93 protein-coding genes and 1 pseudogene (1 of these 94 cut by a window edge) are annotated in these 114,979 nt (G+C 72.5%); 37 read left to right on the top strand and 57 right to left on the bottom strand.

The features are described from left to right. The 5 genes from AB0O01_RS03690 to AB0O01_RS03670 form a co-directional block, all read right to left on the bottom strand. On the bottom strand, positions 1–1,559 hold the 5' portion of the coding sequence (locus tag AB0O01_RS03690; RefSeq protein ID WP_365310682.1) for an NAD(P)/FAD-dependent oxidoreductase. The gene continues 106 nt to the left of window position 1, outside the view; the window shows 1,559 of its 1,665 coding nt (coding positions 1–1,559); its start codon is at positions 1,557–1,559; its stop codon lies beyond the left edge, outside the window. Continuing rightward, entirely contained in the window at positions 1,549–11,310 is a 9,762-nt protein-coding gene (locus AB0O01_RS03685) for an amino acid adenylation domain-containing protein (RefSeq protein WP_365310680.1), read from the bottom strand. Before AB0O01_RS03685 ends, AB0O01_RS03690 begins: the two co-directional genes overlap by 11 nt. Before the next feature lie 492 nt (positions 11,311–11,802). Next, positions 11,803–12,621, bottom strand: a complete 819-nt coding sequence (locus AB0O01_RS03680; RefSeq protein WP_365311222.1) for a sterol desaturase family protein — start codon at positions 12,619–12,621, stop codon at positions 11,803–11,805. Positions 12,622–13,048: 427 nt separating this feature from the next. After that, positions 13,049–13,846, bottom strand: coding sequence for an SDR family oxidoreductase (locus AB0O01_RS03675; RefSeq protein WP_365310678.1), 798 nt, complete (start codon positions 13,844–13,846; stop codon positions 13,049–13,051). Positions 13,847–13,935: 89 nt separating this feature from the next. After that, positions 13,936–14,946 carry a Gfo/Idh/MocA family oxidoreductase gene (locus tag AB0O01_RS03670; protein WP_365310676.1) on the bottom strand — a complete coding sequence of 337 codons (1,011 nt, stop codon included), beginning with the start codon at positions 14,944–14,946 and terminating at the stop codon, positions 13,936–13,938. A 111-nt stretch (positions 14,947–15,057) separates the two neighbouring features. Between AB0O01_RS03670 and AB0O01_RS03665 the strand changes: the two genes are divergently transcribed. The 3 genes from AB0O01_RS03665 (at position 15,058) to AB0O01_RS03655 (ending at position 18,747) form a co-directional block, all read left to right on the top strand. Further along, positions 15,058–16,353: a multidrug effflux MFS transporter gene (locus tag AB0O01_RS03665; protein WP_365310674.1), complete on the top strand. Its 1,296-nt coding sequence runs from the start codon at positions 15,058–15,060 to the stop codon at positions 16,351–16,353. Between the two features lie 56 nt (positions 16,354–16,409). After that, a complete protein-coding gene (locus tag AB0O01_RS03660; RefSeq protein WP_365311221.1) occupies positions 16,410–17,480 on the top strand; it encodes a serine hydrolase domain-containing protein in 1,071 nt (356 codons plus the stop codon). 322 nt (positions 17,481–17,802) lie between these two features. Beyond that, positions 17,803–18,747: a small ribosomal subunit Rsm22 family protein gene (locus AB0O01_RS03655; protein WP_365310672.1), complete on the top strand. Its 945-nt coding sequence runs from the start codon at positions 17,803–17,805 to the stop codon at positions 18,745–18,747. Between the two features lie 12 nt (positions 18,748–18,759). Here AB0O01_RS03655 and AB0O01_RS03650 read toward each other — a convergent pair whose 3' ends face one another. Beyond that, positions 18,760–18,960, bottom strand: a complete 201-nt coding sequence (locus AB0O01_RS03650) for a DUF6243 family protein (RefSeq protein ID WP_365310670.1) — start codon at positions 18,958–18,960, stop codon at positions 18,760–18,762. Between the two features lie 112 nt (positions 18,961–19,072). Between AB0O01_RS03650 and AB0O01_RS03645 the strand changes: the two genes are divergently transcribed. After that, a complete protein-coding gene (locus AB0O01_RS03645) occupies positions 19,073–19,747 on the top strand; it encodes a TetR/AcrR family transcriptional regulator (RefSeq protein ID WP_365310668.1) in 675 nt (224 codons plus the stop codon). A gap of 138 nt (positions 19,748–19,885) precedes the next feature. Next, positions 19,886–20,638 carry a bifunctional DNA primase/polymerase gene (locus AB0O01_RS03640; protein WP_365310666.1) on the top strand — a complete coding sequence of 251 codons (753 nt, stop codon included), beginning with the start codon at positions 19,886–19,888 and terminating at the stop codon, positions 20,636–20,638. Between the two features lie 123 nt (positions 20,639–20,761). On the opposite strand, the gene AB0O01_RS03635 is transcribed toward AB0O01_RS03640, so the two are convergent. From AB0O01_RS03635 to AB0O01_RS03605, 7 genes are all read right to left on the bottom strand, one after another. Then, complete coding sequence (locus tag AB0O01_RS03635; protein WP_365310664.1) at positions 20,762–21,784, bottom strand: hypothetical protein; 1,023 nt, start codon at positions 21,782–21,784, stop codon at positions 20,762–20,764. Continuing rightward, entirely contained in the window at positions 21,735–22,616 is an 882-nt protein-coding gene (gene efeU, locus AB0O01_RS03630; protein ID WP_365310662.1) for an iron uptake transporter permease EfeU, read from the bottom strand. The genes AB0O01_RS03635 and efeU overlap by 50 nt, the downstream gene beginning before the upstream one ends. 6 nt (positions 22,617–22,622) lie before the next feature. Continuing rightward, positions 22,623–23,882: an iron uptake transporter deferrochelatase/peroxidase subunit gene (gene efeB / locus AB0O01_RS03625; RefSeq protein WP_365310660.1), complete on the bottom strand. Its 1,260-nt coding sequence runs from the start codon at positions 23,880–23,882 to the stop codon at positions 22,623–22,625. Between the two features lie 12 nt (positions 23,883–23,894). Next, complete coding sequence (gene efeO / locus AB0O01_RS03620; RefSeq protein WP_365310658.1) at positions 23,895–25,049, bottom strand: iron uptake system protein EfeO; 1,155 nt, start codon at positions 25,047–25,049, stop codon at positions 23,895–23,897. Positions 25,050–25,238: 189 nt separating this feature from the next. Further along, the gene (locus AB0O01_RS03615) at positions 25,239–26,069 is read right to left on the bottom strand and encodes a heme ABC transporter ATP-binding protein (protein ID WP_365311220.1); all 831 of its coding nucleotides are present in this window, start codon (positions 26,067–26,069) and stop codon (positions 25,239–25,241) included. Positions 26,070–26,197: 128 nt separating this feature from the next. Beyond that, positions 26,198–27,301: an iron ABC transporter permease gene (locus AB0O01_RS03610; protein WP_365310656.1), complete on the bottom strand. Its 1,104-nt coding sequence runs from the start codon at positions 27,299–27,301 to the stop codon at positions 26,198–26,200. Then, positions 27,298–28,314, bottom strand: coding sequence for an ABC transporter substrate-binding protein (locus tag AB0O01_RS03605; protein ID WP_365310654.1), 1,017 nt, complete (start codon positions 28,312–28,314; stop codon positions 27,298–27,300). Before AB0O01_RS03605 ends, AB0O01_RS03610 begins: the two co-directional genes overlap by 4 nt. Before the next feature lie 167 nt (positions 28,315–28,481). On the opposite strand from AB0O01_RS03605, the gene AB0O01_RS03600 reads away from it, so the two are divergent. From AB0O01_RS03600 to AB0O01_RS03590, 3 genes are all read left to right on the top strand, one after another. Continuing rightward, positions 28,482–29,993 (top strand): HtaA domain-containing protein, encoded by a 1,512-nt coding sequence (locus tag AB0O01_RS03600; protein ID WP_365310652.1) that lies wholly within the window; start codon positions 28,482–28,484, stop codon positions 29,991–29,993. A gap of 78 nt (positions 29,994–30,071) precedes the next feature. Next, positions 30,072–31,571, top strand: a complete 1,500-nt coding sequence (locus AB0O01_RS03595; RefSeq protein ID WP_365310650.1) for an HtaA domain-containing protein — start codon at positions 30,072–30,074, stop codon at positions 31,569–31,571. A 202-nt stretch (positions 31,572–31,773) separates the two neighbouring features. Further along, a complete protein-coding gene (locus AB0O01_RS03590; RefSeq protein ID WP_365310648.1) occupies positions 31,774–32,421 on the top strand; it encodes a PhzF family phenazine biosynthesis protein in 648 nt (215 codons plus the stop codon). 28 nt (positions 32,422–32,449) lie between these two features. On the opposite strand, the gene AB0O01_RS03585 is transcribed toward AB0O01_RS03590, so the two are convergent. Together AB0O01_RS03585 and map are read right to left on the bottom strand one after the other, a co-directional pair. Next, a complete protein-coding gene (locus AB0O01_RS03585) occupies positions 32,450–33,097 on the bottom strand; it encodes a biliverdin-producing heme oxygenase (protein WP_365310646.1) in 648 nt (215 codons plus the stop codon). A 146-nt stretch (positions 33,098–33,243) separates the two neighbouring features. After that, positions 33,244–34,101 (bottom strand): type I methionyl aminopeptidase, encoded by an 858-nt coding sequence (gene map, locus AB0O01_RS03580; protein WP_365310644.1) that lies wholly within the window; start codon positions 34,099–34,101, stop codon positions 33,244–33,246. Positions 34,102–34,159: 58 nt separating this feature from the next. Between map and AB0O01_RS03575 the strand changes: the two genes are divergently transcribed. Further along, positions 34,160–34,390 (top strand): hypothetical protein, encoded by a 231-nt coding sequence (locus tag AB0O01_RS03575; RefSeq protein ID WP_365310642.1) that lies wholly within the window; start codon positions 34,160–34,162, stop codon positions 34,388–34,390. A 182-nt stretch (positions 34,391–34,572) separates the two neighbouring features. Here the strand turns inward: AB0O01_RS03575 and AB0O01_RS03570 are convergent, their stop codons facing one another. Next, a complete protein-coding gene (locus AB0O01_RS03570) occupies positions 34,573–35,187 on the bottom strand; it encodes a hypothetical protein (RefSeq protein WP_365310640.1) in 615 nt (204 codons plus the stop codon). 141 nt (positions 35,188–35,328) lie between these two features. Here AB0O01_RS03570 and AB0O01_RS03565 point away from each other — a divergent pair, with 141 nt between their 5' ends. The 3 genes from AB0O01_RS03565 (at position 35,329) to AB0O01_RS03555 (ending at position 37,475) form a co-directional block, all read left to right on the top strand. Beyond that, positions 35,329–36,438, top strand: coding sequence for a sialidase family protein (locus AB0O01_RS03565; RefSeq protein WP_365310638.1), 1,110 nt, complete (start codon positions 35,329–35,331; stop codon positions 36,436–36,438). A gap of 30 nt (positions 36,439–36,468) precedes the next feature. Beyond that, entirely contained in the window at positions 36,469–37,191 is a 723-nt protein-coding gene (gene npdG / locus AB0O01_RS03560; RefSeq protein WP_365310636.1) for an NADPH-dependent F420 reductase, read from the top strand. A gap of 98 nt (positions 37,192–37,289) precedes the next feature. Next, positions 37,290–37,475 carry a hypothetical protein gene (locus AB0O01_RS03555; RefSeq protein ID WP_365310634.1) on the top strand — a complete coding sequence of 62 codons (186 nt, stop codon included), beginning with the start codon at positions 37,290–37,292 and terminating at the stop codon, positions 37,473–37,475. Here the strand turns inward: AB0O01_RS03555 and AB0O01_RS03550 are convergent. Then, complete coding sequence (locus AB0O01_RS03550; RefSeq protein ID WP_365310632.1) at positions 37,465–38,262, bottom strand: site-2 protease family protein; 798 nt, start codon at positions 38,260–38,262, stop codon at positions 37,465–37,467. The genes AB0O01_RS03555 and AB0O01_RS03550 overlap by 11 nt on opposite strands. Before the next feature lie 365 nt (positions 38,263–38,627). Between AB0O01_RS03550 and AB0O01_RS03545 the strand changes: the two genes are divergently transcribed. Beyond that, positions 38,628–41,879 carry a BTAD domain-containing putative transcriptional regulator gene (locus AB0O01_RS03545; protein WP_365310630.1) on the top strand — a complete coding sequence of 1,084 codons (3,252 nt, stop codon included), beginning with the start codon at positions 38,628–38,630 and terminating at the stop codon, positions 41,877–41,879. Between the two features lie 27 nt (positions 41,880–41,906). Here AB0O01_RS03545 and AB0O01_RS03540 read toward each other — a convergent pair whose 3' ends face one another. The 3 genes from AB0O01_RS03540 to panB form a co-directional block, all read right to left on the bottom strand. Further along, the gene (locus AB0O01_RS03540) at positions 41,907–42,740 is read right to left on the bottom strand and encodes an ABC transporter permease (protein WP_365310628.1); all 834 of its coding nucleotides are present in this window, start codon (positions 42,738–42,740) and stop codon (positions 41,907–41,909) included. After that, on the bottom strand, positions 42,737–43,762 hold the full coding sequence (locus AB0O01_RS03535; RefSeq protein WP_365310626.1) for an ATP-binding cassette domain-containing protein: 1,026 nt from the start codon (positions 43,760–43,762) through the stop codon (positions 42,737–42,739). The genes AB0O01_RS03540 and AB0O01_RS03535 overlap by 4 nt, the downstream gene beginning before the upstream one ends. Before the next feature lie 276 nt (positions 43,763–44,038). Next, positions 44,039–44,905 (bottom strand): 3-methyl-2-oxobutanoate hydroxymethyltransferase, encoded by an 867-nt coding sequence (panB, locus tag AB0O01_RS03530; RefSeq protein ID WP_365310624.1) that lies wholly within the window; start codon positions 44,903–44,905, stop codon positions 44,039–44,041. 210 nt (positions 44,906–45,115) lie between these two features. On the opposite strand from panB, the gene AB0O01_RS03525 reads away from it, so the two are divergent. From AB0O01_RS03525 to AB0O01_RS03515, 3 genes are all read left to right on the top strand, one after another. Next, the gene (locus AB0O01_RS03525; protein ID WP_365310622.1) at positions 45,116–46,705 is read left to right on the top strand and encodes an MFS transporter; all 1,590 of its coding nucleotides are present in this window, start codon (positions 45,116–45,118) and stop codon (positions 46,703–46,705) included. A gap of 90 nt (positions 46,706–46,795) precedes the next feature. Continuing rightward, complete coding sequence (locus AB0O01_RS03520) at positions 46,796–47,428, top strand: TetR/AcrR family transcriptional regulator (RefSeq protein WP_365310620.1); 633 nt, start codon at positions 46,796–46,798, stop codon at positions 47,426–47,428. Between the two features lie 241 nt (positions 47,429–47,669). Beyond that, entirely contained in the window at positions 47,670–48,713 is a 1,044-nt protein-coding gene (locus tag AB0O01_RS03515) for an endonuclease/exonuclease/phosphatase family protein (protein ID WP_365310618.1), read from the top strand. Between the two features lie 165 nt (positions 48,714–48,878). Here AB0O01_RS03515 and AB0O01_RS03510 read toward each other — a convergent pair whose 3' ends face one another. The 3 genes from AB0O01_RS03510 to AB0O01_RS03500 form a co-directional block, all read right to left on the bottom strand. Next, complete coding sequence (locus tag AB0O01_RS03510) at positions 48,879–50,633, bottom strand: NAD+ synthase (RefSeq protein WP_365310616.1); 1,755 nt, start codon at positions 50,631–50,633, stop codon at positions 48,879–48,881. Between the two features lie 140 nt (positions 50,634–50,773). Beyond that, positions 50,774–51,421, bottom strand: a complete 648-nt coding sequence (locus AB0O01_RS03505; protein WP_365311219.1) for a DUF305 domain-containing protein — start codon at positions 51,419–51,421, stop codon at positions 50,774–50,776. Between the two features lie 10 nt (positions 51,422–51,431). After that, the gene (locus AB0O01_RS03500) at positions 51,432–52,103 is read right to left on the bottom strand and encodes a DUF3105 domain-containing protein (protein WP_365310614.1); all 672 of its coding nucleotides are present in this window, start codon (positions 52,101–52,103) and stop codon (positions 51,432–51,434) included. A 308-nt stretch (positions 52,104–52,411) separates the two neighbouring features. Between AB0O01_RS03500 and AB0O01_RS03495 the strand changes: the two genes are divergently transcribed. Then, positions 52,412–53,773 (top strand): glutamine synthetase family protein, encoded by a 1,362-nt coding sequence (locus AB0O01_RS03495; RefSeq protein ID WP_365310612.1) that lies wholly within the window; start codon positions 52,412–52,414, stop codon positions 53,771–53,773. A gap of 147 nt (positions 53,774–53,920) precedes the next feature. Here AB0O01_RS03495 and AB0O01_RS03490 read toward each other — a convergent pair whose 3' ends face one another. Further along, positions 53,921–54,370, bottom strand: a complete 450-nt coding sequence (locus AB0O01_RS03490; RefSeq protein WP_365310610.1) for a VOC family protein — start codon at positions 54,368–54,370, stop codon at positions 53,921–53,923. A 31-nt stretch (positions 54,371–54,401) separates the two neighbouring features. Then, entirely contained in the window at positions 54,402–54,914 is a 513-nt protein-coding gene (locus tag AB0O01_RS03485) for a pyridoxamine 5'-phosphate oxidase family protein (RefSeq protein WP_365310608.1), read from the bottom strand. A gap of 128 nt (positions 54,915–55,042) precedes the next feature. On the opposite strand from AB0O01_RS03485, the gene AB0O01_RS03480 reads away from it, so the two are divergent. Next, on the top strand, positions 55,043–58,045 hold the full coding sequence (locus tag AB0O01_RS03480; protein ID WP_365310606.1) for a bifunctional [glutamine synthetase] adenylyltransferase/[glutamine synthetase]-adenylyl-L-tyrosine phosphorylase: 3,003 nt from the start codon (positions 55,043–55,045) through the stop codon (positions 58,043–58,045). Between the two features lie 94 nt (positions 58,046–58,139). Here the strand turns inward: AB0O01_RS03480 and AB0O01_RS03475 are convergent, their stop codons facing one another. Then, positions 58,140–59,021 carry a phosphatase PAP2 family protein gene (locus AB0O01_RS03475; protein WP_365310604.1) on the bottom strand — a complete coding sequence of 294 codons (882 nt, stop codon included), beginning with the start codon at positions 59,019–59,021 and terminating at the stop codon, positions 58,140–58,142. A 164-nt stretch (positions 59,022–59,185) separates the two neighbouring features. Beyond that, positions 59,186–60,220, bottom strand: a complete 1,035-nt coding sequence (locus tag AB0O01_RS03470) for a LacI family DNA-binding transcriptional regulator (RefSeq protein WP_365310602.1) — start codon at positions 60,218–60,220, stop codon at positions 59,186–59,188. A gap of 426 nt (positions 60,221–60,646) precedes the next feature. Between AB0O01_RS03470 and AB0O01_RS03465 the strand changes: the two genes are divergently transcribed. The 6 genes from AB0O01_RS03465 (at position 60,647) to AB0O01_RS03440 (ending at position 67,976) form a co-directional block, all read left to right on the top strand. Beyond that, positions 60,647–61,924 carry an extracellular solute-binding protein gene (locus AB0O01_RS03465; RefSeq protein WP_365310600.1) on the top strand — a complete coding sequence of 426 codons (1,278 nt, stop codon included), beginning with the start codon at positions 60,647–60,649 and terminating at the stop codon, positions 61,922–61,924. 165 nt (positions 61,925–62,089) lie between these two features. Next, positions 62,090–63,097 (top strand): sugar ABC transporter permease, encoded by a 1,008-nt coding sequence (locus AB0O01_RS03460; protein ID WP_365310598.1) that lies wholly within the window; start codon positions 62,090–62,092, stop codon positions 63,095–63,097. A gap of 13 nt (positions 63,098–63,110) precedes the next feature. Beyond that, positions 63,111–64,016, top strand: a complete 906-nt coding sequence (locus tag AB0O01_RS03455; protein WP_365310596.1) for an ABC transporter permease subunit — start codon at positions 63,111–63,113, stop codon at positions 64,014–64,016. Between the two features lie 56 nt (positions 64,017–64,072). After that, complete coding sequence (locus AB0O01_RS03450) at positions 64,073–65,755, top strand: glycoside hydrolase family 13 protein (RefSeq protein ID WP_365310594.1); 1,683 nt, start codon at positions 64,073–64,075, stop codon at positions 65,753–65,755. A gap of 185 nt (positions 65,756–65,940) precedes the next feature. Then, the gene (locus AB0O01_RS03445; RefSeq protein ID WP_365310592.1) at positions 65,941–67,329 is read left to right on the top strand and encodes an alpha-amylase family protein; all 1,389 of its coding nucleotides are present in this window, start codon (positions 65,941–65,943) and stop codon (positions 67,327–67,329) included. Positions 67,330–67,379: 50 nt separating this feature from the next. Beyond that, positions 67,380–67,976: a GNAT family N-acetyltransferase gene (locus tag AB0O01_RS03440; RefSeq protein WP_365310590.1), complete on the top strand. Its 597-nt coding sequence runs from the start codon at positions 67,380–67,382 to the stop codon at positions 67,974–67,976. A gap of 56 nt (positions 67,977–68,032) precedes the next feature. Here the strand turns inward: AB0O01_RS03440 and AB0O01_RS03435 are convergent, their stop codons facing one another. Further along, complete coding sequence (locus tag AB0O01_RS03435; RefSeq protein WP_365310588.1) at positions 68,033–68,683, bottom strand: helix-turn-helix domain-containing protein; 651 nt, start codon at positions 68,681–68,683, stop codon at positions 68,033–68,035. A gap of 115 nt (positions 68,684–68,798) precedes the next feature. On the opposite strand from AB0O01_RS03435, the gene AB0O01_RS03430 reads away from it, so the two are divergent. Beyond that, positions 68,799–69,767, top strand: a complete 969-nt coding sequence (locus tag AB0O01_RS03430; RefSeq protein WP_365310586.1) for an NAD(P)-dependent alcohol dehydrogenase — start codon at positions 68,799–68,801, stop codon at positions 69,765–69,767. A gap of 98 nt (positions 69,768–69,865) precedes the next feature. Here AB0O01_RS03430 and AB0O01_RS03425 read toward each other — a convergent pair whose 3' ends face one another. The 4 genes from AB0O01_RS03425 to AB0O01_RS03410 form a co-directional block, all read right to left on the bottom strand. Beyond that, entirely contained in the window at positions 69,866–70,537 is a 672-nt protein-coding gene (locus tag AB0O01_RS03425; RefSeq protein WP_365310584.1) for a hypothetical protein, read from the bottom strand. Positions 70,538–70,839: 302 nt separating this feature from the next. Then, positions 70,840–71,043, bottom strand: a complete 204-nt coding sequence (locus AB0O01_RS03420; RefSeq protein WP_365310582.1) for a DUF397 domain-containing protein — start codon at positions 71,041–71,043, stop codon at positions 70,840–70,842. After that, a complete protein-coding gene (locus AB0O01_RS03415) occupies positions 71,040–71,243 on the bottom strand; it encodes a DUF397 domain-containing protein (RefSeq protein WP_365310580.1) in 204 nt (67 codons plus the stop codon). The genes AB0O01_RS03420 and AB0O01_RS03415 overlap by 4 nt, the downstream gene beginning before the upstream one ends. Beyond that, complete coding sequence (locus AB0O01_RS03410) at positions 71,240–72,136, bottom strand: helix-turn-helix transcriptional regulator (RefSeq protein WP_365310578.1); 897 nt, start codon at positions 72,134–72,136, stop codon at positions 71,240–71,242. Before AB0O01_RS03410 ends, AB0O01_RS03415 begins: the two co-directional genes overlap by 4 nt. Before the next feature lie 215 nt (positions 72,137–72,351). On the opposite strand from AB0O01_RS03410, the gene AB0O01_RS03405 reads away from it, so the two are divergent. From AB0O01_RS03405 to pulA, 3 genes are all read left to right on the top strand, one after another. Beyond that, a complete protein-coding gene (locus AB0O01_RS03405) occupies positions 72,352–72,996 on the top strand; it encodes an ATP-binding protein (protein WP_365310576.1) in 645 nt (214 codons plus the stop codon). Between the two features lie 92 nt (positions 72,997–73,088). Next, positions 73,089–73,409, top strand: a complete 321-nt coding sequence (locus AB0O01_RS03400) for a hypothetical protein (protein WP_365310574.1) — start codon at positions 73,089–73,091, stop codon at positions 73,407–73,409. Positions 73,410–73,771: 362 nt separating this feature from the next. After that, the gene (pulA, locus tag AB0O01_RS03395) at positions 73,772–79,183 is read left to right on the top strand and encodes a pullulanase-type alpha-1,6-glucosidase (RefSeq protein ID WP_365310572.1); all 5,412 of its coding nucleotides are present in this window, start codon (positions 73,772–73,774) and stop codon (positions 79,181–79,183) included. 61 nt (positions 79,184–79,244) lie between these two features. Here the strand turns inward: pulA and AB0O01_RS03390 are convergent, their stop codons facing one another. From AB0O01_RS03390 to AB0O01_RS03375, 4 genes are all read right to left on the bottom strand, one after another. Further along, entirely contained in the window at positions 79,245–79,934 is a 690-nt protein-coding gene (locus AB0O01_RS03390; RefSeq protein ID WP_365310570.1) for a TetR/AcrR family transcriptional regulator, read from the bottom strand. An 85-nt stretch (positions 79,935–80,019) separates the two neighbouring features. Beyond that, the gene (locus AB0O01_RS03385) at positions 80,020–81,069 is read right to left on the bottom strand and encodes a PDR/VanB family oxidoreductase (RefSeq protein WP_365310568.1); all 1,050 of its coding nucleotides are present in this window, start codon (positions 81,067–81,069) and stop codon (positions 80,020–80,022) included. After that, the gene (locus tag AB0O01_RS03380; RefSeq protein WP_365310566.1) at positions 81,069–81,980 is read right to left on the bottom strand and encodes a metal-dependent hydrolase; all 912 of its coding nucleotides are present in this window, start codon (positions 81,978–81,980) and stop codon (positions 81,069–81,071) included. The genes AB0O01_RS03385 and AB0O01_RS03380 overlap by 1 nt, the downstream gene beginning before the upstream one ends. Positions 81,981–82,062: 82 nt before the next feature. After that, positions 82,063–83,994, bottom strand: coding sequence for a hypothetical protein (locus tag AB0O01_RS03375; RefSeq protein WP_365310564.1), 1,932 nt, complete (start codon positions 83,992–83,994; stop codon positions 82,063–82,065). A gap of 115 nt (positions 83,995–84,109) precedes the next feature. Between AB0O01_RS03375 and AB0O01_RS03370 the strand changes: the two genes are divergently transcribed. Further along, positions 84,110–84,517: a hypothetical protein gene (locus AB0O01_RS03370; protein WP_365310562.1), complete on the top strand. Its 408-nt coding sequence runs from the start codon at positions 84,110–84,112 to the stop codon at positions 84,515–84,517. A gap of 111 nt (positions 84,518–84,628) precedes the next feature. Here AB0O01_RS03370 and AB0O01_RS03365 read toward each other — a convergent pair whose 3' ends face one another. The 5 genes from AB0O01_RS03365 to AB0O01_RS03345 form a co-directional block, all read right to left on the bottom strand. After that, positions 84,629–86,161: a DUF1996 domain-containing protein gene (locus tag AB0O01_RS03365; RefSeq protein WP_365310559.1), complete on the bottom strand. Its 1,533-nt coding sequence runs from the start codon at positions 86,159–86,161 to the stop codon at positions 84,629–84,631. Positions 86,162–86,304: 143 nt separating this feature from the next. Next, positions 86,305–87,312, bottom strand: a complete 1,008-nt coding sequence (locus AB0O01_RS03360) for an SDR family oxidoreductase (RefSeq protein WP_365310556.1) — start codon at positions 87,310–87,312, stop codon at positions 86,305–86,307. Between the two features lie 90 nt (positions 87,313–87,402). Next, on the bottom strand, positions 87,403–88,005 hold the full coding sequence (locus AB0O01_RS03355; protein ID WP_365310554.1) for a winged helix-turn-helix domain-containing protein: 603 nt from the start codon (positions 88,003–88,005) through the stop codon (positions 87,403–87,405). Positions 88,006–88,625: 620 nt separating this feature from the next. Further along, a complete protein-coding gene (glnII, locus tag AB0O01_RS03350; protein WP_365310552.1) occupies positions 88,626–89,657 on the bottom strand; it encodes a glutamine synthetase in 1,032 nt (343 codons plus the stop codon). Positions 89,658–89,801: 144 nt separating this feature from the next. After that, a complete protein-coding gene (locus tag AB0O01_RS03345; protein WP_365310550.1) occupies positions 89,802–90,269 on the bottom strand; it encodes a helix-turn-helix domain-containing protein in 468 nt (155 codons plus the stop codon). A gap of 79 nt (positions 90,270–90,348) precedes the next feature. Between AB0O01_RS03345 and AB0O01_RS03340 the strand changes: the two genes are divergently transcribed. Next, complete coding sequence (locus tag AB0O01_RS03340) at positions 90,349–91,281, top strand: alpha/beta hydrolase family protein (protein ID WP_365310548.1); 933 nt, start codon at positions 90,349–90,351, stop codon at positions 91,279–91,281. A gap of 576 nt (positions 91,282–91,857) precedes the next feature. Here the strand turns inward: AB0O01_RS03340 and AB0O01_RS03335 are convergent. Next, the gene (locus AB0O01_RS03335) at positions 91,858–92,511 is read right to left on the bottom strand and encodes a hypothetical protein (protein WP_365310546.1); all 654 of its coding nucleotides are present in this window, start codon (positions 92,509–92,511) and stop codon (positions 91,858–91,860) included. Positions 92,512–92,873: 362 nt separating this feature from the next. On the opposite strand from AB0O01_RS03335, the gene AB0O01_RS03330 reads away from it, so the two are divergent. Next, positions 92,874–93,188 carry a hypothetical protein gene (locus AB0O01_RS03330; protein ID WP_365310544.1) on the top strand — a complete coding sequence of 105 codons (315 nt, stop codon included), beginning with the start codon at positions 92,874–92,876 and terminating at the stop codon, positions 93,186–93,188. Between the two features lie 423 nt (positions 93,189–93,611). Here the strand turns inward: AB0O01_RS03330 and AB0O01_RS03325 are convergent, their stop codons facing one another. The 6 genes from AB0O01_RS03325 to glnA form a co-directional block, all read right to left on the bottom strand. Next, a complete protein-coding gene (locus AB0O01_RS03325) occupies positions 93,612–94,829 on the bottom strand; it encodes a winged helix DNA-binding domain-containing protein (RefSeq protein ID WP_365310542.1) in 1,218 nt (405 codons plus the stop codon). A gap of 100 nt (positions 94,830–94,929) precedes the next feature. Beyond that, positions 94,930–95,724: an alpha/beta fold hydrolase gene (locus tag AB0O01_RS03320; protein WP_365310540.1), complete on the bottom strand. Its 795-nt coding sequence runs from the start codon at positions 95,722–95,724 to the stop codon at positions 94,930–94,932. Between the two features lie 56 nt (positions 95,725–95,780). Next, positions 95,781–96,386: a hypothetical protein gene (locus AB0O01_RS03315; protein WP_365311218.1), complete on the bottom strand. Its 606-nt coding sequence runs from the start codon at positions 96,384–96,386 to the stop codon at positions 95,781–95,783. Positions 96,387–96,388: 2 nt separating this feature from the next. Further along, positions 96,389–97,312 (bottom strand): zinc metalloprotease HtpX, encoded by a 924-nt coding sequence (htpX, locus tag AB0O01_RS03310; protein ID WP_365310538.1) that lies wholly within the window; start codon positions 97,310–97,312, stop codon positions 96,389–96,391. Positions 97,313–97,459: 147 nt separating this feature from the next. Next, the gene (locus AB0O01_RS03305; RefSeq protein WP_365310536.1) at positions 97,460–97,771 is read right to left on the bottom strand and encodes a hypothetical protein; all 312 of its coding nucleotides are present in this window, start codon (positions 97,769–97,771) and stop codon (positions 97,460–97,462) included. 175 nt (positions 97,772–97,946) lie between these two features. Further along, positions 97,947–99,356, bottom strand: coding sequence for a type I glutamate--ammonia ligase (gene glnA / locus AB0O01_RS03300; protein WP_365310534.1), 1,410 nt, complete (start codon positions 99,354–99,356; stop codon positions 97,947–97,949). A 262-nt stretch (positions 99,357–99,618) separates the two neighbouring features. Between glnA and AB0O01_RS03295 the strand changes: the two genes are divergently transcribed. The 3 genes from AB0O01_RS03295 (at position 99,619) to AB0O01_RS03285 (ending at position 102,158) form a co-directional block, all read left to right on the top strand. Beyond that, positions 99,619–100,089, top strand: a complete 471-nt coding sequence (locus tag AB0O01_RS03295; protein ID WP_365310532.1) for an RDD family protein — start codon at positions 99,619–99,621, stop codon at positions 100,087–100,089. A 172-nt stretch (positions 100,090–100,261) separates the two neighbouring features. Beyond that, positions 100,262–101,464: an acyl-CoA dehydrogenase family protein gene (locus AB0O01_RS03290; protein ID WP_365310530.1), complete on the top strand. Its 1,203-nt coding sequence runs from the start codon at positions 100,262–100,264 to the stop codon at positions 101,462–101,464. 253 nt (positions 101,465–101,717) lie between these two features. Further along, positions 101,718–102,158, top strand: coding sequence for a flavin reductase family protein (locus AB0O01_RS03285; protein WP_365311217.1), 441 nt, complete (start codon positions 101,718–101,720; stop codon positions 102,156–102,158). A 25-nt stretch (positions 102,159–102,183) separates the two neighbouring features. Here AB0O01_RS03285 and AB0O01_RS03280 read toward each other — a convergent pair whose 3' ends face one another. The 4 genes from AB0O01_RS03280 to lipB form a co-directional block, all read right to left on the bottom strand. Then, positions 102,184–102,888 carry a DUF4191 domain-containing protein gene (locus tag AB0O01_RS03280; protein ID WP_365310528.1) on the bottom strand — a complete coding sequence of 235 codons (705 nt, stop codon included), beginning with the start codon at positions 102,886–102,888 and terminating at the stop codon, positions 102,184–102,186. Between the two features lie 104 nt (positions 102,889–102,992). After that, positions 102,993–103,193, bottom strand: coding sequence for a hypothetical protein (locus AB0O01_RS03275; protein WP_365310526.1), 201 nt, complete (start codon positions 103,191–103,193; stop codon positions 102,993–102,995). A 328-nt stretch (positions 103,194–103,521) separates the two neighbouring features. Then, complete coding sequence (gene lipA, locus AB0O01_RS03270; RefSeq protein ID WP_365310524.1) at positions 103,522–104,487, bottom strand: lipoyl synthase; 966 nt, start codon at positions 104,485–104,487, stop codon at positions 103,522–103,524. Between the two features lie 152 nt (positions 104,488–104,639). Beyond that, positions 104,640–105,440, bottom strand: a complete 801-nt coding sequence (lipB, locus tag AB0O01_RS03265; protein ID WP_365310521.1) for a lipoyl(octanoyl) transferase LipB — start codon at positions 105,438–105,440, stop codon at positions 104,640–104,642. A 237-nt stretch (positions 105,441–105,677) separates the two neighbouring features. On the opposite strand from lipB, the gene AB0O01_RS03260 reads away from it, so the two are divergent. Beyond that, positions 105,678–107,117 (top strand): regulator, encoded by a 1,440-nt coding sequence (locus tag AB0O01_RS03260; RefSeq protein WP_365310519.1) that lies wholly within the window; start codon positions 105,678–105,680, stop codon positions 107,115–107,117. Positions 107,118–107,378: 261 nt separating this feature from the next. On the opposite strand, the gene AB0O01_RS03255 is transcribed toward AB0O01_RS03260, so the two are convergent. After that, positions 107,379–108,746, bottom strand: a complete 1,368-nt coding sequence (locus AB0O01_RS03255; protein ID WP_365310517.1) for an NAD(P)/FAD-dependent oxidoreductase — start codon at positions 108,744–108,746, stop codon at positions 107,379–107,381. A gap of 405 nt (positions 108,747–109,151) precedes the next feature. Continuing rightward, positions 109,152–110,051, bottom strand: coding sequence for a TIGR01777 family oxidoreductase (locus AB0O01_RS03250; RefSeq protein WP_365310515.1), 900 nt, complete (start codon positions 110,049–110,051; stop codon positions 109,152–109,154). Between the two features lie 106 nt (positions 110,052–110,157). On the opposite strand from AB0O01_RS03250, the gene AB0O01_RS03245 reads away from it, so the two are divergent. After that, positions 110,158–110,655, top strand: a complete 498-nt coding sequence (locus AB0O01_RS03245) for a GNAT family N-acetyltransferase (protein WP_365310513.1) — start codon at positions 110,158–110,160, stop codon at positions 110,653–110,655. A 23-nt stretch (positions 110,656–110,678) separates the two neighbouring features. Here the strand turns inward: AB0O01_RS03245 and AB0O01_RS03240 are convergent, their stop codons facing one another. Next, positions 110,679–111,863 (bottom strand): MarP family serine protease, encoded by a 1,185-nt coding sequence (locus AB0O01_RS03240; RefSeq protein ID WP_365310511.1) that lies wholly within the window; start codon positions 111,861–111,863, stop codon positions 110,679–110,681. A gap of 421 nt (positions 111,864–112,284) precedes the next feature. On the opposite strand from AB0O01_RS03240, the pseudogene AB0O01_RS03235 reads away from it, so the two are divergent. Beyond that, positions 112,285–113,082: pseudogene (locus AB0O01_RS03235) on the top strand (peptidoglycan recognition protein); the annotation flags it as partial. Positions 113,083–113,285: 203 nt separating this feature from the next. On the opposite strand, the gene AB0O01_RS03230 reads toward AB0O01_RS03235, so the two are convergent. Together AB0O01_RS03230 and AB0O01_RS03225 are read right to left on the bottom strand one after the other, a co-directional pair. Continuing rightward, a complete protein-coding gene (locus AB0O01_RS03230) occupies positions 113,286–113,816 on the bottom strand; it encodes a DUF4240 domain-containing protein (protein WP_365311216.1) in 531 nt (176 codons plus the stop codon). A 56-nt stretch (positions 113,817–113,872) separates the two neighbouring features. Continuing rightward, on the bottom strand, positions 113,873–114,856 hold the full coding sequence (locus AB0O01_RS03225) for a WYL domain-containing protein (RefSeq protein ID WP_365310509.1): 984 nt from the start codon (positions 114,854–114,856) through the stop codon (positions 113,873–113,875). Between the last annotated feature and the right edge of the window lie 123 nt (positions 114,857–114,979).

The following is a 114,979-nucleotide window of genomic DNA, read 5'->3' as shown; positions in this document are numbered from 1 at the left end:
CACAGGTACTGCGCGACGAACCGCCCGCCCGCCGCGACCCGCACCAGCCCGCCGCCGGTGAACCACTGCCCGGCCAGCGACAGCCCGGCCAGCCCCGGCAGCCGCAGCCGGTCCTTGTCGATCAGCCCCTGCACCAGGTCCTCGGCGTCCGTGAAGGACTTCCAGCCGAGAATGGAGCCGCCCAGATTCCCGGTGTAGCGCTCGGTGGTGACGGGGGTGGCCACATCGGTCACCTCGACGCGCGCCGCGATCCCCGGATACCGGCGCTCCAGGAATTCCCGCACGAATTCCCCGGCCTTCTCCTTGCGCGCCCGGTAGGCCCGGCGATCGGTGCGCCGCAGGGTTTTCCAGGAGGTGTAGTCACTGAAGTACGTGCAATGGATCACCGATTTCCCGGGCGGCGCGAGTCCGTCGGAGAACCGGGACCGCAACTGCACCACCAGACTGTTCTGGAGCACCCCCGGCAGCCGGGCGCTGTCGGCGTCGGAGAGCAGATAGGTCGCGCTGTGCGGGGCGTCTGCCGGGACATCCCCGTCGAACCCGACGAACACCGACACCACCCCCGGGTACACCGACTCCGGCGCCTGCGGCAGCGTGTCGAACAGCCGCCGCACCCGGGAGCTGGAGTACCGGCCGTCCAGCAGCCGGTCCAGCGTCGTGGCGCCGTCGCAGGCCGCCACCACATGGTCGGCGTAGTGCCGTTCACCGCCGCGCAGCTCCACCCCCACCGCGCGCCCGTCCTCCACGAGGATCCGCTCCACCCGGGACCGGTAGTCGATCCGGCCGCCCAGCGAGGTGTAGCGCTCCTCGATGGACCGGGCGAGCCCCAGCGAACCCCCTTGCGGGAAGCCCGTGTTGGACCGGTGCGCGCCCGCCATGTTGAACAGGTACGGCATCAGCGGGAAGACCTCGTGGTCCTGGAAGAAGATGTACGGCAGCGCCCGCCGCAGCAGCGGGTCCTCGAAGCGGGCCGCGAACGCCTCCATCGAGGTGCCCGCGGTGCGCCGCAGCAGATTCAGCTTGGGCAGGATCTTGCGGGCCGCCCGCCCCTTCTCCCGCAGCGTCATCAGCGGGGCCGGTTTCAGGAACGAGAACAGATCCAGGTCGCCGAAGCCCCGCAGATCCCGGCAGAACCGCCGGATCAGCCGGGCGTCGGCGGGGGACAGGCCCAGCAGATGGGCCTCCAGCCGGTCGGGGTCGTTGTAGAACGCCACCGAGCGGCCGTCGGCGTCGACCACCGTGTTGAAGATGTCGAAGTTGCGGATCGTCTTGCCGTCCAGCGCGCCCAGTTCCCGCCACACCCGGTGGGCGTCGTTGCCGGGGGCGGTGCCGATCAGCCACTCGATGCAGTAGTCGAAGACATAGCCGTCCCGGCCCCAGGCCGTGCAGCAGCCGCCGGGCAGGACGTGCTTCTCGAAGACCCGGGTCTCCATCGCGCTCATCTGGCCGTAGCAGCCCGCGGACAGCCCGCCGACCCCCGCGCCCACGATGATCACCCGGGGCGGCTGCCCCGCCGTCCGCGTCCGTGCCTCCCAGGGCACCCGCCGGTCACGGCGCATGAGGGGCCGCCTCCTTCGTCACTCCGGCCGGAGTCTGGCCCTGCTCCCCGGCGCCGGTCAGCCCGGGGTGGGAGGGGCTGGCGGTGGGGGCTGGTGTGGGTGCCGCCGCCCCCGTGGCCGTCGCCGTGGCCGTCGCCGTCGCTGTGGATGTGGGTGTGGGTGTGGATGTCGGTGTCGCTGTGCGTTCGATGCGGGGTGCCTGTGGCTGCTCCAGCACCGAGGTGCGGGGCAGCGGGCCCGGCAGCGCGGCCCGGCCGCGCAGGGAGGGCCGCCGCACCGGGGCGGTGGGCGCGGCGGGTCCGGTGGGCGGGGTGGCTTCGCCGGGGACGGTCGGCACGGCGGGGGCGGTCGTCAGGGCAGGGCCGGTGGGCTCGTACGGGTCGCCCGGTGCCGCCGGTTCGACCACCACCGCGCCGGTCAGCACCTCCCGGACCAGGCCCGCGTTGTGCTCCACGCACCCCGGGTCCAGCATGTCGGCGTGGGTGCCGGCGCCGCGCAGTACCTCGGTGCGGACCGTGGACGTGCCGTGCCAGGTGCCGCGCTCCCCGGCCGCGTAGAACGCGGTCTTCAGCTCGTCGGAGATCACCGTGACCCGCGCCCGGACCGTGCCGGTGTTGGGGGTGCGACCGCTGAACCCGATGTAGTCGCGGGCCTGTTCCAGGGTCTCGCGGGCCACCGCGTCCGAACCGGTGTGCTTGCGCAGATGCTCGCTCAGCTCCTGCTCGAAGGCCGCCAGGTGCTCCGGCCCCGGGGTGAACGCGGCGTCGATCCGGTACGAGTCGAGAATCACCACGTCGGAGACCTCGCGCCCGCGCCGCTCCAGCTCCTTGGCCACCTCGAAGGCCAGATTGCCGCCCAGCGAGTAGCCGAGCAGCGCGCACCGGCCGGCCGGGCGGAGCGCCTCGACCAGATCGGCGTACCGGGCCGCCTTGCCGTCCCCGGCGAGATAGTTGAACGCGATCAGCTCGTACTCGGGGAGCCGGTCCGCGAGCCGCCGGTACACCAGGCCGTGGCCCCCGGCGGGCGGGAAGCAGAACACCGGCTCGCCCGCGCCCGGGTGGAAGGCCAGGTAGGGCTGCGAGCCCGGCAGGCGGCCGGTGACGATGTCCTCGACCGTGCGGGCCATCCCGTGCAGGGTCGTCACCTGGAACAGCCTGCTGACCGGCACGTCCACCCCGAACTCGGCGCGCAGTCCGTGGATCAGCTCGATCAGCTTGATGGAGCTGCCGCCCGCCTCGAAGAAGTCGTCCTGGAGCCCCGGCGACTCCAGCGCGAGCAGCGCCCGCCACAGCTCCGCGGTACGGGTCTCGTACAGGGTGACCGGCGGCTCGTACGCCTCCTCGCCGGTGAGGAACCGGGGGTCGGGCAGTGCCGCCACGTCGACCTTGCCGTTGGCGGTGAGCGGCAGCGCGGGCAGCTCGGTGAAGGAGGACGGGATCAGATAGGTCGGCAGCCGCTCGCCTAGGTCCCGGCGCAGGTCCCGCCAGTCCAGTTGGTGGCCGGGCGCGGCGACCCCGTACGCGCACAGGGTGTTCTCGCCGCGGGCGTCCGGCCGGACCACCACCACCGCCCGCTCCAGCTCGGGCCTGCGGGCGAGCTGGGACTCGATCTCGCCCGGCTCCACCCGGTGCCCGGCGACCTTGACCTGGGAGTCCGCCCGGCCCAGCAGATGGATGGTGCCGCCGGTGTCCCAGCGGGCCAGGTCCCCGGTCCGGTACAGCCGCACCGGCCGCCCGTCCAGCTCGCGGACGGTGAACCGGTCGGCGGTCTGCGCGGCGTCGCCGAGATAGCCGAGGGCGACCCCGGCCCCGCCGATCCACAGCTCGCCCGCGACACCGGGCGGCACCGGCTCGCCGTGCCGGTCCAGGACATAGACCTCGGCGCCCGGGAAGGGGCGGCCGATCGGCACCATCCGGCCGGGTTCCAGGCCGTCGGCGGGGCCCTCGAACCAGGTGGAGTCGATCGTCGCCTCGGTCAGACCGTAGGAGTTCACCACCCGGGTGTCCGGGCCGCACAGGGCGCGCAGCCGCTCGTACTCGGCGACCGTCCAGGTGTCCGAGCCGACCGCCAGCAGCCGCAGGAAGTCCAGCCCCAGGCCCTCGCGCTCGCAGTGCGCCAGCAGCGCCCGCACCACGGCCGGGACGAACTCGGCGCCGTCCACGCCCTCGGCGCGCATCGCCGCGTACAGACGGCCGGTGTGGAACAGCAGCTCCCGGCCGACCGGCACCAGGGTCCCGCCCGAGCACAGGGCGCGCACCAGGTCACCGGTGAAGACGTCGAACGCCGGGCCCGCCATCTGGAGATGGACCCGCACCTCGTCCCCGAGCCGGTACGCCTCCTGCCAGCCCGCGTACGCGGCGGCCAGATTGCGGTGGCTGACCCGGACCGCCTTGGGCGTCCCGGTGGAGCCGGAGGTGTGGATGACGTAGGCGGGGCTGTCGAGGGAGACGGTCGGCTCGACCCCGCCGTCGTCGTCCGGCCCGTCCGGCCCGTCCGCCGGGGTGACGAGTCCGGTGTACGGGTGTCCGGGCAGCCGGTCGGCGCCCGCCGTGTCGACCACGGTGAGTGCCGCCCCGGCCCGCTCCACCAGCGACGCCAGCCGGTCGGCCGGGTTGCCCGGGTCCAGCGGCAGATAGGCGCCGCCCGCCCGCCACACCGCCAGCAGCGTCACGATCAGCTCGGGCGACTTCGCCATGCACACCGCGACCACCGCGCCCTCGCGCACCCCCAGCGCCCGCAGTTGCCCGGCCGCGCGGCGGCTGCGCAGCTCCAGCTCCCCGTAGGTCAGCCGGGCGCCGCCGTCCTCGGCGGGCATCCGCACCGCGAGGGAATCGGGCCGCCCGGCGGCGACCCGGGCGATCAGCTCGTGCACCGGCACCCCGGGACCGGCGGCCCGCCGCCCCGCGCCGCTCCACTCGCCGAGGATCCGCCGCCGCTCCGGCGCGGCGAGGAGCTGGAGCCGGTCCGCCGGGTAGGCGCCCGGCGCGCGGGTGAGGGCGTCCAGGACCTGGACGTAGTGCGTGGACAGCCGGCGCATGGTCTCCGGCTCGAACAGGTCGGTGTTGTACTTGAAGACGCAGTGGAAGCGCCGGTCCGCCTCGTCCTCGTACACCGACAGGGTGAGGTCGAACTGCCCCTCCTCCTCCGGGAGTTCGATGTACTCCAGGCGGTAGCCGTACTTCTGGGTGGCCACCTTGTGGGTGAGCAGGATGAACATCGCCTGGAACACCGCCGAGCGGCTCGGGTCGTGCTGGAGCCCCAGCTCCTCCACCAGCAGCACGAACGGGTACTCCTGGTGGTCGAGCCCGCCGAGCACCACCTCCCGCACCCGCGCCAGGAGCTGTTCGACGGTCGGCCCGTCGCCCAGGTGCACATGGAGCGGCAGCGGATTGACGAAGTAGCCGTACACCGAGGAGAACTCCTCCTGGGTGCGGCCGGTGACCGGGCTGCCGACGATGATGTCGTCCTGCCCGGAGTAGCGGTGCAGCAGCACGTAGTAGGCGCTGATCAGCACCATGAACACCGTCACCTGGTGCTCCCGGGCCAGGTCGTGGACCCGGGCGCTCAGCTCCTCGTCCAGGACGAAGAACTCCGACGCCCCGTTGTGGGTCTGCACCGGGGGGCGGGGCTTGTCGGTGGGCAGGTCCAGGACCGGGACCTCGGCCGGGAGGTGCGCTTTCCAGTAGTCCAGCATCCGGCGTGCCTCGGGGCCCGCCAGGAAGCGGTTCTGCCAGTTGAGGAAGTCCAGATAGCGGGCGGCGGGCGGGGGCAGCTCCGGGGTGCGGCCCCGGCGCAGCGCCTCGTACACCGCGAGGAGTTCCTCGATGAAGGTGAACGTCGAGATGGCGTCCGAGACGATGTGGTGGACGGCCTTCATCAGCACCCACCGGTCGTCCGCCCGGCGCAGCAGCCGCAGCCGCACCAGCGGATCCCGCTCCAGGTCGTACGGCTTGCGGTACTCGCGCACGATCAGCGCGTGGATGTCGTCCCAGGCCAGGCCCTCGACGTCGAACAGCGCGAGGTCCGCGCGGGCGGCGGCCTCGGCGGCGGGCGCCACCCGCTGCACCGGACGCCCTTCCTCGGGCACGAACGTGGCCCGCAGGCTGGGATGCCGGGCGACGAGGGTGCGGAACGCCTCGAACATCAGCTCCGGGTCCAGCGCCACCCGCACCTCGACCGCGCCGCCGATGTTGTAGGCGAACCCGTCGGGGTTGAGCTGCTTCAGGAACCACAGGGCCTTCTGGTTCTGGGTCAGCGGATGCCGGGTCTCGTCCTCGAACAGCTCGACCTCGGCCCCGGTCCCCGTCTCCGAGCCGTCGGCGACCAGGTCCCCGAGCCCCTCGTGCAGCCGCCCGACCAGCTCGGCGACCGGTGATGCGCCCAGCAGGGTGACGACCGGCAGGGCGAGCCCCAGTTCGGCCTGGATACGGGAGCGCAGCTCCATCGCCAGCAGCGAGTCCAGGCCCAGCGCGCCCAGCGCCGCCGACGGCTCGACCCGCTCGGCCGGCACCCGCAGCACGCCCGCGACGACGGCCGTGAACCGCTCGGCGACCAGCGCCCGCCGCTCCGGCTCCCCGGCGGCCCGGAACGCGTCCAGGAACCCGCCCTGCTCGCCCCCGGCCCCGGCGCCCGCCCCGCCCCCGGCGGCGGCCAGCTCCCCGACCAGCGGCGGCGGTACCGGGTACCAGGCCAGGAACACCGGCCAGTCCACCACCGTCGCCACCAGCAGCCGCGCCCGGTCCTGCCCGATCACCCGCTCCAGGACCGCCATCCCGGCGTCCGGGGACAGCGAACTCATGCCCCGGTTCGCCCGGTAGTGCTCGATCAGCCCGAGTTCCTCGATCATGCCGGTCGCCCAGGGACCCCAGTCGAGGCTGAGGCCGGGCAGCCCGCGCGCGCGGCGGTGCTGGGCCAGCGCGTCCAGGAAGGCGTTGCCCGCCGCGTAGTTGGTCTGTCCGGCGGTGGTGAGCAGCGAGGCGATGGAGGAGAACAGCACGAAGTGGTCCAGCGGTTCGTCCGCGAGCTGCCGGTGCAGGGCGTACGCCCCGGCCACCTTCGGGTCGTGCACGGCCGCGAACGTCTCCCGGTCCATCTCCGGCAGCAGCGTGTCCCGCACCTGCCCTGCGAGGTGGAACACCCCGCGCACCGGCGGCGACTCCAGCGTCCGGTACTCCGCCAGCCACGCCGCGAGCGCCGCCTCGTCCGCCACGTCCAGCGGCGCGAGCACCGGCTGCGCCCCGAGCCCCTCCAGCTCCCGTACGAAGGCCACCGCCCGGCCCGCGGGCGAGGCGGGGTCGGTGTCCCGCCACGCGGTCCGCTCCGGCAGCCGGGTCCGGCCGACCAGGATCAGCCGCCGCGCCCCCCAGCCCACCAGCGCCCGGCACAGCAGCCGCCCCAGCGCGCCGAACGCGCCGGTCACCAGATACGCCCCGTCGGCCCGCAGCCGCAGCGGCAGCGGCCGGGTCAGCCCGTCGACCGGCGTGAGACGGCTGGTGAACCGGCGTTCGCCGCGCACCGCTACCTCGTCCTCGGCGTCGCTGCCGGTCAGCTCCCGCAGCAGCGCCGCCGCGTCCGCGCGCGGGTCCCCGGCCGCCGGGTCGAGGTCGATCAGGCGCCCGCGCCGGGGGGTGAGTTCCTGCTGCCACAGCACCCGGCCGATGCCCCACGCCGGGGCGCCCGCCGGTTCCACCGGATCGCCGGGCAGCACCGCCTGGGTGCCCCGGGTGACGATGTGCAGCCGGCCGCCCGGCAGGGCCTGGGCCAGCGCGATCAGCGAGTATCCGGTGGCGCCGGACGCCTCCCGCAGCGCCTCGGCGCCGCCCGCCGTGTCCAGCGCGGGCAGATCCAGCGACCACAGATGCACGACCTCGTCGTACGGGTCCGCCCCGGCCGCCGCCAGTTCCCCGAACAGCCGCCGCAGATCCCCGGCCGACCCGGGCCGTACCGTCGACTCCCGTCCGTCCCCGGCCAGGCGGTAGGCGGCTCCCGGGCGCACCAGGTGGCAGTGGCCGCCCCGGTCGGCGATCAGCGCGGCCAGCGCGTCGGCCACGCCGTGCGCGTCGGCCAGCAGCAGACAGCGCGGGGCGCCCGTCGCGGCCCGCTCCTCATGGGGCCGCTCCCGCCAGGACAGGTCCGCGAGCCAGGAGTCGACGGTGCTCACGCTCACCGCCGCCGACGCCCGCTCCACATCGGCCGCCCGGAAGCCGCTCACCCGGCCCAGCGGGGCGCCCTCCTCGTCGTGGACAGCGATGTCACCGGTGAGTTCGCCGCCGTCCTCGCGGGTGACGACCGCGTGCGCCCAGATCGCCCGGTCGCCGACGGCCGCCATCCGCACCTCGGCGATCGACAGCGGCAGCCGGATCCCGCCGGACCCGCCCGAGCCCGCCAGCAACTGCGGGGTCAGCAGCGTCTGGAAGCAGGAGTCCAGCAGCACCGGATGCATATGGTGCTCCGCCGCGTCCGCGCCGACCGGCGCCGTCGGCCGGATCCGGGCCAGCGCCTCACCGGGCCCGATCCACACCTCCTCGATGCCCTGGAACGCCGGGCCGTAGTGGTAGCCCAGCTCCGCCAGCGCCGCATAGCACTCGGCCCCCGTCAGCCGCCGCGCACTGCGCGCCCGTACGGCGTCGGGGTCCAGGGCCCGCGCGCCCGCCGCGCGCTGCCCGGCCCGCACCACCCCGCGCGCGTGCACCGACGGCTCCCGGCCCTCCTCCCCGGACCCGCCGGCCACCGTGAACCCGGCGTCCTGCGGCGAGAACGAGAGCTGCACGCGCGCGCTGCCCGCCCCCTGCGAGGGCAGGAACAGCGCCTTGCGCAGCTCCACATCGGCGATCACCGCCTCACCGCCGCCGGTCAGCGCCCGCACCGCCTGCGTCGCCATCTCCACATAACCGGCCGCCGGGAACAGCGCGTTGCCCTGGATCCGGTGATCGTCCAGATACGGCAGCGCCTCGACATCGAGCCGCGCCTCCCAGACCGGCTCCGCCGTCGCCATCCGCCGCCCCAGCAGCGGATGGTCCCGCCGCCCGAGCCGGATCTGCTCGACGGCCCCCGGCTCGGTCCAGTGCCGGTCGCGCCGCCACGGGTAGCGCGGCAGCGGGACGATCCGCCCGCGCGGGTGCAGCGCCGCCCAGTCGACGGCCACGCCCAGGGTGTGCAGCGCGGCCAGCCCCAGCGCGAACCGCTCCCGCTCGCCCTCCTGCCGCCGGATCGACGGCACACTGCGCCCCTCGGCCCCCAGCGCCGCCAGGCACTCGGCGATGGAGTGCCCCAGCACCGGGTGCGGCCCGATCTCCAGGAACAGCCCGAACCCGTCCCCGACCAGCCGGTCCACCGCGTCCCGGAACCGCACCCCGTCGCGCACATTGCGCCACCAGTAGTCCGCGTCCAGCTCGGGCCCCTCGGCCCGCCCCTGCGCCGCCGCGGCCAGCCCGCCCGTCAGATACAGCGGCACCCGCGCCCGGCCCGGCTCCAGACCGGCCAGCGACGCCAGCAGCTCCTCCTTGATCGGGTCCATCCGGGGACTGTGGTACGGCACCCGCACGGCGAGGAACTTCGCGAACACGTCCCTCAGCCGCAGCGCCTCCGCCAGCTCCCCGAGCGCCGCCTCGTCCCCGGCCAGGGTGATCGCCGTCGGGCTGTTCACCGCCGCCACCGACACCCGGTCCGCGTACGGCTCCACGAGCCGGTCGGCCTCCTCCTCGGACAGGCTCACCGCGAGCATCGCCCCGGTGCCCACCAGCTTCTGCTGGAGCCTGCTGCGGTGCACGACGACCGTGCACGCCTCCCGCAGGGTGTACACCCCGGCCTCGTGGAAGGCGGCCACCTCACCGGTGCTGTGCCCGACGATCGCGTCCGGCCGCACGCCCCGGCTGCGCCACAGCGCGGCGAGACCCACCTGGACGGCGAAGTTGGCGGGCTGGGCGAGCCAGGTCTCCGCCATCCGGGAGTCGGCCTCGTCGGCGGCCAGCTCCTCCACCAGCGACCAGCCGGTCAGCTCCCGGATCTCCCGGTCGCACTCCTCGACCGCCGCCCGGTACACCGGCTCGGTCGCGAACAGCTCCCGCCCCATCGCCCACCACTGCGGCCCCATCCCGGTGAACACCCACACCAGCCGCGCGTCCGCCCGCCGCTGCCCGGTCACCACCCGCGGGTGCGCCTCCCCGCGCGCGGCGGCCTCCAGGGCCTGTGCGAGCACCTCCGGCGTGTCGTGCACCACCGCCAGGCGCGCGTCGAGATGCTCCCGGCGCCGGGCGAGCGTGAACGCCACGTCGGCCACCGCCGCGCCGCCCGCCAGCTCGTCCCGGATCCCGGCGGCGGCCCCGGCGAGCAGCTCGGGGTCCCGGGTGGTGAGCGGCAGCACCGAGAACCCGCCGGGCCCGGTGCGCTCCTCGTGCTCCGCGTCCTCCGCGTCCTCCGCGCCCCGGGCGCGCTCGGGTGCCGCCTCCAGCAGCACATGCGCGTTGGTCCCGCCGAACCCGAAGGAGTTCACCCCGGCCCGCGCGGGTCCCTCGTGTGCCGGCCACGCCACGGCCCGGGTCGGGATGCGGAACGGCAGGGCGTCCGCGTCGATCGCCGGGTTGAGCTGCTCCAGATTGATGTGCGGCGGGATCGTCCGGTGCTTCAGCGCCAGCGCGGTCTTGATCAGGCCGGCGATCCCGGCCGCCGACTCGGTGTGCCCGATGTTGGTCTTGACCGACCCCACATAGCAGTCGGCGCCCGGCTCCCGCCCGATGGCCAGCGCCCGCCCCAGCGCCCCCGCCTCGATCGGATCGCCGACCGGCGTGGACGTCCCGTGCGCCTCCACGTACTGGAGGCTGCCCGGCACCACCCCGGCCTCCGCGCACACCCGCTCGATCAGCGCCACCTGCGCGTCGGCGCTGGGCACGGTGATGCCGTTGGTCCGGCCGTCCTGGTTGACGCCGCTGCCGGTGATCACGGCGTGGATCGGGTCGCCGTCGCGCAGCGCGTCGTCCAGCCGCTTCAGGGCGACGATGCCGACGCCCTCGGCGCGCACATAGCCGTCCGCCGACGCGTCGAAGGTGCGGGAGCGGCCCTCGGGGGAGAGGAAGCCGCCCTTGGTCTCGGCGATGGTGTACTGCGGCGCCATGTGCAGCAGGGTGCCGCCGGCCAGCGCCAGACCGCTCTCGCCCCGGCTCAGGCTCTGGCAGGCCAGATGCACCGCCACCAGCGAGGAACTGCACGCCGTGTCCAGCGAGACACTGGGGCCGCGGAAGTCGAAGCAGTACGAGATCCGGTTCGACACCATCGTCATCATCGTGCCGGTCGCGGTGTGCGCGGCCAGGGTCTCGAAGCCGAGGTCGGCGAACTGGAGGATCTTGTAGTCCAGGGTGAACGCGCCGACGAACACCCCGACATCGGTGCCCGCCAGTTCGCCGGGCTTCTGTCCGCCGTCCTCCAGCGCCTCCCAGGCCACCTCCAGCAGCTTGCGCTGCTGCGGGTCCATATGGGCCGCCTCGCGCGGGCTGATGCCGAAGAAGGCCGGGTCGAACTCGTCGAACCCGTCGATGTACCCGCCGCGTCCGCCGACCAGCCGTCCCGGCGTGGCCTTGTCCCGGCTGCCCAGGGTCGCCGTGTCGTAGCGGTCCGGGGGCGTGGCCGTGAGGCAGTCTCTGCCGTCGACCAGGTTCTGCCAGAAGGTGCGGTGGTCGCTGGCGCCGCCGGGGAGGCGGCAGCCGATTCCGATGATCGCGATCTTGTCGCGGGGGACGGCGGGTGAGGGGTGGGACATGGCCGAGTCCTTGGTCTGTCTAGGTGTGAGCGCGTGAGCGGCACGCGCGGACACGGGGGGAAGGGCAGGGCGACGACCCGGCCGGGGGCCGGGCGGGGGCGGCCGTACGGGGGCGCGCGGGCGACAGGCGGTCGCCGCGTCGTGCGGACGGCACGGTGGGGGGTCCTGGTGGTCGGGTCCGGATCCGGCCCGGTGGGTTCGGACCGGTGTGTCCGGCCCGGTCGGTCCGATCCGGTAGGCCCGATCCGGTTCGGTTGATCCGGTTCGGCCCGTTCGGCCCGGTCCGTTGGGTCCGGTGGTCCGTTCGGTCCGGTCCGTCGGGTCCGTCGGGTCCGTCGGGTCCGCTGGAGGGCCGGTGGGTTGCCGGGCCCCGTCGGTCCGGTGGGACACCGGGCCTTCTCGGGCCGCCGGGCCGGGGACGGCCCGGCGGGGCCGGGGCGGATCGGGCCGCGCGGTCCGGAGCCGGTCAGCGGGTTCCGGACGGGCGCGGGGTCAGCGCACCGGGCCCCGCAGGGCCTGGGTGTGGCTGCTGAGCACGGCCTCGGTCCTGGGGAAGGACGTCGGGTCGCTCAGGCCCACCGCGCGGGGTCTGCGCTCCGGACACCAGGTGTAGCTGCCGAATATTCGGTCCCACACGGCGAGATCCGAACCGTAGTGACCGGCCTCCGACAGATCGGTGCTGTGGTGGAGCCGGTGCTGCTCCGGACCGGCCAGCCAGTGGTTGAGCCGGCCCAGGCGCACATCGATGTTGGCGTGGATGAAATAGCCCTGGGTGATGACGAAGAGGCCGACCACGAACACCGTGTCCCGGGAGAACCCCAGCAGGCTCAGCGCGAGTTGCACCCCGGTCTGCGCGAGCAGCACGTCCAGCACATGGTTGACGCCGTTGTTGGCCACGTTGACCTTCTCCGGCACATGGTGGACGCCGTGCAGCCGCCACAGCCAGCGGTTGGTGTGGCCCAGGCGGTGCACCGAGTAGCTGGCCAGCGAACCCACCAGCAGCGCGCAGGGGATCTCCACGGCGAGGGGGAGCGCCGGATCGGCCGGGGAGAGCACCGAGACCAGGGCGTCCACCAGCACCTGCGCGGTGATGCTGCCGATCGCGGTGAGCACGAAATAGACCCCGTACCAGCCCCATTCGCGGCGGGTGGGGTTCCAGGAGCGGTCATAGGGGATCAACTGCTCCAGGAGCACCAGATAGCCGATGACGGCGTACTGGAACACCGTGGTCGTCGGGGCGCGGTCGAGATCGAGGAGCAGGGCCGCCGCCGGAGTGGCGAAGGTCGCCAGCAGCAGCACGGGATAGGCCATCCGGCGCAGCCATAAGTGCGACCCCACGGACGACCAACCCCCTTCCCCGAACCCCGAGTTCCTCACTTCGAAGGTGCCCGGGACGACAGCCGGTAATCTTTTGACGACTAAGAGTGATTGTATGATCACGAGGTCAAAAGAGGGGTGGGGAGGGGGGAGGGGTGGAATTGGCGCGGCCGTCCCGCGGGCCGGTGCGTCCCTCGCGGTCCCTCGCGAGGTCCACCCCCTTCCGGGCCGCGGGCCGGCCGCCTCCCCCCTCGGAGTGGGCAGCGGAAAGCGCCCCCTGGGGGCGGGCCTCGGAAGGCCGGACCCCCAAGTGTGAAGCTCTGGTGGAGGAAAGTTGAGCATAGGTGCGTCATCGGCCGCAATGCCGCGGACCGGATAACTCCACTTGTGCGCCGGGTGAAGCGCGGCCCCCGGGGCGCCCTCAGCCGCGCCCGATGAACGGCATCCCCGTCGCCAGCACCGTCACGAACTGCATGTTCGCCTCCAGCGGCAGTTCCGCCATGTGCCGTACGGTCCGGGCCACATCGGCCGCGTCCATCACCGGCTCCGGGGCCGTCGAGCCGTCCGCCTGGAGCACCCCCGACTGCATCTTGGCGGTCATCTCGGTCGCCGCGTTGCCGATGTCGATCTGCGAGACGGCGATCCCGTGCGGACGGCCGTCCAGGGACAGGGACTTGGTGAGGCCGGTCAGGGCGTGCTTGGTGGCGGTGTAGGCGGCCGAGCGGGGGCGCGGGGTGTGGGCGCTGACCGAGCCGTTGTTGATGATCCGGCCGCCCCGCGGGTCCTGCTCCTTCATCTGCCGGTAGGCGGCCTGGGCGCACAGGAACGCCCCGTTGAGGTTGGTGTCCACCACATGCCGCCAGGCGTCGTAGGACAGCTCCTCCACCGGCACCCCGCCCGGCCCGAAGGTGCCCGCGTTGTTGAACAGCAGGTCCAGGCGGCCGTGGCGGCCGAGGACCGCCGCGAACAGCGCCGTCACGTCCTGTGGCCGGGCCACGTCCGTACGGACGACGAGCGCGTCCGTGCCCGGCGCCAGCGCCGCCGTCTCCTCCAAGGTCCCGGGCCGCCGCCCGGCCAGCGCCACCGACCAGCCGGAGCGCAGCAGTTCGACGGCGACCGCGCGGCCGATCCCGGAGCCCGCGCCGGTCACGACGGCGATCCGCGAGCCGGAGCGCTCCGCGCGCTCCCCGTGCACCTGGGTGTTCCTGGCAGCATCCATGGAGCCGCAGGGTACGGGATCGGGGGCGGTTCCCACCCCGTGGATGGAATTAAATATCCGTCATACGGAAATTGTGGCTTCGGGTGGGCTCAGCCGTTCTCGCCGGGGTAGTGGACGCCGACGCGGTCGCGGATCGTGTCCAGCGTCCGCATCACCGCGAGGGTGCCCTCCAGGGGGACGAGCGGGGACTCCTTCTCGCCCGCCCGCAGGGCCCGCATCACCTCGCGGGCCTCGTGCCGCAGCGTGGAGCGCGGACCCTCCGCCGGACCCAGGACGAACTCCTCGGGGTCGCGCCCCGCGCGGTGCAGCACGAACCGCTCCGGATGGAAGAACCCGCCCGGCACGTCGATCCGGCCCGCCGACCCCGTCACCGACGCCGCCGTGCCCGTCGCGCCCACCAGCGAGCAGTGCAGCGCGGCCAGCGCCCCGCCGTCCCAGGTCAGCACCGCGCCCGTCTGGAGGTCCACGCCCTCCTCGGACAGCACCGCGCTCGCCGTGACCCCGTCCGGCTCGCCCAGCAGCAACTGCGCGAACGACACCGGGTACACCCCGAGATCCAGCAGCGCGCCCCCGCCCTGCGCCGGGTCGCGCAGCCGGTGCGACGGAGGGAACGGACCGGCCAGCCCGAAGTCCGCCTGCACCGTGCGCACCTCGCCGACCGCCCCGTCGTCCACCAGCGCCTTCAGCCGCCGCACCAGCGGATTGCAGTACATCCACATCGCCTCCATCAGGAAGCGGTCGTGCTCCCGCGCCAGCGCCGCCAGCTCCCCGGCCTCGCGCGCGTTCAGCGTGAACGCCTTCTCGCACAGCACGTTCCGCCCCGCCGCCAGGCACATCCCGGCCGCCGCCCGGTGCGCCGCGTGCGGGGTCGCCACGTACACCACGTCCACCTCCGCGTCGGCGGCGAGCGCGGCCCAGTCGCCGTACGCCCGCGCGATGCCGAAGCGTTCCGCGAAGGCCCGCGCGGAGTCCTCGGAGCGGGACGCCACCGCCACCACCTCCGCCTCCGGCAGATCGATCAGATCCGCGGTGAACGCGGCGGCGATCCCCCCGGTCGCCAGAATCCCCCACCGCACGCCGCCGCCCTCGTCAGCCGTCATCGCCGCCGCTCCTCACCCCGGCCGTTCCCCGTGGAACCCCGGTCGCCCCGGACACTCCGTTCGAGCTGAGAGCATAGGTTCGGAACCGCACACCTAGGGAGGGGACCCGACATGCCCGACAGCCGGGCACACATACCGGATCCGACCAAGGCGACCGCGCCCGACCCGCGGTCGCCCGTCCGTGCCGCCCGCCGGACCGGGCTGCTGGTCACCCTGATCCTCGGCGGACTCACCGCCACGCCCCCGCTGGCCATGGACATGTACCTCCCGGCCCTCCCGGAGGTCACCGACTCCCTGCACGCGCCCGCCGCGACCGTCCAGCTCACCCTCACCGCCTGCCTCGCCGGCATGGCCCTCGGGCAGCTCGTCGTCGGCCCGATGAGCGACCGCTGGGGCCGCCGCCGCCCGCTCCTCATCGGGCTCGCCGTGTACGTCCTGGCCACCGCGCTGTGCGCGGTCGCGCCCAATGTCGAGACGCTGGTGGCCTTCCGGCTGGCCCAGGGCCTCGCCGGGGCCTCCGGGATCGTCATCGCGCGGGCCGTCGTCCGCGATCTGTACGACGGGGTCGACATGGCCCGGTTCTTCTCCACGCTGATGCTGATCTCCGGGGTCGCCCCCATCATCGCGCCGCTCATCGGCGCGCAGATCCTGCGCGGCACGGACTGGCGGGGGGTCTTCGTCGTGCTGGCCGCGGTCGGGGTGCTGCTCGCGCTCGTCGTCTGGGCCAGGCTGCCCGAGACCCTGCCGCCCGAGCGGCGGCACGCGGGCGGGGTCGGCGAGGCGCTGCGCGCGATGCGCGGCCTCCTCGGCGATCTGCCCTTCACCGGGTACATGCTCACCGGCGGCTTCGCCTTCGCCTCGCTCTTCGCCTATATCGCCGCCTCGCCCTTCGTCGTCCAGGAGATCTACGGCGCCTCCCCGCAGACCTACAGCCTGCTCTTCGGCCTCAACTCCGTCGGGCTGGTGATCTGCGGGCAGATCAACGGGCGGGTACTGGTCGGGCGGGTGCCGCTGGAGCGGGTGACGGCCGTCGGGCTGGCGGTCGTCGTCGCCGCGTCGGCCGCGCTGCTGCTCATGACCGCCGGGGTGTTCGGCGAGGCCGGGCTCGTGCCGGTGGCCGCCGGGCTGTTCGTGCTGATGTCCGCCATGGGCATCGTCCTGCCCAACGCCCAGACCCTCGCCCTGCTCCGGGTCCGGCACGCGGCCGGTTCCGCCTCCGCGCTGCTCGGTACGTCGTCCTTCCTGATCGGCGCCATCGCCTCGCCGCTGGTCGGGGTCGCAGGGGAGCACACCGCCGTCCCGATGGCCGTCGTCCAGTTGGCGGCGGCGCTGGTGGCCGTGGCCTGCTTCGCGGGTATGTGCCGCCCGTGGAGTGCGCGGACCGGGGCGGCGGGGGAGGGGCGCTGAGCGCGCCGCGCCTGCGCGACGGGACCCCGGAGCGGGCCGGGCTCGACCCCGCCGAGATGGGGCTGCTGGTGCGGGAGGTGCGCGACCTCACCCGGGGCGAGCACCCCTGGGCGCCCGGCGCGGTCGTCGTCGCCGGGCGGGGCCCGGTGGTCGCCGTTCGGGAGGCGGCGGGGCTGGCCGTCCGGTACGCGGCCTACGACCCGGTGGCCCGCCGGGGCGTCGAACTCCCGCCCGAGCGGCAGGTCCCGATGACCCTCGCCACCCCCTTCGACGTGGCCTCCCTCACCAAGCTCTGCACGGCGGTCGCCGCGGTCCAGCAGATCGAGCGCCGCACCCTCGGGATCGACGCCCGGGTGGGCGCGTACCTGCCCGAGTACCGGGCGCTCGCCCGGCACGGGGTGACCGTCCGCCACCTCCTCACCCACACCTCCGGGCTCCGCCCCGACGCCCCGCTGTACGCCTGCGCGGACGCGGCCGAGCGGCGGGCGCTGCTGCGGGCGCAGGCGCCGGTCGGTCCGGTGGGGGAGTACCGGTACTCCGACCTCAACATGCTGGTCCTCCAGCAGCTCCTGGAACGGGTCTCCGGGCGCGGTCTCGACGTCCTCGTCCGGGACGGGATCACCCGGCCGCTCGGGATGACCGGCACCCGGTTCGGGCCGTGCCCCGGGGCCGCCGCCACGGAGGACCAGCGGCGGCCGTGGGCCAAGGCGGACCGGGGGATGCTGCGGGGGGTCGTCCACGACGAGAACGCGTGGGCGCTCGGCGGGGTCGCGGGGCACGCCGGGCTGTTCTCCACGGGGCGGGATCTCGCGGTGCTGTGCCGGACGCTGCTCGCGGGCGGGGCGTACGGGCCCGCCCGGATTCTGGGGCCGGGGTTCGTGGAGCTGCTGTTCACGCCGCCGGGGCTGGGGTTCGCGGTGGACCAGGCGTGGTTCATGGGGGAGCTGGCGGGGCGGGGGGCCGTGGGGCACACCGGGTTCACGGGGACGTCGGTGGTGCTGGACGCGGCGACGGATACGTTTCTGGTGTTGCTGGCGAATGCGGTGCATCCGGTGCGGAAGGGGTTGGACAGCCGGCCTCGGGCTGCGGCGGGGACTCGGGTGGCGCGGGCTGTTCGTGGGGGGTGAGGTTTTTACCGGGTGGGGTGGGGGTGGGTGGGGGTTGGTTTCGGGGTGCGGGTGGGTGGGGGGTGGTTGCGCAGTTCCCCGCGCCCCTGAGAGGTGGGTGGGGTGTAGGGGTTGTTTGGGGGGTGCGGGGCGGTGGGGGGTTGTCGCGCAGTTCCCCGCGCCCCTGAGGCAGGTGCGGGTGGGTGAGGGCTGGTCGCGCAGTTCCTCGCGCCCCTTAGGGGGTGGGGGTGGGGGTTGGTTTTGGGGTGGGAGCTGAGAGGATTTGGGGGTGAACTTGGTGGGTGGGTCTGTGGGGGATGTGCTTCGGGGGGCTGTTGCCTCGATGTTCGACGGGGTGCCGTCGAAGGAGGCCGGGCGGGCCGTGGAGCGGCTGATCGGGGTGTACCGGGGGCGGACCCCCACCGACGCGCCGGTGCTGCGGGACCGGGCCGATGTGATCGCCTACGCCGCCTACCGGATGCCCGCCACCTTCGAGGCCGTCAGCGCGGCGCTCGGGGAGTTCGCCGGGGCCGTACCGGAGTGGACTCCCGGGTCGCATCTCGACATCGGCGGCGGGACCGGCGCCGCCACCTGGGCGGTCAGCGCGACCTGGGACGGCACCCGGCCGGTCACCGTGCTCGACTGGGCCGAACCCGCCCTCGCCCTCGGCCGGGAACTCGCCGCCGCCCGCCCGGAACTGCGCGCCGCCCGCTGGCAGCGCGCCCGGATCGGTGCCGGGCTCGATGTCGGCGCCGCCGATCTCGTCACCGTCTCCTATGTCCTCGGGGAGCTGACCGAGGAGGCCCGCGGTGCCGTCGTCGACGCCGCCGCCCGCGCCGGACAGGCCGTCGTCGTGGTCGAACCCGGCACCCCCGACGGCTACGCGCGGATCCTCGCCGCCCGGGAGCGGCTGACCGGCGCCGGGTTCCGGATCGCCGCGCCCTGTCCGCACAGCGCCGGATGCCCGATCGTGCCCGGCACCGACTGGTGCCACTTCGCGGCCCGGGTCAGCCGCTCCTCCCTGCACCGCCAGATCAAGGGCGGCTCACTGGCCTACGAGGACGAGAAGTTCTCGTACGTCGCCGCCACCCGCTTCCCGAGCGCGCCCGCGTCCGCGCGGGTCGTGCGCAAGCCGCAGATCCGCAAGGGGCAGGTGCTGCTCGATCTGTGCGAGCGGGAGGAGCGGCTCGGGCGGACCACCGTGACCAAGCGCCACGGTGATCTCTACAAGGCCGCCCGGGACGCCGCCTGGGGCGACCCCTGGCCGCCGCCGCCCCCCACGTCCTAGGGTCCTGGGGTCCTAGGACTCCGGGGTCTGCTGCTCCTCCCGCTCCCCTTGCTCGTCCCGGCGCTCCTGGAGTTTGCGCAGCAGTTCCCGCTTCTGGGCCTGCGCGTCCGCGCCCGCGCCGAAGCCGGCTCCCGCGCGGCCTCCGCGCAACTGCTTGCGGCCCAGGTTCTTGCGGGTGCCACCGACTCCGAGCATGTTTCCACCGCGGCTCATACCGGGCTCCTTCCGTCGTCCCAAGGTGCAGGCGAGACGTCTCGTCTCGCCGTCGTGCAGGGCTTCATCGTTCGCGAGACGCTGCGTCTTGTCAACCTGTTAAATTCGAGTCATGAGAGAACAGACGAAGTCCGGAGAGTCGAAGTCCGTTGCGAAGCCCGCGCCCGACGCCTCCCGTCGCAGTGAGAAGTCCCGCCGGGCCATCTACGCCGCCGCCCTGGAACTGGTCGGCGAGGCCGGATACGCCAAGACCACCATCGAGGGCATCGCCGCCCGCGCCGGGGTCGGCAAGCAGACCATCTACCGCTGGTGGTCCTCCAAGGCCGATGTGCTGATGGAAGCGTTCCTCGATCTCGCCGAGCAGACGAGCGAGCAGGCCGGCGGCGTCCCCGTCGACCACGCCCTCCCCGACACCGGCGATCTCGCCGCCGACCTCAAACTCGTCCTGCGCGCCACGGTCGACGAACTCCTCGACCCCCGCTTCGAGGTCCCCTCCCGCGCGCTGGCCGCCGAGGGTGTCGCCGACGAGGCGCTCGGCCGGGAGTTCTTCACCAAGCTCCTCGAACCGTCCCTCATGCTCTACGTCCAGCGGCTGCGCGCCGCCCAGGACGCCGGTGACCTCCGCCCCGGCGTCGACCCCCGGATCGCCCTGGAACTGTTCGTCTCCCCGCTCGCCCAGCGCTGGCTCCAGCACACCGGGCCCCTCACCCACGCCTACACCGACACCCTCGTCGACTACGCCCTGTACGGGATCGCCTCCCGGCCGTCGTCCGGCTCCGCCCCGTAAATCCCGGCAAGGCACCCGATGCCACCCACTCCGGATGCACTCCGGATGCACCCGGGATGTCGGCTCCGCACCCCCCGGAGCGCGCGAAGGTGCGACCATAGGGCATGCTGTCCGCACGACGGCGAGGCGAGGGGACAGATGAGCGCGGAGTTCGACGGAGGTACCGGCCGGCAGGGCAAACTCAGCCAGTGGCTGCGCGGACGCCGGCCGAAGGACACCGCCGCGGACGCCGTCGAGAGAGAGTCCCTGCTGCTCGCGGCGGCTGCCGCGGGCCTGCCGCTGGCGCCCGCCGCGCACCCCGCCCCGGGCTATCGGTGTTCCTGCGACCGGGTCGGCTGTCCCACCCCCGCGCGGCACCCGGTGTCATTCGCCTGGCAGACCCAGTCGACCACCGACCGCGGCCAGATCGAGCGCTGGGCCCGCCATCAGCCGCAGGCCAACTTCATCACCGCCACCGGCATGGTCCATGACGTGCTGGACGTACCGCTGGCCGCCGGGCAGCGGGCGCTGGAGCGGCTGCTCGCCGCCGGGATCGACGTCGGACCGGTCGCCGAGAGCGACGAGGGCCGCCTGCTGTTCTTCACCCTCACCCGCGGCACCCCCGACGACGAGGACGAGTGGTGGCCCTGCGAGCTGGACTGCCACCCCGAGACCATGGACGAGCACCCCGGCCTGCGCTGGCACTGCCGGGGCTCCTACGTCCTCGTCCCCCCGGCCCGGCTGCTCGGTGACGGGCGGCGGGTGTGGTGGGTACGCGGGCCGGAGCATCCGCTGCCCGATCCGCTGACCCTGCTGGAGCACCTCACCGACGCCTGCGCCCGCCACGCGGCCGAGACCGGCTCCGACACCGACCACGAACACCCGTCCGGGGCGTGGCCACTGCGCCGCTGAGGGCTTCCGCCCGAAAACCCCGCGTACCTCTTAACCGACCCCGAGGGCCACCCCCCCAGGGGCGCGGGGAACTGCGCGACCAGCCACCCACAACCCGCACCCGAGCCCGAGCCGCTCCCCCCACTACTCCCCCTGCGCCCCCGTCAACCCCTGGATCCGCCCCAGAAACGTCACCCGCTGATCGCCGGAGGCGTTCCGCTTCGGGGTGACGGCGACCTCGTTCGAGACGAACTCCATGGTCAGGGACTGCTTGATCTCGCCCTTGGTGAGGGCCAGGACCGCCTCGGCCGGTTCGGGGACCGAGGACCCGGTCGCCGCGGTCTGCTTCTCGAAGTGGCGGGTGGTGAAGAACACCATGGCCCCGCCGTCCTTCGTGCGCAGCGCGAGCGGGGCGTAGTCGCCCTCGGTGAGGGGCTCGTCGATGTACTGGGTCGCCAGACCGGGGCGGCTGGCGTTCTTCTCCCGGGTCTCGCGCCAGCCGCTGGTGTGCGGACCGGCCGCGAAGGTGTCCCCGCCGTCCTGGAGGTAGTCGGTGTAGTCCCGGCTCAGGTCCTCGGGGCGTACGGCGAGATCGGTCGCGCCGGGGGCGACCGGCTCGGCCCAGCCGTCGGCGTCCTTCGTGAACTCGGGCACCCGGCCCGGCGCGACCAGCGTCAGATACGTGGCCTCCCAGGGGCGGTCGAGGTCGTCGCGGGTGAACACGAACAGCCAGCGGCTGTCCCCGCCCTTGTTGGCGCGGGTGTCGGCGAGGAACCAGCGCGGCCAGCCGGCCTTCTTGGGGATGGTGAACTCGGCGTCCGACAGCTTCAGCGGAGTGTGGTCCGGGTTGCCCCCCGGGTTCGCCGCCTTGCCCGCGTCCAGCCGGGCCCCGTCGATCGCGGCGAGGGCGCCGGTGACATGGTCGGCGTCCAGAGAGCTGTCGTACGCCTTGTCGGCGGCGTTGTACGCGGCGGTGAAGTCCTTGAGGGCCTTGGCGGCCTCCGCGCGGGTGGTCGCGGGGACCACCTCGCGCTCGCCGTGCACCACCACGCATCCGCTCGCCGCCAGCGCCACGGCGGCCACGGAGACCGCTCTCAGGGTCCTCCGGCCGAACTGGTCAATCCTGCGGCGACTGCGCGGCGTTCGCGGGCCGCGATCCCTGGTCATCGGCTGACTTCACCCTCCCCTTCCCGGAGGCGAACCCTACCGGGGCGAAGAACAGTGCGAGTGTCGGGACCAGGTACAGCAGCCACACCGTGACCTGGAGGACGGTCGGGTCCGGCTGGAAGTTGAACACGCCCTTCAGCAGGGTGCCGTACCAACTGTCCGGGGGGATCGTGCCGGAGATGTCGAACGCCCGGTTCGTCAGGCCCGGCAGCCAGTCCGCCTCCTGGAGGTCGTGGAAGCCGTACGCCAGCACCCCGGCCGCCACCACGATCAGCATCGCGCCGGTCCAGGTGAAGAACTTGGCGAGGTTGATGCGCAGCGCGCCCCGGTAGAACAGCCAGCCCAGCAGGACCGCGGTGGCGATGCCGAGGGCGACCCCGATCAGCGGGCGGGGCGTGCCGTCCCCGGCCGCGCGCACCGACGCCCAGACGAACAGCGCGGTCTCCAGGCCCTCGCGCCCCACCGCGAGGAACGCGGTGGCCACCAGCGCGCCGGTGCCGACCGCGAGGGCCGCGTCCAGCCTGCCGTGCAGTTCCGCCCGGAGATGGCGGGCGGTGCGGCGCATCCAGAAGACCATCCAGGTCACCAGGACCACCGCGAGAAGGGAGAGGGAGCCGCCGAGGGCCTCCTGCGCCTCGAACGTCAGCTCCTGCGAGCCGAACTCCAGGGCGCAGCCGAAGCCCAGCGCCAGGGCGACGGCGACCGCGATCCCCGTCCACACCGGCCGGAGGGCGTCCCGGCGGCCGGTCTTGACCAGATAGGCGATGAGGATGCAGACGACGAGACTGGCCTCCAGCCCCTCGCGCAGCCCGATCAGATAGTTGGAGAACACGGTCGGCTACGCCCCTTCGGTCGCGGTGCGGTCATCGGTGAACAGTCGGCTGCCCCACCAGTCGTTCTCGTCCCGCACGCCCGGCGGGATCGCGAAGACCGCCGAACCGACGTGCTGGAGGTACTCGTTGAGCGCGTCCGTCGCCAGATTGCGCTGGACGGGGATGAAGCCGGTGCGCGGGTCGCGCTGGTAGGCGAGGAAGAACAGGCCCGCGTCCAGCCGCCCCAGCCCGTCGGTGCCGTCGGTGAAGGAGTAGCCCCGGCGCAGCAGGGTCGCCCCGCCGTTGGAGTCGGGGTGGGCGAGCCGGACATGGGCGGTGGGCAGCATCGCCTTGAGGAACGGTTCGTCACGCTCCTTCGCCCTTCCGACGGGGGCGCCCTCGCCCTTGTCGCGGCCGATGATGTCCTCCTGCTCCTTCAGCGGAGCGCGGTCCCAGGTCTCGATGTGCATCCGGATGCGGCGGGCGACGAGATAGGAGCCGCCGGTCAGCCAGGCGGGGCCGTCCTGCTCGCCGACCCAGACGAACTCCTCCAGTCGGTCCGTCTCGGTGCCCGCGATGTTGCGGGTGCCGTCCTTGAAGCCCATGAGGTTGCGGGGGGTCTGCGCCTCGGGTGTGGTCGAGGAGGTCTTGCCGAAGCCGAGCTGCGACCAGCGGACCACGACCCGGCCGAAGCCGATCCGGGCGAGGTTGCGGATGGCGTGCACGGCGACCTGGGGATCGTCCGCGCACGCCTGGACGCACAGATCGCCGCCGCCGCGGTCCGGGTCGAGCTTGTCGCCGGGGAACCTCGGCAGCTCGGCCAGCGCCTCGGGGCGGGCGTCCGCCAGACCGAACCTCCCGAACAGGGACGGCCCGAAGCCGACGGTCAGGGTCAGCCGGGAGGGCGGCAGGCCGAGCGCCTCGCCGGTGTCGTCCGGGGGCGCCTCGGGCATGCCGCCGAAGCCGCCCTCGCCGACCGGCTGTCCGGCCGTCATCCGCCGGGCGGCGGCCGTCCACTCCTTCAGCAGGGCGACGAACGCCGTCCGGTCCTCCGTCGTCACATCGAACGCGGCGAAGTGCAGCCGGTCCTGGACCGGGGTGGCGATGCCCGCCTGGTGCGCCCCGTGGAAGGGGACCGCCCCGCCGGCCGGGTCCGGGCCGTCGTCGCCGGGTCCGGCCAGGGCGACCGCGCCGCCCGCCGCCGCGGCCCCCAGCGCCAGCCCGGCCCCGCCCCAGCCGAGCAGCGCCCGCCGGGAGGGCCTGCCGGTGGTGTCGTCGTCCGTCATCGCCGTGCCCCGCTACTTGGCCACGACCGCGGCGGCCAGTTGGGACAGCGGCTCCGCCAGCGCGTTCACCGCGTCCGACAGCTCCTTGCGCTCGGCGTCGCCGACGGTGTCGTAGGAGACGAAGGCGTAGGAGGAGGGGCCGGGGCGGTACTCGTCGAGCAGGGTGTTCAGGGCGGTGAACTGCCGGTCCAGCTCGGTGACCAGCTCCGGGTCGTTCTCCCGGGCGACCGGCTTCAGCAGCTCGTAGGACTTCTGGGCGCCCTCGACATTGGCCTTGAAGTCGACCAGGTCGGTGTGCGAGTAGCGCTCCTCCTCGCCGGTGACCTTGCCGGTGGCGACCTCGTCGAGGAGTTCCTTGGCGCCGTTGGCCATGGAGGTGGGGGTGATCTCGGCGGTGCCGACCCGCCGCTGCCAGTCGGTGAGATCGGTGATCAGCCGGCCGGCGAGTTCCTTGTCCCGGTCGCTGATCTTTCCGTCCCGCCACAGCGAGCGCTCCAGCCGGTGCCAGCCGGTCCAGTCGGTCTCCGGGTCCTGGCCGTCCTCCAGGCCGTCCTCGCGGAGGTCGACCTTGGGGTCGATGTCGCCGAACGACTCGGCGACCGGCTCGGTGCGCTCCCAGCCGATCCGGGAGGTGGCGTACGCCTTCTTCGCGGCGGCCACGTCCCCGGCCTGCACGGCGTCCGCGAACGCCTGCGCGAGCGGCAGGGTCTCGTCGGCCTGGGTCTGGGCGTAGCCCCGGTAGGCGGCGACCGCCTCGTCAAGCCGGGGGTCGCGGGGGGCGGCCGAGCCGCCGGTGACCTTGAGGTCCTGGCGGATGCCGTCGCCCTTCATCCCGGGCTTGCAGGCGATGCGGTAGTCACCGGCCTCGACCTCGGCGGTGACCCGCTGGCTGGTGCCGGGGCCTATGTTCTCCCGCTCGGTGACCACCCGGTCGTCGGGGAAGAGCAGATAGATCTCGTTGACCTTGCTGCCCTTGTTCTCCACCTCCAGTTCGATGTGCCCGGCCGGCACCTCGTGGGTGGAGACCTCGCAGCGGTCGTCGGTGGCGGTCACCTTGATGACATTGCCGCCGTCGCCGGAGCCGCCCTTCTCGGTGCAGCCGGTGAGAGCGGTGAGGGCCGCCGCTGTGACGACAGCGGTGGTCAGAGAGAATCCGGCGGCACGCATACGGGCTCCAGAGGCGGGCTAGGCACGAGGGTCAGGCAAGCAAGGCGGGCCTAACTTATCTGAGCCTTACCTATCCGATAACCGGTCGGACAGTGATTCAGCTCTCATGAATCGCCTTTGGTTATGAAGCCCTCAAAGAGGAGTAATGCGGGTGTCGGGGGACGGTCAAGGAGCGGTCAAAAGCGGGCCTCAGGGCTCACGCCGGGGCGTCACCAGGACCGCGCCCGTCCGGGGATGCGGCAGCACCTCCACCGGCTGGTCGTACACCTCCGACAGCAGCTCCTCCGAGAACACCTCCGCCGGGGGCCCGTCCGCCGCGACCCGCCCGGCTCGCAGCACCGCCACCCGGTGCGCGTACGCCGCCGCGAGCCCCAGATCGTGCAGGACGACCACCACCGCGTCCCCGGCCCGCGCCCGCTCCCGGCACAGCCCCAGCACCAGTTCCTGGTGCTTGAGGTCCAGCGCGGCCGTCGGCTCGTCCAGCAGCAGCAGCGGCGCCCGCTGGGCCAGCACCCGGGCCAGCGCCACCCGCGCCCGTTCCCCGCCGCTGAGCGCCGAGAAGGGCCGCCCGGCGAAGGCGGTCACCTCGGTCGCGGCCATCGCCCGCGCCACCGCCGTGTCGTCGTCGTCCTGGTCCACGGCGGCCCAGGGCGCCCGGCCCATCCGGACCACCTCCTCCACCGTGAACGGATAGGCCAGCGACGCCGACTGCGGCAGCACCGCCCGGCGCAGCGCCAGTTCGGGCGCCGACCACTCCGACACCGGCCGCCCGTGCACCCGTACGACGCCCGAGGCGGCCGGGACATCGGCGGCCAGCGCGCCCAGCAGGGTCGACTTGCCCGCCCCGTTGGGCCCCACCAGCGCCAGCACCTCGCCCGCGCGGACGGTCACCCCGACCTCCCGCAGCACCTCCCGCTCCCCGAGCCGCACCGACAGCCCCTCGGCGGCGGCCAGCACCTCACCGGGCGCCGGGACGGGTGGGGGAGTGAGGCGCCTCGGGCGCAGCCGCAGCAGCGGCAGCAGAGGCAGCAGCGGCGCGAGTCGGGGGCGTGCGGTGTCGGACGTCGTCTTGGGGGGCTGTGGGGTTTGCGGGGCTTGCGGGGCCTGGTGGGTTTGGTGGGCCTGCGGGGTCTTCGGGGTCCTTGGGCTCACGCCCAGCCTCCTTGCTTGCGGCGGGTGCGGCGCAGCAGCCAGAAGAAGAACGGGCTGCCCACCAGGGCGGTCAGCACACCGAGCGGCATCTCGGCGGGCGCGGCCAGGGTGCGGGCCGCGAGATCGGCGCCCAGCAGCACCAGCGCGCCGCCCAGCGCGCTGCCCGGCACCAGGAAGCGGTGCCCCGGCCCCGCCGCCATCCGCAGCAGATGCGGCACCACCAGACCGACGAAGCCGATCACCCCGGAGACGCTCACCGCGGCGGCCGTCAGCAGCGCCACCACCAGGATCAGTACGATCCGCAGCCGCTCCACCTCCACCCCCAGATGCCGGGCGGGCCGGTCGCCGAGGGCCAGCAGATCCAGCTTGCGCGCGTAGAACGGGGCGATGGCCAGACCCAGCGCCGCGCACGGCAGCACCGCGAGCACCTTGGGCCAGGTCGCCTGGGAGAGCGAGCCGAGCTGCCAGAAGGTGATCTGGTTCACGGCGGCGGTGTCCGCGAGGAAGATGAACAGCCCGACCAGCGCCCCGCAGAACGCGTTCACCGCGATACCGGTCAGGATCAGCGTCACCACTTCCGTACGGCCGCCCGCGCGGGCCATCGCGTACACCAGCAGCACGGTCGCGAGGCCGGAGACGAACGCCATCGCCGGGAGCGTCCAGTTGCCGAGGAAGGACAGGCCGAGCGCGATGGAGGCGACCGCGCCGACCGCCGCGCCCAGCGAGACCCCGATGGTGCCGGGCTCGGCCAGCGGATTGCCGAACACGCCCTGCATCAGCGCGCCCGCGCAGCCGAGGGAGGCGCCCACGAGCAGGGCGAGCACGATCCGGGGGAAACGGACGTTCCAGAGCACGGACTCGGCCACCCGGTCCAGTTCCTGCCCTCCGGCGCCGATCCGGTGCAGTACGGAGCCGAGGACGTCCCCGACCGGGATCGGGTACGCGCCGATGCCCGCCGCCACCGGGATCAGCACCAGCAGGCCCGCCACCAGGGCGGTGGTCAGGAGCCAGGCGGGGCCGCGGCGGGGGCGGGGGGCGGTGGTCCTCGCGGGGGCGGCGGTCGATCCGGTGGCCTCACCGGTCTTCTCCAGGACCGTCATGCCGTACCGCCCTCGTAGAGCTGGGCCACGACCGAGGCGAGGACCTGGTCGGTGCGGGGGCCGTAGCTGAGCAGGACCCCGTCCTCGACCGACACGATCCGCCGGTCGAGCCCGGCGGGGGTCTGGGCGACCCCGGGCACCTTCTCCAGGCCGTCGATCCCGCCCACCGACTCAAGTCCCTTGGACATCACCAGGATCGCGTCCGGCGCCGCCTTCACCAGGGCCTCGCTGGTGATCGGCGTGAAGTCCTTGGTCAGTCCGGAGTCGGCGCCCGCGTCGACACCCCCGGCCGCCTCGATCAGCGAGGACGCCCCGGAGTCCGCCCCGCCGATCAGATAGACCGAGGCCGAGCCGCGCAGATACAGAAACGCCACCCGGGGCCGGTCGGCGTCCTCGGGAACGTCCTCGCGCACGGCGGCGATCCGTTGCTGCGAACGCTCGGTCAGCTCCTGCCCGGCGGACGGTACGCCGAGCGCCCCGGCCACCGCCGCGATCCTCGGGCCGACATCGCCGAGGCCCTTGGCGGGGGCGACGGTCAGCACCGGCACCCCGGCCGCGCGGATCTGCTCCAGTGCCTCGACCGGGCCCGAGGTGGTCTCGGCGAGCACCAGATCGGGCCGCAGCGCGAGCACGCCCTCGGCGGAGACATCGTGGGCGCGGGTCACCAGGGGGAGGTCCTGGGCCTGTTCGAAGGTGGTGGAGACATCCCGGCCCGCCACCCGGTCGCCGAGGCCGAGACTGAACACGATCTCGCTGAGCGAGCCGGACAGCGGCACGATCCGGTCGGCCGCCCCGACGGTGACGCGCTCGCCGTCGGCCGAGGTGACGGTGACGGGCAGCCGGGGTGCCGGGGTGCCGGTGAGCGGCTCGACCCGGTCGGCGGCGGCCCGCGCGGCCGATGCCTCCGGCGGCGCGACGGGGGCGCCGGTATCGCCGGAACCGGAACAGCCCGCCGTGGTCAGGGTGAGCGCCGCCAGCAGGACTCCCGCCAGCTTGGCGCGCAAGGGTCGCACCGTCGTCCCGTTCCTCTCCGCACCGGACCTTCCGGAATCACTCGATGGAGTTTAGGTTAGCCTTACCTTGCTGGCTAGATCAGGTTGGTTCCTGGCCGGTTCTTTTCGCTGCCGTGGCTTCCATGGCAGCCCGTCGCCCCCCCAGGTCCCTTCGTCGGAGGTCCGTCATGCCCCAGCCCTCGCGGTCCCGCCGGTACGGCTGGTCATCCCGGTACGGCGGTTGGTCGCCCCGGAGCGACGGCAGGTCACCCCGGTACGGCTGGATCGCCGCCCTCTGTCTGGCCGTGGCCGTGCTGGGGGCGCTGCTCCCGGCTGGGGCCGCCTCGGCGGCGAGCAGCCCGGTCCAGGGCGGACGGCTCGACTGGGGCGTCAAATCCTCCTTCCAGACCTATGTCACCGGGCCCATCGCGCAGGGCAGTTACACCCTGACCGGTGGTGCCGCCACGGTCGGCGCGAACCAGTTCCGCTTCCACTCGGCCAGCGGCAGCTACGACGGGGACACCGGGGCGTTCAGCGCCGGGTTCTCGGGCGGGGTGCGGTTCGTCGGGCACCGGACCGACTCCGGGGCGCACGAACTGGACATGACGATCAGCCGGCCCACCCTCCGGATCTCCGGCGGCAGCGGCACGCTGTACGTCGACGTCACCAGCAAGGCGAAGGGCACGGGGACGGTCACGACGTCCGGTCAGGTGCCCTTCGCCTCCGTCTCCCTGGGCGGGATCGACATGCGGGGCGGCGGTACCGCCGTCACCCTGAACAACCTCCCGGCCACCCTCACCGCCGAGGGCGCCAAGTCCTTCGCCGGGTACTACGCGGCCGGGACCCCGCTGGACCCGGTGAGCCTCTCGGCGGACATCGCGCCCGCCGCCGCGAAGCCGACGCCGACGCCGGGCGCGAGCGAGTCGGCGCGGGCGGAGCAGGACCCGGCGGAGAGCGACGGCGACCGGGGCGCCACGGAGAAGCTGGTCGACGGGGCCGTCGACTGGGGGGTGCGCCGCACCTTCCGGGAGTACGTCACCGGTGACATCGCCCAGGGCGAGTGGACCCTGTCGTCGGGCGCGCAGGACGGTGGCGCGCTGTTCCGCTTCCCCGGCGGTGAAGGGACGTACAACGACGGCCGCCTGAAAGCCGAGTTCACCGGCGAAGTGCGCTTCACCGGGGAACACGGCCTGGATCTGCGGCTGAGCGGGGTCCGCGTCACCGTCGCGGCCGACGGCGAGGGCACCCTGCACGCCCGGGTGAACGGCGCCGCCGAGGACGTCTCCCTGGTCACCTTCACCGCGAAGGACCTGAAGCCGAAGGACGGTCTGGTCACCGTCACCGAGGCCCCCGCGAAGCTCACCGCGAGCGGCGCCGAGGCGTTCGACGGCATGTACCGGAAGGGCACCGGGATGGACCCCGTCTCCCTGGCCGTCGCCCTCACCGAGGACGCCACCCTGCCCGCCCTCCCCGACCTGGGCAGTTCGGCCGCGCCCGGCGCCGAGCCCTCCCCGTCACAGGACCGCACCGCCCCGGCCGCCGAGCCGGTCGCCGCCGCGGGCCGGGACGACGGAGGCTTCCCCGCTCTCCCGGTCACCCTCACCGCCACGGCACTGCTGCTGGCCGCCGCCGCGTACGCCGCCGTCCACCACCGCCGCCGCACCCGCGCGGCAGCGACCCCGACCGACCCCACCCCCTGAAGCCCACCCCCCCCACAACCCCCCCCACCCCCACCCCACCCGATCACCCACCCTCATCCACCCTCAGGAGAACCACCCATGCCGATGAGACCCCGACGCCGCAGTACCGCCCTCGCCGCCGCCGTCGCCACGGCCGCCGCGCTCGGCACCACCGCCCTCGGTCTCGCCGCCGCCGCGCCCGCCGCCGCGGCCGGTGTCCCGCTGACCGGCTACGAACTGACCTGGGGCATCAAGGAGTCGTACCGCACCTATGTGGTCGGCATGGCCGCCGGCAGCTTCACCCCGTCCGGCGGGGCCGCGCAGGCCGCCGACAACGGGGTGTTCACCTTCACCGACGGCTCCGGCACCTACGACCCCGCCACCCACACCGTGGACCTGGGCTTCAAGGGCGCGCTGAAGATCGCGTCCGTGCGGCACGGCTTCGAGACCACCCTTTCCGACGTGCGGTTCGACAGCGCGGCGGGCGAGATCACCGCCGATGTCACCAGCAAGGGCGTGACCAGCGACGACGTCCCGCTCGCCGAGGTCACCGTGTCCCGCACCATGAAGGACATGGCGACCACGCTCACCCAGCAGGCCGCCGACATCTTCGGCAGCGCGAGCTACGCGGGCGCGGCCGGCGACCCGCTGACGGTCGTCGAGAAGAAGCCCCCGGTCACCACACCCCCCGTGACCACCCCGCCGGTCACCACACCCCCGGCCACCACCCCGCCGGCCACGACACCCCCCGTGACCACGCCCCCGGCGACCACCGCCCCGCCCAAGCCCACCGGCACCACCACCCCGGCCCCGACCGCCACCTCCGCCACCCCCGCCCCGGCCCGGGGCGACATCGCGGACGGCACCCTGACCTGGGGCGTGAAGGAGTCCTTCCGCACCTATGTGGTGGACGGCGTCGCCCAGGGCGACATCACGGTCTCCGCCGGGGCGCGGCAGGCATCGGGCAACGGCGTGTTCACCTTCCCGGACGCCACCGGCACCTACGACACCGCCGCGGACACCCTGACCGCCGAGTTCCGGGGCGCGGTGAACTTCAAGGGCCACCAGGAGGGCACCGAGTACGGTCTCGATCTCACCCTCACCGATCTGCGGGCCACCCTCGACGGCGGCAGCGGCGAACTCACCGCCGATGTGACCAGCCTGGGCGAGCGGTCCGAGGATGTGGTCCTCGCCGAACTCACCGCGAAGTCCGCCGACCTGACCGCCCGCGACGATGTCATCACCCTCGACGACATCGCCGCCGAACTGACCGCCGAGGGCGCCGAGGCGTTCGGCGACTTCTACGAGGCGGGCTCCGCGCTCGACCCGGTCGACCTGTCGGTGGCCCTCACCGAGGGCGCCGAGCTGCCCGGCGGCGACGGCGGCACGGACGGCGGCGGCACGGACGGGGGCACGGACGGCGGTACCTCTGGCGGCACCGGTACGACCGGCGGCACCACCTCGGGCGGTGTCACCGGCGGCCTCGCCAACACCGGCTCCGACACCCCCGTCGCGGCCCTCGGCACCGCCGCCGCCCTCACGCTGATGGCGGGCACGGGCGTGGTCCTGGCCATGCGCAAGCGCCGCACCCAGGCGTAACCGGCCGGGGCCGTACCGGAGTCACGGCGGCCATGGGGGAGGCGGACCGGGCGGAGCGCCCCCGGTCCGCCCCTTCGGCGCCCTCACCCCACCGTGCCCGGTCCGCCCCTTCGGCGTCCCCACCCCACCCCGCCCGGTCCGCCTCCCCGGCGTCCCCCGCCCCACCCCGTCCCCCGGCCCCCGCATGCGCTTCAATGCCCCGGTGAACGATTACGACGTGCTGCGCGTCTTCTGCGCGGCGAACGGCGGCCTGGGCGAGGAACTGGGCGTCGTCCGGGACGGATCCGTCCTGCCCGACCCGGCGCGGCGCCAGGAACTGGCGGCGCGACTCGGCTTCGGCGGGACGGTGTTCGTGGACGACCCCGAGCGCGGGACCGTCGACCTCTACTCACCCGGCGCCCGGCTGCCCTTCGCCGGGTACCCCTGCGTCGGCGCGGCCTGGCTGCTCGACGTACCGGAACTGATCACGGCGGCCGGGGTGGCGGGGGCGCGGCAGGACGGGGAGTTCTGCTGGATAGAGGCGCGGGCGGAGTGGGCGGCGCCCTGGGTCCTGCGGCGGTACGCGAGCGCGGCCGAGGTCGAACGGCTCGGTCCGCCGCCCGGCGCGGGGGAGCGCCTGTACGCCTGGGCCTGGGAGGACGAGGCGGCCGGGCGGATACGGGCCCGGGGCTTCGCCGGGCGCGCCGGCCGGACGGCGGAGGACGAGGCCAGCGGCGGGGCGGCGCTCCTGCTCACGGCACACCTGGGCCGCGCCCTGAACATCACTCAGGGCGCGGGCTCCCAGATCCTCACGGCACCGCAGCCGATGGGGTGGGTGGAGATAGGGGGACGGGTGGTGCTGGAACGGTAGAGGGAGTGGGGACGGATTCGGGAGAGGCTCACGCGGTGAGCGGGAACTCCTCGCCCAGGGCCCGGAACACACCCGTGTTCAGCGCGAAGGCCCGCTTGCACTCGGCCACCACCCGCTGCTTCTCCAGATCGTCCGCCTCCAGCGCGTCCAGCAGCTCCCGGTAACCGCGCTTGAACGCGGCCGGGTTGGAGATCGACTCGAAGACGTAGAACCGCACTCCGTCGCCCTTGCGTGCGAAGCCCCAGGTCTTCTCCGCCTTGTCGCGGATGATCTGGCCGCCGGAGAGATCGCCGAGGTAGCGGGTGTAGTGGTGGGCCACATAGCCGCCGGGCCAGGTGCCGGCGCACTCGCGCACCCGGTCCGCGTACTCCTGCGTGGCCGGGAGCGCGGACAGGCCGTCGCGCCAGTTGGGGCCGCGCAGATGCTCCAGGTCCCGCTCCAGGGCACCCAGCCGGAACAGCTCCGGCTGGACGAAGGGACCCGCCACCGGGTCGGCCGCCAGCGCCTCGGCGCCGGACTCCATCGCCTCGTACACGAACCAGAGCTGCTCGGTGTAGCGCGCGTACGCGTCCACGCCGAGCCGGCCGCCGAGCAGATCGCTCATGAACGTCGAGGTCTCCGCCTCCACATGCTGTTCGTGGGACGCGGTGCGGATGACTGTCGAGAAGGACTCCATGGAGTGAATCATCTAAGGTGAGCCTTACCTAAGTCAATGCTTTCCCGACTCCCTGTCGGTAAAAGCGTACAAGAAAACACCCGCCCCGAGCAGGGGCGGGTGCGAGCGGTGTCCTGCCGGGCCCCGGTGTCCTGGGGGCCGGTGTCCTAGGGGAGGGTCAGGATCTCGGTGCCGGTCTCCGTCACCACGAGGGTGTGCTCGAACTGCGCGGTCCGGCGGCGGTCCTTCGTGACGACCGTCCAGCCGTCGTCCCACATGTCGTACTCATGGGTCCCGAGGGTCAGCATCGGCTCGATGGTGAAGGTCATCCCGGGCTGGATCACCGTCGTCGCGTGCGGGCTGTCGTAGTGCGGGACGATCAGGCCGCTGTGGAAGGCGGTGTTGATGCCGTGCCCGGTGAAGTCCCGGACCACCCCGTAGCCGAAGCGCTTGGCGTACGACTCGATGACCCGGCCGATGATGTTGATCTGCCGGCCCGGCCGGACCGCCTTGATCGCCCGGTTCAGAGACTCCCGGGTCCGCTCGACCAGCAGCCGGCTCTCCTCGTCCACGTCCCCGACCAGGTACGTGGCGTTGTTGTCGCCGTGCACCCCGCCGATGTAGGCCGTCACGTCCAGGTTCACGATGTCGCCGTCGCGCAGCACGGTGGAGTCCGGGATGCCGTGGCAGATGACCTCGTTGACCGAGGTGCACAGCGACTTGGGGAAGCCGCGGTAGCCGAGCGTCGACGGATACGCCCCGTGGTCGCACATGAAGGTGTGCGCCACCCGGTCCAGCTCGTCCGTCGTCACCCCCGGCGCGATCAGCTTCGCGGCCTCCGCCATCGCCCGCGCGGCGATCCGCCCGGCGATCCGCATCGCCTCCACCGTCTCCGGGGTCTGCACCTCCGGGCCGGTGTAGGGGGTCGGCGCGGGCTTGCCGACGTACTCCGGGCGCCGGATGTTTCCGGGCACGGAACGAGTGGGAGACAGGTCCCCTGGGACGAGCAGCGACTGGCCAGACATGCCAGCGAGTCTAACCAGCGGGCATGGGGGACCATGTCAGAGGCGAAAGGAGCCGCTCATGGCCCTGTTCAAGAAGCGCACGGCCGCGAAGCCGGGCGAGTGGTACTACTGCCTGGAGCACAAGAAGGTCGAGGAAGGGCCCGAGTGCCCGGCGAAGGACCGGTTCGGGCCGTATGCCACGCGGGGGGAGGCGGAGCAGGCGATGGCCACGGCTCGGGAGCGGAATCTTGAGTGGGAGACGGATCCTCGGTGGGATGACGCTCCGCGGGGGGAGGGGGACGAGGGCTGAGGTGGGGGTGGGGGTGCGTTGTCGGGTGCGGGTGCGTGGTGGCTGGTCGCGCAGTTCCCCGCGCCCCTGAAACCCGCATAGCTGCGGGCAGTCGTGCCGCAGGGCGGCACGGGTGGGCGCGGCGGCACCCCGTACGCGCGGGTTCGCGGCCTCTGCCTGCACCCTTGCGCCGCCGTCCCCGTCTACCAGCGCGCCGGTGGGGGCGCCGTCAAATGGTCCGCCAGGCGGGACACCCGGTCCCGCAGGCGGCTTCGGCCCCGGGGTGTCGGGCGGATGTTCTCCCCGGCCGCCGCGCTCACCAGGTGCTGGACGGTGTCCAGGTCCAGTTCCCCGCCCTCCGGTACCGCGAGGAACTCGTGGGCCATGACCGACAGCTCCCGCTCCCGCTCCCGCTGCCCCGAGCCCAGTGCCAGTACTGTCACCCCGGCCCGCCGGGCGTCGTGCACCCGCTCCAGGAGCCGTGAGCCCGGCTCGTCCGGCGCCACCACCAGCAGGGTCTCCCCGCGCCGGGCCGCCTCGATGCGGCCGAGGCCCACCGCGAGATGCGCCGGGTCGGCGGGCCGGGCCGCGTGCCGGACCAGGGTCGGGGCCAGTTCCGGCGTCCCGGACCAGGCGGCCTCGTCCGCCAGATGCGCCGCCAGATGCCAGGGCTCGTACTCCCGGGTCCCGACCAGCAGCAGCCCCCCGCCGTGCGAGACGACCGAGCCCCGCAGCGCGCCCGCGAAACCCCGCGTCGCCCCCAGCCATTCCGTCCCGGCGAGCACCTCGCGCAGCAGCGCGACCCGTACGGCATCCATGGCCCGCATCCTGCCGCACCACGCCGTCCGTGACCCGGCGTTCACCCCGGATTCGCCCGTCCTGGGCACACCCCCGCGATACGGCCGCCCCGGCGCCCCCGCCCTGGCACCATGCCCCCGTACCCCGACCAGGAGCCGCGTATGCCCCCCACCGCACCCCCCACCGCACCGTCCACCCCGCCCCCCTCCGTGCCCTTCCGGGCCGGGCAGGAGGGCTATGCCAGTTTCCGGATCCCGGCGCTGGTCGCCACCGCCGCCGGGACGCTGCTCGCCTTCTGCGAGGGGCGGGTCGACTCCAGCAAGGACTGGGGCCGGATCGACATCGTCCTCAAACGCTCCACCGACGGCGGACGCACCTGGGGCCCCCTCCGGGTCGCCGCGAGCAACGGCGTGAACCTGGCCGGCAACCCCGCCCCGGTCGTCCTGGACACCGGCCGGATCCTCCTCGTCCATGTCCGCTCCGCCGCCGCCGCCTCCGAGGCGCTCATCCTCGACGGCAAGGTCTCCGACGCCGACGGCCGCCGCGTCTGGGTCCAGCACAGCGACGACGACGGGCTGACCTGGTCCCCCGCCGCCGACATCACCGACCAGGTCAAACGGCCCGGCTGGCGCTGGTACGCCACCACCCCCGGCCACGGCATTCAGCTCACCGGCGGCCGGGTCGTGGTCCCCGGCAACCACACCCTGCCGCCCGACCCCGGCACCAGCGGCGCCGCACCGCAGTACAACAGCGGCCACTGCCTGCTCAGCGACGACCGGGGCGCGACCTGGTACCTGGGCTACCTCGACCAGAACACCGACGGATACATCAACGTCAACGAGACCATGGCCGCCGAACTCCCCGACGGCCGCGTCTACTTCAACGCCCGCAACGACTCCCGCTCACCCGGCAACCGCGCCGACGCCCACTCCCACGACGGCGGACGCACCCTCGCCCTGCCCTTCCGCCCGCAGGCCGGTCTCACCACCCCCGTCTGCCAGGGCAGCGTGCTCCAGCTCCGCGGCCCCGACGTCCTGCTCTACGCCGGGCCCGCGCTGTGGGACGCCCGCGCCCTGATGACCGTCCGCGCCTCCCTCGACGGCGGCACCACCTGGCGCCCGGTGTTCACCGCCGACGGACTGCCCGCCGCCTACTCCGACCTGGCCCGGGTCGACGCCCGCACCCTCGGACTGCTCCACGAGACCGGCGACTTCGGGGCGTACGAGCGGATCGTCTTCCGGCGGATCCCCGTGACACGCCTCACCGGCTGAGCGGGGCGGCCCGGGACGTAAGGTCGGCCCATGACCTCTACGGATAGTGCCGCCAACGGTTCCGCAGCGCGGAAGGCCCCCGCCAAGGACCCCTGGGACCTGCCCGATGTCTCCGGGCTGGTCGTCGGGGTGCTCGGCGGGACCGGACCGCAGGGCAAGGGCCTCGCCTACCGGCTCGCCCGCGCCGGACAGAAGGTGATCATCGGCTCCCGGGCCGCCGAGCGCGCCCAGGCCGCCGCGGACGAGATCGGACTGGGCATCGAGGGCGCCGACAACGCGGAGACGGCCCGCCGCAGCGACATCGTGATCGTCGCCGTCCCCTGGGACGGCCACGGCGACACCCTCGCCGCGCTGCGCGCCGAACTCGCCGGGAAGCTGGTCGTCGACTGCGTCAACCCGCTCGGCTTCGACAAGCAGGGCGCCTACGCCCTCAAGCCCGAGGAGGGCAGCGCCGCCCAGCAGGCCGCCGCCCTGCTCCCGGACTCGCGGGTCACCGCCGCCTTCCACCACCTCTCCGCCGTCCTGCTCCAGGATCCGGAGATCGACGAGATCGACACCGATGTGATGGTGCTCGGCGAGGACCGCGCCGATGTGGAGATCGTCCAGGCGCTCGCCGGGCGCCTCCCCGGCATGCGGGGTGTCTTCGCCGGGCGGCTGCGCAACGCCCACCAGGTGGAGTCCCTGGTGGCCAATCTGATCTCGGTCAACCGCCGCTACAAGGCCCACGCCGGGCTCCGGGTCACCGACGTCTGAGCCGATGGGGGACACTGGTGGACGCACCGGAGCGATTCCGGCGCACCCTTCCCCGTGTCCCCCTCGTCTTCCCCGCGTCCCGACAGGAGCCGACCCCGATGCCCCGCCTGGCCCTCTACGCCCTGATCGTCTGCGTCCTCGCCGTCGCCGCGGCCGTCGTCTCCTTCGTCCAGGGCAACTGGCTGGGCATCGTCTGGGTGCTGCTCGCGGGGCTGTCGTCCAATATGACCTGGTACTACGCCCGGCGCGGCCGGGCGGCGCGGCAGCGCTCGGTCACGGGCTGACCGAGCAGTACGGGTTGCCCTCCTGCCAGAACCGGTACAGATCCCGGCCGCAGTAGCTGTCCACCTCGCTGATGCCGAGCCCGCCGAGGATCGCGTCGATCGCGTCGAAGAAGGCCCCGTTGACGGCCGGCACCCACAGCAGCGCGAACACGAACAGCAGCCCGAACGGAGCGAACGGCTCCACCTGCCGCCGCACCTTGTACGACAGCCAGGGCTCGATCACCCCGTAGCCGTCCAGCCCCGGCACCGGCAGGAAGTTCAGGATCGCCGCCGTCACCTGGAGCAGCGCGAGGAACGCCAGCGCGTACCGGAAGTCGGCCGGTACGCCGGACAGCGCGTCCAGCCAGAACGGGGCCGTGCACACGATCGCGAACAGCACGTTCGTCAGCGGCCCCGCCGCCGAGATCAGCGAGTGCTTCCAGCGCCCCCGGATCCGCCCCCGCTCGATGAACACCGCACCGCCGGGAAGCCCGATCCCGCCCAGGATCACAAAGATCACCGGCAGCACGATGCTCAGCAGCGCATGCGTGTACTTCAGCGGATTCAGCGTGAGATAGCCCTTGGCGCCCACCGAGATGTCCCCGCTGTGCAGGGCGGTCCGGGCGTGCGCGTACTCGTGCAGACAGAGCGACACGATCCACGCCCCGGTCACGAACAGGAACACCGCCAGCCCCGGCTGCTCGGCGAACCCGGTCCAGGCCGCCCACCCCGTCACCGCCGTCACGGCGACAATCCCGAGAAACACCGGACTGATCCGCCGGTCGGAACGGATGGATGCGGTGGCCATGGGGCGAACTCCAGCGAATAGAACGGGACGGTACCCGGGGAAACGTACCGCCACCACCACGGGTTCCACCCAGGGAACGACCAGGTAATGCCCTTAGGGGCGCTGGGGGCACCCCCTCTGGGGGAGGAACTGCGCGATCAACCACAACGCACCCGCACTGTCACAACGACCGCCACCCCCACCCCCCAGGGGCGCGGGACTGTGTCGATTTGCGGCTCCGCCGCGCGGGCGCGACCAGCCACAACGCACCCGCACCCACACGACGACCGCACACACCCCCTCCCAGGGGCGCGGGGAACTGCGCAACCAACCCCAACGCACCCGCACCCGCCCCCACACACCGCCCGCCCAGGGACAATGGACCGGTGCGCTACAGGATTCTCGGCCCCACCCACGCCTCCCACCCCGACGGCACCCCCATCCCCCTCGGCGGCCCCCGCCTGCGCGCCCTGCTCACCGCGCTCGCCCTGCGCTCCGGCCGCATCCTCCCGGTGACCTCCCTCGTGGACCAGGTGTGGGACGGCGACCCGCCCGCCGACGCCCCCGCCGCCCTCCAGGCGCTCATCGGCCGGCTGCGCCGCGCGCTCGGCGCCTCCGCCGTGGAGTCCGCCGCAGGCGGCTACCGTCTCGCCGCCACCCCCGACGACATCGACCTGCACCGCTTCGAGCGCCTCACCGACGAGGGCCGCCGCGCCCTGGCCGACGGCGACCCCGCCAAGGCCGCCGACCTCCTCGACGACGCCCTCGCCCTCTGGCAGGGCCCCGCCCTCGCCGACCTCCCCGACCGCAGCGCGCACGCGGCCCGCTGCGAGACCCGGCGGCTCGACGCCCGCCGCGCCCGGCTCACCGCCGCTCTCGCGCTCGGCGCCGCCGACCGGGCGCTGCCGGAGCTGACCGCCCTGTGCGACGCCCACCCGCTGGACGAACCCCTCCAGGCGCTGCGGCTGCGCGCCCTGCGCGACACCGGCCGCCCGGCCGAGGCCCTGGCCGCCTACGACGGCGTACGCCGGCTGCTCGCCGACCGCCTCGGGTCGGACCCGGGGCCGGAACTGCGCGCCCTGCACGCCGAACTGCTCGCCGCCGACGAGCCGCCCCCACCCCCGGCCCGCCCGCCCGGCAATCTGCGGGCCCGCCTCACCTCCTTCGTCGGCCGGGACGCCGATATCGGGGCGATCCGCGCCGCCCTTGCCACCGCACGCCTGGTGACCCTGCTCGGCCCCGGCGGCGCGGGCAAGACCCGGCTGTCCCAGGAGGCCGCCGAGACCGCGCGGGACACCGCCCCGGACGGGGTGTGGCTGGCGGAGCTGGCCCCCGTCACCGATCCGGCCGCCGTCCCCGAGGCGGTGCTCACCGCGCTCGGCGCCCGCCAGACCGTGCTCTACGGGGCCGGTGCCGAGGAGATCCGGGCCGCCGTCGCGGACCGGTACGACGACCCCGTCGACCGGCTGGTCGAGCACTGCGGGCCCCGCCGGATGCTGATCGTCCTGGACAACTGCGAGCATGTCGTCGAGGCCGCCGCCCGGCTCGCCGAGGAACTCCTCGCCCGCTGCCCCCGCCTCACCGTCCTCGCCACCAGCCGGGAGCCGCTCGGGGTGCCCGGTGAGCTGCTGCACCCGGTGGAGCCGCTGCCGGAGCCGTCCGCGCTGCGGCTGCTCGCCGACCGGGGCGCCGCCGCCCGCCCCGGCTTCCGGATCGAGGACGACCCGGAGGCCGCCGCCGAGATCTGCCGCCGCCTGGACGGCCTCCCGCTCGGCATCGAACTCGCGGCGGCCCGGCTCAGGATGCTCACCCCCCGCCAGATCGCCGACCGTCTGGACGACCGCTTCCGGCTCCTCACCGCCGGGAGCCGCACCGCGCTGCCCCGCCAGCAGACCCTGCGCGCGGTCGTCGACTGGTCCTGGGACCTCCTGGACGACGGCGAACGCGAGGTGCTGCGGCGGCTGTCGGTGTTCTCCGGCGGCTGCGACCTGACCGCCGCCGAGGCCGTCTGCGGGCCCGCCGCGCTCGACGCCCTCGGCACCCTGGTCGACAAGTCCCTCGTGGTCGCCGCCCCCGTGGACGGCGCCGGGATGCGCTACCGGCTGCTGGAGACCGTCGCCGAGTACGCCGCCGAACGCCTGGACGAGTCCGGCGCCCGCCCCGGCGCCGAGCGCGCCCATCTCGTCCACTACCGCGAGTACGCCCGCCACGCGGACCGCGGGCTGCGCGGCGCCGGGCAGCGCGAGGCCATCGCCGGACTCGAACGCGAGTACGAGAATATTCGGGGTGCCCTGCGCCGGGCCGTCGCCGCCCGCGACGAGCAGGAGGCGCTGAGCCTCGTCCACTCGATGATCTGGTACTGGCAGATTCGCGATCTGCGGATCGAGGCGCGCGGCTGGTTCGGCGAGGTGATGGCGCTGGGCCCCGACCCCTTCGCCGAGCCCGCGCCCCGCGCCAGGCCGGTCCTGGAACGGGTCACGGCGGCCCCGCCGCCCCTGGTCGGCGAGGCCCTGATCGAGGCCCGCCGGGGGGTCCATCTGGCCCATGTCGCCTGTATGGACACCGAGATGGAGTCCTGGCAGACCGAGCGCGGCCGGCAGAAGCTGCGCACCATCACCGAGGTCTACGAACCCGGGATGCCCCAGGTCTGCCGGGTCCCCGGCCTGTTCTGGTTCTTCGCCGTGATGCTCAGCGGCGGCGCCGAACGGCTGCGTGACATCATCGACGCCGCCGTCGACACCTGCCGCCGCACCCCGGACCACGCGTGGGAGCTGGCCAGCGTCCTCCAGATGCGGGCCAGCATCCTCGCCAACCGCAGCGACTGGGCCGGTGACGCCGTCCGCGACGCCGACGAGTCCCTGGAGATCCACCGCCGGCTGGGCGATCTGTGGGGCCAGGCGGAGGCGCTGTCGGCCCGCGGTGAGGCCAACGAGCGGCGCGGCGAGCACGACCTGGCCGCCGCCGACTTCGAGTCCGCCATCCTCCAGGCCGAACGGCTCGGCGCCCGCAGCCAGGCCGCCGTGCTCGCCGCCCGGCTCGGCGGCACCCTGGCCGAGGCCGGCCGGTACCAGGCCGCCGAGAAACTGCTGCGGCGCATCCTGGACGAGGACGAGACCGTGTACGGCGAGGCCCGCCCCGCCGCCCGGCTGTTCCTGATCGGCGTCCTCGGCGCGACCGGCCGCAGCCCCGAGGCCCGGGACGAACTGCGCACCCTGCGGGAGGACTTCCACCTCGCGCACTTCCTCTTCTTCGACGCCTTCCTGCTCGGCACCGAGGCCTGGCTCGACGCCGTCGACGGCGACCACGCGTCCTGTCTGGAGAACGCCCGGCGGGCCCTGGCGAAGGCCGCCGACCCGGTGGCCCAGTCCATCCAGCCCACCGTGCAGTCGGTGTACCTCACCACCGCCGCCATCGCGCTCGCCGAGGCCGAGGACGGGCGCCGCGCCGAGGACGCCGCCCGCTGTCTGGGCGCGGCGGCGGCCCTGCTGCCGCCCGGCCATGTGGCGTCCTGCACGGAGCGGAAGTCCCGGGACCGGGCCGTCGCCTCCGCCCGCGCGGCGCTCGGCGACGACCGGTACGAGGCCCGGTTCGCCGAGGGCGCCGGCCTCTCCCCCGAGGAGGCCGCCGCCCTGCTGTGACCCCGCCCGCCCGGTCACCCGGCCCGCTCAGCTCTTCGTCCGGAACTTGTGGATCGCCACCGGTGCCATCACCGCCGTGATCCCCGCCGACCAGGCCAGCGTCACCCACAGATCCTGCGCGACCGGACCGCCCACCATCAGCCCGCGCGCCGCGTCGGCCAGCGTGGACAGCGGGTTGTAGTCGGTGAACGCCTGGAGCCAGCCCGGCATGGAGGAGGTCGGGGCGAAGATCGAGGAGCCGAACTGGAGCGGGAACAGCACCAGGAAGCCCATCGCCTGCACCGACTGCGCGTTCTTCAGGATCACCCCCAGGGTGAGGAACACCCACATGATCGACGAGGCGAACACCGTCGACAGCCCCACCGCCGCGAACAGCCCCGCCCAGTGCGCGATGTCGAAGCCGACCAGCACCGCGACGACCATCAGCACCGCCGTGGCGAACAGCATCCGCAGCAGCTCCACCGAGATCTTCGCGAACAGCACCGAGCCGCGCCCGATCGGCAGCGACCGGAAGCGGTCCATCACCCCGGTGTTGAAGTCCTGGCTGAAGCCGGTGCCGACGCTCTGCGACAACGTCATGCTCATCATCGCGAGCATGCCCGGGATGACGTACTGGACATAGCCGTCCTGGCCGCCGCCCAGCGCCTGGCCGATCGAGCCGCCGAAGACGTACACGAACAGCAGGGTGAACACGACCGGCATCAGCAGGGCGTCGAACATCGACTCCGGGTCCTGGCGGATCCACAGCAGATTGCGCCGGACCAGCGCGCCGGTGTGGCGCAGATGCCCGCGCAGCGGGATCCGGGCATCGTCCTTGACCCCGCGGGGCGCCTTCAGCTCGGTGGTGGTGACGGCGCTCATACGGCGACCTCCTCGCGGTCGGTGGCGGACTCGGTGTCCTGCGGGGTGCTCGCCCGGCGTCCGGTCAGGGACAGGAACACCTCGTCCAGGCTGGGCAGCTCGGTGACTATGGAGCTGATCGTCAGCCCCCGGGCCACCACCGCGCCGGTCACCGCGGTGAGCTGCTCGTCGCTGAGGATCGGCACGAGGACGCTGCCGCGCTCGGTGTCGACGGTGGTGGCGGCGAGCCCGGTCAGACCCAGCCCGTCCAGGGCGTGGGCGAGGGGGCGGAGCTGGAGCGGGTCGGCCGGCCTGATCCGCAGGGTGCGCCCGCCGACCTTGGCCTTCAGCTCCTCGATCCCGCCGTTGGCGATCACCGTGCCGCGGTCGACCACGGTCAGCTCGGAGGCGAGCTGCTCGGCCTCCTCCATGTACTGGGTGGTCAGCAGCACGGTCACCCCGTCGCCGACCATGGCCTTCACCTCGGCCCAGACCTCGTTGCGGGTCCGCGGGTCCAGTCCGGTGGTCGGCTCGTCCAGGAACAGCACCTCGGGGCGGCCGATCATGGACGCGGCCAGGTCGAGGCGGCGGCGCATCCCGCCGGAGTAGGTGCTCACCGGGCGGCGCGCGGCCTCGGTGAGGGAGAAGCGCTCCAGCAGTTCGTCGGCGCGGGCACGGGCGTCCCTGCGGGGCAGGTCCAGGAGGCGGCCGATCATATAGAGGTTCTCCCAGCCGGGGATCTTCTCGTCGACCGAGGCGTACTGCCCGGTGAGCCCGATCACCCGGCGCAGCATCCGGGGCTGGCGCACCACGTCGAACCCGGCGACGGTCGCCCGTCCGGCGTCGGGGGCGAGCAGGGTGGAGAGGATCCTGACGAGGGTGGTCTTGCCGGCGCCGTTGGGGCCGAGGACCCCCATGACGGTCCCCTCCCGCACCTCCAGATCGACGCCGTCCAGCGCCTTGGTCTCGCCGTAGTGCTTGACCAGTCCCCTGACGCTCACGGCGATCTCTTCGCCGCGGGGGTCTTTGTCGTTTCGTGTCATGCCGCGAGCTTCGCAAGCCCCACCGACAAAACGCCGACAGGCGACCGACAGGGGGGTGACGTCGTGTGCCGGGTGCGGGTCCGCTGTGGCCGTTCGCGCAGTTCCCCGCGCCCCTGAAAAGACCGTCGGCGGCAGCGCCCTTCTTCTAGGGGCGCGGGGAACTGCGCGAACGAGCCCCACCGGCCCGCACCCGACGACGCACCAATGGGGCGGCCCGCCGATGGGGGACGATCGGCGAGCCGCCCGGTGGTGCCAGGAATGGTCAGTGATCAGATGTCAGTGAACGGAATGCTCCTCCGCCGGGAACGCCCCCCCGACGACATCCTCCGCGAACGCCCTCGCCGCCCCCCCGATAACCCCCCGGAGGTCCCCGTACTGCTTGACGAACTTCGGTACCCGCCCGTCGGTCAGGCCCAGCATGTCCGTCCAGACCAGCACCTGCGCGTCCGTCTCCGGGCCCGCGCCGATGCCGACGGTCGGGATCTGGAGCGTGCGGGTCACCTCGGCGGCCAGCTCCGCCGGGACCAACTCCAGCACCACCGAGAACGCGCCCGCGTCCTGCACGGCCTTGGCATCGCGCAGCAACTGCGCCGCCGCCTCCTCGCCGCGCCCCTGCACCCGGTAGCCCATGGAGTTCACGGACTGCGGGGTGAGGCCGATGTGGGCCATCACCGGGATGCCGGACTCCACCAGCAGCTCGATCTGCCGGTGCGAGCGCTCGCCGCCCTCCAGCTTGACCGCGCCGACCCCGGCCTCCTTGATCAGCCGGGTCGCCGAGCGCAGCGCCTGCACCGGGCCCTCCTGGTAGGAGCCGAAGGGCAGGTCGCCGACGATCAGGGCACGGCGGGTGCCGCGCACCACGGCCGCGGACAGCATGGTCACCTCGTCGAGGGTGACGGGCACGGTCGTCTCGTAGCCGAGGTGGACATTGCCCGCCGAGTCGCCGACCAGGAGCACCGGGATCCCGGCCTCGTCGAAGACGGACGCGGTCATCGCGTCGTAGGCGGTGAGCATGGGCCACTTCTCGCCGCGCTCCTTGGCGAGGGCGATGTCGCGGACGGTGATACGCCGGGTGCTCTTGCCTCCGTACAGCGCTTTGCTGCCGTCGGAGGAAGGGGCACGGGCAGCCGAGAGCTGCGTCATGGCAACGGCTCCTTCAAAGTCATCTCCAGGCGCCCTGACGGCGTCCCGGGATCCCCTCCATGGTGGCACCTCGTCCCGGAGAGGACCAGGGGACCCACGTCACGTACCTCGCCCCACCCGGCGGCGGCTGACGTAAGGGCGCGGTAAAGAGCAGGGTAAAGATTTACGATACGGCACGGTCTCGTATCGTAATTCGCTACGCTCGCCGCCATGACTACTCCTGCCGTCCCCGCCTCGCGCATACCGGCCGAGGTGCACCGGCGCCGCTGGGCGATCCTCGGTGCGCTGATGCTGAGCCTGCTGATCGTGGTGCTCGACAACTCGATCCTCAATGTCGCCGTCAAGACGATCTCCACCCCGGCCCCGACCGGCCTCGGCGCCACCCAGAGCGAACTGGAGTGGGCGATCAACGCCTACACCCTGGTCTTCGCCGGTCTGCTGTTCTCCGCCGGGCTCCTCGGCGACCGGCTCGGGCGCAAGAAGGTGCTGCTGGGCGGGCTCGTCGTGTTCGGCGTCGGCTCGGCGTTGGCCGCCTCCGCCGGATCGCCGGGCGAACTGATCGGCTTCCGCGCGGTCATGGGCCTCGGCGCCGCCTTCGTGATGCCCGCCACCCTCGCCGTGCTGATGAACGTCTTCGAGCGGGACGAGCAGCCCAAGGCCATCGGCATCTGGGCCGGCGGGGTCGGACTCGCCATCGCCGTCGGCCCGATCACCGGCGGGATCCTGCTCGACCACTTCTGGTGGGGCTCGGTCTTCCTGATCAATGTCCCGATCGTGATCCTCGCCCTCGGTCTGATGATCTGGCTGGTCCCCGACTCCCGCGACCCCCGGCCCGGCCGGATCGACCCGATCGGCGTCCTGCTCTCCGTCGTCGGCCTGGTCCTGCTGGTCTTCGGCATCATCCGGGGCGGCGAACTCGCCGACTTCACCGACCCGGCCGTCCTCGCCACCATCGGCGCCGGACTCGCCGTCCTGATCGGCTTCGTGCTGTTCGAGAAGCGCAGCGACCATCCCTCCATCGACATCGGGTACTTCAGGAACAAGGTGTTCTCGGCCGCCATCGCGGTCATCGCGCTGGTCTTCTTCGCCCTGATGGGCGTGACCTTCTTCTCCGTCTTCTACACCCAGAGCGTGCGCGGCTACTCCCCGCTGGAGACCGGACTGCTGCTGCTCCCGCTCGCCGTCGCCCAACTGGTCTTCGCCCCGCGCGCCCGGCTGGTCGTCGACCGGATCGGCATCCGCGCCACCACCACCGGCGCCATGCTGCTGATCGCGGCCATGCTCGCCGCGTTCGCCACCTTCGACACCGACACGCCGATCTGGATCCTGGAGGTCGTCTTCTTCCTCATGGGCACCGCGATGGCCCACATCATGACCCCGATCAGCGTCGTCGTCATGCAGGCCCTGCCCCGCGAGAAGGCCGGTTCCGCCTCCGCCCTCAGCAACACCTTCCGCCAGGTCGGCGGCGCCCTCGGCATCGCCGTCCTCGGCTCGGTGCTCTCCGCCGCCTACCGCTCCGGCATCGAGGACAGCCTCACCGCCCTCCCCGCCGGGCTGCGGCACACCGCAGGCGAGTCCATCGAGGCCACCCTCGCCGTCGCCGCCCGGCTCGGCCCCGAGGGCAGCGCCCTGATCACCCCCGCCAACGACGCCTTCCTGCACGCCATGCACCTCACCGCCCTGTGCGGCGCGGGCGTCGCCCTGGCCGGCGCCCTGGTGGTGGGCCTGTGCCTGCCGGGACGGCCGGCCCCGGACCGGCAGCCCGGCAAGGAGACGGAGCTGGTCGGCGCGGGGGAGTGACGCGGAGGACAATGATCGGGGACGCGGCGCACCCCGCCGCCCCCACCGGTGAACGGCACCGCAGTGCACAGCACCACGGAACGGAGTGACGTGAACAGCCCCGCAGGCGACCGGCCGACGAACGGCGGCGCTCCCAAGGGACGCCCCCGCAGCGAGGCCGTGGAGCGCGCCATCCTGGAGGGCGCCATGAAACTCCTGGAGGAGGGGGTCCCGTTCGCCGAGCTGTCCATCGAGCGGATCGCCCGGACCGCCGGGGTCGGCAAGGCCGCCATCTACCGCCGCTGGAGCGGCAAGGAGGCCCTCTTCGTCGAGGTGCTGCGCGCCGCCGAGCCGCCCGAGCCGCCCCTGCCCGGCACCTCCATGCGGGACGACCTCGTGGTGCTGCTGGAGTCCCTGCGCCGCCGCGGACTCGCCAACCGGGGCTCGGCGATGCTCTACACCGTCCACGCCCAGATGAAGAGCAACCCGCGGCTGTGGGAGGAGTACCACAGCACCGTCGTCGCGCCCCGGCACGAACTGACCCGCCAGGTGCTGCGCCGGGGCCAGCGCGACGGCGAACTCCGCACCGATCTCGACCTCGAACTCCTCAGCGACCTCTTCATGGGCCCGATGCTGGTCCGCGCGGTCATGCGCCCCGACGGCGAACTGCCCGACCTGCTCGCCGAGGAGATTGTCGACACACTTCTCACCGGACTTCGCCCGCCCGCCACCCCGGACCCCTGACCGCGCCGACCGCGCCACGCCGGAGAAGACACCTCTTTCCGGACAGGTTCCGGGTCGGCGAATATGCGCGTTTCGTTACAGAGCACGCGTTCGGTACGGGGAACCGGAACTTGGGAAACCCCTTCGTTCGTCATCGTGCCCGTACGGCCGTCGCGTGACGGCGGGATCGGAGCCGATCATCCCCTAGGGTCTGTCAGGACACGGGGAGATGACGGTGCACGGCAGGTAGCGAGGCGACGGTATGGCGCAGCAGGCGTACGTGACGGAGACGGCGGACGGCGACGGCTCGGGCTCCGAGCAGCGCAGAACTCGGCTCCGGCGTCTGCTCGACGGCTGGCGCGACGGGCGGCGGGTGTGGCGGCGCGGCATCGTGCTCGCCCTGCTGGCGGTGGTGTCGGCGCTGGTGATGGGGCTGCACGCGCAGATCCCCAACCGGATCGGCAACCTCGGCAGTCTGATCGAGACGTTCCTGCCGTGGTTCGGGCTGGCCGTGCCGCTGCTGCTGGTGCTCGCCCTGTTCCGCCGCTCGGCCACCGCGCTGATCGCTGTGCTGCTCCCGGCGGTCGTCTGGCTGAATCTCTTCGGCGGGCTGCTCACCGGGAAGGCCGCCGCGACCGGCGGTGATCTGACCGTCGTCACCCACAACGTCAACGCCGAGAACCCCGACGCGTTCGGCACCGCCCGCGATGTGGCCGCCTCCGGCGCCGATGTCGTGGCCCTGGAGGAACTGACCTCGGACGCGGTCCCGGTCTACGAGAACGCCCTGGGCGAGACCTACCCCTACCACTCGGTGCAGGGCACGGTCGGGCTCTGGAGCACCTACCCGCTCTCCGACATCCGCCCGGTCGACATCGAGCTGGGCTGGACCCGGGCCATGCGCGCCACGGTCGCCGCGCCGGGCGGCGAACTCGCTGTGTACGTCGCCCATCTGCCGTCCGTCCGGGTCAAGCTGGAGGCCGGGTTCACCGCGCGGCAGCGCGACACCAGCGCGGACGCGCTCGGCGAGGCGATCGCGCGCGAGCCGGTCGAGCGGGTGGTGCTCCTCGGCGACCTCAACGGCACGATGAACGACCGCGCGCTCAACGCCGTCACCGCGCAGATGCGTTCCACGCAGGGCGCGGCGGGCGACGGCTTCGGCTTCAGTTGGCCGGCGTCCTTCCCGCTCGCCCGCATCGACCAGATCCTGGTCAAGGGCGTGGAACCCATCAGCTCCTGGACCCTCCCGGAAACAGCGAGCGACCACCTCCCCGTGGCCGCCCGGGTGGACCTGACGCAGCCCCGGTAGGCGGGTGTTGCTTTTAGGGGCGCGGGGAACTGCGCGACCGGCCACGACGCGCCCGCACCCGGCGAAGCACAGTCCCCACCCGACAGGGGCGCGGGGAACTGCGCGACCAGCCCCCACCCACCCGCACCCGAAACCCCCACCCGCACCCGCACTCACACCCAACCCCTAAAAAGACTCCCGCCACCCATTGGTGATCGGCAGTCGCCGATCCTTCCCGAACCCCTTCGGCGAGATCTTCGTCCCCGGCGGATACTGCCGCCGCTTGTACTCCGCCGTATCCACCATCCGCAGCGTCTTCGTCACCAGCCCCGCGTCGAACCCCGCCCCCACGATCACATCCGCCCCCTCGTCCCGGTCCACATACCGCTCCAGGATCGCGTCCAGCACGGAGTAGTCCGGCAGGGAGTCCGTGTCGACCTGCCCCGGCCGCAGTTCCGCGCTCGGCGGCTTGGTGATCGAGTTCTCCGGGATCGGCGGTGTCTGCCCCCGCTCCACCGCCGCCCGGTTGCGCCACTCGGCGAGCCGGAACACCGACGTCTTGTACAGATCCTTGATCGGCCCGTACGCCCCCACCGAGTCCCCGTAGAGCGTCGAGTAGCCGACCGCCAGCTCCGACTTGTTCCCGGGGGCCAGCACGATGTGGCCCTCCTGGTTGGAGATCGCCATCAGCGTCGTCCCCCGCAGCCGTGACTGGAGGTTCTCCTCCGCCAGCCCGGTCAGCCCCAGCGCGGACATGTACGCGTCGAACATCGGTCCGATCGGCACCGTACGGAAGTTCAGCCCCGTCCGCCGCGCCAGCTCCGCCGCGTCGCCCTTGGAGTGGTCGGAGGAGTACTTCGACGGCATGGACACCCCGTACACATGCTCCGCGCCCAGCGCGTCGCAGGCGAGGGCCGCCACCAGCGCCGAGTCGATGCCGCCGGACAGCCCGATCAGCACCGAGCGGAAGCCGTTCTTGGTGACATACGCGCGCAGACCGACGACCAGCGCCGAGTACACCTCCTCGGCGTCGTCCAGCCGCTCCGCGTACCCCCCGGTGTGCACCGGCTCGTACCGCTCCACCGGGTCCTCGGACAGCACCACCCGGTCGATCCGCAGCCCGTCGTCCACGATCCCCTCGGGCGCGTCGGAGCGCGCCGCCGGGAGGTCCAGGTCGAGCATCATGCAGGTCTCGGCGAACTGCGGCGCCCGCGCGATCACCTCGCCCGCCGCGTCGACCACGATGGAGTCGCCGTCGTAGACCAGCTCGTCCTGCCCGCCCATCATCGCCACGTACGCCGTGGTGCAGCCCGCCTCCTGGGCGCGCTTGCGGACCAGTTCCAGCCGGGTGTCGTCCTTGTCCACCTCGTAGGGGGAGGCGTTGAGGGAGACCAGCAGGCCCGCGCCCGCCGAGCGGGCGGCCGGCACCCGGCCGCCGTCCTGCCAGAGGTCCTCGCAGATGGCCAGCGCCACATCCACCCCGTGCACCCGCAGCACCGGCATGGTGTCGCCGGGCACGAAGTAGCGGAACTCGTCGAAGACGCCGTAGTTCGGCAGGTGGTGCTTGGCGAAGGCGAGGACGACCTCACCGCCGTACAGCACCGCCGCCGCGTCCTGCGGGGCACCGGCCGGCTGGCCGTACCTGGGCTGGGCGGTCTCGGAGCGGTCGAGGTAGCCGACCACCACCGGCAGCCCGCCCAGGCCCTCGGCGGCGAGCCGGGCCGCCAGGTCCCGCAGCGCGGCGCGCGACGCCTCGACGAAGGAGGTGCGCAGCGCCAGGTCCTCCACGGGATACCCGGTCAGGGTCATCTCCGGGAACGCCACGAGATGCGCTCCCTGCCCGGCCGCGTGCCGGGTCCACTCCAGGATCCGGTCGGTGTTCCCGGCGAGGTCGCCGACCCGGGCGTCGATCTGGTTCATCGCGAGACGTAGTTGAGGCACGGGTGCCAGTGTAATCGTCAGAGCGACGCGATGGGGGGTGCGACGGTGTGGGGCGCCCCACGAACGCCCCGTCGCGCCCCTGTACCCCCCGTACCGCCGTACGGCCGGGCGGCTACGACCGCTGCCACGCGGCAGCAGGTCTACGACCCCGTCTCCGTCTCCGTCTCCGCCTCCGCGCCCCGCTCCCGCAGCATGTCCGCCATCAGGTCGATCTCCGACTGCTGCCCCTGCACCATGCCCTGCGCGAGCCGCTTCTCCGCGCCCACCGTGCAGCGCGACACACAGCCCTCGGCCATATGGATCCCGCCCTGGTGGTGCTCGGTCATGAGCTGGAGATAGAAGATCTCGGCCTGCTCGCCATTGAGCCGCCCCAGCTTCTCCAGATCCGCGTTCGTGGCCATGCCCGGCATCAGCGAGCCGTCGCCCTCGCTCGGCATGGACCCCATGTCCATCCAGGTCATCGGCGGGTCCGTGGACACCTTGGGCAGCCCCCACAGATCCAGCCAGCCCAGCATCATGCCCCGCTGGTTGGCCTGGGTCTGCGCGATGTCGTAGGCGAGCCGCCGCACCTCCTCGTCATCGGTGCGGTCGCGCACGATGTACGACATCTCCACCGCCTGCTGATGGTGGACGGCCATGTCCCGGGCGAAGCCCGCGTCCGCCGAGTCCGCCGCCGGCGGCTCGACCCCCGAACCGTCGTCCCCGGCGACCGCGTAGGTGATCGCGCCCGCCGCGACCAGCGCCGCCGTGACCGTCCCGGCGATCCATCCCGCCTTGGCCCGCTTCATCATCGCCGCCTCACCCGGCCAGCCCGCCGGTGCACGCGGCACCCGGCTCCGGTGTCTGCTCGCCCTGCACGAACTTCTCCAGGAACGCGTCCAGCTTCGGGTCGTCCGCGCCGGTCACCGTCCGCTGGTAGCCCCAGGCGCTCAGCATGATCGGCGACGCCTGGTCCTCGTCCGGACTCATCAGCGTGTACGGGGTCGCCTCGACCTTCGCCGCCAGCGCGTCCACGTCCGCCTTCGCCGCCTCGCTGGTGTACGTCACCCAGACCGCCCCGTGCTCCAGCGAGTGGACGGCGTTGACCTTCGGGATCGCCTTCTCGTAGACGTCCCCGTTGCAGTTCATCCAGACCTGGTTGTGGTCACCGCCGACCGGCGGCTCCATCGGGTAGTCCACGTCCCCGGCGACATGGGTCTGGGACAGCTCGCCGTCCCACTTCTGCACCCCGTCGGCGTCCGCCACGAACGTGCCGGTGCCCGCGCTCTTGCCGTCGCTCGCCGTGTCCGAGGAGTCACCGGACTGCGAGCGCACCAGCACCACACCGCCGACGACCAGCCCGGCCACGACCACCGCGCTCACGGCGATGGTCAGGATCCGGTTGCGCCGGTCCCGGGAGCGCTCCGCGCGGCGCATCTCCTCGATCCGGGCCTTGCGCGCCGCGCTGTCTCTGTTCTTGGCCGAGCCCATGGGGGGTGCCCTTCTGGGATGTGGAGCGGGAAAGGACGATGGTCGGGTCAACTGATCGTAGTGCGATCCGTTCGCCGGCCGTACCGCACCCGCCCGGTGGGCCATTACGGATGCCGGGACGAGAAGGCAAGATGGGCGGGAGAGCGCGGCACCCGCCGTATCCAGGGCGTTCAGCCCCGGGTCGGCGGGGCGATCGAGGTCCGCAACGCGCGCGAAACGGTGTTGTGGTGTGATGCTCAGGTGCCCGACCGTGTGTTCCGGTCCTCTCGGAGCGGACGGCCTGACCAGCAAGGATGGGGAAGCGGAAGATGGACAAGCAGCAGGAGTTCGTGCTCCGGACGTTGGAGGAGCGCGACATCCGGTTCGTGCGCCTGTGGTTCACCGACGTTCTGGGCTTCCTCAAGTCCGTGGCCGTGGCTCCCGCCGAACTCGAACAGGCATTCGATGAGGGGATCGGTTTCGACGGCTCCGCCATCGAGGGCTTCGCCCGGGTCTACGAGTCCGACATGATCGCCAAGCCGGATCCCGGCACCTTCCAGGTGCTGCCCTGGCGTGCGGAGACCCCCGGCACCGCCCGGATGTTCTGCGACATCCTGATGCCCGACGGCTCCCCGTCCTTCGCCGACCCCCGCTATGTCCTCAAGCGCGCCCTGGCCCGCGCCTCCGATCTCGGCTTCACCTTCTACACCCACCCCGAGATCGAGTTCTTCCTGCTCAAGCACAAGCCGGTCGACGGCTCGGTGCCCACCCCGGCCGACAACTCCGGCTACTTCGACCACACCCCCACCAATGTCGGCATGGACTTCCGCCGCCAGGCGATCACCATGCTGGAGTCCATGGGGATCTCGGTCGAGTTCTCCCACCACGAGGGCGCCCCCGGCCAGCAGGAGATCGATCTGCGCTACGCCGACGCCCTGTCGACGGCGGACAACGTCATGACGTTCCGGCTGGTCATGAAGCAGGTCGCGCTGGAGCAGAACCTCCAGGCGACCTTCATGCCGAAGCCGTTCTCCGAGCACCCCGGCTCGGGCATGCACACCCACCTCTCGCTCTTCGAGGGCGACCGCAACGCGTTCTACGAGTCCGGCGCCGAGTACCAGCTCTCCAAGGTCGGCCGCTCCTTCATCGCCGGGCTGCTGCGGCACGCCGGGGAGATCTCCGCGGTCACCAACCAGTGGGTCAACTCCTACAAGCGCATCTGGGGCGGCTCCGAGCGGACGGCCGGTGCGGGCGGCGAGGCCCCCTCGTACATCTGCTGGGGCCACAACAACCGCTCCGCGCTGGTCCGGGTCCCGATGTACAAGCCGGGCAAGACGGGGTCGGCGCGGGTGGAGGTGCGGTCCCTGGACACCGGGGCCAACCCCTATCTCGCCTACGCGGTGCTGCTGGCGGCGGGGCTGAAGGGGATCGAGGAGGGGTACGAGCTGCCGCCGGGGGCCGAGGACGACGTGTGGGCGCTGTCGGACGCGGAGCGGCGGGCGATGGGGATCGAGCCGTTGCCGCAGAACCTGGGGGAGGCGCTGTCGCTGATGGAGCGGAGCGATCTCGTCGCCGAGACGCTGGGGGAGCATGTGTTTGATTTCTTCCTGCGGAACAAGCGGCAGGAGTGGTTTGAGTATCGGTCCGAGGTGACTGCTTTTGAGTTGCGGAAGAATCTGCCGGTGCTTTAGGGGGGCGTGAGGGGGGTGGGGGCGGGGGTTGTGGGGCGGGTTTCCGTGGGTGGGGGGCTCGTCGCGCAGTTCCTCCCCCAGAGGGGGTACCCCCAGCGCCCCTGAAAGCCCTGTCGTCGCCGTGAGGGAGCAGGGAACCCCTTCTGGCTAGTCCCTTGCCGCTGCCTGGACTGTCAAGGCTGTGTGGAGGGGCTCGGCGGCGCGGCGGCGGTACTCCTGGATGGACCAGGCGTTGCCGTCGGGGTCCTTGAAGTACATGAAGGTCCCGCCGTCCTCGGGGGCGTAGGTGACCGGGTCCGAGACCTCCAGGCCCCGCGCGGTCAGCTCCGCGTGGGCCGCCTCGATGTCGGCCACGCAGAGCTGGAGGCCCCGGTAGGAGCCGGGCTCGGGAGCCGACCCGCCCTCGGAGAGGTTCCACAGGGCCTCGCTCAGGGCGATGGAACACCCCGAGCCCGGTGGGGTGAGCTGGACCAGGCGCATGCCCGGCATGATCTCCTGGTCGAGGTCGACCTGGAAGCCGACCCTGTCCCGGTAGAAGTCCCTGGCCCGGTCGATGTCGCTCACGGGCAGGGGGATCACTTCCAGGGTGTAGTCCACGGCCCCTCCTCGGGGTGTCGGCCTCGCGGTGTCAGCGGAACCGCCAGCGGGTCTGGCTGAACGGCTCCCCCTTACCGAAGCCGAAAACGGTCCCCGGCGCCACCGAGAAGACATAAGCGTGCCCCGGCCCGTGGTGGAAGCAGCCGTCGGCCACCTCGAAGTGCCAGAAGCTGCCGTACTTGGCCTCCCAGGCCGCCGCCAGCTCGCGCAGTCGGCCCTCGTCCGTCACCCGGACCGCCTCGCCCTCGACCACCAGGTCGTAGCCCTGGTCCCAGAGATTCACCCCGGTGGTGAGGACGACCTGCGGGTTCCGGGCCAGATTGCGGGCCTTGCGCTCCTCGGGACCGGTGCAGAAGTGCAGCGCGCCCCCGGACCAGACGGCCGGCAGCGGGGTCACGTGCGGGCGCCCGTCGGGCCGTACCGTCGAGATCCAGAACAGTTCGGCCGCGGCCAGCCGTTTCTCCGCGTCGGCCCAGGGCACCGCGGTGGCCGCCGGGTCGCTGTAGCGGGCGTCCAGTTGGGTCTCGGGCGGGGTGTCGGTCATGCGGTACCTCCGGATGCGGGTGCGGTCTCTCGGAGGGGAGACCGGAATCGGTGCCGGAACTCATCGGCGCTTACCGCCCGGCCTGCGGTTAGGCTCAAGAGGATGTTGATCGGGACGGGAGGGCGTGCATGACGCCGGGGCGCAGAAGCAGTACCTTCACTCGGCTGCTGCGGCACGGCTTCACCGACCCCTCCGCCGCCGAGCGGCTCCTCGACAGCCCCGAGCTGGCCGCCGTCCGGGACGACCCGGTGCTCCTGGAGGCGCTCGGCGCGACCGCCGACCCCGATCTCGCCCTGCACGGCCTGGTCCGGCTCCTGGAGGCGCAGCCCGAGCCCGCCGGACGCCGCGAACTGCTGGACACCCTGATCGCCGCCAAGCCCCTGCGCGACCGTCTCCTCGGGGTGCTCGGCGCCTCGGAGGCCCTCGCCGACCATCTCGCCCGGCACCCGGGCGACTGGCAGGTCCTGGTGACGTACGAGCCCCGGGATCTGCACCCGGGGGTCGCCGAGTTCGAGCGCGGGCTCGCCGAGGCCGTCGACCCGGTGTCGCTGCGCGTCGCCTACCGGCGCTGTCTGCTGTCCATCGCCGCCCGGGACGTGTGCGGGACGACCGGCATAGCGCAGACCGCCGCCGAACTCGCCGACCTCGCCACCGCCACCCTGCGCGCCGCGCTCGCCCAGGCCCGCGCCGCCGCCCCCGAGGACGCGGCGCTGTGCCGCCTCGCGGTGATCGCCATGGGCAAGTGCGGCGGCCACGAGCTGAACTACGTCTCCGACGTCGACGTCATCTTCGTCGGCGAAGGCGTCGAGGGCGCCGACGAGGGCAAGGCGCTGCGGGCCGCGACCAAGCTCGCCTCGCACATGATGCGGATCTGCTCCGAGACGACGGTCGAGGGCTCGATCTGGCCGGTGGACGCCAATCTCCGCCCCGAGGGCCGCAACGGCCCCCTGGTCCGCACCCTCAGCAGCCATCTCGTCTACTACCAGCGCTGGGCCAAGACCTGGGAGTTCCAGGCCCTGCTCAAGGCCCGCCCGGTCGCCGGGGACCCGGAGCTGGGCCAGGAGTACGTGGACGCGCTCCAGCCGCTGGTCTGGCAGGCCGCCGAGCGCGAGAACTTCGTCACCGACGTCCAGAAGATGCGCCGCCGGGTGGTGGAGAACATCCCCGCCGACGAGATCGACCGCGAGCTGAAACTCGGGCCGGGGGGCCTGCGGGACGTCGAGTTCGCCGTCCAGCTCCTGCAACTCGTGCACGGCCGCTCGGACACCGGGCTGCGCAGCGGCACCACCCTCGACGCCCTCCAGGCCCTCGCCGACGGCGGCTATGTCGGCCGGGCGGACGCCGTCCAGCTCGACGAGGCGTACCGCTTCCTGCGCTCCATGGAGCACCGCATCCAGCTCTACCGGCTGCGCCGCACCCATCTCGTCCCGGTCGAGGAGGCCGACCAGCGCCGCCTGGGCCGCTCGCTGGGGCTGCGCACCGATCCGGTCGGCGAGCTGAACCGCGAGTGGCGGCGGCACGCGGCCGTCGTCCGCCGACTGCACGAGAAGCTGTTCTACCGGCCGCTGCTCGACGCCGTCGCCCAACTCGCCCCCGGCGAGGCCCGCCTCAGCCTCGCGGCGGCCCGCGAACGCCTGGTCGCCCTCGGCTACGCCGACCCCGCCGCCGCCCTGCGCCATCTGGAGGCCCTGTCCTCCGGCGTCACCCGCAAGGCCGCCATCCAGCGCACCCTGCTGCCGGTGCTGCTCGGCTGGTTCGCCGACTCCGCCGACCCGGACGCCGGGCTGCTCAACTTCCGCAAGGTCTCCGACGCCCTCGGCAAGACCCCCTGGTATCTGCGGCTGCTGCGCGACGAGGGCGCCGCCGCCGAGAACCTCGCCCGGGTGCTGTCCGCCGGGCGCCTCGCCCCCGACCTGCTGATGCGCGCCCCCGAGGCGGTCGCCCTGCTCGGCGACGGCGCCGGACTCGCCCCGCGCCCCCGCGCCCATCTCGAACAGGAACTCCTCGCCGCCGTCAGCCGCGCCGAGAACGCCGAACACGCGGTCACCGTCGCCCGGGGCGTCCGCCGCCGCGAACTGTTCCGCACGGCCGCCGCCGACATCGTCGGCTCCTACGGCACCGAGGCCCGCCCCGCCGAGGCCGACCAGGGCGCCCTGGTCGACCGGGTCGGCGCCGCCGTCTCCGACCTCACCGCCGCGACCCTCGCGGGCACCCTGCGCGCGGTCGTCCGCGAGCACTGGGGCGCCGAACTCCCCACCCGGTTCGCCGTCATCGGCATGGGCCGCTTCGGCGGCCACGAACTGGGCTACGGCTCCGACGCCGATGTCGTCTTCGTCCACGAACCCCGCGACGGCGCCGACGAGCGCGAGGCCGCGCAGGCCGCGGGCAGGGTCGTCGCCGAGATGCGCCGCCTCCTCCAGATCCCCAGCTCCGACCCGCCGCTCCTGATCGACGCCGACCTGCGCCCCGAGGGCAAGTCCGGCCCCCTGGTCCGCACCCTGAAGTCCTACGAGGCGTACTACCGCCGCTGGTCCCTGGTCTGGGAGTCGCAGGCCCTGCTGCGGGCCGAGCCGGTCGCCGGCGACCCGGAGCTGGGCGCCGCCTTCCTCGCCCTCGTCGACCCCCTGCGCTACCCGGAGGCGGGCCTCACCGACGACGCCGTACGCGAGATCAGACGGCTGAAGGCGCGGATGGAGTCGGAGCGGATGCCGCGCGGCGTCGACCCCAAGCTGCACACCAAGCTGGGCCCCGGCGGTCTCTCCGACGTCGAGTGGACCGTGCAACTCCTCCAGATGCGGCACGGCGCCCATGAGCCGACCCTGCGCACCACCCGCACCCGCGAGGCCCTCGCCGCCGCCCGCGAAGCGGGCCTCATCACCCCCGAGGACGCCACCACCCTCGACGAGTCCTGGGTCCTGGCCACCCGGGTGCGCAACGCGGTGATGCTGGTCAGAGGCCGCGCGGGCGACACCTTCCCGACCGACACCAGAGAACTCGCCGCAGTCGGCCGCTACCTCGGCTACACCCCCGGCCACGCAGGCGACATGCTCGACGCGTACCGCCGCACGGCGAGGAGGGCACGGGCAGTGGTGGAGCACCTCTTTTACGGGGCTGAGCGCACAGGCTTTTAGGGGCGCGGGGCTGTATCGATTTTGCGGCTCCGCCGCGGGGCGCGACCAGCCACAACGCACCCGCACCCGGCAACGAACCAATAACCCGCCGACGCTACCCCTGTTTGGGAAGCAGAACCTTCCCTTCGGCCCCCATCGGCACAACCCTCGGCAACCCATAAGGCAACGCCCCATACCAAACCCGAGCCACCCCGTACCCGAACGCCAAACAGACCATCCCCCCCACCGCGTCCAGCCAGAAATGATTCGCCGTGGCCACGATCACCACCAGCGTCAACACCGGGTACAAAAGCCCCAGCACCCGCACCCACGGCACGGACGCCAACGCGAAGATCGTCAGCCCGCACCACACCGACCAGCCAATATGCATGGACGGCATCGCCGCGTACTGGTTCGACATGTTCTTCAGATCGCCGGATGCCATCGACCCCCAGGTCTGATGGACCAGCACCGTGTCGATGAAATTCACACCGTTCATCAACCGCGGCGGCGCGAGCGGATACAAATAGTAACCGAGCAGAGCGATACCCGTCGTCGCGAAAAGCACCGTGCGGGTCGCCGCATAACGCCCGGGATGACTGCGATAAAGCCACACCAGCACACCCAGGGTGACCACGAAATGCAGCGTGGCATAGTAGTAGTTCATTCCGACGATGAGCCAAGTCACGGAATTCACCGCGTGATTCACCGACTGCTCGACCGCGATACCGAGCTGCTGTTCGGCGCGCCAGATCCAGTCCGCGTTCTTCAGCGCCTGCGTCTTCTGTTCCGGCACCGCGTTGCGGATCAGGGAGTAGGTCCAGTAACTCACCGCGATCAGCAGGATCTCGAACCACAGCCGGGGCCGCCGGGGGGTGCGCAACCGCCGCCCGACCCCTCGCAGCCGCTCGCGGAACCCGCCGGGCGACACGTCCGCAACGGGCTGCGGAGAGACCTCTGCGCGGTCTTCTCTCGTCGTCACGGTCGTGTCACTCATGGGCACAGAGTCTGCCAGAAAAGACATCCTCGTCCGATCATCCCCTGGTCGGGTTCGCCCCGCATCCTCTACTTCCCAGGAACGATGATCCCCCTGATCAGGCCCTGATCGGGACGCCGAAGGAACCCTGACCGGACCCTGATCCGAGCCCGGCCGGACCCCGGTCAGGCCCTGCCGCGCTCCCCGGGCGCCGAGGCTGTCGACCCCCGCACCACCAGCTCCGGCATGAACACGAACTCACTGTGGGGCGCGGGCGTCCCGCCGACCTCCTCCAGCAGCGTGCGCACCGCGGCCTGGCCCATCGCCGGGACGGGCTTGCGGATGGTGGTGAGCGGCGGATCGGTGAACGCGATCAGCGGTGAGTCGTCGAACCCGACCACCGAGACATCGTCCGGCACCTCCAGGCCCTTCTGCCGCGCGGCCCGGATCGCGCCCAGCGCCATCATGTCGCTGGCGCAGACCACGGCCGTGCAGTCCCGCTCGATCAGCGCGCTCGCCGCGGCCTGACCGCCCTCCAGGGTGTAGAGGGAGTGCTGGATCAGCTCGGCCTCGACGGTCTGCGCGGGCACCCCGAGCTGCTCGTGCACCGCCCGGACGAACCCCTCGATCTTCCGCTGCACCGGCACGAACCGCTTCGGCCCGAGCGCCAGCCCGATCCGGGTGTGGCCCAGCGACACCAGATGCGTCACCGCCAGGGTCATCGCGGCCCGGTCGTCGGGGGAGATGAAGGGCGCCTGCACCTTCGGCGAGAACCCGTCGACCAGCACATAGGGCACGCCCTGGGCGTGCAGTTGCTCGTAGCGCTGCATGTCGGCGGTGGTGTCGGCGTGCAGACCGGAGACGTAGATGATGCCGGCGACCCCGCGGTCGACCAGCATCTCGGTGAGTTCGTCCTCGGTGGATCCGCCGGGGGTCTGGGTGGCCAGCACCGGCGTGTAGCCCTGCCGGGTCAGCGCCTGCCCGATGACCTGGGCCAGCGCCGGGAAGATGGGGTTCTCCAGCTCCGGGGTGATCAGTCCGACCAGTCCGGCGCTGCGCTGCCGCAGCCGGACCGGGCGCTCGTAGCCGAGGACGTCCAGCGCGGCGAGCACGGACTGACGGGTGGTGGCGGCGACGCCCGGCTTGCCGTTGAGGACCCGGCTGACGGTCGCCTCGCTCACCCCCGCCTGCGCTGCGATGTCGGCAAGCCGTGTGGTCACGCCTGAGGACTGTACCGGCCCGGTGCCGCCCTGCGCACCGATCGGACGCCGGGCGCGGGCGGTGGCGCGTCCCGGGGCGGGTTGCTGCGGCATGGCGTCCCCTTGAGGTCGTGTACGGGCGCTGGATGAAAGGTTCGGCAACAGCTTGCAGAGTCTTGCACAACACCGTACGCCCCCGCCCGTTACCAGCCATAGAGGGTCTCCACGTAGTCCCCGCACGGTCTCGTCGTGGGCAACGAGTGGTCACACAGGGATAACTTCCGTGCCGTCTTGCACTTTTTTTCTGCAAGGTCTTTCGCAACGCTTACATCGCTGTTACGTTCACGACGCCCGACGGCGGCAGCAACGACGCGGTCGGCAAGTCGACAGGAGCGGTGGACGGGACCGCCCCTGTAGCACTCGGGCTTACGACCTCAAGGAGAACTCATGCGGCGTGGCATAGCGGCCACCGCGCTGGCGGCCTCCCTCGCCCTCGCGGCGACGGCCTGCGGCGGGAGCGACAGCGGCGACAGCGGTGACTCGGCGGACGGCCCGGTCACCATCACCTGGTGGGACACCTCCAACGCCACCAACGAGGCCCCGACGTACCAGGAACTCGTCAAGGAGTTCGAGGCCGCCAACAAGGACATCAAGGTCGAGTACGTCAACGTCCCCTTCGACCAGGCGCAGAACAAGTTCGACACCGCCGCCGGTGCCAAGGGCGCCCCCGATGTGCTGCGCTCCGAGGTCGGCTGGACCCCCGCCTTCGCCAAGAAGGGCTTCTTCCTCCCCCTCGACGGCACCGAGGCCCTCGCCGACCAGGCGAAGTTCCAGCCCAGCCTGATCGAGCAGGCCACCTACGAGGACAAGGTCTACGGCGTCCCCTTCACCACGGACACCCTCGCCCTCGTCTACAACAAGAAGCTGTTCGCGGACGCCGGTGTCGAGCCGCCCACCACCTGGGACGAGCTGAAGACCGCCGCCGCCACGATCAAGGAAGAGACCGGCGTCGACGGCTACTGGGGCTCCACCTCCGCCTACTACGCCCAGTCCTTCCTCTACGGCGAGGGCACCGACACCGTCGACGCCACCGCCAAGAAGATCACGGTCACCTCGCCCGAGGCCAAGAAGGGCTACGAGACCTGGAAGAGCCTCTTCGACGGGGACGGCCTGCGCAAGGCCAACACCACCGCCGAGGCGTACAGCGCCATCCAGGATGCGTTCGTCAACGGCGAGGTCGCCTCGATCATCCAGGGCCCCTGGGAGATCACCAACTTCTACAAGGGCTCCGCGTTCGCCGACAAGAACAACCTCGGCATCGCCACCGTCCCGGCCGGCTCCAGCGGCGAGGCGGGCGCCCCGACCGGCGGCCACAACCTCTCCGTCTACGCCGGTTCCGACGCCTCCCGCCAGGAAGCGGCCCTGAAGTTCGTCAACTTCATGACCTCGGCGAAGTCGCAGGAGACCATCGCCCTGAAGAACTCCACGCTGCCCACCCGCGACGACGCCTACACCGACCAGGTCAAGGCCGACCCCGGGATCGCCGGCTACCAGGGTGTCCTGGCCGCCGCCCAGCCGCGCCCGGCGCTGCCCGAGTACAGCTCCCTGTGGGGCCCGCTGGACGAGGAACTGCTCGCCATCGCCGGTGACAAGAAGTCCCTCGACGAGGGGCTGAGCAGCGCCGAGACCGCCATCCAGAAGCTGGTCCCGGACTTCACCAAGTAAGCCCGGGTGGCCGCCGGATCCCGCCCCCACCACCTCCCGCGCCAGGGGCGGGATCCGTCGGCCACCCGTCTGCGCGCCGCACCCCGGCCCCGCCGCACAGCGGGGCCGGACGGGCCCCACCCCCCTGAGCTTCCGGCTCTTCGAGCTTTCAGAAGGTGTCGCACCATGACAGTCGCCATCGACCGAGCCACCGGCAAGCGGCTCGGTGACCGCGAGCCCCGCCGGCCAAGGCCGGTCGGGCGCCTGAAGCGCGGTTTCCAGAAGTACTGGTACGCCTACGCGATGATCGCCCCGGTGGTCGTCGTGCTGGGCGCCATCGTGCTGTATCCGCTGGCCTACGGCTTCTATCTCACCCTCACCGACGCCAACAGCCTCAACACGGCCCGCACCATCGGCGTCAACGAGATAGCGGCGACCTACCAGTTCATCGGCCTCGACAACTACGCCGACATCCTCTGGGGCGAGACCGCCTACGACCGCTTCTGGTCCCACTTCCTGTGGACCATCTTCTGGACGGCCGCCTGCGTCTTCCTCCACTACAGCATCGGTCTCGGCCTGGCCCTGCTGCTCAACCAGAAGCTGCGCGGCCGGACCGTCTACCGGCTGCTGCTGGTGCTGCCCTGGGCGGTGCCCACCTTCGTCACCGTCTTCGGCTGGCGGTTCATGCTGGCCGACGCGGGCATCATCAACACCGCCCTGGACGGCCTCGGACTGCCCAGCCCGGCCTGGCTGGAGGACACCTTCTGGCAGCGGTTCGCCGCGATCATGGTCAACACCTGGTGCGGTGTCCCCTTCATGATGGTCTCGCTCCTCGGCGGCCTCCAGTCCATCGACAACACCCTGTACGAGGCGGCCGAGATGGACGGCGCCACCGCCTGGCAGCGGTTCCGGTACGTCACCCTCCCCGGACTGCGCTCGGTCAGCTCCACCGTGGTGCTCCTCGGTGTGATCTGGACCTTCAACCAGTTCGCGGTGATCTTCCTGCTGTTCGGCAACACCGCCCCCGACGCGCAGATCCTGGTCACCTGGGCCTACCAGCTCGGCTTCGGACAGCAGCCGCGCGACTTCGCGCAGTCCGCCGCCTACGGCATCCTCCTGCTGGCCATCCTGATCGTCTTCACCTCCTTCTACCGCCGCTGGCTGAACCGCAATGACCAGCAGCTCGCGATCTGAGGCGGGAGCCCCCATGACCACCACGACGACCGCCCCGAGCCCCGCCGCCCCCACCGAGGACCCCGGCAGCCGCCGCCCCTCCCGCCGCCGCGGCGAGCCCGGCCCGCTCGGCCGCCTCGCCACCCACGGCGTCCTCACCGTCGCCAGCCTGATCGCGCTGTTCCCGGTCGCCTGGCTGGTGTTCCTCTCCCTCGGCCCCGACAAGGACGACTATCTGCGTCCCGGCGGCATCTGGGGCAAGATGACGCTGGCCAACTACACCCACGTCCTCACCGAGACGAACTTCTTCGACTGGCTGAAGAGCTCGCTGATCGTCTCCCTCGGCACCACCGTCATCGGCGTGATGATCGCGGCGACCACCGGCTACGCGGTGTCGCGGATGCGGTTCCCCGGGTACAAGAAATTCATGTGGGTACTGCTGGTGACCCAGATGTTCCCGGTCGCCGTCCTCATGGTCCCGATGTACCAGTTGCTCAGCGAACTCCAGCTCATCGACACCTACTTCGGACTCATCCTGGTGTACTGCTCGACGGCCGTGCCGTACTGCGCCTGGCTGATGAAGGGGTACTTCGACACCATCCCCTTCGAGATCGACGAGGCGGGCCGGGTCGACGGACTCTCGCCGTTCGGCACGTTCCTGCGGCTGATCCTGCCGCTGGCCCGGCCGGGTCTGGCCGTCGCCGCGTTCTACAGCTTCATCACGGCGTTCGGCGAGGTCGCCTTCGCCACGACCTTCCTGCTGGACGACGAGAAGTACACGTTCGCGGTCGGGCTCCAGAGCTTCGTCAGCGAGCACGACGCCCAGCGGAATCTGATGGCGGCGACGGCGGTGCTCGTCGCGATACCGGTCTCCGCGTTCTTCTACTTCGTGCAGAAGAACCTGGTCACCGGGCTCACCGCCGGCGGGACCAAGGGGTGAGGCAGCGCCGCCCCCTCCGCGCTCGTTCCCAAGAATCCACGTCACACAAGGACGCCATGACCCCCCAGCACTCCTCAGCGCCGCACACCGCCCTGGCCACCGCCACCCGGCACCGGGACTGGTGGCGGGACGCGGTGATCTACCAGGTCTACCCGCGCAGCTTCGCCGACAGCAACGGCGACGGCATGGGCGACCTGGAAGGCGTACGGTCCCGACTGCCGTATCTGCGCGACCTCGGCGTGGACGCGGTGTGGCTCAGCCCCTTCTACTCCTCGCCGCAGGCCGACGCCGGGTACGACGTGGCCGACTACCGGGCCGTCGACCCGATGTTCGGCACCCTGCTGGACGCCGACGCCCTGATCCGGGACGCCCACGGCCACGGCCTGCGGATCATCGTCGACCTGGTCCCCAACCACTCCTCCGACCAGCACGAGTGGTTCAAGCGCGCCCTCGCCGACGGCCCCGGCTCCCCCCTGCGCGACCGCTACCACTTCCGCTCCGGCAAGGGCGAGAACGGCGAACTGCCCCCCAACGACTGGGAGTCCATCTTCGGCGGCCCGGCCTGGACGCGGGTCACCGAGCCCGACGGCACCCCCGGCGAGTGGTACCTCCACCTCTTCGCCCCCGAACAGCCCGACTTCAACTGGGAGCACCCGGCCGTCGGCGACGAGTTCCGCTCGATCCTGCGGTTCTGGCTGGACATGGGCGTCGACGGCTTCCGGATCGATGTCGCCCACGGCCTGGTGAAGGCGGAAGGGCTCCCCGACCTCGGATCCCATGATCAGCTCAAGCTGCTGGGCAACGATGTCATGCCGTTCTTCGACCAGGACGGCGTCCACGCCATCTACCGCCAGTGGCGGACGATCCTCGACGAGTACGCCGGGGAGCGCATCTTCGTCGCCGAGGCATGGACCCCGACCGTCGAACGCACCGCGAACTACGTCCGCCCCGACGAACTCCACCAGGCGTTCAACTTCCAGTATCTCAGCACCGCCTGGGACGCCGGGGAACTGCGGTCCGTCATCGACGCCACCCTCACCGCGATGCGCCCGGTCGGCGCCCCCGCCACCTGGGTGCTCTCCAACCACGACGTCACCCGGCACGCCACCCGCTTCGCCAACCCGCCCGGCCTCGGCACCCAGATCCGCACCGCCGGTGACCGCGCCCTCGGCCTCGGACGCGCCCGCGCCGCCAGCCTCCTGATGCTGGCCCTGCCCGGCTCGGCCTATGTCTACCAGGGCGAGGAACTCGGCCTGCCGGACGTGGTCGACCTGCCCGACGAGGTGCGCCAGGACCCGGCGTACTTCCGGGGCGAGGGCCAGGACGGCTTCCGCGACGGCTGCCGGGTACCGATCCCCTGGACCCGCACCGGATCGGCGTACGGTTTCGGCGGCGGGGGCAGTTGGCTGCCGCAGCCGGAGGGCTGGGGCGAGCTGAGCGTGGAGGCGCAGACCGGCGTGGCCGGTTCGACCCTGGAGCTGTACCGCGCGGCCCTGTCCCTGCGCCGCTCCGAGCGCGATCTCGGCGCGGGGGAGTCGCTGGAGTGGCTGCGGGCCCCCGAGGGGGTGCTGGCCTTCCGGCGCGGCGGATTCGTCTGCGTCGCCAACACCACCGCCGAGTCGGTGACCGTCCCGGCCTACGGGCCGGTCCTGCTGGCCAGCGGGGAGTTCGGTGAGGCGGACGGCGAGACGAAGATCCCGGGCGACACCACGGTCTGGTTCGGCACGCCCGCCGTCTGACCGGCTTCCCCAACTTCTCGTTCCAACTTCCGTCGGCCCGCTGCCCTTTTGGACAGCGGGCCTCTACTATCTGGCCACTGCAAGTCTTTGTGACGACTTGCAGAAATCCCCTTCAGGGCAGAAATCCCCTTCAAGGGCACAAACCCCTTCCAGGGAACCCCCCTTCAACGGTGAAGGACCCCCACATGGCCAGCAGAATCGTTTCCGGAGGTGGCGCGCTCGCGGTCGCGCTCGCCACCGCCGGAGCCCTCCTCACCCCCACCGGCACCGCCCAGGCCGCCCCGCCCGGCACCAAGGACGTCACCGCCGTCCTCTTCGAGTGGAACTTCGCCTCCGTCGCCCGCGAGTGCACCAACCGCCTCGGCCCGGCCGGCTACGGCTATGTCCAGGTCTCCCCGCCCGCCGAGCACATCCAGGGCGCCCAGTGGTGGACCTCGTACCAGCCGGTCAGCTACAAGATCGCCGGACGCCTCGGCGACCGCGCCGCCTTCCAGAACATGGTGAACACCTGCCACGCGGCCGGGGTGAAGGTGGTGGTCGACAGCGTGATCAACCACATGTCGGCGGGCAGCGGCACAGGCACCGGAGGCTCGGCCTACACCAAGTACACCTACCCCGGCCTGTACTCCTCCTACGACTTCGACAACTGCACCGCCCAGATCACCAACTACCAGGACCGCTGGAACGTCCAGAACTGCGAGCTGGTCGGCCTCGCCGACCTCGACACCGGCGAGGAATACGTCCGCGGAGCCCTCGCCCGCTACCTCAACGACCTGCTCTCGCTCGGCGTCGACGGCTTCCGCATCGACGCCGCCAAGCACATGCCGGCCGCCGACCTCGCGAACATCAAGTCCCGGCTGACCAACCCCTCCGCCTACTGGAAGCAGGAGGTCATCCACGGCGCCGGGGAGGCGGTCCAGCCCGGCGAGTACACCGGCACCGGGGACGTCCAGGAGTTCCGCTACGCGTACGACCTGAAGCGGGTCTTCAACAACGAGAACCTCGCCTATCTCCGCAACTACGGCGAGGGCTGGGGCTACCTGAGCAGCGGCGTCGCCGGGGTCTTCGTCGACAACCACGACACCGAGCGCAACGGCTCCACCCTCAGCTACAAGGACAACGCCACCTACACCCTGGCGAACGTCTTCATGCTGGCCTGGCCGTACGGGGCGCCCGACATCAACTCCGGGTACGAGTTCTCCGACCACGACGCCGGACCGCCGAACAACGGCCAGGTCAATGCCTGCTGGCAGAACAACTGGAAGTGCCAGCACGCCTGGCCCGAGATCGAGCGCATGGTCGCCTTCCGCAACGCCACCCGCGGCCAGGCGGTCACCAACTGGTGGGACAACGGGGCCGACGCCATAGCCTTCGGCCGGGGCAACCGGGGCTTCGTCGCCATCAACCACGAGTCCGGCCCCCTCACCCGCACCTACCAGACCTCCCTGCCCGCCGGGACGTACTGCAATGTCCAGTCCCACACGACGGTGACGGTGAACGGCTCCGGCCAGCTCACCGCCACCCTCGGCACGAACACCGCGCTGGCGGTCTACGCGGGCAAGAACACCTGCTGACCGGGTGCCCGGCAGGGGTGCCGGGCGGGCCGCCGTGACAGGGTGCACCCATGACCCGCCGCCCGACACCCCCAGCCTCCTTCCATGTCCGCCCCGCCACGGTCTTCGAGGACGTCCGTGCGGTGGTCGGCCCGAAGTCACCGGACGCCACCGTCTGCTGGTGCCTCGGCTACCGCATCCCCTCCAAGCTCAACCGCGAACTCAAGGGCCCGGCACGAGGCGAGTACATGGCCGAACTGTGCCGCGAGGACCCGCCCCCGGGCGTGATCGCGTACGACGGTGACGACCCGGTCGGCTGGGCGGCGGTGGCGCCCCGCTCCGCCACGAACTTCGCCCGCAACCGCAAGATCCCGCACGTGGACGAGCTGCCGGTGTGGTCGCTGTGGTGCATCCGGGTCCGCCCCGGTCACCGGGGGCGGGGCGTCTCCCACCACCTCATCGAGGGCGCGGTCGCCCACGCCCGTGAGCGGGGCGCCCCGGCGATCGAGGCATACCCCCTCGACAACGGGGACGCCCGGGTCGACGTGACCATGGCCTACCCCGGCCTGCGCAAAAACTTCGAACGCGCGGGCTTCACCCACGCCGCGGACACGACGTCCGTCCTCTCCGGACATCCCCGGGTGCTGATGCGGCTGGACCTCACCTAAAGGGTGCGTGGAGGCTCCGCAGGTTCAGGGTGCTTGGCGGGGGAAGCTCCGGAGGCTCAGGGTGCTGCGCGCGGGAAGCTCCGCAGGCTCAGCCCGCTCGGCGCGGGGAGCGGCTCGCGGGCCGCCTCGGCGCGGAACGACTGGAGCAGATAGGCGACCAGGCGGCGGGAGGCCGCGGCGTCGCCGGGGAGCGCGGTGACCAGACCGCAGTGCGCCACCAGGGCCACGGTCAGGTCGGAGGGGTGGAAGTCGGCGCGCAGCGCCCCGGCGGCCTGCGCCCGGCGCACCAGCGCCAGCAGGTCCCGCTCGGTCTCCTCCTGTATCCGGGCGTGTGCCCGAGAGGCGGCGGGGAGAGCCGCGGCGAACGCGGCCGGGAAGCCCCGGCTCTCCCGTTGCAGCGCGCAGACCGTCTCGAACAGCCGCTGCAAGCCCCGCCAGGGGTCGGGGTCGGCGAGTGCGCCGGTGAGCGCCCGCGCACAGCTTTCCAGTTGTTCCGCGAACGCGGCCCACACCAGGTCGTCCCGGGTGGGGAACCGCCGGTACAGGGTCGCCACGCCGACCTCCGCCCGCCGGGCCACGGTTGCCATGGGCGCGTCGATGCCGTGCTCGGCGAAGACCGCGCGGGCGGCCGAGAGGAGCCGTTGCCGATTGCGCTCGGCATCCGCGCGCAGACCGCCCTCACCTGCTATCCGAGAGGATTTCCCCACCGCTGTCTCTCATCTCCGACTCAAACGGACGATGCCGTCCACTTCCCACCCTACGCTCGGCCGCAGATCCCCCGGATCCCTTCCGACGACCGCCGCTGCTGCCGAGGTGAGCTTGATGGTCTCCCCCCTGATGAAAGCCGTACTCTTCGACCGCTTCGGTGGCCCCGAAGTGCTGTACGTGGGCCGGGTGCCGCGCCCTGAACCCGCCTCCGGTGAGGTCCTGGTGAGGGTGGCCGCCTTCAGCGTCAACAGCAGCGAGCTGATGGTGCGCACAGGCCGGGCCCGCTTTATGACCGGCCGGAAGTTCCCGATGCGTACCGGGCTGGACTTCACCGGCGAGATCGAGGCCCTGGGCACCGGAGCGACGGGTGTCGCGGTCGGCGACCGGGTGTGGGGTGTGCTGGGCCGTGGCTCCTGGTTCCGGGGCGCCGCCGAGTTCTTGGCCGTGCCGACGGACGGGCTCGGCCGGATCCCGGACGAACTGGACCCGGTGGCCGCCGCCGCCCTGCCCGCGACCGGTTCCACCGCGCTGACGGCCCTGCGGGACAAGGCAGCGCTGCGCCCCGGCGAACGGCTGCTCGTCCGGGGCGCGGCGGGCGGGGTCGGCAACGCAGCCGTCCAGTTGGGCAAGGCGTACGGAGCTGAGGTGACGGCGCTGGCGCGGGGCGCCAACCTCGACTTCGTCCGCGAACTGGGCGCGGACCACGCCGTCGACCACCGGACGGTGTCCCCGGCGGAGCTGGGCCGGTTCGACGTCGTCCTCGACTCGGTCGGCACGGACCTGCGGACCTACCGGCGGCTGCTCGCTCCCGGCGGGCGCATGGTCGCCGTCGCCATCGACTCCCGCCACCTCGCGGCCTGCTTGTTCACGGTCGCCGCCAGCACCGTCCACGGCCGGGGCCGTATCCGCTTCTTCAGCAGCAGCCCCGACCGCGCCCTCCTCGACGCCGTGGCCGACGAGGTACGCAAGGGGCGGCTGCGCCCGGCCGTGGACCGGGTGTTCCCCCTGGCGGAGACGGGGGCGGCGCACCGGGCGCTGGAGGCGGGTGGGGTGCGGGGCAAGTATGTGGTGAGGGTGGACTAGACGGCGGGTCGGCCGAGGCCGCGGGCATCAGGATGGGCCGCCCGTCCGTGCGTCCGGACGGCCCATCCGCGGTGATGGCGGTTCACCGCCGGGTGTGGTCAGGCGTAGACGGCTTTGGGGAAGGGCTCGGCCGTCTCGACGTAGTACTTGCGGACCAGCGGGCCGAAGCCGTGGGCCGTGTCGCCGAGCATCATCGCCCTGACCACCTCCAGGCTCCTCGTGGCAGAGAAATCCCCCGGCTTTGGCTCGGGGTCGCCGGCGACCAACGCCTTCCAGGCGTCCCGGGTCTCCGTCGTGGCGCTGACGTCCGGGTCGAAGCCCAGGTAGTAGACGCGTCCGTCGGTCTCCCTGCCGACGGCGAGGAAGACGATCACATGGAATGACATCTTGAACCTGCTCTTGTCTCCGCCCACGTGACTGGCCGAACCCGATATGTAGACGGCCCGGCCCTTCTCCAGGGCCGCGTTGATGCTCTCCCACCTCTTCGAGATGTTGAAGGCCACCGAGAGGTTGCTGGGGTGGAACAGCGTCCCTCTCTCAGCGCTGAGCAGATCGCCGACCGCTTCGGCGCGCACTTTGCAGTCCTGGTCCAGCATGTCGGTGAACTCGGAACTGGTCGGTGCCTGGAGCCAGCGCGTGAGGCGTTCGAGGGCGGTGCCTGCCGTCTCGTCCACCGCTGTGGAGATCCGCTCCCTGATGGTCTGGAGCGTCGGTGTGGTGATGTCGCCGGCCTGGACATACGCCTGCTTGATCACGAAATATCCCCCCAAAGTCTGGCTCTCCTCGGCGCTCCACTATGGCGCACGGGGCGTGCCTGCGGAAGGGCGGAGAGTGAAGATCGGTGATGAGTGACGGCTCGTCAATTCATGAGTTTGCGGGGCTGGTTGCGGGACGCCAAGGTGCCGATGAAGGCGTCGGCGACTGACCGGTAGCCGGGTCGGGATCCCCCTCGTCCCCAGGTGGGCGAAGGTTGTGGTGGGCCTTGTCCGGCCAACGCTGCGCACGAGGAAGGGGAGCCCCGGAGGGCTCCCCTTCAGTTGCTGCGATGCGGTGGCGAATGCGCTGGCTCCGGCTAAACGAGCCCGCGCTTGACTCCGTCGACGAACGCGGCCCAGGTGGTGCTGGAGAAGGTGAAGGCGCCGTGGGTGGGTGCCTTGCTGTCACGGACGGCGGTGGAGTGGGCGGTGAGGGGGAGGGTCTCCACGCACTGGGCGTTGCCTCCCTCGCTGTAGCTGCTCTTCTTCCAGCCGTGGGCCGGGAGGTCGGTGTGCGTCATCCGAGGTGGCCGGTCTTGAGGGCTTCCATGAACACGCCGAAGGCGTCGGCGGACGCCGGGACGAGTCCCCGGGTGTGGTCCTTTGAGTCACGGAAGGCGGTGATCCCGGGGACGGCGGCAACCTCTACGCAGTTGTTGCCGCCATTGGAATAGGTGCTCTTGGTGAACACGGCGGTGCTGAGGTCGCTCTGGGTCATCATGTGTAGTGATCCTTGATCGTGTCGGAGATCAACCTTCGGGACGCCTCGGTGTCGAGGGCTTCGGTTCGAAGGTAATTGAACCCAGTCTCGTAGCGCCCGATGTCCCCATCGTCCTCCAGATAGAGGGAGGTTGTCATCGGCTCAACCACGACGACTGGGGAACCAGCCGTGAAGTACAGGATGTGGAACGCCCCATCGACTGCGGCATGCGCTCCGCGGCTGAACGGGAGGATCTGAAGACTGATGTTCCGCTGATCCTCGCTGAGATCGAGCAACCGCTGGAGCTGGCCCTTCATGACCGCCTTGCCGCCTACCTCTCGGCGCAGTGCTGCCTCATCGAGAATGCACCAGAGCTGAAGGGGAGGGTTGCGCGTGAGGACGTGCTGCCGGGCCAGTCGGAGTTCCACGAAATTGGCGATATCGCGGCGCGTCTGCCATTGCCTGCTGCGCTCGACAATCGCGTGGGCATAGGGCTCGGTCTGTAGAAGTCCTGCCACCACAGGCGCGTACGTTTCTACCCGTATGGCCAGATCTTCAAGGTGCAGATACTCGGCGAACGGATCCGAAACCGGCCCCGTGTACTCGCGCAGGACATTCGCCCGCCGACTGGACGCCGCGAGGGACGCGAGCTGCCGCAGCTCCTGCTTCTTCGTCTCGCTGGTCACTTCGTAGGCGTTGAAGAAGCCGTCCAGTTGGCTCACCGGAACGCGCTGCTTGCCCAGCTCGATCTTGCTGATCGCTGAGGCGCCCGACATGCCGAGGCGTTCGGCGGCCTCGGTCGTGGTGAGTCCCGGCCTACGCCCTTCGTGATCCGGTCGTTCCGCACTCAGTCGCAGGCTTCTGAGCGCGAGCCCGAGGCGCCTGCGGTGCAGGTTGGGCAAGGCGTCCGGCATCTTGTGGGACCTCCTCGTCTGAATGGCCAGCCTACCCGGGGGGTTTGCTGTGGCATATGCCAATTGCCCTCCTTGGGGGGAAGTTTGGCGAGACGACTTGCGAGACAATTTTCTAGCACACAGCATGGTCTCGGTGTCGGGCTCTCTGGCTTCCCGTCGAGCCGATGCCTGCTCAACCCCCCACTCACTAACGATGTTTGCCTTGGAGGCGTCGCATGGACATGCGTACGATCGAGGCCCCCCGAGCTGCCCGTTGGCCTCTCAAGTCGCTCGCTCCGCAGACAGTTGCAAACGTGCGGCGTGACGCGCGGCAGAGGGTCTCCGCCTGGGGCTATGAGGCGGATGACGCCGAGCTGGTCGTGTCGGAACTGCTGGCGAACGTGGTCCGGCACGCGGGCGGCCGATGTGTGCTCGCGGTGGCGTTCCGGTACCGCGAGATCCTCGTCACCTGCGCCGACCGATGCCCTCGGCCTCCCATGCTCCGGGAACCCGACTGGGAAAGCCGCACCGGCCGTGGCCTCCAGCTCATCGCCAACCTTTCCGTCGACTGGGGCTGCGAGCCCATGAAGGGCGGAAAGCGGGTGTGGGTCCGACTGGCGGCAGTCCCCGTGCCGCCGCCGGAGGTCACCGTGCGAGAGGACCTGAGCCGTGCCCTGCGTGGCGAAGCCCCCGTCCGAGTCATCGAACGCTGCTGGTTCGGCTGCGGTCGCGCCCATACTCCCGGTGTCCTGACCGGCGTCGCGTCCTCCGACTTCGGTGAGTCGCAGATGTTCGCGTGCACGAAATGCGTCGGTCGGCTCTCGACCTGGATCCGCGAGGACGTGGTGAACAGGGACGCCCAAGGGCTGACGGCTCGATAGCCCGGTGGTGGGGGGTGCCCCGGGTGACAAAGCGACCCCCCGGTCGTTGGACACCTCATCACCAGCCAACTTCCCAAGGAGACGTGGCGTTCATGGCCGCCATCTGCCCCAATTGCCATCATCCGGAGGCAATCGCGTATCTCGTCAACGATGAGGGGATCCACCCCTTCCCCTGCCTGGAGTGCAACTACGGCACGACCCACTCCCGGCATCAGGTGATCCTCTCGGGTGCCGCCGCCTGCGGCACCGCCGGCTGCCACGGCTCGGTGGCCGACGAGTACACGTACAACGCCAAAGGGCGCTTGATCCGGCTGAGTCGGCAGCGGTGCCGACTCTGCGGAGGACATCAGACAAGGGAGGTCAGCTATGCCAGAAGTCCGGCAAAACGTCCCGTGCCCGACCCCCGGCTGTAGCGGATCACGGGCCGATGTCTACCTCACGGACGACGACGGCCGCATCATCGCCCGCACCGGAAGTGAACCGTGCGGCACCTGCGGCAACTGACCCCGGCCGACCCGGCCTTGCCCACCCCCTCCCCAGGGCGACAGCCAAGCCCCCCACCCCCACCCCCCTCTGAAACTTCTTTCCCCTCCTTGCAGAAGTCTTGCAGCAACCCTTTCTTCACAGATACGGTCACGCGAACACTCGGCACCGCAGCCGCGCCCCGCCGGACAGGCCGGTCGGCAAGCGCCCCGAGGTGCAACCGGGGTTCCCTCAGGGCACCCCAGAGCCGCCGCCCGCCGTAGCCGCAAGGAAGCGCAAGGAGTCCACGCCCGTGAGAACGAGAGGCCCGGCGCCCCGCACGCGCCGCACCAGCCCCCGTGGCAGACGGATCGCGCCCGTCGCCGTCGCCGCCCTCGCCGCCACCCTCCTCACCCCGCTCGCGGCACGGGCGGACAGCCCGCCCCCACCCCCCTCGGACAAGAAGCTCGCCGCCGAACCCACCCGCCACGACCTCACCCGCGAGCAGTTCTACTTCGTGCTCCCGGACCGGTTCGCCAACGGCGACAAGGGCAACGACCGCGGCGGACTCACCGGCACCCGGCTGGCCACCGGCTACGACCCCACCGACAAGGGCTTCTACCAGGGCGGCGACCTCAAGGGCCTCACCCAGAAGCTGGACTACATCAAGGGCATGGGCACCACCGCCATCTGGATGGCGCCCATCTTCAAGAACCAGCCCGTGCAGGGCGTCGGCGCCGACGCCTCCGCCGGGTACCACGGCTACTGGATCACCGACTTCACCCAGGTCGACCCGCACTTCGGGACCAACAAGGACCTGGAGACCCTGATCGACAAGGCCCACGACAAGGGCATGAAGGTCTTCTTCGACGTCATCACCAACCACACCGCCGATGTCGTCGACTACGAGGAGAAGTCCTACAACTACCTCTCCAAGGGCGCGTTCCCGTACCTCACCAAGGACGGCCAGCCCTTCGACGACGCCGACTACGCGGACGGGAAGAAGAAGTTCCCGGCGGTCGACAACGACTCCTTCCCCCGCACCCCCACCGTTCCCGCCGCCAAGAAGAACCTCAAGATCCCCTCCTGGCTCAACGACCCCACCATGTACCACAACCGGGGCGACTCCACCTGGGCCGGGGAATCCGCCACCTACGGCGACTTCGTCGGCCTGGACGACCTGTGGACCGAGCGGCCCGAGGTCGTGGCGGGCATGGAGAAGATCTACCAGCGGTGGGTCAAGGACTTCGACATCGACGGCTTCCGGATCGACACCGTGAAGCACGTCAACATGGAGTTCTGGACCCAGTGGGCCACCTCCCTGGACGCCTACGCCGCCAAGCAGGGCCGGGACGACTTCTTCATGTTCGGCGAGGTCTACTCCGCCGACACCTCCATCACCGCCCCCTATGTCACCGAGGGCAAGCTCGACTCCACCCTCGACTTCCCCTTCCAGGACGCGGCCCGCGTCTACGCCTCCCAGGGCGGCAGCGCCCAGAGCCTCGCCTCGGTCTTCGGCGACGACTACAAGTACACGACCGGCATAGCCAACGCGTACGAGTCGGTCACCTTCCTCGGCAACCACGACATGGGCCGGATGGGCACCTTCCTGAAGCAGGACGACCCCGGCGCCACCGACGCCGAACTCGTCAAGAAGGCCAAGCTCACCAACGAGTTGATGTTCCTCAACCGCGGCAACCCGGTCATCTACTACGGCGACGAACAGGGCTTCACCGGCAACGGCGGTGACAAGGACGCCCGCCAGACCCTCTTCGCCTCCCAGGTCCAGGACTACCTGGACGACGACATCCTCGGCACCGACCGCACCCACGCCACCGACTCCTACGACACCAAGGCCCCCCTCTACCGGCAGATCAGCGACCTCGCCGCCCTCCGCAAGGCGCACCCCGCCCTCGCCGACGGCATCCAGACCGAGCGCTTCGCCGCCGACGGCCCCGGCGTCTACGCCGTCTCCCGCACCGACGCCAAGTCGGGCACGGAGTACGTCGTCGGCTTCAACAACGCCGACGAGCCGAAGACCGTCAGCTTCCCGGTCGAGTCGCGGAGCATGGCGTACAAGGGGATCTACGGCACCACCGCCACCGCCACCTCCACCGGGGACGCGCGCCTCACCGTCACCGTCCCGGCCGGGTCGTCGGTCGTCCTGAAGGCGGCTTCCAGGCCCGCCGCGCCCGCTGTCAAGCCCACTATCACCCTCAAGGCCCCGGCCCCCGGCGCCACCGGCACCGTCGAGCTGACCGCCGATGTCTCCGGCGGCGGCCTCAACCGGGTCGTCTTCGCCGCCCAGACCGGCACCGGCAAGTGGCAGACCCTCGGCACCGCCGACCACGCCCCCTACAAGGTCACCCACACCGTCCCCAAGGACACCCGCCCCGGCACCGCCCTGCGCTACAAGGCCGTCGTGGTCGACGCCTCCGGCCGGACGGCGAGTGCCACCGCCGCCTCCAGCAGCGGCACCCCGCCCGTCGTGAACCCCCCGACGGCCACCTCCCGCGACTACGCGATCGTCCACTACAAGCGGCCCGACGGGAACTACCAGGACTGGGGCGTCTACGCCTGGGGCGACCTCGCCGACGGCGAGTCCACCACCTGGCCCGACAGCCACCCCTTCACCGGCCGCGACGCGTACGGCGCCTTCGCCTACATCAAGCTCAAGCCCGGCGCGACCAATGTGGGCTTCCTCGTCATCGACAAGGACGGAAACAAGGACGTCTCCGTCGACCGTTCCATCGATGTGAGCGAGACCGGGGAGATCTGGATCGAGCAGGGCAAGCCGGAGGTCGTCACCGAGCGGCCCGAGTACCCGGCCCAGGACAAGACCAAGGCCGTGTTCCACTACAACCGCGCCGATGGGAACTACGACGGCTGGGGGATGCACGTCTGGTCCGGTGCCGCCCAGCCCACCGACTGGGCCCGGCCCCTGATGCCGGTCCGCACCGACTCCTACGGGGCCGTCTACGAGGTGCCGCTCGCCGAGGGCGCCACCAGCCTCAGCTACATCCTCCACAGGGGAGATGAGAAGGACCTCCCGAACGACCAGGCGTTGGACCTGACCGCCAACGGGCATGAGGTGTGGATGCTGAACGGGCAGGAGAAGTATCTGCTCCCGCAGTCCGCCGGGTCCGCCGCCGCCCTCGACCTCACCACCTCCAAGGCGATCTGGATCGACCGGAACACCGTCGTCTGGAACGCCGCCGACACCGCCGCCTCCACCCAGCTCCTCACCTCCCGCACCGGCTCCCTCAAGGCCGAGGGAGGCGTCCTCACCGGCACCGACACCAAGGTGCTGCGGCTGCGGAAGACCACCCTCACCGACGCCCAGAAGGCGAAGTTCCCGCACCTCAAGGACTCCACCGCCTGGGCCGTCGATCCCCGCGACCGGGACAGCCTGCGCATCCGCGAGGCCCTGCGCGGCCAGGTCGTCGCCGCCCAGCGCAACGCGTCGGGCGCCGCCCTCGCCGCCACCGGCGTCCAGCTCGCCGGTGTCCTGGACGATGTCTACAGCGGCGCCGCCACCCGGGCCGCCCTCGGCCCGGTCTTCCGCAACGGCCGCCCCACCCTCGCCGTGTGGGCCCCGACCGCCCAGTCCGTCGCCCTCGAACTGGACGGCCGCACCCTGCCCATGCGCCGCGACGACACCACCGGCGTCTGGTCCGTCACCGGCTCCCCCTCCTGGAAGAACAAGCCCTACCGGTACGTCGTCCAGGTCTGGGCGCCCAGCGTCCGCCAGGTCGTCACCAACAAGGTCACCGACCCCTACTCCCTCGCCCTGACCGCCGACTCCGAGCGCAGCCTCGTGGTCGACCTGGGGGACCGCTCCCTCCAGCCGCGCGGCTGGTCCACCCTGAAGAAGCCCGAGGCCGTCCCCCTCAAGGACGCCCAGATCCAGGAACTCCACATCCGCGACTTCTCCGTCGCCGACCGCACCGCCGCCGACCCCGGCACCTACCGCGCCTTCACCGACAAGGACAGCGACGGCTCCAAGCACCTGAAGAAGCTGGCCGAGGCAGGCACCTCGTACGTCCATCTGCTGCCCGCCTTCGACATCGCCACCATCCCCGAGCGTCGCGAGGACCAGGCCACCGTGGGCTGCGACCTCGCCGCCCTGCCCGCCGACTCCGAGCGGCAGCAGGAGTGCGTGAGCGAGATCGCCGCCAAGGACGCCTACAACTGGGGGTACGACCCCTACCACTACACGGTCCCCGAGGGCTCCTACGCCACCGACCCCGACGGCACCGCCCGGACCGTCCAGTTCCGCGAGATGGTGCAGGCGCTGAACGAGGACGGCCTCGGGGTCGTCATGGACGTCGTCTACAACCACACCGCCGCCTCCGGGCAGGCCAAGACCTCCGTGCTCGACCGGATCGTCCCCGGCTACTACCAGCGGCTCCTGGCCGACGGTTCCGTCGCCAACAGCACCTGCTGCGCCAACACCGCCCCCGAGAACGCCATGATGGGCAAGCTGGTCGTGGACTCGGTGGTCACCTGGGCCCGGGACTACAAGGTCGACGGCTTCCGCTTCGACCTCATGGGCCACCACCCCAAGGCCAACATGCTCGCCGTCCGCGAGGCCCTGGACGCCCTGACCCTCCAGAAGGACGGCGTCGACGGCAAGAAGATCATCCTGTACGGCGAGGGCTGGAACTTCGGCGAGATCGCCGACGACGCCCGCTTCGAGCAGGCCACCCAGAAGAACATGGCCGGCACCGGCATCGCCACCTTCTCCGACCGGGCCCGGGACGCGGTCCGCGGCGGCGGCCCCTTCGACGAGGACCCCGGCGTCCAGGGCTTCGCCTCCGGCCTCTACACCGAGCCCAACCCGGCCGCCGACAACGGCACCCCCGCCGAGCAGAAGGCCCGCCTCCTGCACTACCAGGACCTCATCAAGGTCGGCCTGTCCGGCAACCTCGCCGGCTACCGCTTCACCGACACCGCGGGCAGGGACGTCAAGGGCTCGGAGGTCGACTACAACGGGGCGCCCGCCGGATACGCGGCGGCCCCCGGCGACGCCCTCGCCTACGCCGACGCCCACGACAACGAGACCCTCTTCGACGCCCTCGCCTTCAAGCTCCCCGCCACGGTGAGCGCCGCCGACCGGTCCCGGATGCAGGTCCTCGCCATGGCCACGGCCGCCCTCTCCCAGGGCCCGGCCCTCTCCCAGGCGGGCACCGACCTGCTCCGCTCCAAGTCCCTGGACCGCAACTCCTACGACAGCGGCGACTGGTTCAACGCCATCCACTGGAACTGCGCCGACGGCAACGGCTTCGGCCGGGGCCTGCCGCCCGCCGCCGACAACCAGCCCAAGTGGCCGTACGCCAAGCCGCTGCTGACCTCGGTCGGCGTGGGCTGCGAGCAGATCACCGCCACCTCGGCGGCCTACCAGGACCTGCTGCGCATCCGCACCACGGAAGCGGACTTCTCCCTCGGCACCGCCACCGCCGTCCAGCAGAAGCTCTCCTTCCCGCTGTCCGGCACGCAGGAGACCCCCGGCGTGATCACCATGCGTCTCGGTGACCTGGTGGTCGTCTTCAACGCCACCCCCGACACCCAGGAGCAGCGGATCCCCGCCCTCGCCGGGCAGGACCACCGCCTCCACCCCGTCCAGGCGTCCGGCTCGGACCCGGTGGTGAAGCGGGCCGCGTACGACCGGGAGAACGGCACGTTCTCGGTACCGCCGAGGACCGTCGCCGTGTTCACCGGATGACACGGCCGAAGCGGCGCAGGGGGCACTGGATCCACCGGTGCCCCCGTCCGCCGTACCCGTCCTAGGACGCCAGCGCGATCAGCCGGGCCACCAGGTCGGTGAACGGACCGTCGGACGGCTCGCCCTCCAGGGCCCGGCGCATCAGCGCGGCCATCTCCGCGTCATGGGCCGCGCTGATGGCCGCCAGCGCGGCGAAGTCGTGCACGAGCTGGACCTCCAGCTCCTCGCGCGGGATCCGGCGGCCGTCCAGCCAGATCAGGGCGGTGGATTCGGCCAGCGACACCCAGGAGCGGACGACCAGTTCCAGCCGCGCGGGCGGATCGGTGACCCCGAGATGCGCCAGGATCTGCTCGTAGGCGGCCTGCCGTACGGAGTCGATCAGCGCGTTGGTGGTGGAGGAGCCGACCGCCGGGCCGCCCCGCATCAGGGCGGAGAACCCGGGGCCGTGATCGTCCACGAAGTCGAAGTAGCGGCGCATCACCCGCAGCAGCCGGGCGCCGAGCGGCCCCTCGTGCGGCTCCACGAACCGCTCCGCGAGATCGTCCGAGGCCCGCTTCAACGCGGCCTCGTAGAGGCTGAGTTTGCCGGGGAAGTAGTGGTAGACGAGGGGGCGGGAGATCCCCGCCGCCGACGCTATCTCGTCGATCGAGACCTCGTCGGGCGAGCGTCGGCTGAACAGTTCGAGCGCGACGCCGATCAACTGCTCACGCCGCTCCTCGACACCCATTCGACGGCGAACCCCGGTAGACATACGAACACCTTACCGATCGGTTCCGGCCGTGAACGGCCAGGTTCGACCAAGAGTGATGCACACCGGGTTCCGGCCGTCCGCCGTCTCACAGATCCAGCACCAGCCGCTCCCCGCGCGCCCGCGACACACAGAGCAGCATCAAGCCGCCGTCCCGCTCCCCGTCCGTGAGCAGTTCGTCCCGGTGGTCCACCTCGCCCGCGAGCACCCGCTGCCGGCAGGTCCCGCAGAACCCCTGCGCGCACGAGTACGGGGTGTCCGGCAGCGCGGCCCGCACCGCCGCCAGCGCCGTGGTCCCGGCCGGGACCTCCACCGTCCGCCCGCTGCGCCGCAGTTCCAGGGTGAAGGCGGCGCCCGCCCCGGCCGAGGCGGGGGGCGCGAACCGCTCCAGCTTCACCCCCGGGAAGCGCTCCGCCACCGCCGCCATCAGCCCCTCCGGGCCGCAGCAGTACACCTCCGCCCCGTCCCCGGCCCCGGCCGCCAGCGCGTCCAGGTCCGGCCGCCCCGACTCGTCCCCGGCCACCACCGTCACCCGCTCCGCCCCCAGCGCCTCCACCTCCGCCAGGAACGGCATCGACGCCCGCGACCGCCCGCAGTACAGCAGCCGCCACTCCGTGCCCGGCGGCAACGCCCGCACCATCGGCAGCAGCGGGGTGATCCCGATCCCGCCCGCCACGAACACGTACTCCGCCGCCCCCGGCACCAGCGGGAACCGGTTGCGCGGCCCCCGCACCGCCACCTCCGCGCCCGGCGCCAGCTCCTCGTGCACCTCCCGCGAACCACCCCGCCCGTCCGCCACCAGCCGCGCCGCGACCGTGTACGCCGAGGTGTCCGCCGGGTCCCCGCACAGCGAGTACTGCCGCACCAGACCGGACGGCAGCAGCAGATCCAGATGCGCCCCGGGCTCCCAGCGCGGCAACTCCCCCCGCCCCTCCAGACGCAGCCGCACGACCCCGTCCGCGACCGTCTCGCGCGCGGTCAGCCGCAGCCGCAGCGCCCGGGTGCGGGGGCGGCCCGAGGTCGGCTCGGCCAGCGCGGGCAGCGGCCACAGCGGCGACCGGCGGATCCGCTGCCGCAGCGCCCGCCGGGCCAGTACCGCCGCGCCCGCGACCACCACGGCCGTCCGCAGCCCCGCCATCAGAGCGCCTCCCTGCGCCGCTCGGCGGCCAGGGCCGCCGGGGAGGCCGCCAGATAGGCCACCGCCTGCGCGGTCGACGCCTCCTGGGAGGGGTGGTAGGCCCGGTTGAGATAGCGGGGGATCGAGCGGACCAGCGCGCCCGTCGAGGGCAGCAGCCCGCGCCGCCCCCGGTCGTGGAAGTCCCGGAAGCTCGCCCTCCCGTCGATCAGCGTCGGATCGTTCGCCATGAAGAACCGCGCCCCCCGCTGCCACAGGAACACCAGCGCCGAGAACGCCAGCGCCCAGGTCCGCACCCGGCGCCGGTAGCCGCCGTCGACATGCAGGAACAGCTCGAACGCCACCGACCGGTGCTCGACCTCCTCCGCGCCGTGCCAGCGCAGCAGATCCAGCATCACCGGGTCCGCGCCCCGCCGGTCCAGCTCCGGCGCGTTGAGCACCCAGTCGCCGAGGAACGCCGTGTAGTGCTCGATGGCCGCGATCAGCGCCACCCGCTCCATCAGCCACCAGCGCCGCGACCGCCCCGGCGGCAGCGTCCGGTCCCCGAGCAGCTTCTCGAAGAACCAGTCGACCTGAGCGGTGTACGGCGTCGGATCGAGGCCGAGTTCCCGCAGATGCGGCAGCACCTCGTCGTGCGCCTGCGCGTGCGTGGCCTCCTGCCCGATGAACCCGATGACGTCCTCGCGCAGCCGCTCGTCCCGGATGTAGGGCAGCACCTGCTTGTAGACATGCACGAACCAGCGCTCACCGGCGGGCAGCAGCAGATGCAGCACATTGATGGTGTGCGAGGCGAAGGGGTCCCCGGGCACCCAGTGCAGCGGGGTGCCCTCCCAGGAGAACGACACGTTCCGCGCCGTCAGCGCGGTCCGCTCGGAGTCGATCGGCTCGGGCCGCCGGACCTGCTTATTAGACATGCCGTCAATTTACTGAAGGGTAAGGGGGTGGGGGAACCCCTCGCACGCGCCGGGATTCCCCCACCCCCACAGGGCCATGCACCTAGCGCAGCGCCTCGATCGTCCGCCCGTCCGCCAGCGTTCCCTTCAGCGCCGCCTGCGTCCCCTCCTCGGTGCGCACGGCCAGCAGATTGCCCTCCGCCGACGCCTTCACCCCGCCGCTGGTCTCGATCGACGCCGTGTCCCGGCCACCGGCCGCCAGCAGATACCAGGCCCCGGCCTCCGACTTCCACAGCACCCCGGCCAGCACCTGGGGCTCCCGCGCCCCGCACCCCGGCACACTCTCCCCCTTCGCCGCGACCGCCCCGTACGTCCCGCCCGGGGTGTGGAACTGGGCCAGCACCCGCTCGCCGCCGCCCCGCCAGGTCTCCGCCCGGGTGCACACCCAGGACGCCGTACCGCCGCCGTCCGGCAGCTCCTGCTCCGCGTAGCTCCACGCGTTCACCGTGCGCACCCCCTGCCCCTGCACCGCCGCCAGCGAACAGGCGTACGACGACCAGGTGTGCAGCGCCTCCGCGCCCGAGGCGTCATGGACCGCGCCGGGCCGCCCGGTGGTGAGCCGGGCCGGGACCAGCTCACCGAGGTCGGAGGCCAGTCGGGTGCCGTCGTCGGTGGTGAGCTGGAGGACGTTCCAGGAGGTGCAGGCGCCGGGCCGGGTCGCGGGGCCGGCCATCGGCGAGGTCACCCCGTCCGTCACGGTCAGCTCCATCGCGCCGGAGCCGGGCTTGACGAGATCCCGCTCGGCGGCCCCCGTCACCCAGGGCGCGGTCAGATAGCGGACATTGCCGTCGGCCCGGTTCAGCACCACCGCCGTGGCCTCGGCCGCCGTCGCCCCGTCCAGCCGGGCCAGATCCAGCGCCGCCCCCGCCTGCCCGTCCTTCGGCTCGGCGTACCGGGCCAGCCGCAGCCCGTCGTGGAACACCACCAGCCGCGCGTTGTCCACCACCCCCGCGAAGAGCAGTTGCGGGGGTCCGGCGGGGCCGCCGGTCGGGGTGTCCGGGGTCGCCGACACCCGGACCGCCGCACCGGGCCGGGCCCACACCGCGAGCGCCCGGCGCAGCAGATCCGCGTCCCCGGTCAGCTCCCCGCGCGCCGGCCAGACCGTGAAGTCCGTACGGGCCGAGGTCTTCCACGCGGCGGGGGACACCTTCACCACCCGCGACGGATCCAGCGCCGCCTGCGCGGACGGGTTCTGCGCGTACGAGGGGGCGGCGGCGCCGTCCGGGCCCCAGCCGTCACCGGGCAGCCCCAGCAGCGCCCCGCACACCGCCACGGCCGCCGTCGCCGCCAGGGCCGCCCTCAGATGCTGGCGCCGCCGCATCAGATCGGTCGGCCGGGCCTGGAGCGAACAGGGGTCGAACTCCGGGGACTCCAGCAGCGCGTACCGCGCGGGTACGGTGTCGGCCGCGGCCAGCGCCGCGTCCACGTCCGCCTCCTCGACGCCCGCCCCGGTCAGCGCCTTGCGGACCTCGGCGTCCGTCAGCCGCTCCAGGCCGCGCAGCGCGTACACGGCCCGCGCCGGGGCGGACAGCGCCGACAACTGCTGGTCGAGGGCGAGTTCATCGGCCCCGCCCGACCGCGGGAACAGCCGCAGCCCCCACACCTGCGGCAGCACCGGCGGCAACTGCGCCCGCTTCGGCCACGCCCGCCGCCGCAGCGGCAGCCCCGCCTCCAGCGCCGTCCGCAGCACCCGCAGCCGGACATACGCGTAGCCCGGGTCGCCGTCGCGGCCACCCGTCGACTGGGCCGGGATCACCGGGGCGGCGGCCCGGCCGCGCGGCAGCGCCCGCTGCACCAGCGCGTGCGCGCCGAGCACCCGGCGGCCCCGGCTCAGATCCGGCGGCAGGACCAGATAGGCCAGCCGCACCAGCCGCGGATAGTGCTCGACGAGCGCGGCCTCGGCCTGCTCGACATCGACGACGGGACCGCCGGAGGCGGCGGGCGTGGGGCGGGGGGCGACATCCTGTGACTGCACGCCCGGCAGAACGAGCGGCACGGCGGTTGGTCACCGGAGCGCGGATTGAGCGCGGGGCGCCCGGCGTCCGTATCCGAGGACGGCACTGGTCCGCGCAGGCCCACCGGAGGACGAGATGACGTTGACCCGATCGATGCCCGCCCTGGGCGCCGCCGTCGCGGGAGTGGTCCTGCTCGCCGGGTGCGGCGGCTCCGGCGACGGGGCCCGGGAGGCGGCCGTGCCCGAGACGGCGACCGGCAGCCTGGAGCGCCTCGCGGCCGAGGTGCGCTGCGCCCCCGACATCCAGACCGACGCCGACGAGATCCGCCAGGCCCTCTGCGAGAACGGCGACGGGACGTTCGTCCTCGCCACCTTCGCCACCGACCGGGGCCAGCGCGAATGGATCAACGGCGCCAAGGACTACGGCGGTCACTATCTGGTCGGCCGCAAATGGGTGGCGGTGGGGGAGACGGAGACGGTGCACGCCCTGCGGAGCACGCTGGGCGGGGAGCTGGAGGAGGGGACGGATCACAGCGTGCACTGAGCGGCGAACGACACTGAGCGGCGAACGGCAGCGGGCGAAAGAGAGAAAGCGGGCGAAAAAGAGAACCGGCGGCGGGAATTCCCGCCGCCGGTTCTCCGCTGCTGCTCCGCGTTACTGGCAGCGCCTGCCCTGGTTGATGCAGTTGACCATTTTCTTCATCGTCTTGGTGGAGAAGAAGTTGATGAAATCATTGTGGTCGGTGATCGGTTTGTGCAGTTGTTCGGGGAACGAGTCGACCGCGAAGGGATTCTGTACCGTCCCGTTCTCGATCACCGGGGTCGGTACGTCGTAGACCAGCCGCACCTGGAGCTGCGGGATCGCCTTGAAGCCATTGGCGCAGCGGCCGTCGGCGCCGACGAACGCCACATGGGTGCGGTGGTTGGCGCTGTCGATGTTCTGCCCGTCCCAGCAGGACTGGAAGTTGGACAGCCGCACCACGTCGCTGCCCTCGGGGCACAGCGGGTACTTGTCGGTGAGTTGCCGGTCCTCGAAGCCGGTGCAGGTCCAGGAGGTGTTGGCGTTGGCGAGGCCGTTGACGAACGCCTTGGCGTCACCGGTGATGATCCGCAGCGCCTTCGGCATCGCGACCACCGGGCCGGTGCGGTTGCCGACGAACTTCAACTGGGCCTGCTCCGCCTCCAGGATGCGGCCGGCATTGCCCTCGGTACCGCCGCCGGCGGCGTTCTGGTCGAAGTCCTGGGTGCCGTCCTGGAGCCGCAGCACCGGCCAGAAGTAGGAGGAGCGGTCGCTCTGGTTGCGGCAGGTGGTCTCGGCGTTCGCGAGGTCGTCGTCGCTGGCGAAGGCGTCGTTGCTCTGGTTGCCGACGTAGTCGTGGAGGTGGTGGGCGCCGTTGGTGACACCCGGGGCCACGATCACATTGTCGGTGTTGTGGTTGTCGTTGGAGTTGGTGCCGCACTTGGTGGTGAAGCTGCCCTTCGAGCCGCTCCGGCCGTTCGCGGCGAGCCCGTTGGGCAGATTGCGGGAGTTGGGCTGGACGGTGGTGATGTCCTGGAAGTCGGCGGCAACCGGGCCGTTGCCGCCCTGACCGCCGTTGCCCGGCGGCTGCTCCTGCCCGCCGTCCTGGCCGCCACCCTCCTGGCCGTCACCGCCGTTGTCACCGCCGTTGTTGTTGCCGTCGCCATTGCCGCCGCCATCGGTCGGCTGGGGCTGTTCGGCGGGGGTGCCGGTGCAGCCGGCCAGGTTGTCCAGCTCGTCGGAGGCGCTGCCACCGGCCCGGTTGATCTCCAGTTTGATCCGGTCGATCAGCACCTTCCTGCGGTCCTTCAGCGGCTGGAGGATGGCGTTCTGCACATAGGAGGCGTCCTGCGCCTGGGCGTCCCGGGTGCTCGCCAGCGTCTGGTACGCCTCGGTGATCTGCTGGTCCATCGAAGCCAGCTCGCCGTCCACCTCCCCCCGGGCCGGGTCCGGCACCTCGGACAACTGCTGGCCGACGTCCGGGCAGTCGATGGTGGCCACCTGCGCGGGCGCCGACCTCGTCCGGTTCTGCCAGTTGTTGCCGTCCTCGTGCGCCGAGGCGTAGAAGTTCGCCCAGATCAGCCCGCCCCCACCGAGCGCTAGGGCCACCGATGCGGCGACGGCCTTGGTGGCCAGCGGCGTACGGCGTTTTCGTGTGTTGCGTCCCATGGAACTCCTCTGAATTCCTTGCGGGGCATCGAGGCGCCCGACAGGAGTGAAGCGGCGCCCATCCATACGCAGGGCGCCCCAGAGGTGTTCAGCCGTCCCGGGAATTGGTGCGAGATACGTGGCGCAATTCCGTACCAACGGTCTTATCCGGTAAATCGCGCGAGGATTTCCGCTTCCCTCTCCGGGGCCAGGCCCACCGCCGGGCGGTCCGGGCGCTGCGGGGCGGTGCCGCCGAGGGAGCCCAGCCAGGCCCAGGTGTCGGCGACGGTCTCCGTCACCGGACGGCAGCGCAGCCCCGCCGCGAGCGCCCGCCCCACATCGGCGCCGTGCAGCGCGTCGTGCGCCTCGGTGCCGGGCGGCACCCAGACCGGGAGCTGCGTCCACGGCTCGACCCCGGCGTCCAGCACCACCTGCGGCTCGGTCCAGCGCAGGGCGGCGTCCGACCCGGTCGCCGCCACGCACGCCTCCAGCAGCCCGCCCATGGTGGTGTGCCCCGACGGCGACATCAGGTTGTACGGCCCGCCGAGCCCCGCCGCCACCGCGTCCAGCGTCCAGACGGCGAGATCCCGTACGTCGATGAACTGGAGCGGCAGCTCCCTCGGCCCCGGCGCCAGCACCGGCCCGCCCCGGGCGATCCGGGTCAGCCACCACGGCAGCCGCCCGATGTTCTCGTACGGCCCGAGGATCAGCCCCGAGCGGACCAGCAGGGCGTGTGCCGCCCCGAACTCCGCGACCGCCGCCAGTTCGCCGCCCCGCTTGTCCCGGGCGTAGTCGGTGCGGTCGGCGTCCGCCGCGGCGCCCTCGACGGTCGGGGCGTCCTCGGTGTACCCGGCGGGCGGCGCCCACGCGTACACCGAGCAGCTCGACACATACGCGTACCGTCCGGCCCGGCCCCGCAGCAGCCGTGCCGCGTCCCGCACGGCCCGGGGCGCCGCCGCCCAGGTGTCCACGACGGCGTCCCAGGTGCCGGGGGCGTCGGCGAGGGCGGCCAGTCCGCCGGGGGCGGTCCGGTCGCCGTGCAGGGACTCGACGCCGGGCGGGGGCGCGTGGCGTCCCCGGTGGAAGACCGTCACCTGCCAGCCCCGGCCCAGGGCCTCCGCCACCACGGCCCGACCCGCGAACTCCGTCCCGCCCAGCACCAGAAGTCTCATGGCGCCGACTCTGCCCGGTGGGGCGGGGGAAGGGAACGGGACTTGGCCGACGGCAGATCCGAGCCAGATGTGCGGCGGGTCAGCGGTGGGTCAGCGGTGGGTCGGCGGGGTGTACTTGTAGCCGACCCGCCGGACCGTCTGGATCGCCTTGCGGTGCTCGGCGCCCAGCTTGCGGCGCAGCCGGGCGACATGGACGTCGACCGTCCGCCCGTCGCCGACATGGCCGTACCCCCACACCGTGGTGACGAGCTGGTCGCGGGTGTGGACGCGGTGCGGGTGGGAGACCAGATGGGCGAGCAGCTCGAACTCCAGGTAGGTGAGGTCGAGTTCGGCCCCGGCGACCAGCGCGGTGCGGCGCACCGGGTCGATCCGGATCAGCGGCTCGGGACCGGCCGCCACCGGTGCCGGGTCGGGTGCCGCGAGCGGTGCCGCGGGCGGTGCGTCGGGCACGGCGACCGGCAGGAAGGGCGGCTGCTGGTCGGCCGGGACGAGCAGCAGGTATCCGACCATCGGGGGCTGGCCGGGCAGCGCGGGCAGGGCGTGCGCCGGGGCGGGCAGCCAGGTGGCGCCGGGCGGCAGCAGCTCCGCCGGGGCGGGCACCTCGTCCCGGTCGACGGCACGCAGCCGGTGCCGGGTGGCGGGAGCGAGGGTGGTGGAGGAGAGAGGGCGGGGCAGTGGAGCGGGATTCGCCATGAGAGGTCAGCTCTTTCGCGCGAGTGGGTCCGTCGGGGACGTACGTCGTGTCGCGCAGGCCGGGGGCCGGGAAGTACGGCGTCAGCGGGCCGGCGCGGTCAACGCGCGGCAACACACCCGGTCGAAGTCGTCATGCTGACGGGACGGCCAGAAGGGCTCCAGGTCATGGCGGCCCGCGTCGTGACGACCCGAGGCGCTGGGGTTCCGGAAGCTGGCCATGGGCCCATTGAAGCAGATACCCCGGCTCACGAGGACCCTCCTCTCACGGCTCGGACAGCGACGCGTCCGAAAAGCAGACGGTGTGCCGGGGACGTTCGCCGTCGCGTGGAGCGGTGTTTGGCGAAACGATTCCTACTGCTCCGACTCCCCGGTCGGCCGGAACGCCCCGAGGGGCGCCCACCGGTGTGGTGGGCGCCCCTCGGGCCGAGGATCGCGCGATGGCGGGAGCCGGGCGAGGCCGGGAGAGCCGGGGTCGCCTCGGCGGGTGCCCCGGTGCCCCGGTGCCCCGGTGCCCCGGTGCCCCGGGTGCCCCGGGGGTGCCGGGGTCGCCAGGGGAGTCGGCGGGGCCGGACGGGACCGGTGGGGCCGACGGGACCGGCGGGGCCGGGCGGCTCGGTGGCTCAGACCTGTCCGGCCTTCTCCAGCGCCGAGCAGCAGGTGTCGACCAGCAGCCGGGTCACCACGTACGGGTCGACGTTGGCGTTGGGGCGGCGGTCCTCGATGTAGCCCTTGCCGTCCTGCTCGACCTGCCACGGGATGCGCACCGAGGCACCGCGGTCGGAGACGCCGTAGGAGAACTTGTCCCACGGGGCGGTCTCGTGCAGGCCGGTGAGGCGGTCGTCGATACCGGCGCCGTAGTTCTTGACGTGGTCCAGCGGCTTCGAGCCCTCGCCGAGCGACTCGCAGGCGGTGATGATCGCCTCGTAGCCCTCGCGCATGGCCTTGGTGGAGAAGTTGGTGTGGGCACCGGCGCCGTTCCAGTCGCCCTTGACCGGCTTGGGGTCGAGGGTGGCGGAGACACCGAAGTCCTCGGCGGTGCGGTAGAGCAGCCAGCGGGCCACCCAGAGCTGGTCGGAGACCTCCAGCGGGGCCAGCGGGCCGACCTGGAACTCCCACTGGCCGGGCATGACCTCGGCGTTGATGCCGGACAGGCCGAGCCCGGCCTTGAGGCAGTTGTCCAGGTGCGCCTCGACCACATCGCGCCCGAAGATCTCATCGGCGCCGACACCGCAGTAGTAGCCGCCCTGCGGGGCCGGGAAACCCCCCTCGGGGAAGCCCAGCGGACGGGCCCCGTCGAAGAAGGTGTACTCCTGCTCGATGCCGAAGATCGGCTCCTGGGCGGCGAACTTCGCCGAGACCTCGGCCAGCGCGGCCCGGGTGTTGGAGGAGTGCGGGGTCAGGTCCGTGTTCAGGACCTCGCAGAGCACGAGGATGTCGTCGCCGCCGCGGATCGGGTCCGGGCAGGTGAAGACCGGCTTGAGCACCCGGTCCGAGGCGTGGCCCTTGGCCTGGTTGGTGGAGGACCCGTCGAAGCCCCAGATCGGCAGCGCGTCCAGACCGGCGGGGGCACCCGCGATGATCTTCGTCTTGGAACGCAGCTTGGCCGTCGGCTCGGTGCCGTCGATCCAGATGTACTCAGCCTTGAAGGTCACGGGTCTCATCCTTCGGGTGGTCCGGCCGCGAGGCGGATCCGGTCGCGATGCGGGTGCGGCGCTGCGGCACTGGGGCGCCGCGGGTGCTGCCGGAAGCCTGTCAACAGGCGATTTCCCGATCATTGCCCCAATGTGAACCCCGTGTTACCCGAACGGCCGTCCGTCCTCCGGTTCCGCCGCCGCCTCCCGGACGCCGGTCAGGAAGCCGCGGATGGCCGCCAGCTCCCGTTCGTCGTAGCCGTCCAGCAGTGTCACCGCGCGCCCGATCAGCGGCCCGAAGAAGGCCCGGCCCAGCTCCACCGCGCTCTCGTCGACCCGTACGACCACCTGGCGCCGGTCCCGCTCGCCGCGCTCGCGCCGCACGTGCCCGGCCCGCTCCAGGCGGTCCACCAGCGCGGTCGTCCCGGCGGAGTTCAGCCCGAGCGCGGCGCCCAGCTTCCCGGCGGTCAGTTCCTCGTCGGCGCGCCGGGCGTCCATCAGCACGATCAGGGCCCGGACGTCGGTCGGATGCATACCGTTGCGGCTCGCGAACCGGGCGCTGCGCAGCCCCAGCTCGACGGTCACGGCCCGCAGCAGATGGACGATCTCCATCCCGGCCGGTTCGGATTCCATCGAGCCCCCTTATTATCTCGTTGAGCGAGATTATTGATGAGTGAGAGATGACGGGACGCTCGCATGATAGGGGGCCGCGATGAGAAGCGGTGACGGCGGCAGGGCGCGGAACGGATACGACCGGTACCGCTTTCTGCGGGCCTATGACACGGTCCTGGCCCACTGGCCCGCCGACCGTGAGACGACCGAGGTCGGCACGGAGTACGGGACGACCTGCGTCCACCGCTGCGGCCCGCGCGACGCCCCGCCGGTGCTGCTGCTGCCGGGCGGCGGGGCGACCTCCGTCTCCTGGTTCGCGCAGGCCGCCGAACTGGCCCGCACCCACCGGGTGCACGCGGCCGACCTGATCGGCGACCCCGGCCGCAGCGGCACGTCCGCCGACCGCCCCGTCCGGACCGTCGCCGATCTGACGGCCTGGCTCGACGCCCTGCTCGACGGACTGGGCATCACCGCCCCGGTGGCCCTCGGCGGGCACTCCTACGGTGGCTGGATCGCCCTGCACTACGCGCTGCACGCGCCCGCGCGCGTCGACCGGCTGTTCCTGCTCGACCCGACGCAGTGCTTCGCCGGGTTCCGGCCCGCGTATCTGCTGCGCGCGCTGCCGATGCTGCTGCGGCCCGCGCCGCGCCGGGTGCGGGCCTTCCTGGAGTGGGAGACCGGGGGAGCGGGGCTCGACCCCGACTGGCTCGCCCTCCAGGAGGCCGCCGCCGGTTTCCCCGCCGCCCGCCCGGTGACCGGCCCCCGCCCGGCGGCCGGTGCGCTGCGCGCGCTGGACCTGCCGGTCCTGCTGCTCCTGGCCGGGAACAGCAGGGCCCATGACGCGGTGAAGGTGGCGGCGCGGGCGGGGGAGGTGCTGGCACGGGCCGAGACGGTGGTGGTGCGGGGGGTGTCCCACCATGCCCTGCCGCATCGGGCTCCGCCTGGGGTGGGGCGGAGGGTTGGGGGGTTTTTGAGGGGGGTGGGTGGGGGTGCTGGGGGGTCTGGGGGGTCTGCGGTGGCTGGGGGTGCCTGAGGTGTCTGGGGGGCCGAGGGTGCCTGAGGTGTTTGGGGAGTCTGGAGGGGCCTGGGATATTTGAAGGGGCCTGAGGGGGCCTGAGGGGGCCTGGGGGCGTCTGGGTGCCTGAGGTGTCGGAGGGGGCTGGAGGGACCTGGGGCGCCTGGGTGTCTGAGTTGCCGGGGTGCCGGGAGTGCCGGTGGGTGAGTCTGCCGGGTGGGTCTTTCCGGGGTCGGTCGTCGCCGGGTCGGTCTCCGGATGAGCCCCCGGGGTGAGGCCGGTGGGTCGGCCTGCTGGGTGAACCTGCCGGGTGAGGCTGTCGCCGGGCCTTCCGGACGGGCGTCCGGATCAGCCTCCGGGGTGAGCCCGCCGAGTCGGTCGGCCTGCCCGGTGAGCCCGACGGAGGCGTCCTTCGGCTAGGCCCGCCGGGTGAGGCTGTAGGCCGGGCCCTCCGGACGGGCGTCCGGATCAGCCCCCGGGGTGAGCCCGCTGGGTCGGTCGGTCTGCCCGGTGAGCCCGGCGGAGGCGCTCGCCGGGTCGGCCCGCCGGTGGGCGCACCGGACGCGTCCGCCCGGATGCGCCCCGGCGTGAGCCCTACCCCACCCTCTCGATCACCGCTCGGCGGATCAGGAACTTGCCGGGCTCGCGGACCTCTTCGAAAGCGGCGTTGTTCAGCAGGACGCAGCTTCCGGAGACCGAGGTGACCTCGACCGTCGTGGACTTGTTGTTGTCCAGGTTGGTCACCTTCAGCAGGGTGCCCGCCGGGAACTGGTTGCTGGACGCGGCCGGGGCGCCGCCCTCGCCGGAGAGGGTCACCGTCGACCCGTTGCACACCTGCTCACCGGAGGCGGCGGGCGGGGCGTTGCCCGCCGGGGGTGCGGTGCTCGCGGGGGGCGCGGCACTGGCGGGCGGCGCGGGGTTCGAGGGCGGGGCGGCCTGGGAGCCCTGAGCCGACTCCCCCACCTGGCACCCGGCCGCCGCCTGCTGCCGCTTGATCTCCTCGATGACCGCCAGCCGGTTGGCGATCCGCGCCTCGGACTGCGCGTCCGGATTGGCCCGCTGATCCGCGATGAACCGCTCGTTGTTGCCGAGCGCGACGGCCTTGCCTTGGCAGACGGCCGAGTCGGCGGCGCTCTGGGCGGCGTTGGAGGTGGCCGCCATCGCGAAGGCCCCGCCACCGGCCACGGCCGCCGCGCTCACCAGCAGCGCGATCTTCTTCTTCGGACTGAGCGTTCTCCTGCGCGACATTCGCGCCTCCTGGGAGGTCGGGGAGCGTACGCCGCTAAGTACGCGACCCCGGAGGCGGTTACTCAGAGGTCACCCGAGTCTCTTGACGTAACGTGCGTCACCCCGCGCGCCCGCCCGCTCCGCCGACTCCTCCACCCACCGCCTCCCGGATGCGCGCTCTGTTCGATTTTCACCGACTCTCCGTGTGGCGCGTGAGGTGCCTGGGGAAGGTCATCAAACTCCGCGCCCACCAGGGCTTTTACGGTGCCGTGCGGGCTCCCTGAATGTCAGTGGCGGGCGGTACACTTGACGAAGTGTTCGAGGGAATCGCCGGTGTCCGAAGAGCGGCCGGCCGGTTCCCTCACCGCGACAGGAGGATGCCCGTGCCCGCTGCCGCACTGAAGCCGAAGCCGTTGCCCACCCAGTCCACCGCGACCCGTCCCGTACTGCTGGAACTGCCCTGCGAGCCGGTCCGCAAGCGACCGCTCCCGGCGGGGCGGCCCCGCCAGTGGTACATCACGCACAACCGCCGCCTGAAGGCGATGCGCCTGGCCATCGCCCTGCTCGACACCGGCGTCTATCTGCCCGACCAGGCCCGCAACGAGACGATCCGGAGCACGGCGGAGCTGATCGGCGTCCACCCGCCGTCCGACACCACGTGCCATATGGTGCGGGCCTTCATGCGGTACAACCGCTGACCCCGCCGCGAGGCCGGGTGCCGTGCCCTCCGGGGAGGGGCGGAGCGGTGCCCGGCGTCGCGAGAGGACGGGCGGGTGGTGTGGCCGGACGAGGGCCGTCGGCGGTTGGGCGGCGGTCGGGCTGCGCTGGGCGGCGGTCAGGTGGTCGGACGGGGCCCGGTGGCGCCGGTCAGGTGGCCGTCGGACTGCCGTCGGGCCGCGGCGCCGGTACCCGCCGACGACCCGACGACCGTCAGATGGCGGTCGGACGCCGGACTGCGCTAGGGGGTCGCAGTGCCCGCCGGCGACCCGACGAGTGTCAGGCGGCGGTCGGACTGAGGTTGGCGGCCCCGGTGCCTGCCGGTGACCAGCCGACCGTCAGGCGGCCGTCAGACGGTGGTGGGACCGGCGTCGGACTGTGGTCGGGTCGCCGCCCGGTGATGATCATGCGGCCGTCAGCTCCCGCTCCAGTGGGGTCCGGAAGCGCGGGGTGATCCGTACCCCGCCCACCCAGGACCGCAGCCGGTCGGCCTCCGCCGCCACCGCCCGCTCGGCCTCCGCCCCGACGCCGTCCCGCTCCAGCAGCCGCCAGACGATCTCGCCGTCGGCGCGCTGCGCCCACCCGCCCACCACTCTCCCGCCCCACCACACCGTCGGCCCCACATTGCCGCTCCGGTCGAACAGCGCCGGGCGCAGCGCGGGAGCGAGGAACCAGTCCCGGTGGCGCCAGCCCATGGCGGTGGGGTCCAGGGCGGGGAGCAGGGCGGCCCAGGGGGCGGACGCGGCCGGCGGAGCGGTGAGCGGATCGTCGGCCGTCACCCAGCCCATCGCCGACGCCGCCGCCACCGCCTCCTCGTCGTCCAACTGGACCCGCCGCGCGCCGATCGCCGTCAGCGCCCGCCGCACCTCCGTGACCTTCCAGCCCGTCCACCAGGTGAGGTCCGCCTCGGTGGCCGGGCCGCAGGCCGTCAGCCAGCGGTCCAGCAGCGCCGCCTGGGCCCCGGCGATGTCCAGCTCCGGGTGCGGTGGCGCGGGGGCCCAGCGGAACTGCGACGACGTCCAGGAACCCAGCGGCCGGCCCCGGACCACCTTGCCCTCCTGGCCCAGCAGCCGCAGCAGCCGGGTCGAGACCGTGTGCAGCCCCTCGTAGCTCTTCCCCGCCCCGTACACGAACCGCTCCTTGAGCCGGGGCTCGTCCCGCGCCAGCTCCACCGCCGTCGCCTGGCCGCGCCGCGCCAGCGCGGTCAGCGTCGCGTCCTCCACCTCCTTCAGCCAGACCGCGTCCGGTGCCCCGGCCGCCGCCATCTGCTGGAGCAGACCGGCCCGCTCGCGCGCGGCGACCGCGATCCCCGTCGACGCGTGCACCACCGCCGTCAGCTCCGCCGGGAACACGAACACCGTGCTGCGCATGCCGTGCATCCGGACCAGCGATCTGTCCGTGTACAGGGCGCGCTCGGTCTCCGCGACCGTGCGCCCCGGGTCCGTCAGCCGGGCGGCCACCGCCAGATAGACCGTCGCCGGGTCCGTGCCGTGCAGGGCGACCAGGGTGTCGGCGATCTCCTCCGGTGTCCCCGCCCGCGCCCCGGGCGCCAGCCGCTGGCGCAGCGCGAGCCGGGCCCGCCGCTCCGCCGCCCCGATGTGCCGCACCGCCCCGTCACCCATACCGGCCTCCGCTCCACCGCACCGCTGCCCCCATCATCACCGACCCCACTGACAAGGGGCCCTGGCGGCGGGATCCACGCAGGTCAGGAAGGGGTACGGGTCAGTTGCCCGCGGTGTCCGCCGCGAGCAGCGTGGTCACCAGGGCGTGCCGGGCGTCGGCGTGGTCGCGGAGCCAGGCGCCGAGGAAGTGGTCGGCGTCCGGGAAGGCGAGGCGGGTGCAGCGGGAGCGGGCGGCCAGGGCGTCCCGTACCGCGTCGGTGACCGCCTGCGGGATGATCTCGTCCGTGCCCGGCACCGCGAGGACGGCCCGCCCGGCGTAGGCGCGCAGGGCGTCCAGGGCGGGGGAGTCGCGCCAACTGTCCGGGGTGCGGATGAGCCGGGTGAACGGGCCGTCGCTCTGGCCGAACGGCAGGTCCCAGGCGTCGGCGGCGTAGATGCCGGGCGCGCAGAGGGCGAGGGCGGCGACCCGGTCGCCGTAGTGCGCGGCGAGGTCGGCCACCGTCTGCCCGCTCATGCTGAACCCGACCAGGACCAGCGGCACCCCCTCCGGCACCAGCGCGTCGATCACCGCCACCGCCTGCTCGAACCGCCGCCGCAGACTCAGCTCCCCGAGCGTGCCCGAACTCTCCCCGTGCCCCGAGAAGTCGAACGCCAGCGCGTCACAGCCGTGCGCCGCGAACTCCCCGAGCAACGGCCGCAGCCGCTCCTTGCTGCCGTGCCCGGCACCGTGCAGCAGGACGGCGGTGGGGGCGGCGGCACCGCCGCGGTACGGCGAGACCGCCGCCACCCGGCTGACGGCGAGCCGCTCCCCGGCACCGCCGGAGGTGCCGGGGAGGTCGTGGAAGAAGTCGGACGTGGAGTCGGACGGGGAGGGGGACGGGGCGAGTTCGGTCATGCGGCCATTCACTCATGGCCGACTGGACCCGGGCCCGGCAGGCGTCAGAGCAGGCGTCAGAGCCCCGGCGCGCCCCAGAGCGGGAACCAGCGGCCGAGGTCGGGCTCGACCCGCAGGTCGTCGGCGAGGAGCGCCTTCATCTGGAGTTCGAGCGGACTGTCACGCCGCTGGGCACCCGCACCACCACCCTGCGCCCCCGGCAGCGGGGCGAAGGGATAGAAGGTGCCGCGCTTGTAGAGATAGACGAGGGCGAGCCGCCGCCCGTCGGCCCGGCGCTCGAACCCGACGAGGGAGCAGAGCAGTTGCGGGCCGAAGCCGTTGACCTCCATGGAGGTGTTCACCGCGTGGAGATCGTTGACGAGCTGCGGCAGATCCTCCGGGGTGCGGCGGGAGACCAGCCAGGAGTAGCCGAAGTCGTCCCGCAGCAGTTCCACCGGAGATCCGGCGCGGTCGGTGTCCGCGTCCAGCAGCGCCTGCACCTCCCGGTGGGTCTGCTCGAACGCCCCGCCCTCGACGGTCGCGAAGCACACCGCGCCCTGACCGGTCGGGGTGAACCCGGCGGCGGCCTCCAGGGTCACCGCCGCCGACGGCAGGGCGAAGAGCCGGTCCAGATCGGGCGGGACCGGCTTGGTGCGGCCCAGCAGGATGTCCAGCAGCCCCATGCTCACCTCGCGTTCCCGGGCAGCGCCGGCTCACCCAGCTCGGCGGAGATCCGCGCCAACTGCTCCAGCCGCTGCTCCAGGCTCGGGTGCGTGGAGAACAGCCGGGCCAGGCTGGGCTGGTCCGGGGAGCCCAGGGCCGGGGTGAAGTAGAAGGCGTTGAACGCCTGGACCGTCCGCAGATCCTTGGTCGGGATGCGGGCCAGGTCGCCGTCCACCTTGGTGAGGGCGGAGGCCAGCGCGGACGGCCGCCCGGTGAGCAGGGCCGCCGCCCGGTCCGCGGCCAGCTCCCGGTACCGGGACAGGGCGCGGATCAGCAGGAAGCTGATCGCGTACACCGCCAGCGACACCCCCATCACCGCCGCGAGGATCATCGCGGTGTTCTGGTCCCGGCGACCGCCGAAGAGCTGGGAGTAGAAGGCGAACCGGATCATCAGCCCGGCGATCACCCCGAGGAACGAGGCGATGGTGATCACCGCCACGTCCTTGTGCGCCACGTGGGACAGCTCGTGCGCCAGCACTCCCTCCAGCTCGGCGGGGTCCAGCCGCCGCAGCAGCCCGCTGGTCACGCACACCACCGCGTTGTCGGCGTTGCGGCCGGTCGCGAAGGCGTTCGGCATGTCCAGCGAGGAGACGGCGACCGTCGGCTTCGGCATGTCCGCCATCGCGCAGAGCCGGTCCACCACGGCGTGCAGCTCGGGATACTCCTCGCGCTCCACCACCCGGCCCCGCATCGCGAACAGCGCGATCCGGTCCGAGTACCAGAACTGCGCCAGCATCAGCCCGCCCACCACGACCACGACCAGCACCCACGACTTCAGCAGCACGATCAGCGCGGCGACGAAGGCCACGTACAGCAAACCCAGCAGGAACAGCGTCACCGTCATCCGGACGGTCAGCCGCCGGTCACTGCGGAAGCGACTCTGCATTCTGCATCACCCCGCACCACACCGAGGTCAGGCACTCGCCTCACCCTTCCAGTGTGCGCCCGGCTGTCCCATACAACGATCCCGATCACCCCAGGGACCTGCAAAGCCTGCGTTCACCCGAGATCAATAAGCCCGGCGTCAGCGCGCTCAGAAGGGCGCCCGGAATCCGAAGAACCCCAGCAGCACGATCACCGTCACCAGCCCCCCGATCACCACCACCACGGACCCCCACGGCGACCGCCGCGCAGGCCACCGCACCCGCACCCGCCGCCTGCGCCGCCCCTCCGGTTCCCCCCGGAACGGCACGGGTCCGGGCGGATTCTCCTTCCACCGGGCGGCCAGCATCCGCGCCCGCGCCGAAGGCTCCTTCACCTCGGCCCCCGCCGCCCACCGGAAGTCGAACTCCTCGTCCCCGGACTCCCCCTGCGGCTCCCGCTCGCCCCGACCCTGCTCACCCATCTCCCGGCACACCCCCGCGTCCCGTCCACGGCCCCACGATCAGGGCTCTCGCTTAGAACATACGCCCGTGCCCCACCGCCGGGCAGGGCGATGGGGCACGGGCGTATCACGCCTTGATCAGCGGCCGGTCACCGAAGGCCGACCGCACACCGATCACACACCGATCACACACCGATCACACGTCGAAGTACAGCTCGAACTCGTGCGGGTGCGGGCGGAGCTGGAGCGGAGCGATCTCGTTGGCGCGCTTGAAGTCGATCCACGTCTCGATCAGGTCGGACGTGAAGACATCGCCGGCCAGGAGGAACTCGTGGTCGCGCTCCAGGGAGTCCAGGACGGCCGGGAGGGAGGTCGGGACCTGGGCGACGCTCGCGTGCTCCTCGGGCGCCAGCTCGTAGAGGTCCTTGTCGATCGGCTCGGCGGGCTCGATCTTGTTCTTGATGCCGTCCAGGCCCGCGAGGAGCAGGGCGGAGAAGGCCAGGTACGGGTTGCCGGAGGAGTCCGGGGCGCGGAACTCGACGCGCTTGGCCTTCGGGTTCGAGCCGGTGATCGGGATACGCATCGCGGCGGAGCGGTTGCGCTGCGAGTACACCAGGTTGATCGGCGCCTCGAAGCCCGGGACCAGGCGGTGGTAGGAGTTCACCGTCGGGTTGGTGAAGGCCAGCAGCGACGGGGCGTGCTTGAGGATGCCGCCGATGTAGTAGCGGGCGGTGTCCGACAGGCCCGCGTAACCGGCCTCGTCGTAGAACAGCGGGTCGCCGTTGGCCCACAGGGACTGGTGGACGTGCATGCCCGAGCCGTTGTCGCCGAAGATCGGCTTCGGCATGAAGGTCGCGGTCTTGCCGTTGCGCCAGGCCACGTTCTTCACGATGTACTTGAAGAGCTGGAGGTCGTCGGCCGCGGCCAGCAGGGTGTTGAACTTGTAGTTGATCTCCGCCTGCCCGGCGGTGCCCACCTCGTGGTGCTGGCGCTCGACCTTCAGGCCCGCGCGGTCCAGCTCCAGGGAGATCTCCGCGCGCAGGTCGGCGAAGTGGTCGACCGGCGGGGTCGGGAAGTAGCCGCCCTTGTAGCGGACCTTGTACCCGCGGTTGTTCTCCACCGCACCGGTGTTCCAGGCGCCCGCCTCGGAGTCGATGTGGTAGAAGGACTCGTTCGCCGAGGTGGCGAAACGGACCGAGTCGAAGACGTAGAACTCCGCCTCCGGGCCGAAGTACGCGGTGTCGGCGATGCCCGTCGACGCCAGGTACGCCTCCGCCTTCTTCGCCACGTTCCGCGGGTCACGGCTGTACTGCTCGCCGGTGATCGGGTCGTGGATGAAGAAGTTGATGTTGAGGGTCTTGTCCCGGCGGAAGGGGTCCACCCGGGCCGTCGACAGATCGGCGCGCAGGGCCATGTCCGACTCGTGGATGGCCTGGAAACCGCGGATGGAGGAGCCGTCGAACGCCAGCTCCTCGTCCGCGTCGAACGCCTCGACGGGCACCGTGAAGTGCTGCATCACGCCCGGCAGGTCGCAGAACCGGACGTCGACGAACTTGACGTCCTCGTCCGCGATGAACTTCTTGGCCTCGTCGGCGTTCTGGAACATCCAGCTCCTCCTACTCCCGACCGTCCCGCCGGGGTGGTTGATCGTTCGTGCGGCCGGTGCGGTGGCACACGCCGAGCTCCGACCCTAGGGAGGCGTGATTTCTCGGGCGTGACCCATTTGTTTCGCTGAAGTTAACCAGGCTCTGGTCTGCGCCGTTCCGCCCGGATCGGTTCCGGTCCCGTTCCGTCCCACCCTGCTCCCGCCCCGGTCCCGGCGCACCCCGGCGTGACCGTCCGGCAGGGGGGCCGAGTACCGTGGTCGGGTGGACAAGAGGCAAGCAATCGGATCGTGGCTCTCCGGCCCGCGCGCCGCCATGGAGGAAGCAGGAGCCGACTTCGGCCACCCGGGCAAGCAGCTCGGTCTGCCCGAGCGGGGACCCGGCTCGATCGCGCGCCCCGGGCGCCGGCTGGGCGCGCTGCTCCTCGACTGGGCCCTGTGCTTCTTGATCGCATACAGTCTCATCACGGACGGCTACCAGTCGCAGGCGACCAGTAACTGGACCCTGCTGATCTTCTTCGTGCTCGGCGCCCTCACCGTCTCCACCCTCGGCTTCACCCCCGGCAAGCGCCTCTTCGGCCTGCGGGTCGTCGCCCTCGACACCGGCACCGTCCGGCCCGTCCGCGCCCTGGTCCGCACGGTGCTGCTCTGCCTCGCCGTCCCCGCGCTGATCTGGGACCGCGACGGACGCGGCCTGCACGACCGGCTGGCCCGCACGGTCGAGGTCCGTATCTGAGACCGGGCCCGTATCCGAGACCGGCCCGTATCCGAGACCGGGCCGCATCTGAGACCGGGCCCGTCGCGCTGACGCCGGTCGGGTGACCGGACGGCCCGTCGCGGGCCGGATTCCGGGAGCCGTCCCCGCCGCCCGGAACACTGCCCCCATCGGGTGTGGAGGTGGTGGACAGATGTCCTACGACGGACCGACGACGATCGTGCACAAGGCGGCCCGGGTCGCCGAGGCCGCGGCACGCGGCGCGGACGAGGCGGAGCGGGCCCGGCGGCTGACGCCGGAGGTGGTGGACGCCGTACGGGAGGCCGGTTTCGCCCGGCACTTCGTCCCGGCCGCCTACGGCGGTGAGACCGGCACCTTCACCGAGCTGACCTCGGCCGTCGCCGTCGTCGCCGAGGGCTGCACCTCGGCCGGGTGGGCGGCCTCGCTCGCCGCCTACGCCGGGCGGTACGCCGCCTATCTGCCGGAGAAGGGGCAGACCGAGATCTGGGCCGACGGGCCCGACGCCCTGCTCGCCGCCGCACTGATGCCGGCCGGTACCGCCGAACGGGTCACCGGCGGCTGGCGGCTCGGCGGCGAGTGGAAGTACATCAGCGGGGTGCACTGCGCCGACTGGGCGCTGGCCTGCGCGCCCGTCCCGGCCGACGGCACCGACACCCCCGGGCCCGGCGGGCGGCCCCCGGTGCGGTACTTCGCCGTACCGCGCGGCGACTACTCCGTGATCGAGAGCTGGAACCCGGTCGGGATGCGCGGCACCGGCAGCGACACCCTCGCCCTCGACGACGTCTTCGTGCCGGAGCACCGTACGCTCGCGCGCGCCGATGTGCACGCGGGGCGGGCACCCGCGTCCGACGCGCGCTGCCATCTGGTGCCGATGTACGCCGTGAACGCGCTGCCCTTCGCCGGGCCGCTGGCCGGCGCCGCCCGCGGGGCGCTGCGCGCCTGGACAGAGCGGACCGGGACCCGGGTCGACCGGCGGGGCAACGCCGTCGCCGGGCAGAGCGCCATCCAGGTCGCGCTGGCCCGCTCCGCCGCCGAGACGGACGCCGCCGAGCTGCTGCTGCACCGCACCGCCGCCGTCGCCGACGGGACGCTCACACCGCCGGAGGCCGAGGCCGCCGTCCGGGGACCCCGGGACCTGGCGCTCGCCGTCGAACTGCTGGTCTCCGCCGTCGACCGGGTGTTCCGGGCGAGCGGCACCTCCGGACAGGACCTCGGCGACCCCGTCCAGCGCTTCTGGCGGGACCTGAACAGCGCCGCCTCGCATGTGGCGCTCTCCTTCGAGACCACCGGCGCGGCCTACGGCGCCTGGGCGCTGGGCGGCGGGAGCGATGGTGAGGGTGGGAGTGGGGGCCGGGGCGCGGGGCCCGTGCGGTGACCGGGTCCGGTTGCTGGCCGCCGCGCGCGGCTGCATAGTCGAGCTGATGCCGGTGACGCTCTAGCCGCCCCGTGGTCACGGACAGTGAATCGCCGGCGAGGCCGACAGGTGGTGCGCCGTCATGACGGACCAACAGGACCGACAGGTTCAGCGAGATCAACCCGCTCCAGTGGCCGTATCCGGTAGGGCGGATACGGGAGATGTGGGAGACATAGCCGAGGCCCATGTGGCCTCCGACGACTTCCGGGCCGCGATGGCCCGCTTCCCGTCGGGAGTGGTGGTGGTCACCACCCGCTGCCCCGACGGCTCCCCGAGAGGATTCACCGCCAGCTCGTTCTGCTCGGTGTCGCTGGCGCCGCCCATGATCCTGGTCTGTCTGGCGAACTCCGCCGACTCGGCGGCCTCCTTCGCCCGCTGCGACCACTTCGCGGTGAGTGTGCTCTCCCCGGTGCACCGGGGGCTCGCGGTGCGGTTCGCCACCAAGGGCGCCGACAAGTTCGCGGGCGGCGGGCTGCGGCTCAGCCCGCGCGGACTGCCCACGGTCGAGCGGGCCCTGTCCGAGCTGGACTGCGTCCTGCACGCACGACACCCGGCCGGGGACCACATGGTCCTGATCGGCCGGGTGACGGGGGTACGGCTGGGCGAGGGCTCGCCGATGATCTACTACGACCGGTCGTTCCGGTCGCTGACGTGATCGGCCGTGCCGCTCAGCGGGCTGCTCAGCGGGTGCGGGGGGTGCCGCCCTTCGGGAGTTTCATGCCCTTCGGCATGGGCCCCTTCGGCAGCGGCATGTTGCTCATCAGGTCGCCCATGGCGCGCAGCCGGTCGTTGGTGGCGGTCACCTGCGGGCCGGTCAGCACCCGGGGGAGCTTCAGCATGGTGGTGCGGAGCTTCTTCAGCTCGGTCTGGCCCTCGCCGGTGCCCACGATCAGATCGTGCACCGGTACATCGGCCACGACCCGGTTCATCTTCTTCTTCTCGGCGGCCAGCAGGCTCTTGACCCGGTTCGGGTTGCCCTCGGCGACCAGCACGATGCCGGCCTTGCCGACCGCCCGGTGCACCACGTCCTGGCTGCGGTTCATCGCCACCGCGGGGGTCGTGGACCAGCCCCGGCCGATGTTGTCGAGCACCGCCGCGGCGGCGCCCGGCTGGCCCTCCATCTGCCCGAAGGCGGCCCGCTCGGCCCGGCGCCCGAACACGATCGCCGTCCCGAGGAAGGCGAGCAGAAAGCCCAGGATGCCGAGATAGATGGGGTGACCGATCAAGAATCCGATCGCGAGGAAGACACCGAGGATGCCGATTCCGACAGCCGCGAGCACCAGACCGATCTTCTTGTCGGCCCTGCGGGTCATCTTGTAGGTCAGAGCGATCTGCTTCAGTCGCCCGGGGTTCGCGGCGTCCGCCGCGGATTCCTTCCTCGCCATGCCACGAAGTCTACGTGTCTCCCGCGCCGCCTTCGACGGCGGTGCGGTCACGGGACCTGCCGGGGGTGCCGGGAGGACAGGGGACCTGCCGGAGACGCCGGGAGTCAGGAGCGGGCGGTGAACGTCTGGTCGAGGACGCGCTCCGCCTCGACCCGGTCCTTGGCGCGGCGGCGGTCCTCCAGGACGGAGGTCCAGGCGTTGCGCCGGGCGGTGCGCTGGCCGCCGCTCATGAGCAGCGACTCGACGGCCCGCAGGGCGGTGGTGAACGACGGGATCGCCGTCGCGCGGACGGGCGCGGCCTGCATGGTGGTGGTCCCCCTGACTGGATGGTGCCTCAAAGTCTCAAACGGAAGTTCGAGCGGTTCAAGCAGTTCGAGCAGTTCAAGTAGTTCGAGCGGTTCAGCCGTGGATACAGCGTCACTGCTCGGTGTTACCAGGGCGTGACCGACCGGTCAAACGCCCATGAAACCTTGATGCGGACCCCGCACACAGGGCCGCGGCCCCGGCGTGCGCCCTCATCAGGGCGGACGGGCGGGGCCGCGGCACACGGCGTTCTACCACCGGGTAGTCACTTGTGCGCGAATTCACACGCGCGCCGCAACGCGCGGTGCCGCGCCCCCGGCTGACCCCGCCTCAGACGGCCTGCGCGGCGATGAACGAACCCCGCTTCTCGACGGCCATCTGATACAGCCGCCCGGCGCGGTAGGAGGAGCGGACCAGCGGGCCGGACATGACACCGGAGAAGCCGATCTCCTCGGCCTCCTGCTTCAGCTCCACGAACTCCTGCGGCTTGACCCAGCGCTCCACCGGGTGGTGGCGCACCGAGGGGCGCAGGTACTGGGTGATGGTGACTAGCTCGCAGCCCGCGTCGTGCAACTGGCGCAGCGCGTCGCCGACCTCCTCGCGGGTCTCGCCCATACCGAGGATCAGATTGGACTTGGTGACCAGCCCCTCGTCCCGGGCGGCGGTGATCACCTTCAGGGAGCGGTCGTAGCGGAAGCCGGGGCGGATGCGCTTGAAGATCCGCGGGACGGTCTCGACATTGTGCGCGAAGACCTCGGGGCGGGACGAGAAGACCTCCGCCAACTGCTCCGGCACCGCGTTGAAGTCGGGGGCGAGCAGCTCCACCTTGGTCCGCCCGGCCTCGCGCCCGGCGGTCTGGGCGTGGATCTGGCGCACGGTCTCCGCGTACAGCCAGGCGCCGCCGTCGGCCAGGTCGTCGCGGGCGACGCCGGTGATGGTGGCGTAGTTCAGGTCCATGGTGACGACGGACTCGCCGACCCGGCGGGGCTCGTCGCGGTCCAGCGCCTCGGGCTTGCCGGTGTCGATCTGGCAGAAGTCGCAGCGCCGGGTGCACTGGTCGCCGCCGATGAGGAAGGTCGCCTCGCGGTCCTCCCAGCACTCGTAGATGTTGGGGCAGCCGGCTTCCTGGCAGACCGTGTGCAGGCCCTCGCTCTTCACCAGGTTCTGCATCTTCGTGTACTCGGGGCCCATTTTCGCCCGCGTCTTGATCCACTCGGGCTTGCGCTCGATGGGGGTCTGGGCGTTGCGGACCTCCAGGCGCAGCATCTTGCGTCCGTCGGGTGAGACTGCGGACACGACCGGCTCCCTAGTCATTCGGTGGTGGTGCGGCGAATCGGTTTCGTGGTGCGGCGAATCGGTTTCGGTGGTGCGGCGGTGTTCTCCGGGCCGCCGCGGTGTTTCTGTGGTACGGCGACTTTTCAGGGTACGCCCGACCGCGTGCGGGGGCGCTACGCCGCCGGAGTCGTCTCGATCACGCGCGGTGCCGGGTCCGCGTGCTCCAGGACGTCCCGCAGATGGCGCTCCACCACCGGGGCGACCTCCTCGACCGTCACGTCCCGGCCCAGCTCGCTCGCCAGGGACGCGACCCCGGCGTCCCGGATGCCGCACGGGATGATCCGGTCGAACCACTTGTTGTCGGGGTTCACATTGAGCGCGAAGCCGTGCATGGTGACGCCCTTGGCGACCCGGATGCCGATGGCCGCGATCTTGCGGTCCTCCCGGCGCTGCCCCGCGTTGGAGGGCGCGTACTCCGGGCCGTTGAGCCGGGCGTCGAACTCGTCGTCCGTCAGCCGGGGATCGAAGTCCAGGGAGAGCCCGCCCGGTGCCGGGCGCCGCTCGACCGGGTCGCCCAGCACCCACACCCCGCTGCGGCCCTCGATCCGGGTGGTGTCCAGGCCGAACTCGGCGCAGACCCGGATCAGGGCCTCCTCCAGCCGCCGGACGTGCGCCACCACGTCCACCGGGCGGGGCAGCTTCTGGATCGGGTAGCCGACCAACTGGCCCGGACCGTGCCAGGTGATCTTGCCGCCCCGGTCCACATCGATGACCGGCGTGCCGTCCAGGGGCCGCTCGCTGTCCGCGGTGCGCCGCCCCGCGGTGTACACGGGCGGGTGCTCCAGCAGCAGTACGGTGTCCTCGGTCTCGTCGGCGAAGCGGGCCGCGTGCACCCGGCGCTGCTCGTCCCACGCCTCCTGGTACTCGACGGCGTCCGCGCCGAATCCCAAGCGGACGAACCGCAATCCACTCACGGCAAGCGCCTCCCTAGGGCGATCCATGTGCCAGGCACGTAATGCGCTCACGCCACTGTACGTCCGCCGCCCGCGCGTCAGCTCTTGAGGCAATCCTCACACGATCGGATGAAAGCACGCGGAAGTGTGCGACCGGCTGGCTACCCTCCGCTACATTCGCGCCGTTCATGAGGCCATAAGGGCTGCTCACAGGCAATCCGGGCCCTTCGGCCCGGAAGGCAGGAGATCGCACCGCAGATGACGGATCGACCCGCGCAGCGCACTCCCAACCGCCAGCTCGCCGCGCTCATCGCAGAAGCGGGGTTCTCCAACGCAGGTCTCGCCCGTCGAGTCGACCAGCTCGGTCTTGAGCACGGTCTCGACCTCAGATACGACAAGACGTCCGTCACCCGCTGGCTGCGCGGTCAGCAGCCGCGCGGCACCACACCCGCGCTGATCGCCGAGGTCTTCACCCGCCGCCTCGGCCGCCGGCTCACCGCCCAGGACCTCGGCCTGGACGCCTGCGCACCCGTCTACGCCGGGCTGGAGTTCGCCGGCAGTCCCGACGAGGCGGTGGACATCGTCGGGGGGCTGTGGCGCAAGGACTCCGGCAGCCACGCCGAACTCCGCAAGATCGCGTTCACCGCGGCCGGGCTGGTGGTCCCCAGCCGGGACTGGCTGATCGGCAAGCCCGACGACCGGGTGGCCCGCGCCGAGCCACCGCCGCGGGTGCCGGTGCAGGCCCGCCCCGGCCTGCCCAAGCAGCGCGGCCAGACCGGTGACCGGGGTCCCCGGCACAAGGTCTCCGGCGGGGACATCGCCGCCCTGCGGTCGGTCGCCGACCTGTTCCGTGCCCTGGACCACATGTACGGCGGCGGCCACGCCCGGCAGGCGCTGGTGCGCTATCTGGAACACGAGTGCGAGCCGATGCTGCGCGGCACCTACGGCGAGCAGACCGGCCGCCGGCTGTTCAGCGCCGCCGCCGATCTCACCCGGCTCGCGGGCTGGACCTCGTACGACATCGCCGCGCACGGGCTCGCCCAGCGGTACTTCGTGCAGGCGCTGCGGCTCGCGCAGGCGGCGGGGGACCGGGGGTACGGCTCGTACGTCCTGGTCACCATGAGTCGGCAGGCCGTCTATCTCGGGCACGGGCGGGAGGCGGTGCAACTCGCGCGGGTGGCCCAGCAGGGGGTCGGCGGGGTGGCGCCGCCGGTGGTGCAGGCGCTGCTGCACGCGGCGGAGGCGCGCGGGCACGGGGTGCTCGGCGAGGTACGGGCCTGCACCGCGTCCCTGGTGCGGGCCGAACGGGCGCTGGAGGTGGCCCGGCCCGGGGACGAGGTGCCGCACTGGGCGCGCTTCTTCGACGAGGCGCAGCTCGCCGACGAGCTGGGGCACTCGCACCGGGATCTCCAGCAGTTCCGGGCGGCGGCGCAGCACGCGGAGCGGTCGTTGCTGCTGAGGGCGCCGGCCTTCGCGCGGAGCCGGCTGTTCTGCCGGGTGGTGCTGGCGACGGCGCGGCTGGGGCTGGGGGAGCTGGAGCAGGCGTGCCAGTTGGCGGCGGAGGCGGCCGGGCAGGCGGCGGAGATGCGGTCGGTGCGGGCGCTGGAGTATGTGCGGGACTTCGAGCGGCGGTTGGAGCCGTACAAGGATGCGGCGCCGGTGCGGGGGTATCGGGAGCGGGTGGCGGGGTTGGGGTGAGGGGTGGGGGGTTCGGTTGTGGGGCGGGTGCGGGTGGGTGGGGTTGGGTGCGCAGTTGCTCCCCCAGAGGGGGCACCCCCAGCGCCCCTGGGGGGTGGGGGTGAGGTGGGTTGTCGGGTGGCCGGTTGTGGGGGGCTGGTCGCGCAGTTCCTCGCGCCCCTGAAATGCGGGGCGTTGGCCTTGGCGGTGTGAGGTTCGGCCGTCGATGTGCTGGGCGTGCGCGGTTTCCCGCGCCCCCAGCCCCCACCACCCCTCAAGCGGCTATGCCGCGCGAACCGTTGGGGACGGGTCGGCGGTGTGGAGGGATGTGGTGTCTCCCAGGTCGCGGACGATCGCGGCGGCGGCTCGGCGGCCGGAGTGCAGGGCGCCCTGGACCGTGCTCGTGTCGCGGTGGTCGCCGCACACGTACAGGCCCGCCATCACCCGCACCGGGCGCCGCAGGTCGTGGGGCGCCCGCATCGCCGGGACGGCCTCCGGGGTGTGGTGGACGGCCAGCGTCTCCCAGCGCCGTGTCTCCACCCCGTACAGCCGCGACAGATGCGCGCGGACCGCCGCGTCCAGGTCGGCCGGGGGAGCGCCCAGGACCGTCGAGGAGATCAGCGCGCGGCCCTGCGGTGCCCGGGTCGGGTCCACCGCGCTGACCACCGCCGTGTGCGCCACCGGACCGCCCCGGTCGGCGTCCAGGAGCAGCGCGGTGCCGGTGCGGGGCGGTTCGTCGGTGGTGTGGTGGACCACGGTCACCGGGTGGAAGTCCGGGACCCGCAGGCCCGGCAGGAGGTCCGCCGCGCTGCGGGCGTCCGTCGCCAGCAGCACCGCGCGGCACCGGAACTCGCCGTGCTCCGCGGTGGTCACCGAGGTCGTGGAGACCGCGGTGACCCGGACCCCGGTGTGCAGGGTGTCCGGCGGCAGGGTGCGGGAGAGGAGTTCCGGGAGGGCCTCCGCGCCGCCCTCCGGGAGGCAGAGCCGGCCCGCGGCGAACGCCCGCAGCGCGAGGTCGGCGCACCGGCTGGACGTGGTCAGCTCCGGGTCGCACAGCAGCGCGGCGAGCAGCGGACGCAGAAAGCCGTCGACGGTACGGGCGGGCAGCCCGCGCGCGGCGAGCGCCTGACCGGCGGGCGCCTCGGGCCGGGCCAGCACCCGTTCCACCGGCGTCGCGGCGAGCCGGGCCAGCGCGGTCCGCAGCCGGGCGTGGTCGATGGCGGTGCCCAGCGGGCGCGGTACGGCCGGATGGGACGGATGGGACCGGGGGAGCGGCTGGGAGCGTGGGGCGCTTGCCAGGGCGCGTACGGCGTGAAGTGCGCCCCTCGCGCTCCCTCCGTTCGCCGGAGTGCCCGTGCGGTGCAGACGGCCGTCACTGTGCAGCAGCACGCCCGGGGCGAACGACCGGAGCACCAGACCGTCCAGGCCCGGAGTGCGGCGCAGTTCGGGGAACGCGGTGGACAGGAGCTGGCCGATCCGGTCGAGCCGGAACCCGTCGACCTTCTCCGTCGCCATCCGGCCCCCCACCCAGGGGGCGGCCTCCAGTACGGCGGTCGACACTCCTGCGCTGGTCAGCCTGTGCGCGGCGGAGAGCCCGGCGACCCCGGCTCCCACCACGACGACATCCGCCTGATACGCGGGCTGAAGCACGTGCCCCTCCCTGAGGTCGCGCGGCCGGTGGAGTCCTCATGCCCCGTGGCCGCCGGGAAAACCCGGGTTCAGATCGAGGGTAGGCAGGCGATCTTTCCAGGTCAGTCGCGCACGCACAGGGTCACGGTCGCACGGAGGTGGCATGGGGTGGGGGGCGTGGGTGGGGGTGCGGGTCGGGTGCGGGTGGGTGGGGGTTGGTCGCGCAGTTCCCCGCGCCCCTGGGAGGGGGTGGTGAGGGGTGTTCACCGGGTGACGGCGGTCGGGGGCTGGGCGCGCAGTTCCTCCCCCAGAGGAGGTGCCCCCAGCGCCCCTGAAATGCGGGGCGTTGTCCTTGGCCGTGCGCGGTCCGGCTGTCGATGTGCTGGGCGTGCGCGGTTCCCCGCGCCCCTGAAAGGGCGTCGCCCCCTAGCGGAGTGCCGCGCGGACCGTGTCCTCGATCGTCGGGAACGCGAAGGTGAATCCCGATTCCAGCAGGCGGGTCGGGCGGACCCGTTGGCTGCCCAGGACATCGCCGGACATCTCGCCCAGCGCCGCCCGCAGTACGGGGGAGGGGACCGCGAAGAGGGTCGGGCGGTGCAGTACCCGGCCCATCGCCTCGGTGATCTCACGGTTCGTCAGCGGCTCGGGGGCGGTGAGGTTGAACGGGCCGGACAGGTCGTCGCGGTCCAGCAGATGCCGGATCGCGGCCACCTCGTCGTGCAGGGCGATGAAGGACCAGTACTGCCGGCCGTCCCCGAGGCGTCCGCCCAGCCCCGCCCGGAACAGCGGGAACAGCCGGGCCCACGCCCCGCCCTCCCGCGCCACCACCAGCCCGGTCCGCAGGAACACCGTCCGCACCCCGGCCCGCTCCGCCGGAGCCGCCGCCGCCTCCCAGTCCCCGCACATCTCCGCCAGGAACCCGGTACCGGCCGGGGCGCTCTCGTCCACCGCGCGGTCGCCGGTCGGCCCGTAGTAGCCGATCGCGCTGCCGTTCACGAACACCCGCGGCGGCGCCTCCATCGCGGCGAGCGCCTCGGCCAGCGCCGCCGTGCCCCCGATCCGGCCGCGCCGCAGCCGCTCCTTGTACGCGTCCGACCAGCGCCGGTCGCCCACCCCGGCGCCCGCCAGATTCACCACCGCCGTACAGCCCGCGAGGCCCGCCGCGTCCACGCGGCCCGCCTCCGGGTCCCAGCGGACCTCGTCCCCGCCGCGCGGCTCGCGCCGCACCAGCCGTACCACCTCATGACCGTCGGCGGTCAGGGAGCGGACCAGGGAGCCACCGATCAGACCGGACGCACCGGCCACCGCGATACGCGAACGTTCCATGCGGTCATTCTCCCCGCACGGCCCGGCGGGGCGCTGGTGACGGGGTCCCGCCGGGCCGGGTGAAATCCGCGGGACCGGTGCGGTGGGCGGTCGTACAGTGATGCGCATGCCCGCGCCAGAACCAACACCCCATATACGCCATGCCCTGCCCGAGGACGAGGCCGCGCTCGTCCGGCTCGACCGGGAGAGCTGGTCGCCGCTGCACGCGGTGAGCCCGCGGCCGGACGCCGACCAGCCCTTCTTCGGCAAGCGCAGCGGCCCCCTCGACCACTTCGTCGCCGAACTCGGCGGACAGGTCGTCGGCTATGTCCGGATCGGGTTCCCCACCGAACTCGCCTCCAACGCCCATGTGCGCCAGATCCGCGGGCTCGCCGTCGCCGAGGGGGCCCGCGGGCACGGCATCGGACGGGCGCTGGTGCGGGCCGCCGTCGAGGAGGCCCGCGCCCGGGGCGCCCGCCGGATCTCCCTGCGCGTCCTCGGCCACAACACCGCCGCCCGCGCGCTCTACGCCTCCGAGGGGTTCGTGGTCGAGGGCGTCCAGCCGGAGGAGTTCTTCCTCGACGGGAGCTATGTGGACGATGTCCTCATGGCCCGTCCGCTGTAGCGGGCGCGCCGGTCAGGCCGTCGTCAGGTCGTCGTCGGTTCCCCGGTGTCCACCGGGGCCGTCGCCCGCGCCGCGCGCTCCGCGTCCGCCGACACCTCCGCCGCCGTCAGCACGTACCCCGTCTGCGGGTCCGAGGTGGAGCGGGCGAAGACCACGCCGAACACCCGGCCGTCCGTGGTCAGCAGCGGGCCGCCGGAGTTGCCCGGCCGGACCGTGGAGCGGATCGAGTAGATCTCCCGGGTGACGGTCGCGTCGCTGTAGATGTTCTGCCCGCGCGCGTCCACCCGGCTCGCGACCGTCGCCGCCTGGAGGTCCAGACCGCCGTCCTGCGGATAACCGGCGACCACCGCCGCGTCCCCGCGCGCGGCGGAGTCGTCGAAGGACAGCGCGGGGGCCGTCAGCGCCGGCACGTACAGCACCGCCACGTCCTTGTCCGGGTCGAACAGCACCACCCGCGCCTCGTACGCCCGCCCGACGCCGCCGACCCGGACCGTCGGCCTGTCGATCCCGGCCACCACATGGGCGTTGGTCATCACCCGCTCCCGCGCGTACACGAACCCGCTGCCCTCGCGCCCCTGGTCGCCCACCACGCCCTCCACCTTCACCGTGCTGCGCTGGGCGGCGGCGGTCGCGGCGGCCGTGACACTGTCGCCGGACGGCTCGGCCACCTCCGCCGTCGACTCGTTCTCGAACGGGTTGAAGACCTGCGGGAACCCCGCCTCCGTCAGCGCCGAGGTGGCCCCCGAGAACCAGGCCGGAGTGGTCTCCGGCATCACGTCCTGCACCGTGCCCAGCAGCCGGGAGTCCCGGATGGCGTTGGTCAGCAGCGGCGAGGAGGAGGCGGCCAGCACACTCGCCGCGACCCACGCCACGATCAGCGCCGCCGCCGCGTTGGCGACCGCCCCGCCGATCCCGTCGGCCACCCGCAGCGGCCCCCGGTCCAGCTCGTGCCGCAGTCGCAGCGCCAGCCGCCCGGCCAGCTCATGGCCCAGCACCGCAGGCACCAGCACCGTGCACACCGCCGTCACCGTCGCCGCCGTCGTGCCCGCCGTGACCAGGTCCATCACCCACGGCAGGATCCACACCCCGATCGCCGCCCCGCCCACGAACCCGGCCAGCGACACACAGCCCGCCACCAGCCCTCTGCGGTACCCGGAGGCCGCGTACACCACGATCACCACAAGCAGCAGGATGTCGAGCAGGTCCATGGGTGCCGCCCTTCGCTCGGACCGTGCGCACCCCTTCATACGCGCGCCACGGGACCGGTGATCAGCGCCACCGCCCGCGACGGGCACGGCACTGTCTGTACCGCGGAAAACGTCGCGGACCGGGACGATGGTTCCACCAGGTGGCACAGCACACATCGCGGACGGTCCGGCGGGCACCCAGAGTGGGATCATGCGTGCCCCCTCCTGGCGCAACGCCGCACCCGGCGCCGCGCGACGCTGCCGCGACGCCGTGCGCCGATCCGGCGACGCCGTGCGCCGGTCCCGGGACGCCGTACGCCGGTCGCGCGCCGCCGTGCGGCGGCACTTCGGCGACCGCCGCGCGGCGCCCCGTCCGACCCGCTTGCCCCGCCGGTTTCCGCTCCGCCCGGTCAGGCTGCCACGCCTGCCCCGTGTGCCCCGTATGCCCCGTATGCAGTTGCCGGCTCGGCTCCGCCCGGTCAGGCTGCCCCGGGCCGCCGTGCTCGCGCTGGCCTGTCTGCCCGGGGCCGCCGCCGTGACCGTGCTCGGCCTGTGCGCCTCGGGCGTGGAACGCGAGGGTGCGGCCGAGGCCGAGGCCGTCCGCAAGCTCGCCGCCCGGCCCGCCGCGCACGGCGCCCCCCGGCCGTCGATCCTGCCCCGCTCCGCCTGGCTCGCCGCCCCCGAGGCCCCCGGCCGCCCCACGCCGCGCTACGACGACAAGGTCGTCGCCGTCTTCGTCCACCACACCGACTCGCCCAACGGCTACGACTGCGCCGACACCCCCAATATCATCCGCGCCCTGTCCGCCGGGCAGACCGGCGTCCGCGACTGGGACGACATCGGCTACAACTTCCTCGTCGACCGCTGCGGAGTCGTCTACGAGGGCCGCGCGGGCGGCGTCACCCGGGCCGTCACCGGCGCCCACACCCAGGGCTTCAACCACCGCACCGCCGGGATCGCCGCCATCGGCACCTTCACCGCCGGGGCCGAGGTGCCGCGGGTGATGACCGACGCCATCGCCGGGCTCGCCGCCTGGAAACTGGGGCTGGCCGGGGCCGACCCCCGGGGCAGGGTCCGGCTGGTCTCCAGCAACAGCCTCAGCCGGTACGTCTCCGGCACCCCGGCGGTGCTCCCGTCGATCGCCGGGCACAACGACGGCTTCATGACCAGTTGCCCCGGCGCCGCGCTGACGGCCCGCCTGCCGGAGATCCGGGAACGCGCGGCCCGCCTCCAGGGCCGCGCCCCGGCGCCGGGCCTGCGTCCGGATGAGCCGACGACGCCCGCGTCCACGCCCGCGTCCACAGCCGCGCCCACGGGGCCGACGGCGGTGCCGTCCGCCGCTGTGCCGTCAGGGGTGCCGTTGCTGCCGCCCGGCACCGCCCCCGTCAACCCGGGTCTGCTGCTCAGGTCCGGGACCCCTACTCCTTGACTACTACTCCTTGACTACTCCTTGACGTACTCCTTGAAGCGGTCCCACAGCCGGGGATAGCGCTCGGCCAGCACCCGCTCGTTCTCGAAGTCGACCGGTGTGCCCTCCGGTTCCGAGAGTGCCGGGGCGATCCCCAGATCCGGCGCGACCGTGCCGGTGAGCTGCTCGTACGCCTCGTCCGCCGCGTACCCCAGCTCCTCCCCGTCGCCGTCGATCTCCTCGTCGAAGTCGTCCAGGAGATCGGCCAGCGCGTCCGGGTCGTGCAGGGCGCCCTCGTACACCTCCCGGCCCTGGCCGATCAGCCAGCAGCGGAAGAAGTCGAAGGCGTCGTCGCTGGCGCCGTCCAGCAGCACCCAGGCGGCACCCCACAGATCCCAGCGGTAGGCGCGGTTGTAGCGGGCCTCGAAGTGCCGGGCGAAGTCCAGGACCAGATCGGGCTCCATCTGGAGCAGCCGGTCGACCAGCAGATCGGCCTGCTCGTCCGGGTCGCCCTCGGCGGCCTCGCGGGTGGCGTCCACCAGCTCCCAGAACTCCGTCTCGTCCATCACGCCACCAGCATCGGGCCTCGGCGCGGGAGCCGCACGCGGAGTGGGGCGGATCGTTATCGACCGGCGCCCGCGCGGTACAGCGCCGCCTGCCGCCCGGCGTCCCTGGCGAACCGTTTGCGCAGCGCCGCCGGGGCCACCACCTCCACCTCCGGACCGAGCGCCATGAGCTGGGTGTGGGCGACCTCCTCGGACTCCACCCGCAGGGTGACCGTGGCCCACCCCCGCGCGTCCGGCTCCGCCGCCTCCAGGACGTCCCGCGCCGCCACCGGATCCACGACGTACGGCAGCCTGCGCAGCCCCTCCGCCGACAGCCGGACGACGACCTCGGCGCGCAGCAGCGAGCGGGTGAACCGCAGTGCCTGCTCCGCCCAGAAACCCGGCAGATCGAACCCCTCGTCGCGCGCGAACCGCTCCGCGCCCGGCTCCACCGAGGTGAACCGGTCGATGCGGTACGTCCGGAAGGTCCCCGGCTCCGCGACCCGCGCGCACAGGTACCAGACCCCGGCCTTCAGCACGAGCCCGTACGGTTCCAGCCGCCGCTCCACCTCGCCGTCCCCGCGCCGGTAGCGGGCGGTGACCTCCCGGTCGTCCCACACCGCGTCGGCGACGGCGGGCAGCAGCGCGGGGGTCGGGGGCTCACGGAACCAGTTCGGGGCGTCCAGATGGAACCGCTGCGCGGCGGTACGGGAGGCGTCCCGCAGGGACGGCATCAGGGCGGCGGACACCTTCAGGCGGGCCGCCGAGGCCGCGTCCTCCAGCCCCATCTCGCGCAGCGCGCCCGGCACGCCGGAGAGGAACAGCGCCTCCGCCTCGCTGCGGGCGAGCCCGGTCAGCCGGGTGCGGTACCCGCCGACCAGGCGGTATCCGCCGGCCCGGCCCCGGTCCGCGTACACCGGGACGCCCGCCTCCGACAGGGCCTGCGCGTCCCGCGTCACGGTCCGCTCCGACACCTCCAGCTCCCGCGCCAGCTCGGCGGCGGTCATGGAGGGGCGGGACTGGAGCAGCAGGACCATTTTGATGAGACGGGCAGCGCGCATGGGTCATATTTTGCGGGGAGCGCCGGGGGACGGGGTCGGTTTTCGGGTGCGGCCCGGTTCGTGGCTGGTCGCGCAGTTCCCCGCGCCCCTGAAAAGCCTTTAGGGGCGCGGGGAACTGGTCTT

Source organism: Streptomyces sp. NPDC093252 (assembly GCF_040683675.1).
Classification (GTDB): Bacteria; Actinomycetota; Actinomycetes; order Streptomycetales; family Streptomycetaceae; genus Streptomyces.
Note: the sequence above shows the minus strand (reverse complement) of the source record. Positions and strands in the feature narration are given on the sequence as shown.

Bases quoted from the DNA above. Each gene is read 5' to 3' on its own strand.
- AB0O01_RS03685 (WP_365310680.1), bottom strand. From the start codon at position 11,310: ATGTCCCACCCCTCACCCGCCGTCCCCCGCGACAAGATCGCGATCATC.
- AB0O01_RS03680 (WP_365311222.1), bottom strand. From the start codon at position 12,621: ATGGCCTATCCCGTGCTGCTGCTGGCGACCTTCGCCACTCCGGCGGCG.
- AB0O01_RS03675 (WP_365310678.1), bottom strand. From the start codon at position 13,846: ATGGATGCTGCCAGGAACACCCAGGTGCACGGGGAGCGCGCGGAGCGC.
- AB0O01_RS03670 (WP_365310676.1), bottom strand. From the start codon at position 14,946: ATGACGGCTGACGAGGGCGGCGGCGTGCGGTGGGGGATTCTGGCGACC.
- AB0O01_RS03665 (WP_365310674.1), top strand. From the start codon at position 15,058: ATGCCCGACAGCCGGGCACACATACCGGATCCGACCAAGGCGACCGCG.
- AB0O01_RS03660 (WP_365311221.1), top strand. From the start codon at position 16,410: ATGGGGCTGCTGGTGCGGGAGGTGCGCGACCTCACCCGGGGCGAGCAC.
- AB0O01_RS03655 (WP_365310672.1), top strand. From the start codon at position 17,803: ATGTTCGACGGGGTGCCGTCGAAGGAGGCCGGGCGGGCCGTGGAGCGG.
- AB0O01_RS03650 (WP_365310670.1), bottom strand. From the start codon at position 18,960: ATGAGCCGCGGTGGAAACATGCTCGGAGTCGGTGGCACCCGCAAGAAC.
- AB0O01_RS03645 (WP_365310668.1), top strand. From the start codon at position 19,073: ATGAGAGAACAGACGAAGTCCGGAGAGTCGAAGTCCGTTGCGAAGCCC.
- AB0O01_RS03640 (WP_365310666.1), top strand. From the start codon at position 19,886: ATGAGCGCGGAGTTCGACGGAGGTACCGGCCGGCAGGGCAAACTCAGC.
- AB0O01_RS03635 (WP_365310664.1), bottom strand. From the start codon at position 21,784: ATGACCAGGGATCGCGGCCCGCGAACGCCGCGCAGTCGCCGCAGGATT.
- efeB (WP_365310660.1), bottom strand. From the start codon at position 23,882: ATGACGGACGACGACACCACCGGCAGGCCCTCCCGGCGGGCGCTGCTC.
- efeO (WP_365310658.1), bottom strand. From the start codon at position 25,049: ATGCGTGCCGCCGGATTCTCTCTGACCACCGCTGTCGTCACAGCGGCG.
- AB0O01_RS03610 (WP_365310656.1), bottom strand. From the start codon at position 27,301: ATGACGGTCCTGGAGAAGACCGGTGAGGCCACCGGATCGACCGCCGCC.
- AB0O01_RS03600 (WP_365310652.1), top strand. From the start codon at position 28,482: ATGCCCCAGCCCTCGCGGTCCCGCCGGTACGGCTGGTCATCCCGGTAC.
- AB0O01_RS03595 (WP_365310650.1), top strand. From the start codon at position 30,072: ATGCCGATGAGACCCCGACGCCGCAGTACCGCCCTCGCCGCCGCCGTC.
- AB0O01_RS03585 (WP_365310646.1), bottom strand. From the start codon at position 33,097: ATGGAGTCCTTCTCGACAGTCATCCGCACCGCGTCCCACGAACAGCAT.
- map (WP_365310644.1), bottom strand. From the start codon at position 34,101: ATGTCTGGCCAGTCGCTGCTCGTCCCAGGGGACCTGTCTCCCACTCGT.
- AB0O01_RS03575 (WP_365310642.1), top strand. From the start codon at position 34,160: ATGGCCCTGTTCAAGAAGCGCACGGCCGCGAAGCCGGGCGAGTGGTAC.
- AB0O01_RS03570 (WP_365310640.1), bottom strand. From the start codon at position 35,187: ATGGATGCCGTACGGGTCGCGCTGCTGCGCGAGGTGCTCGCCGGGACG.
- AB0O01_RS03565 (WP_365310638.1), top strand. From the start codon at position 35,329: ATGCCCCCCACCGCACCCCCCACCGCACCGTCCACCCCGCCCCCCTCC.
- npdG (WP_365310636.1), top strand. From the start codon at position 36,469: ATGACCTCTACGGATAGTGCCGCCAACGGTTCCGCAGCGCGGAAGGCC.
- AB0O01_RS03555 (WP_365310634.1), top strand. From the start codon at position 37,290: ATGCCCCGCCTGGCCCTCTACGCCCTGATCGTCTGCGTCCTCGCCGTC.
- AB0O01_RS03550 (WP_365310632.1), bottom strand. From the start codon at position 38,262: ATGGCCACCGCATCCATCCGTTCCGACCGGCGGATCAGTCCGGTGTTT.
- AB0O01_RS03540 (WP_365310628.1), bottom strand. From the start codon at position 42,740: ATGAGCGCCGTCACCACCACCGAGCTGAAGGCGCCCCGCGGGGTCAAG.
- AB0O01_RS03535 (WP_365310626.1), bottom strand. From the start codon at position 43,762: ATGACACGAAACGACAAAGACCCCCGCGGCGAAGAGATCGCCGTGAGC.
- panB (WP_365310624.1), bottom strand. From the start codon at position 44,905: ATGACGCAGCTCTCGGCTGCCCGTGCCCCTTCCTCCGACGGCAGCAAA.
- AB0O01_RS03525 (WP_365310622.1), top strand. From the start codon at position 45,116: ATGACTACTCCTGCCGTCCCCGCCTCGCGCATACCGGCCGAGGTGCAC.
- AB0O01_RS03515 (WP_365310618.1), top strand. From the start codon at position 47,670: ATGGCGCAGCAGGCGTACGTGACGGAGACGGCGGACGGCGACGGCTCG.
- AB0O01_RS03505 (WP_365311219.1), bottom strand. From the start codon at position 51,421: ATGAAGCGGGCCAAGGCGGGATGGATCGCCGGGACGGTCACGGCGGCG.
- AB0O01_RS03500 (WP_365310614.1), bottom strand. From the start codon at position 52,103: ATGGGCTCGGCCAAGAACAGAGACAGCGCGGCGCGCAAGGCCCGGATC.
- AB0O01_RS03495 (WP_365310612.1), top strand. From the start codon at position 52,412: ATGGACAAGCAGCAGGAGTTCGTGCTCCGGACGTTGGAGGAGCGCGAC.
- AB0O01_RS03485 (WP_365310608.1), bottom strand. From the start codon at position 54,914: ATGACCGACACCCCGCCCGAGACCCAACTGGACGCCCGCTACAGCGAC.
- AB0O01_RS03480 (WP_365310606.1), top strand. From the start codon at position 55,043: ATGACGCCGGGGCGCAGAAGCAGTACCTTCACTCGGCTGCTGCGGCAC.
- AB0O01_RS03475 (WP_365310604.1), bottom strand. From the start codon at position 59,021: ATGAGTGACACGACCGTGACGACGAGAGAAGACCGCGCAGAGGTCTCT.
- AB0O01_RS03465 (WP_365310600.1), top strand. From the start codon at position 60,647: ATGCGGCGTGGCATAGCGGCCACCGCGCTGGCGGCCTCCCTCGCCCTC.
- AB0O01_RS03460 (WP_365310598.1), top strand. From the start codon at position 62,090: ATGACAGTCGCCATCGACCGAGCCACCGGCAAGCGGCTCGGTGACCGC.
- AB0O01_RS03455 (WP_365310596.1), top strand. From the start codon at position 63,111: ATGACCACCACGACGACCGCCCCGAGCCCCGCCGCCCCCACCGAGGAC.
- AB0O01_RS03450 (WP_365310594.1), top strand. From the start codon at position 64,073: ATGACCCCCCAGCACTCCTCAGCGCCGCACACCGCCCTGGCCACCGCC.
- AB0O01_RS03445 (WP_365310592.1), top strand. From the start codon at position 65,941: ATGGCCAGCAGAATCGTTTCCGGAGGTGGCGCGCTCGCGGTCGCGCTC.
- AB0O01_RS03440 (WP_365310590.1), top strand. From the start codon at position 67,380: ATGACCCGCCGCCCGACACCCCCAGCCTCCTTCCATGTCCGCCCCGCC.
- AB0O01_RS03430 (WP_365310586.1), top strand. From the start codon at position 68,799: ATGGTCTCCCCCCTGATGAAAGCCGTACTCTTCGACCGCTTCGGTGGC.
- AB0O01_RS03420 (WP_365310582.1), bottom strand. From the start codon at position 71,043: ATGACGCACACCGACCTCCCGGCCCACGGCTGGAAGAAGAGCAGCTAC.
- AB0O01_RS03415 (WP_365310580.1), bottom strand. From the start codon at position 71,243: ATGATGACCCAGAGCGACCTCAGCACCGCCGTGTTCACCAAGAGCACC.
- AB0O01_RS03410 (WP_365310578.1), bottom strand. From the start codon at position 72,136: ATGCCGGACGCCTTGCCCAACCTGCACCGCAGGCGCCTCGGGCTCGCG.
- AB0O01_RS03405 (WP_365310576.1), top strand. From the start codon at position 72,352: ATGGACATGCGTACGATCGAGGCCCCCCGAGCTGCCCGTTGGCCTCTC.
- AB0O01_RS03400 (WP_365310574.1), top strand. From the start codon at position 73,089: ATGGCCGCCATCTGCCCCAATTGCCATCATCCGGAGGCAATCGCGTAT.
- AB0O01_RS03390 (WP_365310570.1), bottom strand. From the start codon at position 79,934: ATGTCTACCGGGGTTCGCCGTCGAATGGGTGTCGAGGAGCGGCGTGAG.
- AB0O01_RS03385 (WP_365310568.1), bottom strand. From the start codon at position 81,069: ATGGCGGGGCTGCGGACGGCCGTGGTGGTCGCGGGCGCGGCGGTACTG.
- AB0O01_RS03380 (WP_365310566.1), bottom strand. From the start codon at position 81,980: ATGTCTAATAAGCAGGTCCGGCGGCCCGAGCCGATCGACTCCGAGCGG.
- AB0O01_RS03370 (WP_365310562.1), top strand. From the start codon at position 84,110: ATGACGTTGACCCGATCGATGCCCGCCCTGGGCGCCGCCGTCGCGGGA.
- AB0O01_RS03365 (WP_365310559.1), bottom strand. From the start codon at position 86,161: ATGGGACGCAACACACGAAAACGCCGTACGCCGCTGGCCACCAAGGCC.
- AB0O01_RS03360 (WP_365310556.1), bottom strand. From the start codon at position 87,312: ATGAGACTTCTGGTGCTGGGCGGGACGGAGTTCGCGGGTCGGGCCGTG.
- AB0O01_RS03355 (WP_365310554.1), bottom strand. From the start codon at position 88,005: ATGGCGAATCCCGCTCCACTGCCCCGCCCTCTCTCCTCCACCACCCTC.
- AB0O01_RS03345 (WP_365310550.1), bottom strand. From the start codon at position 90,269: ATGGAATCCGAACCGGCCGGGATGGAGATCGTCCATCTGCTGCGGGCC.
- AB0O01_RS03340 (WP_365310548.1), top strand. From the start codon at position 90,349: ATGAGAAGCGGTGACGGCGGCAGGGCGCGGAACGGATACGACCGGTAC.
- AB0O01_RS03335 (WP_365310546.1), bottom strand. From the start codon at position 92,511: ATGTCGCGCAGGAGAACGCTCAGTCCGAAGAAGAAGATCGCGCTGCTG.
- AB0O01_RS03325 (WP_365310542.1), bottom strand. From the start codon at position 94,829: ATGGGTGACGGGGCGGTGCGGCACATCGGGGCGGCGGAGCGGCGGGCC.
- AB0O01_RS03320 (WP_365310540.1), bottom strand. From the start codon at position 95,724: ATGACCGAACTCGCCCCGTCCCCCTCCCCGTCCGACTCCACGTCCGAC.
- AB0O01_RS03315 (WP_365311218.1), bottom strand. From the start codon at position 96,386: ATGGGGCTGCTGGACATCCTGCTGGGCCGCACCAAGCCGGTCCCGCCC.
- htpX (WP_365310538.1), bottom strand. From the start codon at position 97,312: ATGCAGAGTCGCTTCCGCAGTGACCGGCGGCTGACCGTCCGGATGACG.
- AB0O01_RS03305 (WP_365310536.1), bottom strand. From the start codon at position 97,771: ATGGGTGAGCAGGGTCGGGGCGAGCGGGAGCCGCAGGGGGAGTCCGGG.
- glnA (WP_365310534.1), bottom strand. From the start codon at position 99,356: ATGTTCCAGAACGCCGACGAGGCCAAGAAGTTCATCGCGGACGAGGAC.
- AB0O01_RS03290 (WP_365310530.1), top strand. From the start codon at position 100,262: ATGTCCTACGACGGACCGACGACGATCGTGCACAAGGCGGCCCGGGTC.
- AB0O01_RS03285 (WP_365311217.1), top strand. From the start codon at position 101,718: ATGGCCCGCTTCCCGTCGGGAGTGGTGGTGGTCACCACCCGCTGCCCC.
- AB0O01_RS03280 (WP_365310528.1), bottom strand. From the start codon at position 102,888: ATGGCGAGGAAGGAATCCGCGGCGGACGCCGCGAACCCCGGGCGACTG.
- AB0O01_RS03275 (WP_365310526.1), bottom strand. From the start codon at position 103,193: ATGCAGGCCGCGCCCGTCCGCGCGACGGCGATCCCGTCGTTCACCACC.
- AB0O01_RS03260 (WP_365310519.1), top strand. From the start codon at position 105,678: ATGACGGATCGACCCGCGCAGCGCACTCCCAACCGCCAGCTCGCCGCG.
- AB0O01_RS03250 (WP_365310515.1), bottom strand. From the start codon at position 110,051: ATGGAACGTTCGCGTATCGCGGTGGCCGGTGCGTCCGGTCTGATCGGT.
- AB0O01_RS03245 (WP_365310513.1), top strand. From the start codon at position 110,158: ATGCCCGCGCCAGAACCAACACCCCATATACGCCATGCCCTGCCCGAG.
- AB0O01_RS03240 (WP_365310511.1), bottom strand. From the start codon at position 111,863: ATGGACCTGCTCGACATCCTGCTGCTTGTGGTGATCGTGGTGTACGCG.
- AB0O01_RS03230 (WP_365311216.1), bottom strand. From the start codon at position 113,816: ATGGACGAGACGGAGTTCTGGGAGCTGGTGGACGCCACCCGCGAGGCC.
- AB0O01_RS03225 (WP_365310509.1), bottom strand. From the start codon at position 114,856: ATGCGCGCTGCCCGTCTCATCAAAATGGTCCTGCTGCTCCAGTCCCGC.